Genomic DNA, 112,696 nt, shown 5'->3' on the forward strand with positions numbered 1-112,696 from the left:
GCCCCGGCTCTGGTCGACGTAGGAGATGTCGACGGTCTCGCCGATCTTCAGGTCTCCGCCGTCGAGCGGCTCGAAGCCGACGATCGTCTTGAACAGGGTCGACTTTCCGACACCGTTCGGGCCGATCACGCCGACGATGCCGTTGCGTGGCAGCGTGAACGACAGGTCGTCGATCAGCACGCGGTCGCCGTAGCCCTTGCGGAGCTTCTTGGCCTCGATCACCTGGGCACCCAGTCGCGGGCCCACCGGGATCTGGATCTCCTCGAAGTCGAGCTTCCTGGTGCGCTCGGCCTCGGTGACCATCTCCTCGTAGCGGGCGAGACGCGCCTTCGACTTCGCCTGGCGGCCCTTGGCGTTGCTGCGAACCCAGTCGAGCTCCTCGCCGAGGCGCTTGGCGAGCTTCGCGTCCTTCTTGCCCTGCACCTCGAGGCGCTCGCGCTTCTTCTCGAGGTAGGTCGAGTAGTTGCCCTCGTAGGGGTAGAGGCGACCGCGGTCGACCTCGGCGATCCACTCGGCGACGTGGTCGAGGAAGTACCGGTCGTGGGTGACGGCGAGCACGGCGCCGTGGTACTGCTTCAGGTGCTGCTCGAGCCAGAGCACGCTCTCGGCGTCGAGGTGGTTGGTGGGCTCGTCGAGCAGCAGCAGGTCGGGCTTCTGCAGCAGCAGCTTGCAGAGCGCGACGCGGCGCTTCTCACCACCGGAGAGGTTGGCGACCGGCGAGTCGGCGGGCGGGGTGCGCAGGGCGTCCATCGCCTGCTCGAGCTGGGAGTCGAGGTCCCACGCGTCGGCGGCGTCGATGGCCTCCTGCAGGGTGCCCATCTCCTCCAGCAGCGCGTCGAAGTCGGCGTCGGGCTCGGCCATCAGCGCGCTGATCTCGTTGAAGCGGTCGATCTTGCCCTTGATCGGGCCGACGCCCTCCTGCACGTTCTCGAGCACGGTCTTCGTCTCGTCGAGCTCGGGCTCCTGCATCAGGATGCCCACGCTGAAGCCCGGCGTCAGCTTGGCCTCACCGTTCGAGGGGGTGTCGAGCCCCGCCATGATCTTGAGGATGGTCGACTTACCGGCGCCGTTCGGGCCCACCACGCCGATCTTCGCCCCGGGCAGGAATGCCATCGTGACGTCGTCGAGGATCAGCTTGTCGCCCACCGCTTTGCGGGCGCGCACCATCGAGTAAATGTATTCGGCCATGCTTACCAGTCTATTGCGCGGGTCTGACCGATCAGGCACTGGCCCGTGCCGAGCACCGGCGCGACGGTGCTCGTGTAGGCGCCGTGGCCGTACTGCCCGATCAGGCACTCGTTCTTCCAGAGCACCGAGAACTGGATCGAGTCGGCTGCGACCCCCACCGTCGTGATGTCGGGCGTGACCTGCATCGCGGCGATGTCGAAGCCGTTCGTGCGGAGGTTGCTGGTGAACTCCACTCCCCCGGCGGCCGGGTTGCCCGCCACGAGCGCCTGGTTCACCTGGTCGAAGAACGCCTTGTTGTCGGCCGCCGACCCCTCGGGGTTCAGCGCGGCCGGCGCGGCGGCGGTCTCGCTCGGAGCCGCGCTCGCGGACGGCGCCGCGCTCGCCGACGGCGCGGCCGTCTCGGTCTCGGGCGTGCACGCGCTCAGCAGCCCCACCAACGCCATCGGCACCACCACCGCGGCGGCCCACCGCCGCGCGCCGCGCACCCGCGGCGCACCCGCACCCGGCACCCGCGGCGCACTCGCACCCGGGGCGGGCAGCACACCCACGCCCGCGCCGGTCAGCGCACCCGCACTCACGCCTGTCAGCACGCCCGCGCGTGAGCCGGGCAGCACACCCGCGCTCACGCCGGTCAGCACGCCCGCGCTTGAGCCGGGCAGCGCAGCCGCGCTCGCGGCGGGCAGTGCACCCGCGACCGCGGCGGGCTGCGTAGCCGCGCTCGCCTGCTGCGGCGCGCCCGCGCTCCGGGTCGGCACTCCGACGCGTCTCGTCTGCATCGCTCCCACAATCCTCTCGATCACGGCACCATCCCGCCCCGGCCCGTGAGACCGACACGAGTGTATGCGCTCCCGACCAGGCGCGCCTGGGAGACCACCCGCGCTCCGCCGCCGCCACCGAGCCCGGCGCGCCACACCCGTGTACGCCCAGCGGCCAGGTCGCCTCGACGCCCGCCGCCGCGGGCCGCCGATCGCAGCGGACGGCGTCGCCCGCGGGCTGCATCGCCGGCGGGCGGCATCGCCGGCGGACGGCATCGCCGGCGGACGGCGTCGCCCGCGGGCGCGGTCAGAACGGGAGGTCGGCGTCGGCGGAGCCGCCGGGTGCCGCTGACGCCAGGGCGGGCTCACGCGCATCCGGAACCCCCTGGCCCTGCTGCGGATCGCGGAGGCCACCCGCCGGCTCGAGCCCCGCCGCGAGCGTGTCGTGCGCCCACGTATCGCTCGCGCCGTCACCGCCGGAGCCGGAGCCCAACCCCGACCCCGACCCTGAGCTGGAGCCCACCCCCGCACCGGCCGGCGCGACCCGCGCCCAGACCGCCGTGCCCCAGCCGAGGTCGTGCCCGAGCGCGTCGGCCTCGATCTCGATGGTGGTGCCCGAGCGCTCCGCGTTCTCCCACGGCCGGATGCGCACCCGCCCCGACACGACGATGCGCTGCCCCTGCTCGATCGACGCGGCCATGTTCTGCGCCAGCTGCCGGAAGCCCGTGACCGTGTACCAGTTGGTGTCGGTCTCGACCCACTTCTGCCGGTCGCGGTCGAACCGCCGCTGACTCGAGGCGAGCCGGAAGCTGGTGATGTCGAGACCGGCGTTCGTGGTGATGTGCCGCGGCACCGTCGCGACGACTCCGGTGAGGGTCATGGTGTCGGTCATGTCGTGCTCCTTCTGTCGTGCCGTCGTGGGTGATCCCGGTGACGGTGATCCGTGAGCCGAGTCTGCGGCGGCGGGCTCCACGACGAACGGCCGGGACCCCATCTGTGGACAGGGCCCCGGCCGGAGCAGGAAGTGCAGGAGAAGTGGCTACGCCGCCTTGATGTACTTCGCGTACGCCTTGCGCACCTTGTTCACCTTCGGCACCGCGACGGCCATGCAGTAGCCCTGGCCGGGGTTCTTGGCGAAGAAGTCCTGGTGGTACTCCTCGGCCCGGTAGTACTCGCCGAGCGGCTCGAGGGTGGTGACGATCCCGCCGTCCCACAGCTCGGACGCGCGCTCGAGCGCCGCCTCGAACTGCGCCTTCTGCTCCTCGCCGTCGTAGAACATGGCGGAGCGGTACTGGGTGCCGACGTCGTTGCCCTGGCGGTTCAGCTGCCGCGGGTCGTGCAGCGTGAAGAAGACGTCGAGGATGACCTCGGCCGGGATGACCGCCGGGTCGAAGGTGACGGCCACGGCCTCGGCCTGCCCCGTGGTGCCGGTGCAGACCTCCTCGTAGCTCGGGTTCGGGACGGTGCCGCCCGTGTAGCCCGACACCACGTCCTGAACGCCCTCGAGGGTGCGGTAGACGGCGTCGAGGCACCAGAAGCAGCCTCCAGCGACAACGAAAGTTTCCATGTCTGAATTCTACGGCCGGGCGCGGCCGGCGCCGCCGCGACCGATGTCGGTGGCTGCCCGTAGCGTGCAGTCATGTCGATCGAAACGCTCACCGCTCCCGCCGTGCACCGCGTGCGCGACGGCTACTGGCGGGTCACCGCCGGCTCCGGCATCGTGCTCGGCTACGTCGAAGAGGTGGCCGACCCGCAGGGGCCGCGCTTCCGCGCCCGCCGGCTCTACTCCTCCGGCCGCGTCGGCGACGTGGGCGAGTTCTGGCAGCGCGCCGAGGCCGTCGAATGCCTCCGCTGAGCAGGGGGGCGGATGCACGTACTGCCGACATCCCGGCAGCCGACGACGTCCGATCCGGCCGATCCGGGCGACACCGGCTCGTCGCCCCGGCGTGCGGCTGAGCCGCGGGTATCGTGCCGCTCATGGAATGGTGGAATGGTCTCGTCCGGTGGTTCTCGTCCGCCGATGGTGAATACGTCGTCTCGAATCTGGTGCTCCCGGCCGCCGCGATCATCGTGGCCGGCCTCCTCGCCGCCTGGATCGCGCACTCCTCGGTGAAGCGCCTGCTCGCGAAGCACGACCGCGAGCTGAAGATCTCCGCCATCGCCGCGCTCATCGACGCGGCCGAGCAGGCCTCGGTCTGGAACTCGCTCACCCCGCAGGAGCAGATCCTGTCCGACCGCGCGAGCGGCCAGGCCGACATCCAGGTGCGCCTGCTGCCCATCAAGGGCTCCGACGTGGCGGCCAACTGGGCCGCCCACTGCCTCGCCGAGATGAAGCGCGAGTCCGCCACCTTCGGCTACCGCATCGAGCCCGCCGTGATCGAGTTCCGCGACCGGCTGATCGAGTGGCAGCAGCGTCCCGCCCGCTCCAAGCGCCTGTTCCAGGCCGACCTCGAGCGCTGGGCCGCAGCTGACTCCACGAAGGAGTCCGAGCTCGCCTCGAAGCAGGACGAGTGGGTCGCCCAGCAGCAGCACGAGCAGTTCGCCCGCCCCGACGGGGCGCAGGGCCGGCCCGAGCAGCGTTCCGCGACGGCGAACGCGGCGCCCACGGCATCCGCTCGACCCGACTACACCGACGTGCCGACGCAGGCCACGCCGATCATGCCCTCGTCGCCGCTCGCGCCGACGCATGAGCCGCGCCCGATCGTGCAGCAGGTCGCCTCGGGCACCGGCACGCGCGGCGTCGCCCCCCGCAAGCCGATCGCCGCCGGGCCGCACGGCTCCTCCTCCCCGCTCGGAACCCTCGAGAACACCGTCGACCCGGGAGACGCCCGCAGCACCGGTGACGTGCCGCCGCCGGTGCACGCGTTCCCGCCGCGCGCCGGCTCCGCCGACTGACGCGCCCGGGGGCGGCCCACCGGAGGTAGTACGCTTTTCGGGTCGCCCCTGTAGCTCAGTGGATAGAGCACCGGCCTTCTAATCCGTTTGTCGCTGGTTCGAATCCAGCCAGGGGCACACCATTCCGGGCGCCGAGGCGCAGCCGCATCAGGCGCCGGCGCGCAGCCGCATCAGGCCCCGGCGAGTGCCGCGATCCCCGCGATCACCGACACCACGGCGATCACCAGCGCGATCGCGATCAGCACCGCGTGCACGATCAGGAACGTCGTCGGCTTGCCGGCGGCATCGCGGGCCCGCGCGTCGCGGCTCACCCGCTTGTAGAACTGCGGCCACACGATCACGTTGAAGGCGGCGTTCACGAACAGCAGGACGGCGAGTGCGGTGGTCACCCTGTCGAGTCTAGGAGGATCCCTCCCGAGGCCCGGTGTCTGCCCCCGGCCCTAGACTCGGAGCATGAGTTCTTCCTCAGACCGTCTCGTGTGGATCGACTGCGAGATGACGGGGCTCGACCTCGAGGTCGACGAGCTGGTCGAGGTCGCGGTGGTCGTCACCGACTTCGACCTGAACCTCGTCGACCCGGGCTTCAGCATCGTCATCAAGCCCGACGACTCCGCGCTCGAGCACATGAACGACTTCGTCACGAACATGCACGCCACGAGCGGTCTCGCCGACGAGATCCCGCACGGTGTCAGCCTCGCCGATGCCGAGTACCAGGTGCTCGAGTACATCTTGAAGTACGTCCCGGGCGCCCAGTCGGCGCCACTCGCGGGCAACACCATCGGCACCGACCGCATGTTCCTCGCGAAGTTCATGCCGCGGGTCGACGGGCACCTGCACTACCGCAGCATCGACGTCTCCTCGATCAAGGAGCTGGCCCGCCGCTGGTTCCCCCGCGTGTACTTCAACGCGCCCGAGAAGGCCGGCGGGCACCGCGCGCTGGCCGACATCCTGGAGTCCATCCGCGAGCTCGAGTACTACCGCAAGGCGGTCTTCATCCAGGAGCCCGGCCCCTCCTCCGTCGAGCTCAAGACCATCTCCGCCGACGTGGTGCGCGACTTCGGCTCCAGAATGTAATAGACTTCTTTGTCGTTGCCCCAACGATCTCGATCACGGGGTACATGGTGGATATAGCTCAGTTGGTAGAGCGCTGGCTTGTGGTGCCGGATGTCGCGGGTTCGAGTCCCGTTATTCACCCCACCGGCGGCTGACAGCCGCCACGATGGCCCGGTTCACGCCGGGCCATCGTCGTCTCACCAGGTCACCGGCCGATCCGCCGGTTCCCGCACACGAACGGGGTTCCGGATGCTCGAGATGACCGCCGACGACTTCGAGGCCCTCGTGGGCGACGAACTCGACCAGCTGCCCGACGACATGCTCGACGGGCTCGACAACGTGGTCTTCGTGGTCGACGACCGGCCCGAGGACGGCAGCCTCGACCTGCTCGGGCTCTACGACGGCGTCGCGGTCACCGAGCGCGGCCAGTACGGCTTCGGCGAGATGCCCGACCGCATCACGCTCTACCGCGAGCCGCTGCTGGCGATCTGCGAGGACGTCGAGGAGCTCCGCGACCAGGTGCACGTCACCCTCGTGCACGAGATCGCCCACTACTACGGCATCGACGACGCCAAGCTGCACGAGCTCGGCTGGGGCTGAGCGGGCCGAGCCCGCCGCGACCGCAGTCGCCGCCGCCGCCGCAGCAGCCGCAGCCTCCGCAGCCGCAGCCGCCGTCCCCACTTCACAGCACATCGTGACCCGCCCGCCCGCGTCCCTCCCCCGCGCTGTCGGCGGTCGCCCCTAGCCTGGTGCCATGGCAGCAGCATCCCCCGCGCGCAAGGCCCTCCGCGCCGTCGTGATCGTCGTCGGCGTGTTCGTCATCCTCGCGGTCGGCGTCTACGGCCCGGCGACGCTCGTCGGTCCGCTGCCCGCCGCGACCGCGTCCGTCGCCGACTCCGGCGCCGAGTCGGGCACCACCGGGGCGCCGACGGTGCCGCAGACGGGCGCGAGCGCCATCGTCGCCGAGAAGGCCCAGGGCGTGCTCGCCTCGGGCGGCATCGCCGAGGCGGTGCCGATCGGCGGTACGGCCAAGATCATCACGGCCCTCGTCGTGCTCGACGCCAAGCCGCTGGCCGCGGGCGCCGCCGGCGAGCAGGTCACCATCTCGGCCGACGACTACGCCTCCTACGTGCAGTACCTCAGCGAGCGCGCTCGCGCCATCTCGTTCATCACGGGCGAGCAGTGGAGCCAGCGCCAGATGCTCGAGGCCATGCTCCTCGGTTCGAGCAACAACCACGCCGACGCCCTCGCCCGCTGGGCCTTCGGCTCGATGGACGGCTACCTCGAGGCCGCGGAGGCGTGGCTGACCGCGAAGGGGTTCGCGAGCGTGCAGCTCGTCGACGCGACCGGGCTCGCCGAGGGCGACGTGGGCAGCGCATCCGACCTCGCTCAGATCGCGGCGCTCGCGGGCGCCGAGCCGGCCCTCGCCGAGATCATGGCGAGCGAGAGCGTCACCGTCAACGGCAACCGCTCGGTCGAGAACCTGGCCGCCTACGCGGCCGACGAGGGCTACACGATGCTCTCCCGCAGCTACACCGACGAGGCGGGCGTCTGCGTGCTCTTCGCGCTCGACGTCACCCCCGCCGGGGCCGAGGGATCGGTGCGGCTGTACGGCGCGTTCCTGCGCGAGCCCGACTGGGAGACCCTCGACGCCGACCTCAGCACCCTCACCGAGACCGCGGCGAGCACCGTGCGCGCCACCCCGGTCGTCACCGAGGGGCAGAGCTTCGTCACCTACAGCACGGCCTGGGGCGAGAGCGCGAACGGCGTCGCCATGGGCACCGAGAGCCGCATGCTGTGGGCCACCTCGCCGCTCGAGTACGACGTCGACGCGAAGCCGCTCAGCACGGGCTCGAAGGGCGAGCAGATCGGCAGCGTCACGGTCACCACACCCGACGGCCCGCTGAACGTGCTGTTGCAGCTCGACGGCCGCATCGGCGACCCGGGGCCCATCTGGCGCCTCACCCACCCCGTCCCGGTGATCGAGGCCTTCATCGCGTCCCGCTTCGGCTGAACCGGCGCACGTGGGTGGCACGGGCAGTGGTGAACGCCACCGCGCCCACGCATCCGATCGCGCGACTCAGGTCGGCACGACGAACGTCGCCGCCGCGCGCGGCTGCGCCCGCGCCACGAACGCGCGCCACTGCGCGTCCCACCGCTCCCACTCCCGGGCGTACAGCTCGCCGTCGCGCTCCAGCGCCCGGCGCTTCCGCTCCACCTCGTCGGCCTCGACCCACACGCACAGGTCGGCCAGCGCGACGGCCCGGCGGCTCATCGCCCCGCAGCCCTCGACGATGAGCGGATGCGCGGGGTCGACCCCGTGCCACTCCGCCGCCGTGTCCGCCGCCCAGTCCCAGCGCCGCCACCCTGCTGGCCGTCCGGCGCGCAGCGGCTCCAGCAGCTCGGTGACCAGCTGCGCGCTCGCGGCCTCGAGCCCGTCCCACCCGGGGTAGATGTCGTCGAGATGCACCACGGTCGGGTGGTCGCCGCCGACCCAGCCGGCGCGCATCCGCTCGGCCAGGGCCGTCTTGCCCGAGCCGCTCGGACCGTCGATCAGGATCACCGTCACCGCGCGCCCCTCACCCGAGCACGAAGTTGACGGAACCTGTGGCGATCGAGGTGCCGAGCGCCACGGCGCCGATCGCGAGGCCGATCAGCACGAGCATCCAGTCGCCCGCCCCGAACCGCGACGGCCGGGCCCAGGTGCGCACCGTGCTGCCGCCGAAGCCGCGGGCCTCCATCGCGGTCGCGAGCTTGCTGCCGCGCCGGAGCGACAGCACGAGCAGCGCGAACGCCTGGTTGAGGAAGCGGCGCAGGCGGCCGGTGTCGCCGATGCCGCGGGCCCGCCGGGCGAGCTCGAGCTGGCGCCAGTCGTCGAGGAAGAGCCCCACGAGCCGCAGCGCCGCCAGCGCCCCGAGCACGAACCGGCTCGGCAGCTTCACGACCTGGGCGAGCCCGTCGGCCAGATCGGTCGGGTCGATGGTCGCGAACAGCACGACCGCCGGCAGTCCGATCGCGAGGATGCGCAGCGCCGAGGCGAGCGCGAGCTGAACCGAGCCCTCCGTGACGTGGATCAGCCCGAACTCGAAGTACGCCACCCCCGACGGCAGCCCGTAGAGCACAGTGGTGACGCCGGCCAGCGGTGCAGCGATCCAGATCGCGGCCGTGCGCCGGAAGAACGCGCGCGCCCCGAGCCCGGCCCAGACGAACAGCACGCTCTCGAGCACCAGCGCGACGAGGGCCGACACCCAGTCGACGGTCACCAGGAGGAACAGGCTCAGCAGCAGCGACGCCGCCAGCTTCGCCACCGGGTTCACGGCGTAGATGCGTCCGCTGCCGCGCACCGGGGTCAGCACGCTCATGCTCCGCTCCCCTCGGCCGGCCTGACCTCGAGCTCGCGGTCGGCGAGGGCCTCGATGAAGGCGCGATCGTGGGTGACCGCGACCACCGCGGTGCCCCGGTCGAGCTGCTCGCCGAGCAGGCGCACGAGCTCGGCCCAGGTGCGGGAATCCTGTCCGAAGGTCGGCTCGTCGAGCACGAGAACCGCGGGCCGCGCGACCAGCACGGAGGCCACCGAGAGCCGCCGCTTCTCGCCGCCCGAGAGCGTGTAGGGGTTCGCGGTGAGCAGCCCGTCGAGGCGCAGCCGGCCGGCGACCTCGGTCACCCGCGCGTCGATCTCGGCGGCGTCGAGCCGCAGGGCCCTCAGCGCCACCTCCAGCTCGCCGCGCACGGTGCCGGTGACGAACTGGTGCTCCGGGTCCTGGAACACCGTGCCGATGCGGGTCAGCAGCTCCCGCGAGGGCCAGGCGAACGGATGCTCGCCGAGCGCCCGCCCGTGCGTCCCCCCTCTCCGGCGCGCACGCCGCACCTCGCGGCGGTGCCGTCGCTCGTCCGCCCTCGCCCGCGGGCCTTCGGCGACCGGCACGTCGGAGTCGGCGGCGGGCGGGACGGCTTCGGCGGCGGCCGGGACGGGGTCGCCGGTGAGGGCGGGCCGGGCGCGGAGCGTCCCGCCCAGGGGTTCGAGCAGGCCCGCGATCGTGAGCGCGAGTGTCGACTTGCCGGCTCCGTTCGGGCCGGTCAGCGCGAGGGCCGAGGCGCGGGCGACGTCGAGGTCGAGGCCGCGGGCGGCGACGGCTGCCGGGGTGCGGCCGACCGCGAGGTCGGCCGTCGCGAGCAGGGTGGGCCGAGCATCCGTCGCAGCAGCAGGAGCAGGAGCAGCAGCAGCCTGCCGCGCCGGTCGCCCCTGGAGCGGGTCGAAGCCCGGCACCCAGACGCCGCCGCGGGCGAGCTCGGCGCCGCGCTCGCGGAGCACCGTCGCCGGGTCGCCGTCGGCGAGCACGCCGCCGCCGGGGTCCAGGACGATGACGCGGTCGACGACGTCGAGCCAGACGTCGACGCGGTGCTCGATCACGACGAAGGTGGAGTTCGAGGAGCGCACGACGGCGGCGACCGCGTCCCGCACCTCGGCGACGCCGGCCGGGTCGAGGTTCGCCGTCGGCTCGTCGAGCAGCACGACCTCGGGGCGCATCGCGAGCACGCCGGCGAGCGCGACGCGCTGCTTCTGCCCGCCCGAGAGCGCCGAGGTCGGGCGGTCGAGCGGGAGGTCGAGGCCGACGGCCTCCATGGCCTCGTCGACGCGTCGCCAGATCTCGTCGCGCGGAACGCCGAGGTTCTCGCAGCCGAAGGCGATGTCGTCGCCGATGCGGGCGAGGGCCACCTGGGAGTCGGGATCCTGCAGCACGAGTCCGGTGAGCCCGCGGGAGTCGGCGGGGAGGCGGCCACCCACGGTGAGGGAGCCCTCCTGCTCGCCCTCGTCGGATCCGCCGAGCACGCCCGCGAAGGCGTGCACGAGCGTCGATTTGCCCGCCCCGGACGCGCCGAGCAGCAGCACTCGCTCCCCCGGCGCGATCGTGAGATCGAGGCCGCGGACGGCCCACTCCGCGCGTCCGGCGTGGCGCCAGCCCCACCCCTCGGCCCGCAGCTCGGCGCCAGCGGCGGGCCCCTCGGCCCGCAGCTCGGCGCCAGCGGCGGCGGCGGGAGTGGTGCCCCGCGCAGCGGCGGCGGGTGCCACGCCGGCCGGCCCGGACGGCTCGGCACGAGCATCCGGAACCGCACCCAGCGGCCCCGAACCCTCGCCGCGCGCCACCCGAGTCACCCGCGTCACGCCCGGGCCGACGCCTCTCGCGCCGTCACCTCGCGGCCGGCCGCGAACCGATTGAGCGCCCCCGTGGACGCGAGCGCCCGCACGATCAGCCACGACAGCAGCCCCGCCACGATCGAGGCGCCGACGACGGCGGCGATCACGTAGATCGTCTTGAAGTCGCCGCCGAGGGCCGGGTACCAGAGCACGATGTCGTTGATGCCCATGGCGAGCCCTGCACCCGCGCCCGCGAGCACGGCGACGTAGGCGCGGTAGTTGCCGTAGAGGAACAGCGCGAACACGAGCTCGGCGCCGAGGCCCTGCACGAGGCCGGCCTCGAGGGTGAGCACGCCCCACTGGGTTCCGACGAGCGCCGACACGGTGGCCGCGACGAGCTCGGTGTAGATGGCGGCGCCGGGCTTCCGGATGATCAGCCCGCCGAGCACGCCGGCGAACAGCCACACGCCGCCGATGGCCGACTGGAGGCCCGGGAGCACGGCTTCGAGGCCGGCGCTGAAGGGCGAGTAGGTGAGGTTCCAGACCCAGAAGATGAGTCCGGCGGCGACGCCGATGACGCTGGCGATGACGATGTCGACCACCCGCCACTTCAGCGTCGGGCGGGGGCGGGTCGCGGCGGCGGCCGCGGGCTTGCTGATGGTGGAATGCACTGATCGTGCCCTTTCATTCGGTGGAAGGGGCACGGGTCGGGCGAACGGCTGGAGCCGACGCACCTCGAGATGCCTCCCTGCGCTGGCATGATCCAGATCAGGTTCGACGGTCGAAGGTTGAGAACCTTCCTCTCAGCCCGGCTCACCGGACTCCCGTGTGCCACCAGTATAGGCACCCGCCCCAGCGCTGTGGATAACCCTCTCCGGGCCACCTCCGTCCGCCAGACTCCCGGTCATGCCTCGACGAGTCGCACTTCCGCCGCACCTCGGTCGTGGCCCGTTCGGCGTCGGCGAAGGCCGCTCGGCCGGCCTCGGCGAGAAGCGGATGCGCGGCCGCGACCTCACCGCACCATTCCCTTCGACCCGCCTCCCGCTCTCCACCCCCCTCGATCTGCAGACCCGATGCCGGGCCTACTCCTCGAGGCTCCGAGCGGACGAGGTGTTCTCGCACGTCACGGCGGCACGGCTCTGGGGCCTGATCGACCCCGTCACGGCGTGGTTGCGACGAGCTCCGCCGGCGGGCCGACCGGACGGTGGGGCGCGGTGCCCGGGCCGCACGGAGGGCGGCGGCCTTCGTCCGCGAGGGCTCGGACTCGCCGCAGGAGTCACGGCTGCGGGTGGCGCTCGTGATGTCGGGCTTACCCGAACCGGAGCTGAACCCGGAGCTCCGCCGCGCATCCGGCCGCTTCGTGGCGCGCGTCGACATGCTGTACCGCGAGGCGCGGGTGGTCGTGGAGTACGACGGCGACCAGCACCGCACCGACCGGCGTCAGTACGACCTCGACATCCGGCGGATCGACACGCTCCACGACCTCGGCTGGACGGTCGTCCGCATCCGCAGCCCCCAGATGCGGCACGGAGCGGCCGAAGCGGTAACCCTCGTGCGCGCGGCCATCGGCCGCAGCGCGATCGAGTTGCCGAATTCCGCCCTAAAACCGCCGTTTTAGGGCGGAAAGTGGCAAGTCGGCGGGCGGCGGGGCGGGCTACTTCTTGAGGGCGCGGATGATGCGGGCCAGGGCGTGGCCCGTGGTCCAGACGAGGGGGATCGCGACCGCGGCGAGCGCCACCACGTTCGGCTGGAAGACCGCGGTGCCGTTCGACGCGACGTAGGCGCCGATCGGGATCGTCGCGCCGCCGCCGCCGAAGCCCTCGCCGCCGGCGTCGCCCGCGGCGATGCGCTCGGTGACGGTGCCGGGCGAGGAGGCGTTGCCCGTGCCGCCGCCGAAGCCCGACCAGGCGAGCGCGACGGGAACGATCGTCGAGCCGTCGATCTCGACGGGGGCGCCGTAGGCGGCGTCGATGCCCAGCTTCTTGAGGGAGTCGGTCAGGGATTCCACGAGGTCGGCCATGCGCCAACGCTACCGCGCAGGCGAGCGCGGGTACAGAGCCAGCAGGGGGCCCAGCGATGTGGAGCCACGCCGAGAACCCGGTACGGTAAGGGCCGACCCCGCACGACGTCACCACGATCACCACCCATGAGGAGACCAGATGCAGTCCTGGCCAGGATCCGCCTACCCGCTCGGAGCCACCTACGACGGCAGCGGAACGAACTTCGCCCTGTTCAGCGAAGCGGCCGAGCGCGTCGAGCTGTGCCTCTTCGACGACGCCGGCACCGAGACCCGGGTCGAGCTGTTCGAGGTCGACGCCTACGTCTGGCACGCCTACCTGCCCCAGGTGCAGCCCGGCCAGCGCTACGGCTACCGCGTGCACGGCGAGTACGACCCGAAGACCGGCCAGCGCTGCAACCCGAACAAGCTGCTCCTCGACCCCTACGCCAAGGCGACGTCGGGCGAGATCGACTGGGACCAGTCCCTCTTCTCGTACACCTTCGGCGACCCCGACTCGATCAACGACGAGGACAGCGCCCCGCACATGACGCTCGGCGTCGTGATCAACCCCTTCTTCGACTGGTCGGGCGACCGCAAGCTCGGCATCCCGTACAGCGAATCGGTGATCTACGAGGCCCACGTGAAGGGTCTCACCGAGCTGCACCCGGCCATCCCCGAAGAGCAGCGGGGCACCTATGCGGCGGTCGCGCATCCGGCGATCATCGAGCACCTGAAGAAGCTCGGCGTGACCGCGATCGAGCTGATGCCCGTGCACCAGTTCGTGAACGACAGCGTGCTGCTCGACAAGGGCCTCAGCAACTACTGGGGCTACAACACGATCGGCTTCTTCGCGCCGCACAACTCCTACTCCTCCACGGGCGACCGCGGTCAGCAGGTGCAGGAGTTCAAGGGCATGGTGAAGTCGCTGCACGCGGCCGGCATCGAGGTCATCCTCGACGTGGTCTACAACCACACCGCCGAGGGCAACCACCTGGGCCCGACGCTGTCGTTCCGCGGCATCGACAACGGTGCCTACTACCGCCTGGTCGAGGACGACCTGCGCTACTACATGGACTACACGGGCACCGGCAACACCCTGAACGTGCGCCACCCGCACTCGCTGCAGCTGATCATGGACTCGCTGCGCTACTGGGTGACCGAGATGCACGTCGACGGCTTCCGCTTCGACCTCGCGAGCGCTCTCGCCCGCGAGTTCTACGACGTCGACCGACTGTCGACCTTCTTCGAGCTCGTGCAGCAGGACCCGGTGGTCTCGCAGGTCAAGCTCATCGCCGAGCCCTGGGACGTCGGCCCCGGCGGCTACCAGGTGGGCAACTTCCCACCCCAGTGGACGGAGTGGAACGGCAAGTACCGCGACACCGTGCGCGACTTCTGGCGGGGCGAGCCCAGCACCCTGGGCGAGTTCGCCAGCCGCTTCACCGGCAGCGCCGACCTCTACGAGCACTCCGGCCGCCGCCCCGTCGCGTCGATCAACTTCGTCACCGCCCACGACGGCTTCACCCTGCGCGACCTCGTCAGCTACAACGAGAAGCACAACGACGCCAACGGCGAGGACAACAACGACGGCGAATCGCACAACCGCTCCTGGAACAGCGGTGTCGAGGGCCCGACCGACGACCCGAAGGTGCTCGGCCTCCGCGCCCGCCAGCAGCGCAACTTCATCGCCACCCTGCTGCTCAGCCAGGGCGTACCGATGCTGCTGCACGGCGACGAGCTCGGCCGCACCCAGCTCGGCAACAACAACACCTACGCGCAGGACTCGCCGCTGACCTGGATCCACTGGGACCAGGAGGACCAGCCGCTGATCGACTTCACCGCCGCCGTGCTCCGGCTGCGGAAGGAGCATCCGACATTCCGGCGCAGCCGCTTCTTCGACGGCCGCCCGGTGCGCCGCGGGGCGGGCGAGCCCCTGCCCGACATCGTCTGGCTGACCGCGGATGCCGTCGAGATGTCGCCGGAGGACTGGGACTCCGGGCTCTCGCGCTCGGTGGGCCTGTTCCTGAACGGGCAGGGCATCCGCGGGCGCGACCCGCGCGGCCAGCGCCTCAGCGACGTGCACTTCCTGATCTACTTCAACGCCCACGACGAGGACGAGCAGTTCACCCTGCCCTCGTCCGAGTACAGCGAGTCGTGGGACGCCGTGATCGACACCGCGGGAGAGGCGGCGGATTCCCAGGTCTTCACCGCTGGCGGTCAGGTCAACGTCAGGGCACGATCGATGATGGTGCTGCGGGTCCATCAGGAGCCCGAGACGGAGCCCGATCATTCGGTCGCCGCCTCGCTGACAGCCCAGGCCGACACGACGACGCAGGCCATCCCGATCACCCCCACCGTGGTCTAGGGAGGGCCCCGAACCACGAAAGAGGGCAGCGGATGCGCACCCCCCGTTCCACGTACCGCTTCCAGCTCACGGCCGACTTCACCCTGCAGGACGCGGCGCGACAGGTGCCCTACCTGAAGCGCCTCGGGGTGGACTGGGTCTACCTCTCCCCCATCCTCCAGGCCGAGGACGGCTCCGAGCACGGCTACGACGTCACCGACCACTCCCGCATCGACGTGTCGCGGGGCGGCGAGGAGGGCCTGCGCGAGCTCTCCCAGGCCGCGCACGACGAGGGCCTCGGCGTGCTCGTCGACATCGTGCCGAACCACGTCGGTGTCGCGACCCCGTCGCAGAACCCCTGGTGGTGGGACCTTCTGAAGCACGGCCGCGAAAGCCGCTACGCCGAGGCCTTCGACATCGACTGGGAGGCCGGCGGCGGACGCCTGCTGCTGCCCGTTCTCGGCGACGACTCGCTCGACGCGCTCACCCTCGAGGACGACCGCACGATCCTCGCCTACTACGACAACCGCTACCCCGTCGCTCCCGGCACGGCCGACGACGGGGCGGATGCGCAGACGGTGCACGAGCGTCAGAGCTACGAACTGGTGAACTGGCGCCGTGAGGGCACCGACCTGAACTACCGCCGCTTCTTCGCCGTGTCGACACTCGCCGCCATCCGCGTCGAGGAGCCCTGGGTGTTCGACGAGTCGCACGCCGAGATCGGCCGCTGGTTCCGCGAGGGGCTCGTCGACGGGCTGCGGGTCGACCACCCCGACGGCCTCGCCGACCCGGGCGGGTACATCGAGCGGCTCAGCGAGCTGACCGGCGGCGCGTACATCCTGATCGAGAAGATCCTCGAGGGCGACGAGCCGCTCGAGCCGTCCTGGCCCTCGGCCGGCACCACGGGCTACGACGCCCTCGCCGGCATCGACCGCCTGTTCGTCGACCCCGACGGCGAGGCGGGGCTCGACCGGCTCGACGTCGCCCTGCGCGAGAGCGACGGCGACGGGTTCACTGCCGAGGGCGCCGCCGCAGACCGCTACCGCGCCATGATCCACGACACCAAGCGCGACGTGGCCGACGGCATCCTGCAGGCAGAGGTTCGCCGCCTGGCCCGCGACATCGAACGCGCCGGCGGGCTGCCGACCCCCACCGAGAAGACGGTGGTCCAGGATGCCCTCGCCGAGCTCCTGGCCTGCTTCCCCGTCTACCGCTCCTACCTCCCCGCCGGTCGCGAGCACCTCGACGAGGCGCTCGAGCTCGCACTGCACCACCGCCCCGACCTCGACGCCGTGCTGCGGGAGGTCGCCGAGGTGCTCGGCCGCACGGGCACCGCCCCGAGCGTCCGGTTCCAGCAGACGTCGGGCATGGTGATGGCGAAGGGCGTGGAGGACTGCGCGTTCTACCGCTTCACCCGCCTGACGAGCCTCACCGAGGTGGGCGCCGACCCCGACGACTTCAGCTGGAGCCCCGAGCGCTTCCACGCGGCGCAGCAGCGCCGGCTCGCGACCGAGCCGCACTCGATGACCACGCTCTCGACCCACGACACCAAGCGCTCCGAGGACGTGCGGGCCCGCATCACGGCGCTCGCCGAGATTCCCGACGGCTGGGCCGGAACGCTCGAGAAGCTGCGCTCGCGCCACCCGCTTGGCGACGGCCCGCTCGAGAACCTGCTCTGGCAGGCGATCGTCGGGGCGTGGCCGATCAGCCGCGAGCGCGCCCAGGCTTACGCCACGAAGGCCTCGCGCGAGGCCGGGAACACGACCGCCTGGCTCGACGTGGACGAGGAGTTCGAAAAGCGGATGGCCGCCGCGATCGACGCCGTCTACGACGACGAGATCACGGCCGGCCTCGTGACGAGCGCGGTGGCGGCCGTCGAGGGCGCCGGCCGGTCGAACTCGCTCGGCGAGAAGCTCGTGCAGCTGACCACCACGGGCATGCCCGACGTGTACCAGGGCTCCGAGCTGTGGGACCTCTCGCTCGTCGACCCCGACAACCGACGCCCGGTCGACTACGGGCTGCGCTCCGACCTGCTGGCCGCGATCGAGGCCGGAGAGCCGCCGGTGCTCGAGGAGGGCGCCGACGACACCGGTGCCGTGAAGCTCCTCGTCACCACGTCGGCGCTGAAACTGCGCCGCGACCGTCCCGAGCTGTTCGAGGGCTACACGCCGCTCGAGCCGCGCGGCTCGGCCGCCCGCCACGCGGTCGCCTTCGACCGCGGCGGCGCCATAACCGTCGTCACCCGGCTGCCGATCGGGCTCGCCCGGCACGGCGGCTGGGACGACACCACCCTCGAGCTGCCCGAGGCGCGGAACGGCTACGCCGACACGCTGACCGGCCGGCTCTACCGCGACGGCTCGGTGCGGCTGGCCGAGCTGCTCGGCACCTACCCCGTCGCCCTGCTGCAGAGGATCGAATCATGACCGAGAACGACTACCGCGTCTGGGCGCCCCGCGCCACGGAGGTCGAGCTGGTGCTCGCCGACGGGAACGGGCGGGCCGAGCATCCGATGACCGCCGACGGCGACGGATGGTGGAGCCCGGCCGACGAGGTCGAATGGATGCCCGGGGTCGACTACGGCTACCTGCTCGACGGTGAGGGCCCCTACCCCGACCCGCGCTCGCGCCGCCAGCCCGAGGGCGTGCACGGGCTCTCGCGCACCGACGACCCCTCGGGGTACGAGTGGCACGACGGCGACTGGACCGGTCTGCCCGTCGACAGCGCCGAGATCTACGAGCTGCACGTCGGGACGTTCACGCCCGAGGGCACGCTCGCGGCGGCCGCCGCCCCCGACAAGCTGGAGCACCTGCGCTCGATCGGGGTCACCCACGTCGAGCTGCTGCCCGTGAACGGGTTCAACGGCACCCACAACTGGGGTTACGACGGGGTGGCGTGGTTCACCGTGCACGAGGGCTACGGGGGGCCGGACGCGTACCGCCGCTTCGTCGACGCGTGCCACGCGGCCGGGCTGGCCGTGATCCAGGACGTGGTCTACAACCATCTCGGGCCGAGCGGCAACTACCTGCCGCTGTTCGGGCCCTACCTCAGCGACGCGCACAAGAACACCTGGGGCGTCTCGGTGAACCTCGACCAGGAGGGCTCGGCCGAGGTGCGCCGGTTCATCCTCGACAACGCGCAGATGTGGCTGCGCGACTACCACGTCGATGGGCTGCGACTGGATGCGGTGCACGCGCTGGTCGACGACAGCCCGACGCACCTGCTGGCCGAGCTGGCCGCCGAGGCCGACGCGCTGTCGGCATCGACCGGGGTCAAGCGACTCGTGGTCGCGGAGAGCGACCTCAACGACCCGGTGATGTTCCTGCCGCGCGAGGACGACCCGCGCGCCACCGACGCCCAGGGAACCGGATACGGGCTCGACGGGCAGTGGAGCGACGACTTCCACCACGCGGTGCACGTGAACCTGACGGGCGAGACGGCGGGCTACTACGCCGACTTCGACTCGGTGGGGGCGCTCGCGAAGGTTCTGACGCGCGGGTTCTTCCACGACGGCACCTACTCGAGCTTCCGCGAGAAGGAGCACGGCGTGCAGCTCGACCGCGCCACCACCGCGCCGTGGCGGCTCGTCGTGGCCTCGCAGAACCACGACCAGATCGGCAACCGGGCCATCGGCGACCGCATCACTGCCACGCTCGAGCCCGACCGGCTCGCCATCGCGGCCGCGCTGACGCTGCTCGGGCCGTTCACGCCGATGCTGTTCATGGGTGAGGAGTGGGGTGCGTCGACGCCCTGGCAGTTCTTCACCTCGCACCCGGAGCCCGAGCTCGGCGAGGCGACCGCGAAGGGGCGCATCGAGGAGTTCTCGAAGCACGGCTGGGATCCGGCGATCGTGCCCGACCCGCAGGACCCGGCGACCTTCGAGAACTCGAAGCTCGACTGGAGCGAGCTCGGTTCGCCGTCGCACGCCGGGGTGCTCGAGGTCTATCGGCGGCTCGCGGCCATCCGTCGCACGCTGCCGGCGGGATCGTCGCTGACCCTCGCCGACGTGAACGTCGAGTTCGACGAGGACGAGCGGTGGCTGGTGCTGTCGCGGCCGTCGATCGTCGTGATCGTGAACCTCGGCGACGCGCGTCTGGACGCGGGAACCGTGGCGCAGGTGGCGCCGCTCGCCGGGGACGTGCTGTTCGATTCGCACGCGGTGCTGCACGGGCCGTCGGCGACGACGCCGGACGAGGCAGCCGGGCGTCCGGCGGGCGTGGCCGCGCGCTCGGTCGTGGTAGCTCGACAGAAGTAAGCTTCACTGCCGACCGCGACGCGGCCCCGCGGCCCCGGCGCTCTAGCTGCGGGTGCCGTTGCGGTCGGCGGTCTCGCCCGACTTGGGCGCGCGCACGAGCGAGGCCGGGCGCACCATGTCGCTGCCGAAGCGGGCCGTGACGCGGTCGATCGTGAGCTCGGCCTCGCGCCAGCCCTCCGACGGCACCGTCTCGTCGGCCCAGAGCGCGGGCTGGTGCATCGTGCCGTCGGCCTCGGAGAGCTGCTCGACCCGCACGCCGATGAGCCGGATGGCCTCGCCGCGGAGCCCGACCGCGTCGAAGACGGCGACCGCCTCCTCGTAGATGCGGCGCCCGAGGTCGGTGGGCTCGGTGAGCGTGCGGGAGCGCGTGATCGTCGTGAAGTCGCTGAAGCGCAGCTTGAGGGCGACCGTGCGCCCCATCAGCCCCGCGGCCCGCAGGCGCACGGCGACCCGGCTCGCCTGGTGCAGCAGCTCGCGCTTCAGCACCTCGGTCGAGCGCTCGTCGACGTCGAAGGTGCGTTCGTGGCCGACGCTCTTCTCCTGGCTCGCCGGCACGACGGAGCGGGTGTCGATGCCCTGGGCGAGCTCATGTAGCTTCGATCCGGTGGCCTCCCCCACGGCCCGCACCAGCGCGTCGAGCGGGGTGTCGGCGATGTCGGCGACCGTGCGGAGGCCGAGCCGCTCGAGCTGCTCGGCGGTCTTCGCGCCCACGCCCCAGAGCGCCCGCACCGGCAGGGGCCGCAGATAGGCGACCAGTTCAGAGGGGCGGATGACCAGCATGCCGTCGGGCTTGGCCCGCCCCGAGGCGAGCTTCGCCATGAACTTCGTCGGCGCCACGCCGACCGAGCAGGGCAGCCCCGTCTCGGCGAGCACCCGCGCGCGCAGGTTCTGCGCGATGATGTCGGACTCGCCGAGCAGCCGCCGGGCGCCCGAGACGTCGAGGAACGCCTCGTCGATGCTGAGCGGCTCGACGAGCGGCGTGACCTCGCGGAACAGTGCCATCACCTGACGGGAGTACTCGCGGTACAGGTGCATGTGGGGCTCGAGCACGACGGCCTTCGGGCACAGGCGCAGCGCGTTGCCGACGGGCATGGCGGAGTGCACCCCGAAGGCGCGGGCCTCGTAGGTGGCGCTCGTGACGACCGAGCGCGGCGAGTGGCCGCCGACGATGACGGGCCTGCCCTTCAGCTCCGGGTGCGAGAGCAGCTCGACCGAGGCGAAGAACGCGTCCATGTCGACGTGCAGGATGGGCGGGCTCGGCTCTCGACCGTCCGGGCCGAGGCCCGTGCCCGCGCCGGCGTCGGCACCCCCAGAAGGGGTGCCGGGAGCCGCATCGGAGGTCATCCTCCGAGCCTAATCACCACCACCGACACCCGAACCGCACAGTCGCCGCCCAGACTGGGACAGAATACTGATCGTCGCCCGCCGCCGCGGGCGCGCTGCCCGACGACAGGACCACCGACCGATGAACGCCCTCCTCGACATCGGCATCATCTCCGGACCGTTCGTCATCGTCGTCTACGCCCTCGCGGCGGTCGCCGCGGTGCTGCTCGTCGCGGTCCGGCCCTCGACGCGCTGGCGGCGCGGCCGCTGGCTCGGGGCCGCCGCCCTCGCCCTCGGCGTGGGAGCCCTGATCGGCGTCGGCCTGACGTGGCTGCTGTCCGACACGCTGAACCTGTTCGGGGCGGAGTTCACGCCCGTGGTGCGCATCTGGATCGCGGTGGGCTTCGCGGGCATCCTGCTCGCCCTCGTCTCGCTCTGGCGGGCGAGCTGGCGCCGCGTGATCGCGAGCCTGCTCGCGGTCGTGCTCTTCGCCGGCACCACCGCGATGTCGATCAACATCGACTTCGGCCAGTACCCCACGGTGCGCACCGCCCTCGGCATCAGCAGCATCGACGGCACCCTGCCGACCCGCCCCACGGCGAACGCCGGCGACGCCCCCACGATCGAGAACTGGACGCCGCCGGCGGACCTGCCCAGCAAGGGCACCGCCGCGCTCACCGACATCCCCGGCACCATCTCGGGCTTCACGCCCCGGCAGGCGGTCGTCTACCTGCCGCCCGCCGCCCTCGTGGCCAACCCGCCGAAGCTGCCGGTGCTGATCGTCATGTCGGGCCAGCCGGGCACGCCCGAGGATCCGCTCGTCACCGACAAGCTGCAGCAGTACCTCGACGCCTACGCCGCGGCGCACAAGGGACTCGCCCCGATCGTCGTCTCACCCGACCAGCTCGGCGCCCCCGACCGCAACCCGATGTGCATCGACTCGAAGGCGGGCGGCAACTCGGCGACCTACCTCACGGTCGACGTGCCGAACTGGATCCGCGGGCACCTGAACGTGCTCGACAGCCCCGCCGGCTGGGGCGTCGGCGGGCTGTCGCAGGGCGGCACCTGCGCCATCCAGCTGGGGGCGGCGCACCCGGAGCTGTTCAGCGCCATCCTCGACGCCTCGGGTGAGCTGCACCCCTCCCTCGGCGACGACGCCACCACGATCGCCAAGGGCTTCGACGGCGACGCGGCCGCCTTCGCCGCGGCGGCGCCCTCGGCCATCATGGCGGCCAAGGCGCCGTACACCGACATGGTCGCCGTGTTCGGCGTCGGCAGCGCCGACACCGCCTACCTGCCCGGCATCAAGACCCTCTATGCGGATGCGCAGGCCGCCGGCATGACCGCCACCTACGTCGAGTCGCCCGGCAGCGCCCACGACGCCACGAGCTGGAGCTACGTGTTCGACAAGGGGCTGACGGTGATCGCCGACGACTGGGGCCTGAACCGATGACGGACACAGCCGGACGCCGGCCGGCCGTCCGCGCGGTGCTCCGTGCGCTCGGCGTCCGCGCACGATCCGTGCCCGTGACCTGGGTGATCGTCGCCCTCGTGCTCGCGGCGAGCGCCTTCCGACTGACGCTGCGCCCGGGGCGGGCCCGCGGCGACGTCGACGCCTTCGTCTCGACGGGCTTCGACGCCGTCTTCGTGCACCACGACTGGCTCTCCACCCTGACGTCGGTGTTCTTCGTGCACAACGCCCTGCTGCTGGCGCCCGTGCTGGCGCTGGTGCTCGTCGGCATCGGCTGGAGCGAGCGGCGGATGGGGCACCTGCGCACCGCCGTCGCCTTCGTGGTGGTGACCGTGGTGGGCATCGCCCTCGGCCTCGCCGCCCAGGGCTTCGGCATCGGGCTCGATCTCTACGCCTCGGAGATCACCCGCACCCACCGCATCGTCGACCCGCTGATCGCCGTGACCGGGGTCGTGATGACCGCCAGCGCGTTCTGCGGGCCGCTGCTGCGGCGGCGCATCCGGATCGTCGGCTTCACCCTGCTGGCGGTCTTCGTGCTCTACTCGGGCGCGCCGAGCGACCAGTTCCGGCTGTTCGCCGCCGTGGTCGGGCTGGTGCTCGGCTTCGCGCTCGCCCGCACCCGGCTGCAGGTGCGCCTGCCGCGCGCGACACGGCGCGAGACCCGCACGCTGCTGGCCGCCGTCGTCGCGGTGACCGCCCTCGGCCCCCTCGTCACGATCGCCGCCCCGCAGGGCGTCGGCGTGCTGAACCCGCTCGGGCTGCTGTTCCGCGACCCGCTGCGGGACTATGCCGCGATCGCCGCCCGCTGCCAGACCGGCGACTACTCGCGCCACTGCGTCGACGCTCTCGCCCTCTCGCGGCTCGACGGGCCCGGGGCCGTGCTGCTCACCCTGCTGCCGCTGGTGGCCCTCCTGGTGGCCGCCCGGGGCATCCAGCGCGGCCGCCGGGTGGGCCTGCACCTCGCCGTCTGGATCAATCTGGCCCTCGCCCTCTTGGCCGCCGTCTACTACGGCTTCTTCCCCGTGCTGGCGACCAGCGAGTTCACCCGCTTCCAGGCGACCGCGGCCGAGGACTTCCGCTCCTTCGAGGTCGTCTCGGCTCTCGTGCCGCTCGTGATCGCAGCCGCGCTGATCGCCGCCTCGCGGCTGTTCCCGGCCGAGCCCGGGCGGCGGCCCGTGCTCCGCTTCGCGGCCACCGTCGGGCTCGCCGCGCTGGCCTGCTCGGTGCTCTACCTCGCCGTGGCGTGGATCGTGCGCGACCAGTTCTCGCCCACCGCCTCGCTCTACGAACTGCTGCTCGACCTGCCCGAGCGGTTCGTGCCCGTCGGCTTCCTCGCCTTCGAGCCGGTCGACATCGTGCCGGTGGGGCCGGTGGCTGTGATCGCCTCCCAGTGGGTGGGGCCGCTGTTCTGGGGGGCCGTGATCGTGGCGGCGGTGCGCGGCATGCGGAACGCGCATCCGCTCGTCTCGACCGAGTCGGCCTCGACCGAGGAGGGGCGCGTGCGCGAGCTGCTGCACGCCGGCTCGGGCGGCACCCTGTCGTGGATGACGACCTGGGAGGGCAATCGCTACTGGTTCGCGCCGTCGGGCGGGGTCGTCGCCTACCGCGTGGTCGGCGGGGTGGCCGTGACCACGGGCGACCCGCTCGGCCCGCCCGAGACGCAGTCGGCCACCGCGCTGGCCTTTGCCGCGTACTGCGGCGACCACGGCTGGACGCCCGCGTTCTACTCGGTGACGGATGCGCTGCGGGAGACCCTGCAGAGCGTCGGCTGGTCCTCCCTCCAGGTCGCCGAGGAGACGCTCGTGCGCCCGGCCGGCTGGTCGCTCGACGGCAAGAAGATGCAGGACATCCGCACCGCGATCAACCGCGCCGCGAAGGAGGGGCTGCGTGCCGAGTGGGTGCGCTACCGGGAGCTGCCGGCCGCGCAGACGGCGCAGATCCGCGAGATCTCGGAGCTGTGGGTGGCCGAGAAGGAGCTGCCCGAGATGGGCTTCACGCTCGGCGGGCTCGACGAGCTGATGGACGACGAGGTGCTGCTGATGGTCGGCCTCGACGGCGACGGGCGGGTGCACGGCGTGACGAGCTGGCTGCCCAGCTACGCCGACGGGCAGGTGATCGGCTGGACCCTCGACTTCATGCGCCGCCGGCCCGACGGCATGAACGGGCTGATGGAGTTCCTGATCGCGCAGACCATCCTGCGGGCGCGCGACGACGGGGTCGAGTTCGTCAGCCTCTCGGGGGCGCCGCTCGCGGTGGGGCCGGACTCGGCCGCCGCGTCGGGGCCGATGGGGGCGCTGCTCGCGTTCCTCAGCCGAACCCTCGAACCCGTCTACGGCTTCCGGTCGCTGCTGCGGTTCAAGCTGAAGTTCCGGCCCGAGTTCCACCGGCTGCACCTGTGCTACCCCGACCCGCTCGCGCTGCCGGCGATCGGGCTGGCGCTCGGCCGGGCCTACCTGCCGACGCTCTCGGCGCGGCAGGCGGTGCGGAGCTTCGGACGGCAGCCGGAGCCGCACGCCTCCACGCGCTGACCGCGGGCGCTTCCCGGGCTGCGGGAGTAGCTTTCGGAGCATGAAGTTTCGATACCTCGGCAACAGCGGACTCAAGATCTCAGAGATCACCTACGGCAACTGGCTCACCCACGGCTCCCAGGTCGAGAACGACACGGCCACGCAGTGCGTGCGGGCCGCTCTCGACAACGGCATCACCACCTTCGACACGGCCGACGCCTATGCGAACACGGTCGCGGAGCAGGTGCTCGGCGACGCCCTGAAGGGCGAGCGGCGCTCCTCGCTCGAGATCTTCACGAAGGTCTACTGGCCCACCGGCCCCAAGGGCCCGAACGACACCGGGCTGTCGCGCAAGCACATCCTCGAGTCGATCGACGGCTCGCTCCAGCGCCTCGGCACCGACTACGTCGACCTCTACCAGGCGCACCGCTACGACTACGAGACGCCGCTGTTCGAGACGATGCAGGCGTTCGCCGACGTCGTGCGCCAGGGCAAGGCGCTCTACATCGGCGTCAGCGAGTGGACCGCCGATCAGCTGCGCGAGGGCCACGCCCTGGCCGAGTCGCTCGGCTTCCAGCTGATCTCGAACCAGCCGCAGTACTCGATGCTCTGGCGCGTGATCGAGGAGGAGGTCGTGCCGGCCTCGAAGGAGCTCGGCATCTCGCAGATCGTCTGGTCGCCGGTCGCGCAGGGCGTGCTCACCGGCAAGTACAAGGCCGGGCAGCCGCTGCCCTCGGGTTCGCGCGCCACCGACGAGAAGGGCGGCGCCGACACGGTGAAGTCGTTCCTCACCGACGACATCCTGCAGCGCGTCGAGAAGCTCGAGCCGATCGCCGCCTCGCTCGACCTCACCATGGCGCAGCTCGCCATCGCGTGGGTGCTCGCCAACGAGAACGTGGCGGCGGCCATCATCGGCGCCTCCCGCCCCGAGCAGGTCGCGTCGAACGTCGAGGCCTCGGGCGTCGAGCTGCCGGCCGAGGTGCTGGCGCAGATCGACGACGTGCTCGGTTCGGCCGCGGTCAGCGACCCGGCGAAGACGACGTCGCCACCGACGCGCGTGGTCTGACGCCGCGCGGCGGCCTGCGGCCGGGTCTCGTGCCCGGCCGTGGGCCGTCTGCCAGCTGGACGTTCAATGCGAGGGCATGGGGGTGGGGGTGTTCGTGGGAGTGTTCGTGGGCGTGGGCTTCGCGAGCAGGGCGACCACCACCGAGCCGCCCTTCGTCGACTGGCGACCCACCTCCTCGAAGCCGAGCCGCGCGTGGAACGCCAGCGATCCCGGGTTCGGCGGCTCGACGTTGACCTCGCAGTCGACCTCGGTCGCTCCCCGCGCCCGCGCCTCGGCGAAGACGGCGTCGTAGAGCAGCGGGCCGAGCCCCTCGCCGCGGTGCCCCTCGCCCACGACGATGCGGTCGACGTAGAGGAAGCCGTCACCCCGCTCCGAGAACCAGCGGTAGTTCTCGCTGGCGTAGTCGGCGCCCGGTGCCAGGGCGAGCACGAAGCCGACGAGCTCCTCGTCACGGGCATCCGGATGCCCGCCCCGCACCACCCCGGCCGCCAGCGCCGCGGCGCCGACGAGGGCGCCCATCTCCTCGGCGTCGACGTCGTTGACCGCGGGCACCGCCGCGTGGTTGAGCTCGAGCAGGCGGGGCACGTCGGCCATGGCCAGGGGGCGCACGCGCACGTCGTGGTGGGTCATCTGCCGACCCTAGCGCCCGCGCGGTGTTCGCTCTGCGCTGATCGGTTCCCGCATCGGGCGGCGGGAGGAATGCGCATCTGGGGGCCGTCATTGACAATAGAGATCGACAGGAGCTCCGGATGACCGCACGAACCCCCCTCGACACCGAGACCGCCCAGTGGCTGCGCCTGCAGCGCCGCGCCCACCACGAGTTCGGCAGCCGCCTGGCCGCCGTCGAGGACTGGGACGGCCCGACCCCCGACACCGAGTGGCGCGTGCGCGAGCTCGTGCAGCACGTGATCGAGGAGCAGCAGTGGGTGCCGTGGCTGCTCTCGGGCCTCAGCACGCGGCAGGCGAAGAGCCGGCTGCGGGCGATCGAGGCCGATCTGCGGCACGAGTGGCACCGCTACTCGCTCGCCGCGACGACCGCGTGGCAGGATGCGGCGCCCGACTCGGAGGTGAACCTCGCGTCGGACACGGTGACCGTGGTCGAGTACCTCAAGGAGCAGGTGGCGGACGTGACGATCCACAGCTGGGACCTCGCGCGGGCCGTGGGCGCACCCGAGACGCTCGACGACGACCTCGTCGCGGCCGTCTGGACCGTCTTCGAGCCCCAGCGCGACGCCCTCGAGCTGAGCGGCCTCTTCGCGTCGCCCGTCCCCGTGCCCGCCGACGCCCCCCTGCAGCTGCGCCTCCTGGCCCTCACGGGCCGCGACGCCCGCCCCGCTCCCGCGCCCTGATCCCTGCCCCCCTGCCCCCTGCCCCGCCGGGGTCGCGCAAACGGCCCTTCCCGAGCGGGGGAAGGGCCGTTTGCGCGACCCGGAGGCCGGGCGCTGGGGGCTGGGGGCTAGTCCGCCGCGGCGCGCTCGAGCACGAGCTCGCGCACGCGGGCCGCGTCGGCCTGGCCCCTCATCGCCTTCATGACGGCGCCGATGACGGCGCCGGCGGCCTGCACCTTGCCGTCCTTGATCTTGGCGAGCACGTCGGGCTGGGCCGCGAGCGCCTCGTCAATCGCCGCGATCAGCGCGCCGTCGTCGGAGACCACCGCGAGCCCGCGGGCGTCGACGACCTCCTGCGGGGTGCCCTCGCCGTCGATGACACCCTCGAGCACCTGGCGGGCCAGGCGGTCGTTCAGCGCGCCGCTGTCGATCAGGGTGACGAGAGCCGCGACGTCGGCGGGAGACACCAGCGAGGCGGGCTCGGCCGAGCGCGCGTTCGCGATGCGGGAGATCTCGCCCGACCACCACTTGCGGGCGGCCGCCGGCGGGGCGCCGGCCTCGACGGTCGAGGTGACCTCGACGAGCAGCCCGGCGTTCTGCACGTCCTGGAACTCCAGGTCGGTGAAGCCCCACTCCTGCTTCAGCCGGCGGCGACGGGCGGCGGGCGGCTCGGGCAGGGCGGCGCGCAGCTCCTCGATCAGCTCGGCCGAGGGCACGACCGGAAGCAGGTCGGGCTCGGGGAAGTAGCGGTAGTCGTCGGCGTCGCTCTTCGGCCGGCCGGCCGAGGTCGTGCCGGTGTCTTCGTGCCAGTGCCGGGTCTCCTGCGTGATGGTGCCGCCGTCGGCGAGGATCTGCGCCTGGCGCTGGATCTCGTAGCGGATGGCCCGCTCCACCGAACGCAGCGAGTTGACGTTCTTCGTCTCGGTGCGCGTGCCGAGCGGCGCCGGCGGCTCGCCGGGAGCCGTGCGGGGGCGCAGCGAGATGTTCGCGTCGCAGCGCAGGTTGCCGCGCTCCATGCGGGCCTCGGAGATGCCGAGCGCCACCACGATGTCGCGGATCGTCGCCACGTACGCCTTCGCCAGCTCGGGCGCGTCGGCCTCGGCGCCGTAGATGATGTCGGTGACGATCTCGACGAGCGGCACCCCGGCGCGGTTGTAGTCGACCAGCGAGTACTCGGCGCCCTGGATGCGGCCGGTGGCCCCGCCGACGTGCGTGAGCTTGCCGGCGTCTTCTTCCATGTGCGCGCGCTCGATCGGCACGGTGAACATGCGGCCGTCGGGCAGCTCGACGTCGACCGAGCCGCCGAAGGCGATGGGCTCGTCGAACTGCGAGATCTGGTAGTTCTTCGCCAGGTCGGGGTAGAAGTAGTTCTTGCGGGCGAAGCGGCTCGAGGGGGCGATCGAGCATCCGAGTGCCAGCCCCAGGCTGATGCTGTACCGCACGGCCTCGCCGTTCACCACGGGCAGCGACCCGGGCAGGCCCAGGTCGACCGGCGTGATGTTCGTGTTGGGCTCGCCGCCGAAGAAGTTCGGCGCGTCGGAGAACATCTTGGTCTTCGTGGAGAGCTCGACGTGCACCTCGAAGCCGAGCACGGGCTCGAACAGCTCGAGGGCCTTGTCGAAGTCCATCAGTTTCGCGGCGGCCATCAGACGGCTCCTTCCTGCGCGGCGTTCATCTCGCCCGGAGCGAGATCGGGCGCCTGAGAGATCAGCGTGTGCCCCCATTTCTGCTCGAGCATCCGCTCGAGTGCCCCGCCGACGCCGTAGAGACGGGCGTCTTCGCGGGCCGGCGCGAGGAACTGGATGCCGACGGGCAGCCCGTCTTCGCGGGCCAGGCCCACGGGCAGCGAGATGCCGGGGATGCCGGCGAGGTTCGCCGGGATGGTGGCGATGTCGTTCAGGTACATCGCCATCGGGTCGCCCGTGTTCGCGCCGAGCTTGAACGCGGTGGTCGGTGCGGTCGGCGAGACGAGCACGTCGACACCGGCGAAGGCCGCGGCGAAGTCGCGCTGCACGAGCGTGCGCACCTTCTGGGCGCTGCCGTAGTAGGCGTCGTAGTAGCCGGCGCTCAGCGCGTAGGTGCCCAGGATGATGCGACGCTTCGCCTCGGCGCCGAAGCCGACCTCGCGGGTCGCCGCCATGACGTCTTCCACGGTGCCGCCGCCCGGCGGGTTGACTCGCAGGCCGAAGCGCACGGAGTCGAACTTCGCCAGGTTCGAGGAGGCCTCGGCCGGCATGATGAGGTAGTAGGCCGCGATGGCGTACTCGAGACTCGGCAGGCTGACGTCGACGATCTCGGCGCCGTTCGCGGCGAGCAGGTCGAGCGCCTCACGGAAGCGCTCGAGCACGCCGGCCTGGAAGCCGTCGCCGTCGAGCTCCTTGATGACGCCGATCTTCAGGCCCTTCACGTCGCCGCGGCGAACCGCGTCGGCCATGCTCGGCCACTCGTCGGTGAGCGAGGTGGAGTCGCGCGGGTCGTGGCCGCCGATGACGTCGTGCAGCAGCGCCGAGTCGAGCACGGTGCGGCTGACGGGGCCGATCTGGTCGAGGCTCGACGCGAGGGCGATGGCGCCGTAGCGGCTCACTCCCCCGTAGGTCGGCTTGACGCCGACGGTGCCCGTGACGTGGGCCGGCTGCCGGATGGAGCCGCCCGTGTCGCTGCCGAGAGCCAGCGGCGCCTCGAAGCTCGCGACCGCCGCAGCCGAACCGCCGCCGGAGCCGCCGGGGATGCGCTCGAGGTCCCACGGGTTGTGGGTGGGGCCGTAGGCGGAGTGCTCGGTGGAGGAGCCCATCGCGAACTCGTCCATGTTCGTCTTGCCGATCGGCACGAGGCCGGCCGCGCGCAGCTTGGTCATGACGGTGGCGTCGTAGGGCGGCACCCAGCCCTCGAGGATCTTCGAGCCGCTCGTGGTGGGCATGTCGTTCGTGACGATCACGTCCTTGACGGCGATCGGCACACCGGCGAGCGGATGCAGGACCTCACCTGCGCGACGGCGCTCGTCGATCGCGGCGGCGGTGCGGCGGCTCAGCTCGGGGGCGGTGTGCAGGAAGGCGTGCACCTCCTCGTCGACGGCGGCGATGCGGTCGAGGTGGGCGTCGGTGGCTTCGACGGCGCTGATCTCGCCGCTGGAGAGCTTCTCGGCGAGCGCGGCGGCCGACAGGCGCACGAGCTCGTGGTCGTGGCGGGCCATCACTGCTCCTCTCCGAGGATCGCGGTCACGCGGAAGCGCGAGCCGTCGTGATCGGGGGCGCCCGCGAGCGCCTGCTCGGTGGTGAGCGTGGCGCCGGGCACGTCGTCGCGGTACACGTTCTGCAACGGGATCGGGTGGCTCGTGGCCGGCACGTCGGCCGTCGCCACCTCGGAGACCTTCGCGACGTTGTCGACGATCGAGCCGAGCTCGCTCGTGAGGCTCTCGATCTCCTCGGGTGTCAGGGCGATCCGGGCGAGGTTCGCGAGATGCGCGACCTGCTCCTGGGTTATTTCGGACATGGTGCTCCGGTGTTCTGTTCGCGAAGGGTGTGGGGCAATTCTACGGGGTGGGCGGTGCGGGCTCCGGGCCGGGCGGTCACCTCGTCGAGGAAGGCGATGGTGGCCTCGAGGGCGCGGCGGGCGTCGGGGAAGTCGAGCTTGAACTGGTACTCGTGGGGCAGCGAGGGCTCGTGGTCGGCAGGCCAGAACATCGTGGTGACGGGGACGCCGGCCGCGCGCATCCGCTCGCTCAGGGGTACGGACTGCACCGCCGTGAGGCCGTCGCCGTTGCCGCCCGACACGAAGGCCGGCGGGAACGCACCGGTCACCGCGCGGATCGTGCTCATCGAGTCGGCCGCCTCGGTCGCCGACCAGTCGCGACTGCCGGTGTAGGCCCAGAGGGCGCTCTTGAAGCCCCACTCGAGCACGCCGCTGAGGTGCGTCATCGCGTCGAGGTCGTAGATACCGCAGTGCAGCACGATGCCGGCGAGCTGACCGGGTTCGAGGGCGGGGCGGATGCCCGTGCGGGCCGCATACGCCGGGTTCACGATCGCGGCCGTGAGCTGGCTCGCGAGCTGCGCGCCCGCCGAGTCGCCGGCGAGCACGATGCGCGCGGGGTCGATGCCGAGCTCGTCGGCGTGCCGGACGAGGTGGGCGAGGGCGTCGCCGAGCTGCCCCACGGCGGTGGGATAGGCGGCCTCGGGGGCGATCGTGTAGTCGACGGCGACGCCGACGTAGCCCACCGCGGCTAGGTGCCGGAGGTACGGGGTGACGTGGGCCTTGCTCCCCGAGATCCAGGCGCCGCCGTGGATCCAGACGACCACCGGCCGCGCCACCGCGCCGCCGCCCGCCGCGCCGCCACCCGCCGCGCCGTGGCCGCCGGTGCCGTCGGACGGCGCCGCGAGGCTGGAAGAGCCGTCGGCGTCGTCGGCATCGTCGGCCGAAGCGGCGTGGCCGGAGGAGTCGCTGCTGCCTTCGGCCGGGGCGATGAGGTCGAAGGTGCCGCCGGGGCGGCCGTCGACGGGGCCGTAGGGCACGTCGCGCAGCTCGCGGAACGTGCCGGGCGGGGCGTGGCGCTCCAGCTCGGCGACGGTGCGGCGGGCATCGCGGTCGAACACCGCGCGGATCGCCATCACCGCCGGCCACGGCGAGCTGCGCACCCACACGGCCGCCGCGCCGAGCCCGGCCGCCGCCGCCGCGATCACCCTACCGACCGCGGCCGTGCGCCCGCGCATCCGCTACCCCTCGTCGCCGTCGGTCGCGGAAGTGGGTGGCACCGCGTCGCCGGACGCGCTCTCGGCCGCAGGGTCGCTGCCGGGCCCGGCGGCCTCCTCCGACGTCGCCGGCGCCTTCTTGGCGCGGGAGGCACGCTTCGCTCGGGGCTTCTTCGTTCCCGTCCCTCCCTCGGTGGTCGACGGTGCGGCGCCATCGGCGGTACCGGCACCACCGTCACCGGATGCAGCGTCAGCGCTCGCGTCGGCGACGGCCCCCGCGTCGGCGTCGGCCTCCGCGTCGGCACTCGCATCCGCGTCGGCGTCGGTGTTTGCGTCGGCCGCCGCGTCGGCGCTCGCGTCCGCGGCGGCGCTCGCGTCGGCGCTCGCATCGGCGCTCGCATCGGCGCCCTCCGCCGCGTCGGCACCCGGGGGCGGGCCGAGGGCCGCGGGGCCCTCCGTGACCAGGAGCGCGAACTGCGCGGCGTCGATGATGCGGAGGCCGAGCGCCTCGGCCTTCGGCAGCTTCGAGCCCGCGCCGGGGCCGGCGGCGACGAAGTCGGTCTTCTTGCTGACGCTCGAGGCCGCCTTGCCGCCGGCCGCGATGATCGCCTCCTGCGCGCCCTCACGGGTGAAGCCCTCGAGCGAGCCCGTGGCCACCACGGTGATGCCCTCGAGCACCCCGCCCGCGCCGACGTTCGCCCCCGGGCCCGGATGCCCGGGCGTCGCGAACTGCACCCCGGCCGACGCCCAGCGGTCGAGGATCTCGACGTGCCAGTCCACCTCGAACCACGCGATCAGCGCGTCGGCGATGATGCCGCCCACGCCGTCGACCGCGGCGAGCTCGTCGCGCGTCGCCGCCCGGATCGCGTCCAGCGACCCGAAGTAGTCCGCCAGCGCGCGCGCCGCGACCGGCCCCACGTGGCGGATGCTGAGCGCCACGAGGATGCGCCAGAGCGGCTTCGTCTTGGCCTTCTCGATATTCGCCAGCAGCTCGATCGCGTTCGACGACGGCACCGACCCGGCGTCGCCCCAGAACTCCGTCGCCTCGGGGTCGTAGGCCGGATCGGCGTCGCGCCCCGAGGCCCGCCGCTTGCGCCGGAACGGGGTGACGAGCTTCGGCGTGCCGTCGTCGTTCAGCTTCTCGAGCCCGGTCTCGTTTTCGCGCACGATCACCCGGATCGGGAACAGGTCGCGCATCTCCAGCGCGAACAGCCCTGCCTCGGTGTCGAGCGGCGGCTCGGCGGGCTCACTCGGCTGCGTCAGCGCCGCCGCCGACACCTCGCCGAGGCCCTCGATGTCGAGCGCCCCGCGCGATCCGACGTGCTCGACGCGCCCGCGCACCTGCGCCGGGCAGCTGCGGGCGTTCGGGCAGCGGAGGTCGACGTCGCCCTCTTTGGCGGGGGCCAGGCGAGTGCCGCACTCGGGGCAGTCCTCCGGCATGACGAACGCGTACTCGCTGCCGTCGCGCAGCTCGACCACCGGCCCGAGCACCTCGGGGATGACGTCGCCCGCCTTGCGCAGCACCACGGTGTCGCCGATCAGCACGCCCTTGGCCTTCACCACGTCCTGGTTGTGCAGGGTCGCCTGGCGCACCTCCGAGCCCGCGACCTCCACCTTCTCCATCACGGCGAACGGGGTGGCGCGTCCGGTGCGCCCGACGCTGACGACGATGTCGAGCAGCTTCGTGTTCACCTCTTCGGGCGGGTACTTGAAGGCCGTGGCCCAGCGCGGCGCCCGGCTCGTGGCCCCGAGCTCCTCGTGCAGCGCGAGGTCGTCGACCTTCACGACGATGCCGTCGATCTGGTGCTCGACGCTCGAGCGGTTGATGCCGTAGCCGCGGATGAACTCGGCCACCTCGCCGATCGTGTCGAACACGCGGTAGTGCGTCGAGGTCGGCAGCCCCCACTCGGCCAGCAGCTCGTACACCTCGGACTGCGCGGCCACGGGCGGGTTCGGCCACGCGCCGATGCCGTGCACGAGCATCCGCAACCGGTGCAGGCGGGCCGTCACGAGGGCCAGCTGACGCTCGTTCTTGCCCTCGGACTTCTGCCGCAGCGACCCGGCGGCCGCGTTGCGCGGGTTGGCGAAGACGCGCTCGCCCGCGGCCTCCTGGGCCGCGTTCAGCTCGTCGAACGACGCGACGGGGAAGAAGATCTCGCCCCGCACCTCGACGAGCGGCGGATGCCCGGTGCCCTTCAACCGCGCCGGGATCGAGTCGATCTGCAGCACGTTCTCGGTCACGTCCTCGCCGACGACGCCGTCACCGCGGGTGGCGGCCGTGACGAGCACCCCGTTCTCGTAGCGCAGGTTGATGGCGAGGCCGTCGATCTTCAGCTCGCTGAGGAAGCGCACGACCCCGCGGCCGGCGTCGCGCTGCACCTTCGCGGCCCACTCGTCGAGCTCCTCCTCGCTGAACACGTTGTCGAGGCTGAGCATGCGCTCGGCGTGCGTGACGGGGGTGAACATGGTGGTGACGGCGCGGCCGCCGACGGTCTGGGTCGGGCTGTCCTGCGACCTGAGCTCCGGATGCTCGCGCTCGAGCTCGTCGAGCCGCCGCACCAGCGCGTCGTACTCCTGGTCGGACACCGTCGAGGCGTTCTTCTCGTAGTACTGGTCGCGCAGCTCCAGGATGCGCGTGGTCAGCCGCTCGACCTCGACCGCCGCCGACTCGAGCCCGACGGGCGTCTCCTCGGGCAGCGCCTCGTCGGCGGCGGCCTCGTCGCCGGCCGTTCCGGCCGCGCGCGCCATCAGACGACCGCCATCGTGTCGGCCGCCATCGTGTCGGCCGCCACCGAGCCCGCCGCCACCGTGTCGGCCGCCACCGTGCGGTCGATCGTGCACTGCCCCATCACCCGTGTGCCCACGTAGACCACCGCGGTCTGCCCCGGCGCAACCCCGACGAGCGGCTCCCCCGGCGTGATGACGAGCTCCCCGCCCCGCACGACGGCCCAGGCGTCGACCGGGTCGGCGTGCGCCCGGATCTGCACCTGGCAATCGAAGCCGCTCTCGACCTCGGAGGGCGCGAGGCCGGCCCAGGTGAATCGCGCGCCGGCGATCTCGGCGATGGCGAGGGCCTCCTTCGGCCCCACGACGACCTCGTTCGTGACCGGCCGCACCTCGAGCACGAAGCGCGGCTTGCCGTCGGGCGCGGGCATGCCGAGCTTCAGGCCGCGCCGCTGCCCGACCGTGAAGGCGTGCGCGCCCTCGTGCGAGCCGACGACCGCACCCGAGCGGTCGACGATCTCTCCGGTGGCCGTGCCGACGCGCTCGGCGAGCCAGCCGCTCGTGTCGCCGTCGGGGATGAAGCAGATGTCGTGGCTGTCGGGCTTGTTCGCCACCGAGAAGCCGCGCTCGGCGGCCTCGGCGCGCACCTCGGCCTTGGAGGGCGTGGCCCCGAGCGGGAACAGGCTGTGCCGCAGCTGCTCGGTGGTGAGCACGCCGAGCACGTAGCTCTGGTCTTTCGCCCAGGCGGCCGCGCGGTGCAGCTCGGGGTTGCCGTCGGCATCGGTCGTGACCGTGGCGTAGTGCCCGGTGCACACCGCGTCGAAGCCGAGGTCGAGCGCCTTCTCGAGCAGGGCGGCGAACTTGATGCGCTCGTTGCAGCGCATGCAGGGGTTCGGGGTGCGGCCCGCCGAGTACTCCGCGATGAAGTCGTCGACCACGTCGGCCTTGAAGCGCTCCGAGAAGTCCCACACGTAATAGGGGATGCCGATCTTGTTGGCCGCCCGCTGCGCGTCCATCGAGTCCTCGATGGTGCAGCAGCCGCGGCTGCCGGTGCGCAGGGTGCCGGGCATGCGGCTCAGGGCGAGGTGCACGCCGACCACCTCGTGGCCCGCCTCGACCGCCCGCGCGGCGGCCACCGCGGAGTCGACGCCACCGCTCATTGCTGCGAGAACCTTCATGCCGTCCAGCATACGGCGGGCCTCCGACACCGCCTCGGGGCGGCCCTACACCGGATGCCGCGGCACGGATCCCCGGCGATTCCCGTGCCGCACGGAGAGGATTGTCAGTCGTCCGGTGCAGAATGTCCCCGATGTCAGCACTGCTCGAGAAGCCGCGTCAGAACGGCCGTCCGACACCGCCGAGGCGGAGGCGCAGCCGCCCCGCCCTGGCCATCGTGGTGTGCCTGGCGTCCATCGCGCTGGCCCTGCTGCTCGGTGCCCACGTGCTCGTGCCGCGGATGCTCGGGCTCTCGCTCATCGTCGAGTCCGCCCTCCCGTGGTTCGGCGCCGCGATCCCGGTGCTCCTCGTGGCCGGTCTGATCGCGCGCAGCCGGGGTGCGGTCGCCGCGGCCGTCATCCCCGCGATCGTGTGGGGCGTGATGTTCGTGCCGGCGCTGGTTCCGCTGACGCAGAGCGCGGGCGGAGCATCCGGAACCCTCACCGTGGCCAGCCAGAACGTCGAGGCCGACTCGGGCACCGCCGCCGAGTCGGCGCAGGCGCTGGCCGCCCAGGGCGCCGACGTGATCGGGCTGCAGGAGATGGATGACGCGGCCCGCGCCGAGGTCGAGGCCGTGCTGAGCGAGAGCTACCCGCACTCCTACGGCATCGGCACGGTGGGCGTGTGGAGCAAGTACCCGATCGAGAACGCCCAGGCGCTCGACCTCGGGCTCGGCTGGCAGCGCGGCATCGCGGCCGACCTCGCGACGCCGACGGGGCTCGTCAGCCTGTACGTCATCCACGCGGCGTCGGCGCGACCGGCCGACCACGAGGCCCGCGACGAGATGCTCGCGAACCTCGCCGACTACGTGCCGCGCGACGAGAACGCGCGGCTGATCATGATGGGCGACTTCAACGCGGGCAGCTCCGACCGCAGCCTCGCCGGGCTCACCGACCAGCTCGCCGAGGCGAACCAGAACGGCGGCGGCTTCGGCTTCACCTGGCCGGCCACCTTCCCGGCGACCCGCCCCGACCACGTGCTCTCGCGCGGCATGGACGTCACGTCGAACACCACCCTGCGCGCCGGCTCCTCGGACCACCTCGCGGTCATCACCACCCTCGCCCTCTAGCGCTCCCCACCGCACCCACCACGCTCCGAGCTCCGCGCTCCGCGCCGTCACCCGGGTCGCGCAAACGGCCCTCGTAGCGCTCCCGAAGGGCCGTTAGCGCGACCCGGCCGCACCGCCCGTGTCACGCATGAGAGCCGAGCGGATGCGCGCCACGACGGTTCCCGGGTCGCCATACAAGCCCTGGCGGCGCACGACGACGACCGTCCAGCCCGCCTCGCGAAGCGACTCGAGACGACGCAGATCCGTGTCGTACTGGACGTCGTCGGTGCGGTGCTGCTCCCCGTCGTACTCCACCACGACGCCATGACGGCGGTAGGCCATGTCGACGCGGAACCGCCCGACCCCGTTCACCGTGAAGGCTCCGTCGAGCCACGCGCCGAGCTCGGGCTCGGGCAGCCCGGCCCGGGTGATCAGCAGCCGCAGGTGCGTCTCCGCCCGCGACTCCGCGCCGGCTCGCACGTCGACGAGCGCCCGCTGCAGCGCTGCGGCGCCGGGCGCCGAGTACCGGGCCACCCGGTCGCGGAGAGCGCCGAGCGGGACGTACGGGCGCCGCTCGCCGGGCAGAGGCCGGTACGGGTCGAGCAGGAGGTGGTCGGCGGCGGCGACCAGATCGCCGTGCCCGAGCAGCGTGCCGAGCTGGCACCAGGCCGTCGCCGCGTCGACCACCCGGAGCCCGCGGCGCTGCACGACGCGGAGCTCGAGGTCGCGGAGGCGGTGCCCCCAGACCGCGCGGGATCGCGGAACGGCCGCGGGCGCCAGCACCGAGACCGACAGCGGTGCCCGCTCGAGCCGCCGCGGCAGAGGGCAGTCCCAGACGAGGGCCGCCGTTCCGTGACTGAAGAAGTGCGAGGCGGGCGCCCTCGCCTGGTACGCCGCCGCGAGTTCGGAGAGCGCGAGCTGCGCAGGCGCAGGGGCCGGAACGCGCACACCGTGGAACGGGCGCGCGAGATCGGGCCCGCGCATCCGGTGCCGGCCGACCCGTTCGCCGAGGCCCTCGCGCACCGTGAACGCGCGCCCGGACAGCCCTTGCGGCAGCGGAACCCGTGCACTCACCCGCCCACAGTGCCCCACGAGCGCCCCACCGCGCAGAACTTATCCACAGCCCGCGATCGGGGTAGCGCTAACGGCCATCCCCCGCCGCGCGAAGGGCCTTTTGCGCGACCCCGGCGGGGAGGTGGGCGAGGGGGACGAGAGCGCGAGGGACGAGGGGGCGTGGGGCGAGGAGCGAGGGTGGTGCGGTCAGTCAGACAGCGCCCGGTACAGCTGCAGCGACGCCGCCGCCACCGCGACCGGCGCCCCCGGCGCGACGCGCAGCAGCTCGTGCCCCGCGGGCAGCACGTCGTTCGACGAGTCCCAGAGCAGCTCGTACGCCACGACCCCCTCGTGCTCCGGCAGCGTCACCGTGATCGGCGACTCCACTCCGTGGATCACCGTCAGGATCCGGTTGAACGGCTCCTGCTCGGGCGTCGACGCCGCCACGTACTGCAGCGTGCGGTTCTCGGGCGAGTTCCAGTCGGCGATCGACATCGACTCCCCCGCGGCGTCGTACCAGTCCATCTGGCTCGACCCGGGCGTGCGCTCGCCGAACACCCCGTAGCGCACGGGGCGCAGCGCCGGGTTCTCCCGCCGCATCCGCAGCAGGTGCTGGGTGGTGCGCCAGAGGTCCTTCTGCCAGGTGCGCCTGTCCCACGAGAGCCAGGTCAGCTCGCTGTCGTGGCAGTAGGCGTTGTTGTTGCCCTTCTGGCTGCGCCCGAACTCGTCGCCCGCGGTGATCATCGGCACCCCCGCCGAGAGCAGCAGCGTGCCCATCAGGTTGCGCATCGCGCGGCGCCGGGCCTGCTCGATCGTGCGCGAGGTCGTCGGCCCCTCGATGCCGTGGTTGTACGACATGTTGTTGTCGCTGCCGTCGCGGTTCGACTCCCCGTTGCCCACGTTGTGCTTGAGGTTGTAGGCCGTGAGGTCGGCGAGGGTGAATCCGTCGTGGGCCGTCACGAAGTCGATCGAGGCGAGCGGGCCGCGGGCCTGCGCGAAGGTGTTCGACGATCCGGCGATGCGCGTGGCGAGCATCCCGACCCCGTCGCCCGGGTTGCCGTTCTCGCGGATCGACTTGATGTCGCGCAGCCAGAACTTTCGCATGCGGTCGCGGTAGCGGTCGTTCCACTCCGACCAGCCCTTGGGGAAGTTGCCGGTCTGCCAGCCGCCCATCCCGACGTCCCACGGCTCGGCGATCATCTTCACGTCGGCGAGCTCGGGGTCGCTGACGATGCCGGTGATCAGCGGATGCTCGTGGTCGTAGTAGTGGTCGCCGTTCCGCCCGAGCGTGGCCGCCAGGTCGAAGCGGAACCCGTCCACCTGCACGTCGTTCGCCCAGTACTTCAGCGAATCGAGGATCATCCGCGACACGGCCGGCGTCGACGTGTCGATCGAGTTGCCGCACCCCGTCACGTCGACGTAGTCGCCGCGCGCCGTCTGCCGGTAGTAACCGGCGTTGTCGATGCCGCGGAAGCTCGTGGTCGGGCCCATCCGCCCCTCTTCGGCGGTGTGGTTGTAGACCACGTCGAGGATGACCTCGAGCCCCGCCTCGTGCAGCAGCTTCACCATGCCCTTGAACTCGCGCAGCACCGCCGCCGGCCCCTCGGCCTGGGCCGTGCGCGAGGCGTAGAGCGAGTGCGGGGCGAAGAACCCGAGCGTGTTGTAGCCCCAGTAGTTCGTGAGGCCCTGCTTCTGCAGCCGCTGCTCGGAGACGAAGGCGTGCACCGGCAGCAGCTCGACCGCGGTCACGCCGAGGCTCTTCAGATAGCCGATCGAGGTGTCGTGGGCGAGGCCCGCGTAGGTGCCGCGCAGGTGCTCGGGGATGCGCGGGTTGAGCTTCGAGAGCCCCTTCACGTGCGCCTCGTAGATGACGGTGTGATCCAGCGGCGTGTTCGGCTTCGTGACGCCTCGCCAGTCGAACTCCTCGTCGACGACGACGCTCCGCCACTGGTCGCGGCCCGAGCGCACCAGCCCGCGGGCGTAGGGGTCGATCAGGGGCAGGCTCGGGTCGAAGGCGTTCTGCGCGCCCTCGGGGCCGTTCACGCGCAGAGTGTAGCGCCGGCCGGGCACGAGTCCGGCGCTGCGGGCCGACCAGACGTCGCACGCCTCGTCGCGGGTGAGGGGCACCGTCTCATAGACCCAGTTCGGGTCCTTCCGGTCGTAGAGCAGCAGGTCGATGCTCGTCGCGGTCGACGACCAGACCCGGAGCTCGCCGCCGTCGGAGGTCTGGCGGACGCCCAGCCGGGCGAGGGGGTCGGCCTCAGTCATGCGACTTAGAGTAGTCACAGCCGGTTCGCCCACTGAAATCCCCTCATCATGCCTGTCTACCTCGATCACGCCGCCACCACGCCGATGCTGCCCGTCGCGCGCGCGGCCTACGTCGACGCGCTCGGCGTGGTGGGCAATCCCTCGTCGATCCACAGCCAGGGCCAGCAGGCGAAGCGGATGCTCGAGGAGGCGCGCGAGGCGATCGCGGCGTCGCTCGGGGCCGAGCCCGTCGAGGTCATCCTCACCTCGGGCGGCACCGAGTCGATCAACCTCGGGGTGAAGGGCCTGTACTGGAAGCGTGCGCCGCGCCGGGTCGTGCTCGTGCCGGGCGGCGAGCACCACGCCACGGTCGACGCGGTCGAGTGGCTGGCGTCGCACGAGGGCGCCGAGGTCGTGACGATGCCGGTGGATGCGCTCGGCCGCCTCCATCCCTCGGTGCTGTCCTCGGCGCTCGACCAGCACGGCGACGACGTCGCGCTGGTGAGCCTGCTCTGGGCGAACAACGAGGTGGGCACGATCAACGACGTCGCGGAGCTCGTGGCGGTGGCCCGGGCCTCCGGGGTGCCCGTGCACGTGGATGCCGTGGCGGCCTACGGCTACCTGCCGATCGACTTCGCCGCGGTCGGGGCGGCGGCGCTCAGCGTCTCGGCGCACAAGATCGGCGGCCCGGTCGGCATGGGCGCGCTGGTGCTGGCGCGGGCGTGGGAGGTGGAGCCGCTGATCCACGGCGGCAGCCAGCAGCGCGTGCGCTCGGGCACCCAGGACGTGGCGGGCGCGGTGGCCTTCGCGGCCGCCGCGAGTGCGACGCGTCCGCTGCCGGAGCCCTCGTTCGTGGCCGAGCTCGCGGCGCTGCGGGACCGGCTCGTGGCGGGCATCCGCTCGGCCGTGCCCGAGGCCGTGCTGCGCGGGGACCCGTCGAGCGAGGGCCGCCTGCCCGGCAACGCCCACGTCACCTTCCCGGGCTGCGACGGCGACTCGCTGCTGTTCCTGCTCGACCTCGCCGGCTTCTCGGTCTCGACGGGGTCGGCCTGTCAGGCTGGCGTGCCCGAGATCTCGCACGTGCTGCTCGCAATGGGCATCCCCACCGACGAGGCACGCGGCGCCCTCCGCTTCACCCTCGGCCACGGCACCACGGCCGCGGAGGTCGACGCCCTGATCGCGGCCCTCCCCCCGGCCTACGCCTCGGCCCGCCGCGCAGGCCACGCGACCCGAACCCCCGCCCCGACGGCGTTCGGGTAGCGCAAAAGGCCCTTCCCTCCGGCGGGAAGGGCCTTTTGCGCTACCGGAACGCGCGCGGGGCTAGTGGGCGACTGAGATGAGGCCCAGTTCGGCGGGGGAGGCCAGGTTCGCGTGCTTGGGGACGATGCGCACCGTGTAGCCGAAGGAGCCGGCGCGGCCGAGCTGCACGGTGCCCGAGTAGACCAGCTCGCCCGAGGAGCCGGGCTCCGAGGTGCCGGCGGAGGAGCCGGCGGAGGAGTCGGGGTCGGCATCGGAGCCGGCGTCGCGGCCCGGCGCGGTCGTCAGCTCGGCCGTGTGCGTCTCGGCGAGCTCGTCGCCGTGCACCGCGTGCCCGTACACGACCTCGACCGCCACGTCTGACGGGGAGAGCCCGCCCAGCTGCACGTGGGCCCGCACGTGCAGCTCGTCGCCGACCTGGGGCGTGTCGTCGAGCCCGCCCGACTCGACGTGCACGACGGAGACTCCCGGCCAGGCGGCGCGCACGCGCTCCTTCCAGGCGGCGAGCGCCCGGGCCGCCGAGTGGTCGTCGGCCGTCATCACCCGCTCGGCCGCGGCGGCCGGGATGTACAGGCGCGTGACGTACTCGCGCACCATGCGCTCGGCGCTCAGCTCGGGCGAGAGCGTGGCGAGGGTGTGCCGGATGCTCTGCAGCCAGTGCTGCGGGACGCCGTCGGCGTCGCGGTCGTAGAACCGCGGCGCGACCTGGTTCTCGAGCAGGTCGTAGAGGGCCTCGGCCTCGATGGCGTCGCGCTCGGCCGCGTCGCCCGCGGAGTCGGCGGTGGGGATGGCCCAGCCGTTCTCGCCGTCGAAGTACTCGTTCCACCAGCCGTCGAGGATGGAGAGGTTGAGACCTCCGTTCAGCGCCGCCTTCATGCCGGAGGTGCCGCAGGCCTCGAGGGGCCGGAGCGGGTTGTTCAGCCAGACGTCGGTGCCCGGATAGAGCAGCTGCGCCATGCCGATGTCGTAGTTCGGCAGGAAGACGATGTGCGTGCGCACCTCGGGGTCGCTCGCGAACTGCACGAGCTTCTGGATCAGCCGTTTGCCCTCGTCGTCGGCCGGGTGCGACTTGCCCGCGATCACGAACTGCACGGGCCGCTCGGGGTTCAGCAGGATGGCCTTCAGCCGCGCCGGGTCGTGCAGCATCAGCGTGAGCCGCTTGTAGGTCGGCACGCGCCGGGCGAAGCCGATGGTCAGCACGGACGGGTCGAGCAGGCTCTGGAACCAGGCCGGCGGGATGGAGTCGGGGTTCTGCTCGCGCCATGCCTCGGTGACGCGACGGCGGGCGTCGTGCACGAGCTGGCGCCGCATGTCGCCGCGCACGGCCCAGAGCTCGCCGTCGGTGACCGCGTCGGAGCGCCAGTCGGCGACGGTGGTGTCGCCCGTGCCGAGCTTGGTGCGGGCGAGCTCCTGCAGCAGCGGGTCGGTCCAGGTGGGGGCGTGCACGCCGTTCGTGACCGAGGTGATCGGCACGTCGTCGCGGTCGAAGCCCGGCCAGAGGCCGCTGAACATGCCGCGCGAGACGGCGCCGTGCAGCACCGAGACGCCGTTCGTGCGCTGGCCGAGCCGCAGGCCGAGCACGGCCATGTTGAACACGTCCGGCGAGCCGCCCTCATAGTCCTCGGCGCCGAGCGAGAGCACCGACGAGGCCTCGAGCCCGGGCAGCATGTCGGTGGAGAAGTAGCGCTCGACCAGCCCTCGGTCGAAGCGGTCGATGCCAGCCGGCACCGGGGTGTGCGTGGTGAAGACGGTGCCCGCGCGCACGACCTGCAGCGCCTCGTCGAACGAGAGGCCGTTGCCGATGAGCGCCGAGATGCGCTCGAGGCCGAGGAACCCGGCGTGCCCCTCGTTGGTGTGGTAGACCTCGGGCATCGGCTGGTCGGTGAGCTCGGAGACGACCTCGAGCGCCCGCACGCCGCCGATGCCGAGCAGCAGCTCCTGCAGCAGGCGGTGCTCGCCGCCGCCGCCGTAGAGGCGGTCGGTCACGCTGCGCAGGGCGTCGTCGTTGTCGGGGATGTCGGTGTCGAGCATGAGCAGGCGCACGCGGCCGACCTGCGCCTGCCAGATGCGCGCGTAGAGGGCCCGGTCATCGGGCAGGGCGAGCACGATCTGGGCGGGGGTGCCGTCGGCGAGGCGCAGCACCGAGAGCGGCAGGCCGTCGGGGTCGAGCACCGGGTAGCTCTCCTCCTGCCAGCCGTCGCGGGAGATGGCCTGCCGGAAGTAGCCCGAGCGGTAGAACAGGCCCACACCGATGATCGGCACGCCGAGGTCGGAGGCCGCCTTGAGGTGGTCGCCGGCGAGGATGCCGAGCCCGCCGGAGTACTGCGGGAGCGCGGCCGCGATGCCGAACTCGGGCGAGAAGTAGCCGATCGAGCGCGGCCGCGGGCCCTCGAGGCCCTGGTACCAGCGCGGTTCGCCGAGGTAGGCGTTCAGGTCGTCGCGCAGGCTGTTCGCCCACGCCACGAAGCCCTGGTCCTGGGCGAGCTGCTCGAGCCGCTCGGGGCGCACCGCGCCGAGCAGCGCCACCGGGTCGCCCTGGGTCGAACGCCAGTCGTCGGGCGAGATGTGGGCGAAGATCTGCTGGGTCGGCTGGTGCCAGGCCCAGCGCAGGTTGGCGGCGAGTTCCCCGAGCGCCGACAGCGCCTCGGGCAGTACGGAACGGACGGTGAACCTGCGGATCGCTCTCACGCGACGCCCTCCTTCGAACGATGGGTCCTCGATCCCGGCAAGCATAGGGCCGAGGGGCGACGTCGGCGTGAACAGGCCGTTGCAGGCCCACCCTTTCTCGGTAGGGTCTGACATGTGGCAGCTACTCGGAAACGTCCCGCAACGACCCCCGCCTCCAAGGCCCGTACGAAGGTCGAGGCGCCACCGGCGACGCCCGCCGTCGCAGAGCCGGCAGCCCCGGCCGCGGAAGCCTTCCGCCCCGGGGTCGGCCGCATCCCCATCCTTAACGTCTTCCCCTCGGTCGACGGCGGCCGCTTCACCGCGAAGGGCTACGTCGGCGAGGTCATCCCGTTCGGCGCCACCGTCTTCCGCGAGGGCCACGACGCCGTCGGCGCCCACCTCGAGCTCGAGGCCCCCGACGGCACGGTCGTCGACCGCCCGCTCAGCCGCACCCACAGCTGGGACGACGAGTGGCGCGGCCTCGCCCAGGTCACGAGCCCCGGCGCCTGGCGCTTCCGCATCCGCGGCTACAGCGACGACTACGCCACCTGGGAGCACAACGCCAGCGTCAAGATCGCGGCCGGCATCGACGTCGAGCTGATGTTCGCGATCGGCGCGCAGCTGTTCCACCGCCTCTCCACCGAGGAGCACCGCCCGGCCGAGGAGCGCACGCTCTTCGCCGAGATCTCGGCGCAGCTCGGCGAGACGGCGGGGCCTCCGGCCGAGCGGCTCGGTGCGGCCTACGGCACGCGGGTGACGGATGCTCTGCGAGCCCGCCCCGCCGAGAGCCTCGTCACCCATTCCGACTGGCAGCCCCTGAACGTGGAGCGCACCCTCGCGGGTGCCGGCGCCTGGTACGAGTTCTTCCCCCGCTCCATCGGAGCCGTCCAGGCCGCCGACGGCACCTGGACGAGCGGCACCTTCCGGAGCGCGGAGGCCCGCCTGCCCGAGGTGGCCGCCTTGGGCTTCGACGTGCTCTACCTGCCGCCCATCCACCCGATCGGCGAAGCGTTCCGCAAGGGCCGCAACAACACGCTCGACCCGCAGCCGGGCGACCCGGGATCGCCGTGGGCGATCGGCGGGGCGGCGGGCGGTCACGACACCGTGCATCCCGACCTCGGCACCCAGAGCGACTTCGAGCACTTCGCCGCCGAGGTGGCGGCCAACGGCCTCGAGCTGGCGCTGGACTTCGCGCTCCAGGCGTCGCCCGACCACCCGTGGGTGGCCGAGCATCCGGAGTGGTTCACGACCCTGCCCGACGGCACGATCGCCTACGCCGAGAACCCGCCGAAGAAGTACCAGGACATCTACCCGATCAACTTCGACAACGACCCGGCGGGCATCCGGGCCGAGGCGCTGCGCATCCTGGAGCACTGGATCGCCCTGGGCGTGAAGATCTTCCGGGTCGACAACCCGCACACGAAGCCGCTGGACTTCTGGGAGTGGATCATCCACGAGGTGAACACGACGCACCCCGAGGTCGTCTTCCTGGCCGAGGCCTTCACCCGGCCGGCGCCGATGCAGGGCCTCGCGAAGGTCGGGTTCCAGCAGTCGTACAGCTACTTCACCTGGCGCAACACGCGCACCGAGATCGAGGAGTTCTTCACCTCCATCTCGCAGGAGACCGCCGACTTCATGCGGCCGAACCTGTTCGTGAACACGCCCGACATCCTCACCGAGTACCTGCAGTTCGGCGGCCGGCCGGCCTACCTGATCCGCGCGGTGCTCGCGGCCACCGGCGCCCCGCTCTGGGGTGTCTACTCGGGTTACGAGCTGATCGAGAACGTCGCCCGGCCCGGTGCCGAGGAGAACCTCGACAACGAGAAGTACGAGTACAAGGCTCGCGACTACGCCGCGGCCGAGGCGAGCGGCCTCTCGATTGCGCGGGAGATCACGCAGCTGAACGCCATCCGCCGGGCGCACCCGGCCCTCGGCCAGCTGCGCAACCTGCGCGTGCACGGCAGCGACGACGACGCGATCATGGTCTACTCCAAGCACCTCGACGCCGAGTTCACCCCCGACGGGGTCGCCGACACCATCATCGTGGTGGTCAACCTCGACCCGCACTCGGTGCGCGAGACGACCGTGCACCTCGACCTCGCCGAGCTCGGCCTGCCGGCCGGCTCGAGCTTCGGGGTCACCGACCTGCTCACCGGCGACAGCTGGGAGTGGTCGGAGCACGACTACGTGCGGCTCGACGCCTTCAGCCGCCCGGCGCACATCCTCCACGTCACCCGACCCACCGAAGGCGGAGCCTCCTGATGACCACCCCCGACGGCACCACGGCCCTCACCCTGCCCGAGCTCTCCGACGACGTGCTCGCCAAGGTCGCGAGCGGCTCGTTCTACAACCCGCACGAGGTGCTCGGCCAGCACCTCGTGAACGCAGCCGGCGTCTCCGACCCGATCACGGTCATCCGCACCCTGCGCCCCTTCGCCACCGAGGTCAGCGCGGTGCTCTCCAACGGCGCGCGCGCCTCGCTCACGCACCTCTGGGGCGGCATCTGGCAGGGCTTCACCCTCACCGGGCTGAACGACTACGAGATCGAGGCCCGCTACGACGACGGCTCGGTCTGGACGGCCGACGACCCCTACCGCTACTCCCCCACGCTCGGCGAGCTCGACCTGCACCTGATCGGCGAGGGCCGGCACGAGAAGCTCTGGGAGGTGCTCGGCTCGCGCATCGAGACCGTGCGCGGCGTCGACGCCGACACCGAGGGCACCGCCTTCGCCGTCTGGGCGCCGCACGCCAAGGCCGTGCGCGTCATCGGCGACTTCAACGGCTGGGACGGCACCCGCCACGCCATGCGCAGCCTCGGCGGCACGGGCGTCTGGGAGCTGTTCATCCCGGGCATCGGCGCCGGCTCGAACTACAAGTGGGAGATCCTGACCCAGCACGGCCAGTGGGTGCAGCGCGCCGACCCGATGGCGCGTGCCACCGAGGTCCCTCCGCTGACCGCCTCGGTGATCGGCGAGAGCTCGTACACCTGGCAGGACGACGAGTGGATGACCACCCGCGCCTCGACCGACCCCCACGTCAACCCGATGAGCGTCTACGAGATGCACCTCGGATCCTGGAAGCCGGGGCTCGACTACCGCACCCTCGCCGACGAGCTCATCCCCTACCTGGAGCACACCGGGTTCACGCACGTGGAGTTCATGCCGCTGGCCGAGCATCCGTTCGGTGGCAGCTGGGGCTACCAGGTGACCGGCTACTACGCGCCCACCTCGCGCTTCGGCTCACCCGACGACCTGCGCTACCTGATCGACCGCCTGCACCAGGCGGGCTTCGGCGTGCTGATGGACTGGGTGCCCGGCCACTTCCCGAAGGACGAGTGGGCGCTCGCGCGCTTCGACGGCGAGGCGCTCTACGAGCACGCCGACCCGCGCCGCGGCGAGCAGCCCGACTGGGGCACGCTCGTGTTCGACTTCGGCAACAGCAAGGTGCGCAACTTCCTCGTCGCGAACGCGCTGTACTGGCTCGAGGAGTTCCACATCGACGGCCTGCGGGTCGACGCCGTGGCGAGCATGCTCTACCTCGACTACTCCCGCAAGGAGGGCGAGTGGCTGCCGAACCAGTACGGCGGGCGCGAGAACCTCGAGGCCATCAGCCTGCTGCAGGAGGTGAACGCCACCGCCTACCGCAAGTACCCCGGCATCGTGATGATCGCCGAGGAGTCGACCTCGTGGCCGGGCGTCACGCACGCCACCAGCCGCGGCGGTCTCGGCTTCGGCATGAAGTGGAACATGGGGTGGATGCACGACACCCTCGCCTACATCGCCGAAGACCCGATGTACCGCATGTACCACCACGGCGAGATCACCTTCTCGTTCATCTACGCCTTCAGCGAGAACTTCATGCTGCCGATCTCGCACGACGAGGTCGTGCACGGCAAGGGCTCGCTGCTGAACAAGATGCCGGGCGACCACTGGCAGAAGCTCGCGAACCTGCGCGCGTACCTCGGCTTCATGTGGGCGCACCCGGGCAAGCAGCTGCTGTTCATGGGCCAGGAGTTCGGGCAGCCGAGCGAGTGGAGCGAGGAGCGCGGGCTCGACTGGTGGATCCTCGACCAGCCGGTGCACCAGCAGCTGCTCTCGCTCGTCGGGCACCTGAACCGCGTGTACCGCGAGAACCCGGCCCTCTGGGCACTCGACAACGAGCCGGCGGGCTTCGAGTGGATCGACGGCGGATCGTCGTCGCAGAACCTCGTCTCGTTCCTCCGCTGGGACAGCGAGGGCAACCCGATCGCGGTGCTGATGAACTTCTCGGGCGCCCCCGTGGGCCCGTACCGGGTCGGACTGCCCTTCGGCGGCCGCTGGGACGAGCTCGTCAACACCGACGCCGTCGAGTACGGCGGATCGGGCGTCGGCAACTACGGCGCCGTCGAGGCGGAGTACGTCCCTTGGTCGGGCCGCCCGGCCTCGGTGGAGCTGACGCTCCCCCCGCTCGCGGCGCTCTTCCTCAAGCCGCACCGCGACTGACGCCGGATCGACCCGTCGAAAAACGCCCTCTCGATGACCTGAGAGGGCGTTTTTCGACGGATGGACCGGTGCGGGTCAGTAGAGCAGCATCGTGAGGCGGCGGCGGGCCGCCGTCACGCGCGGGTCGTCGTTGCCGACGACCTCGAAGAGCTCCAGGAGGCGCGTGCGCACGGCGTTCTTGCCGTCGGCGTCCTGCCTGGGGAAGAGCGTCAGCAGGCGATCGAAGGCGTCGTCGATGTGCCCGCCCGAGACGTCGAGGTCGGCCACGAGCATCTGCGCGGCGAGGTCGTCGGGCGCGGCGGCGGCCGCCGAGCGGATCTCGTCGAGCGACTTGTCCTGCAGCCGCTCCAGCAGCTTCACCTGCGCGAGCCCGGCGACCGCGAGGGCGTCACGCGGGTTCTGCGCGATGGCGGTCTGGTACTCCCGGATCGCCTCGGCGTAGTCACCGCGCGCGATGGCGTCGTAGGCCTCGGCGTGGTGCGGCGGCAGCGGCTCCTCGACGGGCTCGACGACGGCGTCGGGATCGACCGGTCCGACATCGATCGTTCCGGTGACCCCGTTCTGGGCGGCGAGCTGCAGCACCTGCTCGAGCACCGCGCGCACCTCCTCCTCGGGGTACGCGCCCTGGAACAGCTGCACGGGGCGCCCGCCGACGAGCGCGGCGACCGTGGGCACCGACTGCGCCTGGAACGCCTGCGCGAGCTGCGGGTTGTTCTGAGCGTCGATGCCGACGAGCACGAACCGCCCGGCGTACTCCGTGACGATGCGGGTGAGCAGCGCGGTGAGCTCGACGCTCGCCTCGGCCCAGTCGGCCCGCAGGTCGACGATCACCGGCACCTGGTTCGACAGCTCGATGAACTGGGTGAACGTGGCGTCGGTGGCCTCCTGCAGAAGACCGCCGGGGGCACCGGGGGCACCGGGGGCACCGGATGCTCCGCCCGCCGCCGCGCCGGCCCCCGCACCCGGGGCTCCCGGCTGCGGTCGGTTCACGAGCGAGGACAGGTCGACGGCTCCGCGCAGGCTCGCGGCGGAGGGCGGGATCATGCTCACGGCAGCTCCTTGGCTTGGATGAGCCCCTGCGTGAATCCGAGGAGCTCGGCTTGACTGGTGTCGCCCGACGGCGGGATGAAGAACAGCAGCTGGTAGTCGTAGACGGCCTCGGTGCCCTTGGCCGACTCGGTGACGCCCGAGAGCGCCTTCACGGCACCCGTGGGGCTGACCGTCGCACCCGACTCGACCGGCTTCACGGTCTGCGACTCGCGGAGGTTCACCGCGACGAGTCCGCCGGAGCCGCTCGTCGCCAGCGCGATGTCCTGGCCGGGGGCCTCGACCGAGGCGAACTCCATCGACGCGGTGGTCGAGAAGCCGGCCTTCTGGTCGGCCTTGAACTGGGCGCCGACCTGGGTGCGCAGCGTGTCGCCCTCGGGGTCGACGTCGCCGATGTACTGGCTCGCGTCGCCGTTCAGCAGGATGTCGGCGTACGCCGTCTTCAGCTGGTCGGGCGTGAGCGTCAGCAGCTTGGTCTCCGGCGCGAGGCGGGTGGTGCCGACGCTCGCCGCCGCCACGGGCGGCAGGCTGGTGTCGGGCTCCAGCGAGATCTCGTAGTAGACCTTGTAGTTCGCGCGCGGGGTCTCCTGCACGAGCATGAGCGCGACAGGCGGCACCGAGGTGTCCTCGGCCTGCACGACGGTGAAGACCGTCTTCGGCCAGGTGCTGCTCGCCTGGGGCAGCACGACCTGCAGCGGGCCGGCCGGGATGGCCTGCGGCGCCGGGTACTCGGGGTAGCCCGCGCGGATGGCGTAGGTCGCGCCGCGCAGGTCGAGCGCCGGGCCCTCGAAGCGGCTGGACAGCGCGTCGGTGCTCGACGCGGCGTCGCCCTCGGCGGCCACGGTGGAGATGTTCGCCACGATCGCCTCGAGCTGCGCCTCGGTGACCGCGGGGGTCGGCGAGTCGTCGTCGGCGTCGTCGGCCGGCAGGCCGCCGTCGGGGCCGGGGGTCGCCGTCGGGTCGGGGGTCGCGGCCGTCGTGGCGGCATCCGTCGACGTCGCCGGGGCGGCCTGCGGCCAGTAGTCGCTCGAGCAGCCGCCGAGCGCCACCACGCTCGCGAGGGCGACGGGCAGCGCGATCATCGGCGCGATCGAGCGCCGGCCGCGCTTCATGCCCGACTCGATGGCGTTGGTGCGCGACGGCGAGAAGCGCTTGCCCTTGGGCAGCGCCGGCGGCTTGCGGCGGGGACGCTGCGAGCGGCGCATGTGCAGGAGGCCGAGCACGAGCAGCACGAGCCCCGCGAACAGGAACACCACGCCGGCCACCAGGAGCGGGCCGACCCACGGGGTGGCGTTGGCGATGGGCCAGGAGATGCGCACCTGCGACGGCGCCGGCTGGGTGCCGTCGGAGGCGACGATCACCGAGTAGCCCGCGGGGAGGCTGAGCGTGCGGTACATGGCGTCGTCGGAGGTGAACTGCTCGAGCCACAGGTCGCTGCCGGCCGGATCGGCCGAGCCGGCCGCCACGTTGTCGGCGGCGTCGGGGTTCGCCTCGACCGGGGTCGCGGTGATCTCGTCGGTGCCGGTGTCGAGCCCGATGGCCGTGTAGGCCGAGCCGTCGAGCCACGCCTGCACGTCGGAGGTGCGCCCGTAGGCGGCGAACACCGTGTCGCTGCCGGTGAGGGCGAGTGTCTGGCGACCGTCGTGGGCGAGCAGCGCCGACGAGTCGATCATGAGGTACGGCGTGGGGTCGTCGACGGCGACGGTCGAGGCGACCGTGGACGGCGGGAGGAACACGGTTCGCTGCGCGACGCCGACGCCGATCAGCGCGGTCGCGATGATGAAGGCGAAGATGGCGAAGATAAAGCGCACGAAGACTCCTGACAAAGACATTAAAAGATAGCGGATCCCCTGCCGCCCGGCGCACAGGCGGCGTTCAGGCGACAAGTAGGATTGCCTCACGTCGCCGACACCACCTTCGAGGGAGCACCTGTGAAGATTCAGAACGCCTTCACGCTCGGCCTCGTCGCGACTCTGGGTGTGGGTGTCGGAATCGGCATCCTGGGCGCCGTCGTCTCGCTCGCCACGATCCTCACCTACATCGGCGTCGCCCTGTTCATCGCCCTCGGCCTCGACCCGATCATCTCCTGGCTCGAGCGCAACCACTGGCCCCGGTGGCTCGCCATCCTGACCGTGCTCGTGGCGGTGCTCGGTGTCTTCACCGGGCTGGTGTTCGCGGTCGTGCCGATCATCGTCGACCAGATCTCGCAGCTGATCGATCTGATGCCCACCCTGCTGAACCAGGTGCTCGACCAGCAGTGGCGCGACCAGGCCACGAAGAATCTCGGCGGCTTCGTCGACGTGAACGAGGTCTACAACGCGATCCTCGACTACTTCCGCGACGCGGGCAACGTCACCGCCCTGGCCGGCGGTGCGCTGCAGGTGGGCATCGGCATCGCGAGCGGAGCGTTCGGCGCGATCATCGTGCTCATCCTCACCCTGTACTTCACCGCCTCGCTGAACGGCATGAAGCGCGCGGTCTACCGCCTCGTGCCGGCCACCAAGCGCGAGCGCTTCGCCGACCTCGGCGAGCAGGTCACCGGGGCGGTCGGCCGCTACGTGGTGGGGCAGATCTCGCTGGCCCTCACCAACGGCGTGCTCAGCTTCATCTTCCTCAACATCATCAACGCGCCGTTCTCGGCCGTGCTGGCGTTCCTCGCCGGAGCCCTGTCGCTCGTGCCACTCGTCGGAACGCTCTCGGGCTCGGTCATCATCGTGCTGGTCTGCCTCATCCCGGGCCTCGGGTCACCGCTCACGGCCCTGGTCGCCGCGATCTACTACATCGTCTACATGCAGGTCGAGGCCTACCTGCTGAGCCCGAAGATCATGAACCGCGCGGTCTCGGTTCCGGGCTCGATCGTCGTGATCGCGGCGCTCGCGGGCGGCACCCTCCTCGGCGTGCTCGGGGCTCTCATCGCCATCCCGATCGCGGCGAGCATCCTGCTCATCATCAAGCAGGTCGTCATCCCCATACAGAACGAGCGCTGACCGGCTGCCAGGCCAGCGGATGCGCGGCTACGCCTCGTACGTCGTCGGCAGCGGGTACGCGGCTGCGTTGACCCGCGCCACGATCTCATCGAGCACGCGGCGGGTCTGCTGCTCGCCCACCCAGAGGTGCTTTCCCCCCTCGACCTCGACGAACTCGAGGCTCGGCACGCTCGCGAACCGCTCCCGGGCCTCCGCCGGACGCAGGAAGTCGTCGAGCTCGGGCACCACCGCCACGAGCCGCTTGCCGTTGCCGTCCCACGCGGCGACCTCCTCGGCGCTCGCGCGGTGGAGCGGCGGCGACAGCAGGATCGCGCCGTCGATCGGGTACTGCGCCCCGTAGCGCAGCGCCAGCTCGGTGCCGAACGACCAGCCGACGAGCCACGGATGCGGCAGCCCCTGCTCCTCGACGAAGCGCATCGCGGCCGCCACGTCGTGCCGCTCCCCCTCGCCCTCGTCGAAGGCGCCCTCGCTGGTGCCCCGGGGCGAGCTCACGCCGCGCAGGTTGAAGCGGAGCACCGCGACGTCGGCGAGCGCGGGCAGCCGGTTCGAGGCCTTGCGCAGGATGTGCGAGTCCATGAAGCCGCCGTGGGTCGGCAGCGGGTGCAGCGTGACGAGGGTGGCGACCGGGTCGCCCGAGAGCGGCGTGGCGAGCTCGCCGACGAGGGTGAGGCCGTCGTCGGTGTTCAGCTCGATGTCCTCCCGGCGCGCGGGCAGCTCGGTCGACGAACGGATCTCGTGGGTCGTCACAGGGTCAGGCTCCGATTCTCCAGCAGTGGGTGTGCCAGTGCCGGCGGGCCGCCAGGTCGCTGGCGTCTCCCATCACCCCGTCGGCGCGCCAGGTCACGAGGTGGGCCGTTCCGGGGGCGATGGGCACCGAGCATCCGGGGCACGCATAGGCCTTGACCGCGGAGGCGGCCGAGACAGGCTGCACGTTCCAGGAGATGCCCCGACGGGTCTCGGTGCGCTTCCAGCCGGCCAGCAGGCGGTCGAGGCCCGGCTCGTCGTCGTCGGCTCCGCCCGCGCTGCGGCGGGGGCGGTTGCTGCGGGGCATGCGTCCAGTCTACGAAGTCGCGGCGCGGTCAGTGCCCCTCGCCGTCGGACTGCAGCAGCCGCGACTCCTCCTGGTCGAGCATGAGCTGCGCCCGCACCAGGATGCGCGACGCGAACTCGCCGCGGCCCCGCGCCTCCAGCAGCGCGGCCCGCTCGGCCTTCAGCACCTCGATGCGCAGCACCCGGTACTGCTCGTGCGGAGCCGACTCGGCGTCCCCGCCCTGCACGGCCGCGGCGTGCGCGCGCTCCCAGGCCGACTCGCTGCGGAGCTCGGCGTCGCTGCGCACCCGGTCGACGACGCCCTCGTCGACGCGCTCCCCCGTCGGCAGGCTGAGCTCGGGCGACTCCAGCACCTGCAGGCCCGCGGTGCGCAGCTCGTCGACCAGGGTCGCGAACTCGGCGTGGTCGGCCGCCTCGTCGACCCCGCGCAGCTTCAGCACCCGGATCAGCCACGGCAGGGTGCCGCCCTGCAGCAGCAGCGTCACGATCGACACCGTGAAGGCGATCAGGATGAGCTGGCTGCGGTAGGGCGTCGCCTCGGGCAGCGACTGGGCGGCGGCCACGGTGACGACGCCGCGCATCCCGGCCCAGCTGAGCACCAGGCCGCCCTTCCAGCCGGTGGCCTCCGTGGCCTCGGGCCCGGACGGGTCGCGGCGGCGGGCTCGCGCCTGCTGATAGGCCAGCAGCGGCCCGACGAAGGCGAGCCGGATGACGAAGAGCACGAGCGCCGCCCCGATGCCGAGGACGATCGCCTCCCAGGCGTTCAGGTTCTGCGACTGCGGGTCGCGGCCGACGGCGTCGACGACGATGTCCTTGAGTTCCAGCCCCATCAGCAGGAACACGCCGTTCTCGAGCAGGAACTGGATCGTGCGCCAGTTCAGCCGCTCGCTGATCCGCACCGAGGCGGTGAAGTGCTTCGCCCCCATGTGACCCGTGTAGAGGCCCGCGACGACCACGCTCAACACCCCGGAGGCGCCGATCGCCTCGGCCGGGATGTAGGCCAGGAACGGGATGACGAACGACACGGCCGTGGTGAGCACCGAGTCGTTCAGCCGCGACCGCACCCACACCGTGAGCACCCCGACCACGAGCCCGACGCCGATCGCGACGACCGAGGAGTAGGCGAAGTCGACGGCCACTCCCCCGAACCCGCCCAGCGCGATGGTGCCCGCCGAGGCGGCCGTCGCCGTGCGCAGCAGCACGAGGGCGCTGGCGTCGTTGACGAGGCTCTCGCCCTCGAGCACCGCGATGAGGCGGGGCGGCAGACCGAGCTTCTTGCCGATCGAGGTGGCGGCCACCGCATCCGTCGGGCTGATCACCGCCCCGAGGGCGATCGCGCCGGCCAGGTTCAGGTCGGGCAGGATCATGAACAGCAGGAAGCCGGTGCCCACCGCGCTGACGATCACGAGCAGCACCGACAGCACCGAGATCGAGCCGAGGTTCTTGCGGAAGTCGACCAGCGGCAGGTTGATCGCCGAGGAGTACAGCAGAGGCGGCAGCACGCCCGCGAGGATCCACTCCGACGGCACGTGCACCGGCGGCACACCGGGGATGACCGAGATGCCGAGCCCGATGAGCACGAGCAGGATGGGCGTCGCGAGCCTCAGCTTCGGCGACAGCACCGAGACCCCGACGACGATGATCAGGCAGATCACACCGATGATCTCAGGTCGCATGGCGACAGCCTAGTGAAACCGGGCCCCGGCCCGGATCGTCAGCGGATCAGTACCAGCCGCGGTCCTCCGACGACGCCCAGGCCTCGCACGGCGTGCCGTAGGTGCCGGCGATGTAGCGCAGGCCCCAGTCGATCTGCACGTTCGGGTCGCTCTCCCAGCCCGGCCCCATCTTCGAGCCCGGGAGGGCCTGCGGGATGCCGTGGGCGCCCGAGGACGCGTTGTGGGCGGCCGGGTTCCAGCCCGACTCGCGGTTCCAGAGCGCCAGCAGGTAGTAGTAGTTCTGCTCGCCCCAGCCGTAGCCGATGACCGCCTGGTAGGCGATGTCCTGCAGCGAGCCCGGGGCGGGCGGGCCGGGGGTCGGCACGACGTTGGCCTCGCAGCCGGCCGAGGCCGCCGGTGCGGCACCGGCGGGTGCCTCGGCGTCGTCGTCGTCCTTCGGCGCGGGAGCGGCGACGACCGCGGGAACCGGCACGGGCTCGGGCGCGGGCGGGTCGGTGATCGTGTACCCGTCGCGGGCGATCGCGCTCGCCTCGCCGCTCGCGGTGAGCGACTGGCCGGCGACGGATGCGGTGCTCACCTCGGGCCCGAAGGTGCCGGTGGGCTGCGCCTCGGCCGAGTGCGCGTTCACGGCGAAGAGCAGCACGAACGAGGCGGCGACGCCGAAGGCGAGCGTCTTCAGCCCCGCGCGGACGACGGGGTTCGGGGTGGTCTGGCGAAGCGTCATGGGATCAGTACCAGTGGTTCGCGTCGGAGTGGGCGAGGGCGGAGGCCGGGTCGCCGTAGCGGCCCTGGATGTAGTTCAGGCCCCAGGTGATCTGGGTCGCCGGGTTGGTCAGCCAGTCGGCCCCGGCCGAGGCCATCTTCGAGCCGGGCAGGGCCTGCGGGATGCCGTAGGCGCAGCTCGAGGCGTTCAGCGCGTTGACGCGCCAGCCCGACTCGCGGCTCCAGAGCGCGATCAGGGCGTCGTACTGCGCACCGGTCCAGCCGCGGGCGGCGGCGAGCTCGAGCGCGACCGCCTGCGCGGTGGCGGGATCGGCGACCGCCGCGTTCGGGTCGGGGCATCCGCTGTCGGAGCTCGAGGACTTCTCGACGGGCGTCGGGGCGGCGACGATCACGGGGGGCGGCGGGGGCGGCGGGTCTTTCACCGTGTAGCCGTCGCGGATCAGGGCGGTGGCCGCCGAGGCCGACACCGCGAGGTTCTGCACCCCGACCCGGCCCTCGTCGAACTCGCCCGAGAACGAGGCCGTCGCTGACGAGACGCCCACGTTGGGGGCGACCACGGTGACGAACGCGCAGGCCGTGACCGCGGCGAGGCCGAGCAGCTGCAGCGCCGCGCGACCCGTGCGGCGCGGGGGCCTGCGAGACGCGGCCGACGCGACCGACACGGCCGGAGGGGCCGCCTCGGGGGTTCGCTCGACGGCGCCGGGAGAGCGGGTGACTCTCGGGCGATCGTCGTTCAGGGAGTGCTTGGCCACGATTCGTCCGATTTTAGCCCATCAGGCCGGTGCGTTCCCAGCTTCGGCCCGAAGTGCGGCCAGCACCGTGCGGCGCTCTGCCTGCTCGGCCGGGTCGGGGACGGGCAGCGAGGCGATCAGCCGGCGCGTGTACTCGTGCTGCGGGTCGTCCAGCACCTGCGCCCCGGTGCCCTCCTCGACGAGCTCGCCGTGGTAGAGCACCGCGATGCGGTCGGCCAGCAGATCGACGACGGCGAGGTCGTGGCTGATGAACAGCGCGGCGAAGCCGAACTCCTTCTGCAGCTCGGCGAAGAGCTCCAGCACGCGCGCCTGCACCGAGACGTCGAGGGCCGAGGTGGGCTCGTCGGCGATCAGCAGCTTCGGTTCGAGCGCGAGCGCCCGGGCGAGGCTGGCGCGCTGGCGCTGGCCACCGCTCAGCTCGTGCGGGAAGCGGTCGCCGTAGCTCTTCGGCAGCTGAACCGCCTCGAGCAGCTCGTCGACGCGGGCCCGGGCCGACGACGGGCTCTTCGCCCGGCCGTGGATGATCAGCGGCTCGGCCACCGCGTCGGCGATGCTCAGCAGCGGGTTGAAGCTCGCCGCCGGGTCCTGGAAGACGAAGCCGATGTCGGCGCGCAGCGGCTTGAACCGGCGCTCCGAGAACCCGACCATCTCGAAGTCGAGCACCTTCAGCGAACCTCCGGTCGCCCGGGTCAGCCCGCCGATGGCACGGCCGATCGTGGTCTTGCCCGATCCGCTCTCGCCGACGAGCCCCAGCACCTCGCCGGGCGCGATGGCGAACGAGACGCCCTGCACGGCGCGGAAGCCCTTGCGCCCGAGCCGGCCCGGGTACTCGATCACGAGATCCGTCGCCTCGACGACAGCGTTCTCGACGCGGCCGACGGATGCGCGTTCCGCACTCGCTCCGGCCCGATCGGCCGCACGGCTCTCGGTGTGCGCCCGACCCTGCCCGATGCGGGGCACCGAGCCGAGCAGCTTCTTGGTGTACTCGGCCTGCGGTGCGGAGAACAGCGTCCGCGCATCCGCCTCTTCGACGACGCGGCCCTGGTACATCACGACGACCCGGTCGGCGAGGTCGGCGACCACGCCCATGTTGTGCGTGATCAGCACGATGGCCGTGCCGAACTCGTCGCGCAGGCGCCGCAGCAGGTCGAGGATCTCGGCCTGCACGGTGACGTCGAGAGCCGTGGTGGGCTCGTCGGCGACGATCAGTCCGGGGTTCATCACCAGGGCGGCCGCGATCACGACGCGCTGCTTCTGGCCGCCCGAGAACTGGTGCGGGTAGTAGTCGACCCGCGTCTCGGGGTCGGGGATGCCGACCTTGCGGAGGATCTCGATCGCCTGGGCCTTCGCCTCGGCCCGGGAGATGCGGCCGTGGGCGCGCAGCCCCTCGGCGATCTGCCAGCCCACCGTGTAGACGGGGTTGAGCGCGGTGGACGGCTCCTGGAACACCATCGCGACGTCGGTGCCGCGCACCCCGCGGAGCTCGCGCCTGGACAGTGTCACGACGTCGGAGCGGCCGGTGCCCTCGCGGTTCGTCAGCAGCACCGCCCCGTTGACGGTGGCGGTGCCGGGCAGCAGGCCGAGGATCGACTTCGCGGTGACGGTCTTGCCGCTGCCGCTCTCGCCGACGATGGCGACGATCTCGCCCTTGTGCACCGTGAGGCTGACGTCGTCGACCGCCTTCACGGCGCCGGCGTCGGTCGCGAACGAGATGCCGAGCCGGTCGATGCCGACGACGGTCTCGCGCCCGTCTGCCGCGGGCGACGCGGTCGGGGTGGTGGCGGTCATGCGTTCTCCTCGCGGATGTCGACGTCGGAGGGCAGGGTCTGGTCGACCGCGGTGAGCGACACGGCGCCCGCCTTGGCCTTCACGCGCTTGCGTCCGCGCAGGCGCGGGTCGGCGAGGTCGTTCAGGCTCTCGCCGACGAGGGTGATGCCGAGCACCGAGAGAACGATGGCGAGGCCCGGGTACAGGGCCGTCCACCAGATGCCGCTCGTCACGTCGGACAGCGCCTTGTTGAGGTCGTAACCCCACTCGGCCGCCGCCGAGGGCTCGATGCCGAAGCCCAGGAAGCCGAGGCCCGCGAGCGTCAGCACCGCCTCCGACGCGTTGAGCGTGAAGATGATCGGCAGGGTGCGGGTGGCGTTGCGGAGCACGTGCCGGAACATGATGCGCGAGGTCGGGGCCCCGAGCATCTTCGCCGACTCGACGTAGGGCTCGGCCTTGATGCGGATGGTCTCGGCCCGGATGACCCGGTAGTACTGCGGGATGAACACCACGGTGATCGACAGCGCCGCGGCCAGGATGCCGCCCCAGAGGCTCGACTGGCCGCCGGAGATGACGATCGACAGCACGATCGCGAGCAGCAGCGACGGGAAGGCGTAGATGGCGTCGCCGATGACGACGAGCACCCGGTCGAGCCAGCCGCCGAGGTAGCCGGAGACCAGCCCGAGCAGGATGCCGGCGATGATCGAGAACACCACGGCCAGTACGATCACGAGCACCGCGGTCTGGGCGCCCCAGATCACACGCGAGAACACGTCGTACCCGCCGACGGTCGTGCCCATGATGTGGGCGGCGCTCGGCGGCTGCTGGGCGCCGAAGGAGCCCTGGGCGTCGCGCAGCTGGGCGAAGCCGTAGGGCGCGATCAGCGGGGCGAAGATCGCGACGAGCACGAACAGGCCGGTGATCGTGAGACCGGCGATCAGCATGCCGCGCTGCAGGCCCACGCTCTGGCGCAGCTGCTTCACGACGGGGAGCCGGCCGAGCAGGCTGTTCTTCACGGGCGGCACGGAGGCGATGACGGTGTCCGTCATGATCAGTACCTCACTCTCGGGTCGATCAGCGCGGCGATCACGTCGACGACGAAGTTCGTCACGGCGACGAAGACGGCGAGCAGGGCGACGATGCCCTGCACGGCCACGAAGTCGCGGGCCGCCAGGTAGGCGGCCAGCTGGAAGCCGAGGCCCTTCCACTCGAAGGTGGTCTCGGTCAGCACCGCGCCGCCGAGCAGCAGGGCGATCTGCAGGCCGATCACCGTGATGATCGGGATGAGCGCGGGCTTGTAGGCGTGCTTCCGCACAAGACGGAACTCGCTGACGCCGCGCGAACGGGCCGCGTCGACGTAGTCGGTGCCGAGCGTGCCGATGACGTTCGTGCGCACGAGGCGGAGGAACACGCCGGCGGTCAGGAGGCCGAGCGCGATGCCCGGCAGCACCGCGTGCGAGAGCACGTCGCCGATGGCGTTCGGGTTGCCGAGCATGATCGCGTCGATCAGGTAGATGCCGGTCTTGTTCGGCAGCGTCTGCATCGACAGCTCGGTGCGGGTCGAGGCCCGTCCGGCCACCGGCAGCCACTGCAGCCAGACCGAGAAGACGAGCTTCAGCAGGAGGCCGGCGAAGAACACCGGGGTCGCGTAGCAGAGGATGGCGAAGATGCGCAGTACGGCATCCGGAACCCGGTCGCGCATCGAGGCGGCCAGCATGCCGAGCGGGATGCCGACGATGAAGGCGACGATCAGCGCGTAGAACGCGAGCTCGAGGGTGGCGCCGCCGTAGGTCAGCAGCACCTCGGTGACCGGGCGGTTGTCGGAGATCGTGTTGCCGAAGTTGCCGGTGAAGACCTGGCCGAGGTACTCGAAGTACTGCACCAGCACGGGGCGGTCGTAGCCGGCGGCGTGGATGCGCTCCTGCAGCTGCTCGGCCGTGAGCCGGCCGCCCTGGGCCGCCGTGATCGGGTCGCCGATGGTGCGCATCAGCAGGAACACGAGCGTGACCAGGATGAAGATGGTGGGGAAGATCAGCAGGAAGCGGATCAGCAGGTACCTGCCGAGCCCTCCCCCCGCGCTCTTGGGCTTGGGGGCGACCACCGACGGAGCGTCGGTCGGAAGCAGACTTGTCGTCATCGTTGCCAATCAGTCGGAGCCGGTGGCGCACGAGGGGCGACCGGCTGAACCGGTCGCCCCAGTGCGGTGGGCCAGGAAGTACCCTAGCCCGTCCTTCGTCTTATCCCTTTGCCGGTATCTCTACTTGGTGAGGGGTGCGTAGCGGAACTTGAACGAGGCGTCGAGCGTGACGCCGTCGACGTCGGTGCCCGCGACGGCCACCTGGGCGCCCTGCAGGTAGGGAACCGTCGACAGGTCGGCGGCTTCCTTGGCCTGGATCTCCTCGATGATCGACTGACGCTCGGCGGCGTCGGGGGTGGACGCCTGCTTCAGGATCAGGTCGTTCACCTCCTTGTTGTCGTAGTGGTTGCCGAGGAAGTTCTCGGTGAGGAAGAACGGCGTCAGGTAGTTGTCGGCGTCGGAGTAGTCGGGGAACCAGCCCAGCTGGTACGCCGGGTACAGGTCGGCCGTGCGGTCCTTCGCGTACTGCACCCACTCGGTCGACTGCAGGTTAACCGTGAACAGGCCCGACGACTCGAGCTGGTCCTTGATGAGCGCGTACTCGTCGCCCGAGGAGGGGCCGTAGTGGTCGGGGCTGTACTGCAGGTTCAGCTCGACGGGGCCGGTGACGCCGGCGGCGTCGAGGGTCGACTTCGCCTTGTCGGCGCTGGGGCCGCCGTTGCCGTCGCCGTAGGTCTCCTTGAGCACCTCGGTGGCGCCGGTGAGGCCCGCGGGCACGAAGGAGTACAGCGGGGTGTAGGTGCCCTTGTAGACCTGGTCGGCGATCTCGTCGCGGTCGATCAGGTCGGCGACGGCCTGGCGCACGGCCGTGGCCTTCGCGGTGTCGGCCTCGGCCGTGGTGGCGCCGAACGGCTGGGTGTTGAAGTTGAAGGTGATGTAGCGGATCTCGCCGCCGGGGCCGTCGTAGACCTTCACCTTGTCGTTGCCCGAGAGGTCGTCGACGTCGGTGGCCGAGAGGCTGCGGAACGCCACGTCGATGTTGCCCTCCTGCACGTCGAGCTTGAGGTTCGACGAGTCGGCGTAGTACTTCGCCTGCACCGGCGACTCGGCCGGCGGCAGCACACCCTGGTAGCCGTCGAAGGGCACGTAGGAGATCAGGTTGTTGAAGTCGTAGCTGTCGATCGAGTACTGACCGGCGAACGCCTTGCCCTCGACGATGTCGGCGTCGGACGTGATCGAGTCGGCCGAGAAGACCTCCTCGTCGACGATCGGGCCGGCGGGGCTCGACAGGATCTGCGGGAAGACCTGGTCGTCGGGGCTCTTCAGCTTGAACACGACGGTGAGGTCGTCGGGCGCCTCGACCGAGTCGAGGTTGTAGAGCAGCGACGACGGGCCGTTGGGGTCGGCGATCGCGAGGTCGCGGTCGAAGCTGAACTTCACGTCGGAGGAGGTGAGCTCGTTGCCGTTCGCGAAGGTCAGACCCTCCTTGAGCTTCACCGTGTACTCCGTGGGAGCGGTGAACTCGGCGCTCTCGGCGATGTCGGGCTCGACGTCGGGGCTGCCGTAAGGGGTGTTCATGAGGAACGGGAAGACCTGGTTCATCACGGCGAACGAGCCGTTGTCGTACGAGCCGGCCGGGTCGAGCGTGGTGACCTTGTCGGTCGTGCCGACGATGATGGCGTCGCCGGAGCTCGACGAGTCGCCGCCCGAGCCGGCGCAGCCGGTGAGGGCGAGCGCGAAGGCGGCGCCGCCGGCGACGAGCGTGAGCGAGCGCCGGGTGAACGTGGATGCGGGCGTCATGTCTCGCATTACCTCTTCCTGATTTCGAAGGCGGGCAGGCGCGACGATGCGCGTGCCACCCGCTTGTGCTGTGCACCATAGCTAACACAAAGAACGGGCGCCGCCCAAGCGGGGGCCAGCGCTGACGAGGTTTCTTTACGCGATCGAAATATGTGCGGTGATTTCTGCCACCGGATGCGCGATTTCTGCGCGCATTCTGAAGATTCCTGCGCTCAGCGCACCGCGAGCATCACGTCGACCACCGCGTCGAGCACGGCGTCGACCTGCGACTCGCTGTAGCCGCCGCGTCGCGGCCGGAACACGGCGGTGCGCACGTCGGAGACCTTGACGTCGGCCCCGGCGCGGAAGTACTCCACGAGCCCGGCCGCGAAGGAGTCGACGTCGCGTCGGTCGTAGCCCTGACGCAGGAACCCGGCCCGGTCGAACTTCTCGCCGTCGGGTCGCTCGAGCCGCGCGAGGATCTCGGCCGCCCGACCTCGGGCCTCGGCGAACCACGCCTCGTCGCCCTTCTGCCGATAGGCCTGGTCGCGCTCGCGCAGCGCGAAGGCGTCCTCGAGGCGCTCGAGCGCCGCGTCGACGGCCCGGGCCTCGTAGCCGCCCTTCTCCATGCCGAACGCCGTCTGCCGCACCATCGCGGCCGTCAGCGTGTATTCACCGGCCTTGTCGCGCTCGTCGTAGGCGACGCGCGCCCTGGCCAGGAAGTCGTCGACCTCGGCGGTGTCGTAGCCGAGGCTCGAACTGCGGGTGCGGGGAAACGGTGCGCTCACGGCTCTATTGTGCCGAACTTCGCCGAGATCACGATCCGAAGACCACCCAGAGCAGGTACGCGGCGGCCGCGGAGGGCAGGATCGAGTCGAGCCGATCGAGGAATCCGCCGTGTCCGGGCAGCCACGAACTCATGTCCTTGATGCCGATGTCGCGCTTCAGCAGCGACTCCGACAGGTCGCCCACGGTGGCCGTGAAGGTGATCACGGCACCGAACAGCAGACCGAACCACCAGGGCTGGCCGAGCACGAGGATCGACAGCAGCACGCCGCCGACGAGGGCGGCCACCGCGGCGCCGGCGAGACCCTCCCAGGTCTTCTTCGGGCTGATGGTGGGGGCCATCGGGTGCTTGCCGAAGTTCAGGCCGCTGGCATAGGCCCCGACGTCGACCAGCACCACGACGACGATGAACGACAGCACCCACCACTGCCCACCGTCCTGGGCCAGCAGGAGCACCGAGATGCTCGCGAGGAACGAGACATAGACCTGCACGAAGATGCCGGCGCCCAGGTCTTTGAGGAGACCCCGCGCATCCGGTCGCGGACCCTGGCTGCGCGGCTGACGCACGGCCACCTCGACCAGCCGCCAGAGGGTGACGACGAGCATGCCCGCGAGGGCGACCAGCCACTGCCCCGTGGCGCCCCAGTAGTAGGCGGCGGGCACGACGGCGACGCCGGCGATCACCGTCGGGATGCGCGCGACGTGCAGCTTCGCGACCCGCAGCGCCGTCGCGAGCTCGAGCGTGCCGAAGGTGACCAGCACGACGGCCAGCACCAGGTAGAGCTCCTTGATGACCACGAGGCTGACGATCATCACGCCCGCCAGCACCACGCCGATCAGGATGGCCGAGACGAGGTTGCGGCCGGAACGCGCAGTGATCTTCTCGTTGGCCTCGTCGAACTGCTCCTTGCGAGCCCGCATCTGCGCCTGGATCTCGGCGCGGGTGAGCGTGCGCGTACGGCGCACGCGCGGCGTGCGGCTCGGGCGGGGCTCGTGACGGGCGGGCTGCTGCCGGCCGGGTTCCTGGCTCATCGGGGCCGTCGGTGTCAGACCTGTCGAGGTCAGACCTCGAGGAGCTCGGCTTCCTTGCGCTTCAGGGCGTCGTCGATGGCGTCGACGTAGCGCTTGGTGACCTGCTCGAGCTCCTTCTCGCCACGCGTCACCTCGTCGTCGCCGACCTCGCTCTTCAGGGCGTCGAGGTCGTCCTTCGCCTTGCGGCGGATGTTGCGGATCGAGACCTTGCCGTCCTCGGCCTTGGTGCGGACGATCTTCACGTACTCCTTGCGGCGCTCCTCGGTGAGGTCGGGCAGGGTGACGCGGATGACCGTGCCGTCGTTGTTGGGCTGGGCGCCCAGGTTCGGCACGTCGCGGATGGCCTGCTCGATGTCGCGCAGGGCGCTCTTGTCGTAGGGGGTGACGAGGAGGGTGCGCGCCTCTTGGTTCTGCAGCGACGCCAGCTGCTCGAGCGGCGTCGGCGTTCCGTAGTACGACACGAGGATCTTCTGGAACAGCGCGGGGTTCGCCCGGCCGGTGCGCACGCTGGAGAAGTCGTCCTTCGTGACCTCGACGGCCTTGGTCATTCGCTCGGTGGCATCTGCCAGTACATCCGTGATCACGGCAACTCCTTCAGTGGATCTGTGCTGTCAAGTGTAGTGGGGCGCCTCTGTGGAGGCTCGCGGGCCGCGCCCGGTGACGCCTCAGTGCGAGGTCGCGACCAGGGTGCCGATGCGCTCGCCCCGGATGGCCTTCGCCACGTTGCCCGCGGGCTCCATGCCGAACACGTGCATCGGCATGCCGTTGTCCATGCAGAGGCTGAACGCGGTCGAGTCGACGACCTTGAGACCCTGCACGAGGGCCTCGTTGTAGGTGAGGAACTCGAGCTTCACCGCATCCGGATCGATGCGCGGATCGGCGGAGTAGACGCCGTCGACGCCGTTCTTGGCGACGAGCACCTCGTCGGCGTGGATCTCGAGCGCGCGCTGCGCCGAGACCGTGTCGGTGGAGAAGTAGGGCAGCCCGGCGCCGGCGCCGAAGATCACGACGCGGCCCTTCTCGAGGTGCCGGATGGCGCGGCGCGGGATGTACGGCTCGGCGACCTGGGTCATCGAGATGGCGGACTGCACCCGCGTCTCGGCGCCGGCCTGCTCGAGGAAGTCCTGCAGGGCGAGGGCGTTCATCACGGTGCCCAGCATGCCCATGTAGTCGGCGCGACCGCGGTCCATGCCGCGGGTCGAGAGCTCGGCGCCGCGGAAGAAGTTGCCTCCGCCGACGACGATCGCGACCTCGACCTCCTGGGCCGCCTCCGCGATCTCCCTGGCCAGTCCCGACACGACGTCGGGGTTGACCCCGAGGGAGCCACCGCCGAACGCTTCACCGGAGAGTTTCAGTAGTACCCTGCGCTTCGAATCCGGCTCGCTCATCCGCCATGCATCCTCTCGTCATGCCCGTGTTCAGGCTATCGTCTCCCGCCCGGCCCCGAATGCGCGCAGGCGTGGAAAAGGGCCCGGACCCATCGGTCCGAGCCCTTCTCGTGGTGTGTTACGCGCCGACCTTGAATCGGGCGAAACCGGTCACCTGGATGCCCGCCTCGGCGAGCACCTTCGAGACCGAGAGCTTGTTGTCCTTCGCGTAGTCCTGCTCGAGCAGGGCGACCTGCTTGAAGAACGCGGTGACGCGACCCTCGACGATCTTGGGCAGAGCCGCCTCGGGCTTGCCCTCGTTCTTCGAGATCTCGGTGACGATCGCACGCTCCTTCTCGACGGCGTCGGCGGGGACGTCGTCACGGGAGAGGTACTGCGGGTCGGCGAACGAGATGTGCTGCGCGATGGAGCGAGCGGTCTCGGCGTCGGAACCCGTGTACGCCACGACCACGCCGACCTGCGGGGGCAGGTCCTTCGAGGTCTTGTGCAGGTAGATCTCGAAGTTCTCGCCCTCGAGCCGCGAGATGCGGCGGAGCTCGATCTTCTCACCGAGGATGGCGGCCTCGTCGTTGATGACGTCGGCGACGGTCTTGCCGTCGGCGGGGGCCGCGAGGGCCTCCTCGACGGTCGACGCACCGGCGGCCGCAGCGGCGGCGAGCACCTTGTCGGCCAGGGCGATGAACTTCTCGCCCTTCGCCACGAAGTCGGTCTCGCAGGCGAGCTCGATCATCGTCGCGGCGCCGTCGCCCTGCGAAGCGGCCACGAGGCCCTCGCTGGTGGAGCGGTCGGCACGCTTCGCGTTGCCCTTCGCACCCTTGAGGCGGAGGATCTCGACGGCCTTCTCCATGTCGCCGTCGGCCTCGACCAGGGCGTTCTTGGTGTCGACCATGCCGGTGCCGAGCTGCTCGCGCAGCGCCTTGACATCAGCCAGGCTGATTGTTGCCATGTGTTTCTGACTCCTTGAGAGATGTGGCGGGCCGGTTCGTGGCCGGCCCGCCGTTCATGAGTGGTTCGACGAGTCGTCGGTGGCCGCCCTCGGGCGGCCGGGCCTTACTCGGCGGCGGGGCGCTTCTCGGCGTCGGTGGCCTCGGCCTCGATCTTCGCCTCGGTCTCGACGTCGGACTCGACGTGGTGCTCGACCACGAGCGACTCGTCGGTGATCGCGGCGAGGTCGGCCTCGGCCTGGGCGTCGGCGTCGTTCTCCTCGACGGGGACCTCGGCGGCGACGACCTCGGCCACGGCCTCGGTGTCGACGTCACCGGAGATCTCGCCGTCGACGGCCTCGATCTTCTCGTCCTCGGCCTGGGGGTTCTCGGAGGCCTGGAGCAGCTCGCGCTCCCACTCGGCCAGCGGCTCGACGGCGGAGACGTTTCCGGCCTCCTCGGGCTTCTGGTGACGCTGGATGAGGCCCTCGGCCGCGGCGTCGGCCACGATGCGGGTCAGCAGCGCGACGGAGCGGATGGCGTCGTCGTTGCCCGGGATCGGGTACTGCACCTCGTCGGGGTCGCAGTTCGTGTCGAGGATGCCGATGACCGGGATGCCCAGCTTCTTGGCCTCGTCGATCGCGAGGTGCTCCTTCTTGGTGTCGACGACCCAGAGTGCGCTCGGGGTCTTCGTCAGGTTGCGGATACCGCCGAGCGACTTGTGCAGCTTGTCGAGCTCGCGCTTCTTGATGAGGAGCTCCTTCTTCGTGAAGCCGCTCTTCGCGGTGTCCTCGAAGTCGAGCTCTTCCAGCTCCTTCATGCGCGCGAGGCGCTTGGAGACGGTCTGGAAGTTGGTGAGGAGGCCACCGAGCCAGCGCTGGTTGACGTAGGGCTGGCCGACGCGGGTCGCCTGCTCGGCGATGGACTCCTGAGCCTGCTTCTTGGTGCCGACGAAGAGCACGGTGCCGCCGTGGGCGACCGTCTCCTTGACGAAGTCGTAGGCCTTGTCGATGTAGCCCAGCGACTGCTGCAGGTCGATGATGTAGATGCCGGAGCGCTCGGTGAAGATGAATCGCTTCATCTTCGGGTTCCAGCGGCGGGTCTGGTGCCCGAAGTGCACGCCGCTGTCGAGCAGCTGGCGGATGGTGACGACGGCCATGTGCCGTACTCCTTCTGTTCTCGGTTTGCTCCACGACGATGGCCGTGGATCCTGGTGCCCGGCGCGCATCCGGCCCGCCCGCGTTCACGATGGGGTGTTCACGGTGGGACCGATCGGATGCTGCTGCCTCGAGGGCACGCGAAGTCACCCCGACGAGCGGGGTGCTCCGAGAACTATACCACCCGTGCCGCCGCCTACTGCGGGGCGTCGACCGCCTGCTTGCTGCCCTTCCGCACGACCTTCAGGCTGTCCATGCTCTCGAGCGACCGGCCCTTCGTCTCGGGCACCGCGAAGAAGACGAAGAAGAAGCTCACCAGCGCGAAGAAGGTGTAGAGCCCGTAGGTGAAGGCGAGCGAGAAGCTCGACAGCGCCGGGAAGGTCTCGGTGATGGCGAAGTTCGTCAGCCACTGCGCGGCCGCCGCGATGCCGAGCGCCTTGCCGCGGATGCGGTTCGGGAAGATCTCGCCGAGCAGCACCCAGACGATCGGGCCCCAGGTGGCGCCGAAGAAGATCACGAACAGGTTCGCGCCGACGAGGGCGATCGGGCCCCAGGCGCCGGGCAGCTGCGGGGCGCCGTCGGTGACGACCGCCTGCGAGAACGCCAGCGCCATCACGCCGAGCGAGACTGCCATGCCGGCCGAACCGGTGAGCAGCAGCGGGCGGCGGCCCACCTTGTCGACGAAGAAGATGGCCACGAAGGTCACCAGCACGTTGATGATGCTCGTCACGACCGAGATGGTGAAGCTGGTGCCGGAGTTCGAGGTGTCGAAACCGACCGAGCTCCACAGGCTGGTGCTGTAGTAGAAGATCACGTTGATGCCGACCAGCTGCTGGAACATCGACAGCAGGATGCCCACCCAGACCACGGGCAGCAGGCCGAACATCTTGCCGCGGAGGCTGGCGGTGCGGGCGTTCTCCTTGTCCTCGCGGAGCGACTTCTCGATCTCCTCGAGGGCGCCGTCGACCTCGTCGGCCGGAGCGACGCTCGCGATGACCTTGCGCGCCTCCTCCTTGCGGCCCTTGCCGGCCAGGTAGCGCGGCGACTCGGGCAGGCGCCAGGCGAGCACGCCGTAGACGATGGCGGGGATGGCGCAGACGATGAACATCCAGCGCCAGGCGTCCTGGCCGAACCAGAGCGGCTCGTTCGGGCCGCCGGCCGCGCCCTGCAGCAGGGTGTCGGAGAGCAGGGCGGCGAAGATGCCGAGGGTGATGGCGAGCTGCTGCAGGCTGCCGAGGGCGCCGCGCACGGCCTTCGGCGCGATCTCGGCGATGTAGGCCGGGGCGATCACGCTCGCGATGCCGATGCCGAGGCCGCCGATCACGCGCCAGGCGATGAGGTCCCAGACCGCGAAGGCGAAGCCCGAGCCGATCGAGGAGACGAGGAAGAGGCCCGCGCCGATGAGCATCACCGGGATGCGGCCGATGCGGTCGGCGAGGCGGCCCGCGAAGTAGGCGCCGATCGCGCAGCCGAGCAGGGCGCTCGCCACCGTGAAGCCGCTGAGCAGCGGCAGGCTGCCGAGGTCGAAGTCCTCCTCGATCGCCTTCACCGCTCCGTTGATCACGGAGGAGTCGAAGCCGAACAGGAAGCCGCCGAGGGCCGCGGCGATCGAGAGGGCGATCACCTTGCGGCGCAGCTTCCTCTCGGTCGCGTGATCCGTCGTGCTGCTCGCACTCTGATTCGTCATCACACACACTCCCTCGCAGCTTCCGGGTGCCGGACGTCGTCGGCCGGCGTGACCCGCCCTCCGATCCTGGCACGGTTCGGGCGTCTTGGCGTCTTCTCCTGCACAGCTGTCGGAGCACCTTCCTCTGTTCGCAGAATCCCCTTCCGGCAGGTGCCCACTGCGGCCGGTCGTCAGGATGCTCGGCATGCCCCAGCTGCCGGCCACCCTCCTCCTGCTCGTCCTCATGGTGGCCTCTCTTGGCGCGCACTGGTCGTGGCCGCTCACCTCGCACGTGGTGGCGGCTGAGTTCGTGGCGCCGCCCCATCGCTACGGAGCCGGGCATCGCGGCATCGACCTCGTCGCGTCGCCCGGCCTTCAGGTCCTGGCGCCGGCTGACGGGGTGGTGACCTTCGCGGGCACGGTGGGCGACCGGATGCTCGTCGCTCTCGACCACGGCGACGGAGTGCGCTCCTCGCTCGAACCCGTCGTCGCGGCCCCCGGACTGGCCGTCGGCTCCCCCGTGGCCCGCGGCCGCCCTCTCGGCACCGTCGCCTCGGGCGGGCACTGCGGATCGCACTGCCTGCACCTCGGCGTGCGGATCGCGGGCGAGTACGTCAACCCGCGACTGCTGCTCGGCGGCATCCCGCGGGCGGTGCTGCTGCCTGCCGCCCTCAGGCCCGGGGGTGGGCCGCCTTGTACGACGACCGCAGCCGCTCCACGCTCACGTGGGTGTAGATCTGGGTCGTGCCGAGGCTCGCGTGGCCGAGCATCTCCTGCACCGCCCTCAGGTCGGCGCCCCCGTCGAGCAGGTGCGTCGCCGCGGTGTGGCGCAGGGCGTGCGGGCCGGCGGGCCCGCTCCCCGGCACCGACTCGAGCAGGGCGGCCACGAGCTGGTAGACGGCGCGGGTGCCGAGGCGACCACCCCGGGAGCCGAGGAACAGGGCGCCCTTCTGCGTCGTGGCGCTCCGCTCCAGCAACGGCCGCCGCGCCCGCGCGAGGTAGTCGCTCAGCGCGAGCTGGGCCGGCTTGCCGAACGGCACGATGCGCTCCTTGGAGCCCTTGCCCACGACGCGCACCGTGCGGCGGTCGAGATCGAGGTCGTCGACGTCGATGCCCACGAGCTCGGACACCCGGAGCGCCGACGCGTACAGCAGCTCGACCACCGCGACGTCCCGCAGAGCGCCGGGCTCCCCCTCGGCGGCCCGCTCCTGGAGCGTCTGCAGCACCGCCCCCATCGAGTCGTCGCTGAGCACCCGCGGCAGCGAGCGGTCGGGCTTCGGCGCCCGCAGCCGCACCGCCGCGTCGACCTCCGTCAGACCGGTCTGCCGCAGCCAGGCCGAGAACGTCTTGGCGGTCGCGGCCCGCCGCGCGAGCGTCGCCTTGGCGAGCTCCCGCTGCGACGCCTCCCACAGCCAGTCGCGGTACACGTCGAGGTCGAGCTGGCCCACGTCCTGCACCCCACGCGCCTCCGCGAACCGCTCCAGATCGCCCAGGTCGGCCCCGTAGGCGCGGACGGTGTGGTCGGAGTAACCCCGCTCGAGCCGCAGGTAACGCGCATACCCCTCGCGCGCCTTGCCGATCCCGACCATCCCCCCAGCATGCCCTGCGCCGCAGGGCGCCCCGCGTCCCCACGCCGCTACCGCGGCCCCTCCCTACTCGGGCTACTCGGGCGGTGCCACGTGCTTCGAGAAGGCCTCGAGCTGCTCGTCGGCCGGGAGCTCGGCCATCCGGTCGACGAAGGCGTTGTCGAACCCCGACACGACCGGGAACTCCCCGACCGGCACCATCGAGTGCACGATCCGGTCGTCGTAGACCTGCACGATCGAGAACGACTGCCCGCCGCCGAGCCCGACGAGCCGCCCCCGGGGCGCCACCATGTCCATCGTGTAGCAGGTGGCCGCGGCGACCGACACCGGCACCCCGGCGAAGGTGCTGTGCGTCGAGTAGTGCAGGTGACCGCCGAGCACCGCCCGCACGTCGCTGCCCTCGATCACCGCGGCGAGCTCGTCCTGCCGCTGCAGCTCGAGGATCGGCATCAGTGGGATCGTCGTGGGGATCGGCGGATGATGCAGCGCCAGCACCGTCCCCTCGGGTGCCGGCTCGGCCAGCTCGCCCCGCAGCCACTCCAGCTGCTCGGCGGACAGCTCCCCGTGGTGGTACCCGGGCACGCTCGTGTCCAGCGCGATCACCCGCAGCCCACCCAGGCGGATGCTCGCCACCACCGGCTCCGTCGCCGCCGCCTCGTCCAGCAGCTCGACCCGCAGCCGCGCCCGGTCGTCGTGGTTCCCCATCACCCACAGCACCTTCGCGCCCAACCGCTCGGCGGCCGGCTCGACGATCCCCCGGATCCGCCGATACGCGTCCTCCTCCCCCAGGTCGGCGATATCCCCTGTGAACACCAGCAGCTCGGGCCGCATCCCCGACCCCTCCAGCTGCCGCAGCGCCTGCGTCAGCCCCGCATCCGTGTCGACGGCCCCGTACAGCGCCCTCTCCCCCGCGAGAAAATGCGTGTCGCTGATGTGAACGATCGTGTGCCCCGGCACCCCGTACTGACCCATGCCCCCATCCTCCCAGCCCCACCCCTCCCCCGCCTCCCCCTGTGCCCTCCGGAAGGAGAATCGGGGGTAGCGACGCCACTCTGGGCTCGCCACCCCCGAATCTCCTCCCGCACCGCACACGGCAGTGAGGTCAGGCGCGGCTGCGTCGCCAGCCGGTCTCGGTCTCCTCGACGCGGCCCTCGAGCAGCAGGACGCCGAGCGCCGCTTCCACCGCCCGGACGGACAGACCGGCACGCACCGCGACGTCACTCGGCGAGCGACGCGACCGCCGGGTGAGGGCATCGAGCACCCGCACCTCAGCACCGTCATCGACCGCCGACGCCTCGGATGCCGACGCCACCGATGCCGACGACGAGGCATCCGCCGATGTCCTGTCAGAGTCACCGCTGGGGGTCGATGCGCCAAGCGTCACAGGGGGCGGTGCCGCTTTGGCACCATCTTCACGAACTGGTGAAGAGGGTGAGCGGGGTAGCGACGGTCGGGGCGGTCTAGGCGGCGGCGGGTCGAAGAGGGACGGGCGGGCGGCGGCCGGGCCGAGGACGAGTTCGACGACGTCGGCGGGGGACGTGACGCAGGTGGCGTCGTACTCCCGGAGGAGGCGGTGGCAGCCGGCCGAGGTGACGCTGGTGACCGGTCCGGGGACGGCGCCGAGGGGGCGACCGAGGGCGGCGGCGTGTCCGGCGGTGTTGAGCGAGCCCGAGCGGTGGCCCGCCTCGACCACCACGGTCGCTCGCGTGATGGCGGCGATCAGCCGGTTGCGCTGCAGGAAGCGCCACTTGGTGGGCGACGCCCCGCAGGGCAGCTCCGACACGACGGCGCCGCGGGCGGCGATGCGGAGCAGGAGGTCGTGGTGGGCCGCCGGGTAGAGGCGGTCGACGCCGCCGGCCAGGAACGCCACCGTGGTTCCGCTGCTCACCAGCGCGGCGCGGTGCGCCATGCCGTCGATGCCGTAGGCCCCGCCGGACACGACCGAGAAGCCGCGGTCGCTCACTCCCGCCGACAGCTCCATGGCGACGTGCTCGCCGTAGTTCGTGGCGTCGCGGGATCCGACGATGGCGATACCGCCGCCCGGGTGGTCGACCGCCCGCACGTTCCCCCGCACCCAGAGCGCGTGCGGCGCGTGGAGATCGAGGTCCCGGCAGCCCTCCGGCCAGAGCGGATGCTCGGGGGTGAGCAGCCGCGCCTCGAACCGTGCCGCCGACCGCAGCGACCCCACCACGACCCGCGACACCACCCGCGGCCGCCACCGCTCGAGCGCCGCTCCCACCACCTCCGCGGTCACCCCCTCGTGCTCGATGCGGCCTCCCGCCTGATCGGGATCGGAGACCTCCGCGCCGAGCGCCGCGAGCCACTGCGCGGGCTCGGCGCGGTCGATGAGCATCGTCAGGGCGCGGTCCGCGCCGAGCGCGGCCACGACGAGCCCGGCGACCGAGTCCCCCGGCTCAGCGATACCCGACCAGGCCGCCGCCGCGAACAGACTCGCGCCCGAGGCTTCCTCCGAACTGGAGTCGTCAGCGAGATCAGAGGAAGACGACGGAGCCGATGCCCATTCGTCGCCGGTCAGTGGAGTAGCGGACGCGGCGGGCGGCGGGGCACCGGCGCCGGCGGGCGGGACCGCGACCGCCCGTGCCAGGGTGAGGACGAGGGAGCGGTCGAGGCCGAAGAGCATCATGCCGAGACCGACTTCCGCAGGAAGAGCGCCCAGCCGACATGGTCGGGGGCCGGGGACGGCACGGCGTCGAGGTCGGCGAGGGTCCAGGCGACGCGGAGGACGCGGTCGTAACCGCGCATGGTGAGGGTACCGCGCTCGAGAGCTCGGTCGATGGGGCCCGAGGTCGCGGGTGGGAGACGGCGGGGGCGCGAGCGGAGCCACGAGCCCGGGACCTCGGCGTTCGTCTTCCACGGCGTGGCCGAGAGGCGGGCGCGGGCGACGGCGCGGGCGTTCTCGACGCGGGCTCGCGCCGAGGCGGTGGTGGTGCGCGGGAGGTCGTCGTCGGTCATCCGCACCGCCGAGGTGGTGACGCGGTTGACGCGCAGCTGCAGGTCGACGCGGTCGAGCAGCGGGCCCGAGAGGCGGCCGAGGTAGCGGCGGCGGGAGAGCGGCGAGCAGGTGCAGGGCACGTCGCCGGCGCCGTACTGGCCGCAGGGGCACGGGTTCGCGGCCAGCACGAGCTGGAAGCGGCCCGGGAAGCGCGCGGTGGCGCTCGCTCGGTGGATCACGATCGTGCCCGACTCGAGCGGCTGCCGCAGCGCATCCAGCACCGACGACGGGAACTCGGGCGCCTCGTCGAGGAAGAGGATGCCGTGGGCGGCGCGCGCGGCGGCGCCCGGCCGGATGACCTTCGAGCCGCCTCCGACGAGGGCCGCGGCCGACGAGGTGTGGTGCGGGCTCTCCAGCGGCGGGCGCGTGATGAGGCCGTTCAAAGGGCGGCCGGCCAGCGACGAGACCGAGGTGACCACGAGCGACTGCTCGGCGTCGAGGTCGGGCAGGAGTGCCGGGAGGCGCTGGGCGAGCATGGTCTTGCCGGCTCCGGGCGGCCCGAGCATCAGCAGGTGGTGCCCTCCGGCCGCCGCCACCACGAGCGCCTCGACGGCGTCGGCGTTGCCCACGACGTCGGCGAGGTCGCCGTCGGGTGCGGGAGGAGCGGGCGCCACCGGGAGCGTCAGCGGGTCGACCGAGGTGGGCTCGAGCACCGCCCCGTGATGGATCAGCGTCTGCCGCAGCGACGCCACCGTCACGATCTCGACGTCGGGCACGAGCAGCGCCTCGGCGGCGTTGCCGGCGGGCACGACGAAGCGTCGGTACCCCGCGGCCCGCGCGGCGACGATCGCCGGCAGCGCGCCCTGCATCGGCCGCACCCGGCCGTCGAGGCTGAGCTCACCGAGGTGCACCACCGCGCCGATCGCCGACGCCGGGATGACGCCCTCCGCCGCGAGCACCGCCACCGCGATGGCGAGGTCGTAGGTCGACCCCTGCTTCGGCAGCGACGCCGGCGAGAGATTCACCACGATCTTCTTCGCCGGCAGGGCGCAGCCGTCGTTGGCGGCGGCGGCCCGCACCCGGTCTTTCGCATCGGACAGCGCTGCATCCGGCAGCCCGATCAGCTGGAACCCCGGGATCGCATCGGCGATGTGCGCCTCGACCTCGACGACGGCCCCGCTCATGCCGAGCAGGGCGACCGACAGCGTTCGCGCCACCATCAGTGCACCTCCTGGAGGTGCTGCACGCTCGGTTCGCCGTGCGTCGGCCAGATGACGCCGACCACGTCGATGCGGAACGGCATCCGCCGCCCGGGGTGCACGGCCGCGACGTACGCCGCGGCCAGGAGATGCAGCCGCCGGAGCTTCGCGGGCGTGACGGCCTCGAACGGATGCCCGTAGGCCTCCGAGGTGCGCGTCTTCACCTCGACGATGACGAGCGCGGGCCCGTCGATCGCCACGATGTCGATCTCGCCGGTCGCGCAGCGCCAGTTGCGCTGCACCACCTGCATGCCGATCGCGGCCAGGTGCTCGGCCGCTATGCCCTCACCGCGGTGGCCCAGTTCGTCTTTCGCCTTCATGTGTACCTCCGCGACCAAGGGTGCGGAAGAACGCAGGAGCGAAAGGCGTCAGACGAGGATCTGTGGACGAATCACGAAGAAGTCGAAATGTGCAGGACGAAACGCCCTACTCGTCGAGCGCCAGCTCCTTGGGCAGCTCGAAGTCCTTGCTCGAGAGCTCCTCGACGTTGACGTCCTTGAACGTCAGCACGCGCACCGACTTCACGAAGCGGTCGGAACGGTACACGTCCCACACCCACACGTCGTTCATCGTGAGCTCGAAGTAGAAGTCGTGCTCCGTGTCGCGACGGGCCAGCTCGACCTCGTTGGCGAGGTAGAAGCGGCGCTCGGTCTCGATCACGTACTTGAACTGGGAGACAACGTCCCGGTACTCGCGGTAGAGGGCGAGCTCGACCTCACGGTCGTAGTCCTCGAATTCGTCTTCGTCCATCGTGGCTCCAGTCTAGGCGGCTACGCGACCGACTCGACGCCGGGTTCCGGATGCCCGCCGGCACCCGCTGGCGAGACCGACCCCGCGTCCACCGCCTCCAGCGCCGACAGCGCCGCGAGGTCGAACAGCTCGGTCGACCCGACGATCCGCGACAGCCACGTGTGCCGGTGCAGCGGCGAGGCCCCGAGCGAGACGATCGCGTCGCGATGCTCTTCGCTGGCGTAGCCCTTGTTCCGCTCCCAGCCGTACGCCGGATGCTCGGCCGCGTGCTCGATCATCATCCGGTCCCGCGCGACCTTCGAGATCACCGAGGCCGCGGCGACCGAGGCGCAGTCGCGGTCGGCCTTGATCCGGGTGCGCACCGTGACCGGCACGGGAGCGGCGGCGCTCAGCCAGTCCCACTGCCCGTCGAGGATGATCGTCGCCGCCGTGACGTCCACGCCGTCGGCGAGCAGCGACTCCAGGGCGCGGCTGCCCGCCAGGCCGAGGCAGGCGCTGATCCCGAGCGAATCGATCTCGGACGCGGAGGCGTACCCGACCGCGTGGGCGAGGCTCCACGCCCGGGCGATGGGCGCGAGCTCCTCCCGCCGCGGCTCCGACAGCATCTTCGAGTCGCGCAGCCCCTTGGGCACCGACTTCGTCGCGCGGATGTCGATCACGCTGACGCCGACACCGACCGGCCCCGCGAGCGCACCGCGCCCGACCTCGTCGCAGCCGATGATCAGACCGCTGTGAGGAGCGGCGTCGGCAGGAGCATCCTGAACCGGAGGCGCAGAAGCCCGCCGACGCGGCTTCACCAGCCCCGCGATCTCACGCTCGAACCGCAGCGTGGGATCGGCGACCGGACTCACTGGACGGCTCCCGGCAGAGCAGGAGCAGCGACCACACCCTCAGAAGACGACGAAGACGACGAGGACGACGGAACAGAAGGCGCCGACAGCGGCTTTGCCGCCCCCTCCCGCGACGGTATCCCGTCGAACACGTTCCCGTGGTTGTCGAGCCACCCCCAGTGGTCGATCGGCCACGTCACCAGCACCGCGCGCCCCACCACGTTCGCCTCGGGCACGAACCCCTTGCCGGGCTTGTCCTGGTTGAACCGCGAGTCGGCCGAGTTGTAGCGGTTGTCGCCCATCACCCAGAGCGAGTCGGCGGGCACCGTGATGTCGAACGGCTCCTGCGAGACGGCCGAGACGCCGTCGGGCAGTTTGAGGTAGGAGTTCTCGTCGAGCGGGATGTCGTTGACCTCCATCTGCCCGAGCGCGTTGCAGCAGACGACGTGGTCGCCCGGCAGCCCGATGACGCGCTTGATCAGGTGGTCGTTGGCGTCGTCGGCGGCGAGGCCAACGCCCTCGAGCACCCAGTCGACGGCCGCGGCGAGCGGGTTCTTCGGCTGCTCGACCGTCGGCATCAGCCAGCCGCCCGGGTCTTTGAAGACCACGACGTCGCCGCGCGAGATGGGGATCAGGTTCGGCTCGAGCTGGTTCACGAGGATGCGGTCGTCGACCTGCAGCGTGTTCTCCATCGACCCCGAGGGGATGTAGAACGAGCGCACGAGGAACGTCTTGATCAGCACCGACGCCAGCAGCGCGATGACGAAGATGATCACGAGGTCGCGGGCGAAGAGCCACGCGCTGCGCGAGCGCCGCGACTGCGACGAGTCCGACCGCCCCCCGGCGGTGTCTTCGCGTCGTTCGTGCGAGGGCACTGATGTGTCTGTCATTTAACCGCCTGAGCTCCCGAACCACTGTAGTGGTCGGGAGCTCAGGATAGCTCTCAGTGCGTGCCGGGCACGCAGAGAATGCGCAGCTTACGCGAAGCGCTTCTCCTTGATCTTGGCCTTCTTGCCCCGCAGGTTGCGCAGGTAGTACAGCTTGGCGCGACGCACGTCACCGCGGGTGACGATCTCGATGTGGTCGATCACAGGGGAGTGCACGGGGAAGGTGCGCTCGACGCCCACCTGGAAGCTGACCTTGCGGACGGTGAAGGTCTCACGGACGCCCTCGTTCTTGCGGGCGATGACGACGCCCTGGAAGACCTGGATACGCGAGCGCGTGCCTTCGATGATGTTCACGTGCACCTTGACGGTGTCGCCGGCACGGAAGTCGGGGATGTCGCTCTTCAGCGACGCTGCATCGACTGAGTCGAGGATGTGCATGATGTGTTCGCAATCTGTACCCGCCACAGGTCGACTACGGCTTCGGTGTCAGTAGAAGATGTTGTGCCCGATAGTTGCTGGCTCCCCTGTGGCAGAGCCGGGCCGCGGCACAAGGGTCCATTGTGTCACAGACGCGCGGATGCACGCAAAGCGCGGTCAGCCGCGGGGCGACGATCCTCGCTCGGACGTCTCGATCACGATGTACTCCCCGTCGACGCGGGGTGCCCGCACGGCACCCGGAGCGGACGGGGTGCGCGGCATCTGCGCCCGCGCGGCCTGCGCCTCGAAACCGGCGAGCGTCGCCTTGACGCGCTTGCGGGTCTCGACCACGAGCTCGACGATGCCGACCCAGAACAGGGCGATCAGCGCCACCACGGCGAGGGTGCCGAGGAGGGCGGTGAACTCCGTGAAGAAGCCGACCGAGATGACGAGGCCGTGCAGCACGGTGAGCAGCAGCACGTCGAGCCACGAGACCGCCTTCGCGGCCCGCACCTCCTTGCGCGCCGAAGTGATGCCGGCGACGGCGAGCATGCCGACGGTGAGCATCATCACGCCCACGATCAGCCCGAGGATCTGCCAGCCGGTGGCGGCGAAGACGCCCCAGCCGACCAGGATCCACGCGGGGAGGATCACCGCAGCGGGGAACTGCCAGTAGAAGAAGGCCCGTCGGATGAACACGTCTCCAGAGTATGCAGGCTCTCCGGATGTTCGCTGTGATCCCGGTGGGTAGGGTCTTATAGACACCGCCCCATCGGAAGGACCCCGCATGATCGAGCTCAAGACCCCCGCCGAGATCGAGCAGATGCGGCCCGCGGGCGTGTTCGTCGCCGAGGTGCTGACCGAGGTCGCCAAGCGGGCCACCGTCGGCACCAACCTCCTGAAGCTCGACCAGATCGCGCACGAGATGATCACGGCGCGGGGCGCCGAGAGCTGCTACATCGACTACCACCCTTCCTTCGGCGCCTCGCCGTTCGGCAAGGTGCTCTGCACGAGCGTCAACGACGCGGTGCTGCACGGGCTCCCCCACGACTACGCGCTGCGCGACGGCGACCTCCTGACCCTCGACTTCGCCGCCTCGGTGAACGGCTGGGTCTCCGACTCGGCGCTGTCGTTCGTGGTGGGCGCGCCGAAGTCGGCGGCCGACACCACGCTGATCGAGGTCACCACCGCCGCCCTCGCCGCCGGCATCGCCGAGGCGAAGCCCGGCAACCGCCTCGGCGACATCTCGGCGGCGATCGGCGCGGTCGCCACGGCGGCCGGCTACGGCGTGAACACCGATTTCGGCGGGCACGGCGTCGGCCGCACCATGCACGGCGACCCGCACGTGCCGAACCAGGGCCGCGCCGGTCGCGGGCTGCCGCTGCGCGCCGGCCTCGTGATCGCGATCGAGCCGTGGTTCCTCGAGACGACCGACAAGATCTACACCGACAAGGACGGCTGGACCCTCCGCTCGGCCGACGGCTCGAACGGCGCCCACATGGAGCACACGGTGGCGATCACCGAGGACGGCCCGCTCGTGCTCACCGCCCGGAGCTAGCGCGGGCGCGCATCCGTCGCCGCCTCACGACGCCCCGGCGGCGGCTACTCGGGCGGCAGCAGGTCGGGCGGCAGCAGGTCGGGCCGCACCCGTCGCGTGCGCTCGAGCTGCTGCTCGCGGCGCCACGTGTCGACCGCCTTGTGGTTGCCGCTCATCAGCACCGGCGGCACGTCGAGGCCGCGCCACGAGGCCGGCTTGGTGTAGCTCGGGTACTCCAGCAGCCCGTCCTCGTGCGACTCCTCGACGAGGCTCTCGGGGTTGCCGACGACACCGGGGATGAGCCGGCCGATGGCCTCGATCATCGCCATCACGGCGACCTCTCCCCCGTTCAGCACGTAGTCGCCGATCGAGACGAGTCGCACCTCGGCACGGGTCGCGGCGTGGTCGAACACGCGCTGGTCGATGCCCTCGTAGCGGCCGCAGCCGAACACGAGGTGCTCGCGGCCGGCCAGCTCGCGGGCCATCGCCTGCGTGAACACGGTGCCGGCGGGCGAGGGGAAGATCACGACGGGCCGGGCGTCCGGATGCTCGGGCAGCACCTCGTCGAGGGCCTCACCCCAGGGCTCCGGCTTCATGACCATGCCCGCGCCGCCGCCGTAGGGCGTGTCGTCGACCGTGCGGTGACGGTCGTGGGTGAAGTCGCGCAGGTTGTGCGGCACGACCTCGAGGATGCCCGTGCGACGCGCCTTGCCGAGCAGCGAGATGTCGAGCACGTCGAAGAACTCGGGGAAGATCGTGACGACGTCGATGCGCATCCCCTAAGCCTAGGCGGGCGGACATCGCCACGAACGACGAGGACCGACACCGCATGCGGGTCGGTCCTCGTGTGGCGTGCGTTACTCCGCGTCGGACGCGGGTGGCGCCGGCTCGTCGTCGTCGGGCAGCTCCTCGAAGAGCCCCGTCGGCGGCGTGACGGTGACCACACCCGCGGCGAGGTCGACCGACGGCACGATCGCCTTGACGAACGGCACCATGACCTCGGTGCCCTCGTTCGTCTTGACGATCAGCAGGTCTTGCGCCGGCATGTGCTCGACGAGCTTGACGGTGCCGACCTGCTCACCGTCGCGCTCGACGCGGAGGCCGACCAGCTGGTGGTCGTACCAGGCGTCGGGCTCGGTCGAGACTGCGTCGGCCTCGTCGAGGTCGATCCAGAGGATCGCCTTGACGAGGCCCTCGGCGGCCGTGCGATCCGAAACGCCCTTGAAGAAGCCCACCGGATGCCCGTTGTACATGCGCAGCTCAGCGAGCTCGAGGGTCTCACCGTGCCAGGGCGAGGACGTGGGCACCTGGAGGGTGAACACCGCGCCCGGAACGAAACGTCGTTCCGGGTCGTCGGTGAACAGCTCCAGCTTGATCGCGCCCTTCAGCCCATGGGCCTTGGTGAGACGACCGACCCGCAGTTGCGTCTTGTTGTTCTCAGTAATCGGTGTCCACCACGTCTACACGAACGCGCCGGCCATCGGCCAGAGCGGTGACGAGGGTGCGCAGCGCCTTGGCGGTGCGACCGGAACGGCCGATCACGCGGCCGAGGTCATCGGGGTTCACACGAACCTCGAGGACCTCGCCGCGCGGTGAGCTCTTCGTGATGACCCGGACGTCGCCCGGGTTGTCGACGATCCCCTTGACGAGGTGCTCGAGAGCGGGAGCGAGCAAGGTCAGGCCTTGTCCGCGGCGTCTTCGGCGGCCTCGACGGCAGCCTCGTTGGCCTCGGTGTCGGTCGCGGCAGCGGCCTCGGCGTCAGCAGCGGCCTCGGCCTCGACGGCCTTGGGCTCGGCGGCCTTCGGCTTCAGGACGGGCTTCTTCTTCTCGTCGACGACGAAGGCCTCCTTCTCGCCCTTGACGCGCACGGTCGAGACCGCGTCCTTGTCGCCCTTGAACTTGCCCCAGTCGCCGGTGAGCTTCAGCAGCGCGGCCACCTGCTCGGTGGGCTGGGCGCCGACGCCGAGCCAGTACTGGGCACGCTCGGAGTCGACCTTGATGACCGAGGGCTCCTCGGTCGGGTGGTACAGACCGATCTCCTCGATGACGCGACCGTCGCGCTTGGTGCGCGAGTCGGCGACGACGATGCGGTAGTACGGCGCACGGATCTTGCCGAGACGCTTCAGACGGATTTTGACAGCCACAATTCTCCTGTGTGATCTATGAGGTGGGCGAACTGGGGGCCGTGAGCGTGGGGGCACACTCGGCACAAGCTCTGAGGGAATCCACTCCGCCTGATTAGAGGGTCGGGCGGGGGCAGACTCGACTGGCTATTCTGACAGAGATTGCTCCCAAAGCGGTAATTCTGGAAAGGCCCCTGCATGGAGATCTCCTTCGCCCCCTCGGAGCGCTCGACCCTCGGCATCGAATGGGAGGTCGCGCTCGTCGAGCAGAGCTCGGGAGATCTGGTGTCGGTGGCGGCCGATGTGCTCGACGCGCTCCGGCAGGACGACGGCTCCGAGCATCCGCGGATCACCGGCGAACTGCTGCTCAACACGGTCGAGCTCGTCAGCGGGGTGCACCACCGGGTGGCGGATGCGGTGGACGATCTGCAGGGCCAGCTCGCCGAGGTGCGGGCCATCACCGACCCCCTCGACGTCGAGGTGATGTGCGCCGGCTCGCACCCCTTCGGGCAGTGGTTCGACCAGACCGTCACCGACAAGGAGCGCTACCACAAGCTGATCGACCGCACCCAGTGGTGGGGGCGCAACATGATGATCTGGGGCATCCACGTGCACGTCGGCATCGACGACCGCGAGAAGGCGCTGCCGATCGTGAACTCGCTGCTGAACTACTACCCCCACCTGCAGGCCCTCAGCGCCTCGAGCCCGTTCTGGGGCGGGGTGAACACAGGATACGCCTCGAACCGGGCGCTGATGTTCCAGCAGCTGCCGACCGCGGGCCTGCCCTACCAGTTCGGCGCCTGGGCGAACTACGAGGAGTACGTCGACGACCTGCTGCGCACGGGCGTGATCAGCGACCACACGGAGGTGCGCTGGGACATCCGGCCGAGCCCGCAGTGGGGCACGGTCGAGATGCGCGCCTGCGACGGCCTGTCGAGCCCCGAGGAGATCGGGGCGGTGGCGGCGCTCATCCAGTGCCTCGTCGACGACATGTCGGCCCGCCTGGACGCCGGCGAGGAGCTGCCGACGATGCAGCCCTGGTACGTGCGCGAGAACAAGTGGCGGGCCGCCCGCTACGGCATGGACGCCGAGATCATCCTGAACTCCGCGGGCGACGAGCAGCTGGTGACGGATGCGGTGGCCGGCGAGCTCGTTCGCCTCGCCCCGGTCGCCGAGCGGCTGGGCTGCGCGGTCGAGCTCGACCAGGTGAACCTGATCCTCGAGCACGGCGCGAGCTATCAGCGGCAGCTGCGGATCGCCGAGGCGAACGGGGGGAGCCTGAAGGCGGTCGTGGCATCGCTCACGCGGGAGCTGCGGCACGGGCTCGCCTGAGCATCCGCTCGCCCGCCCGCGCGCCGGCCGGCCCGCCCGCTCGGCCGCCCGCCCGCGCGGCCGCCCGCCCGCTCGCCCACTTGCGCTAGGTCGTGACCGAGTCGCGCCAGGCCACGAGGTCGCGCACGCCCTGCATGTCGAGCTCGGGCGCCGTGATGCCGAGGGTGAAGAGCGTGACGCCGAGCTCGAGCTGCCGGTCCATGTCGGGCAGGCCGTCGCCGCGGGCGCCGCGCGTACCCACCGAGATCTCGATCTCGGACATCGGGCGGTCGACCTTCTCGCACCATTCGCCGAGGATGCCGAGCTTGCGCTCCAGCGTCTCGGTGTCGGCGAAGGAGTGCCAGATGTCGGCGTGCTGGGCCACGATGCGGAGGGTCTTCTTCTCTCCGCCGCCGCCGATCAGCACCGGGATGTCGCGGGTGGGCGCCGGGTTGAGCTTCGCCCAGCGCGACTCGATGCGGGGCAGGGCTTCGGCGAGGGCATCCAGTCGCTGACCGGCCGTGCCGAACTCGTAGCCGTACTCGTCGTAGTCACGCTCGAACCAGCCCGAGCCGATGCCGAAGATCAGCCGGCCCGTGTCGCCGTCATGGGCGCTGATGTGGTCGACCGTGCGGGCCATGTCGGCCAGCAGGTCGGGGTTGCGGTAGCTGTTGCAGGTGACCAGCGGGCCGAACTCGATGCGGGACGTCTGCTCGGCCCAGGCGGCGAGCATGGTCCAGCCCTCGAAGTGCAGGCCGTCGGGCTCGCCGGAGAGCGGGTAGAAGTGGTCCCAGTTGAAGGCGATGTCGACGCCGAGGTCTTCGAGCTCGGCGAGGGTGTCGCGGATGGTCGCGTAGGAGGCGTGCTGGGGAGCGATCTGCACGCCGACGCGCACAGGGCGGGAGGTGGTCGTCATGGTGCCAGCATAGGCACGCTGAGGCCGCCTGGCGCCTAGCCGCTCACCGACCGCGAGGCTCCGACTAGCGCAGGAAGCGCTGCAGGGCCTCGAGCTCCTCGGGGCTCGGGTTCTGGCCGCCCGCCGGGGCCTTGGCGCCGAGGCCGAAACCGGCACCGCCGCCCGAGCCCGCCGCGATCGCCGGCTTCTCACCCGAGGCGCGCGCCGCGTTCTCGGCCGCCCGCTTCGCGGGGTTGCCCGAGCGCGATCCGCTCTTCTTCTTGGCCTGCGGCTTGCCGCGCCCGCCGCCGAAGCCGGCACCCGGGATCGGGCCCATGCCGGGCACGTTCGGCACGCCGCCCTTCGCGACCGTCTTCATCATCTTCGAGGCCTGCTCGAAGCGCTGCACGAGCTGGTTCACGTCGGTGACGGTCATGCCGGAACCGCGCGCGATGCGCAGGCGCCGCGAACCGTTCAGGAGCTTCGGGTTGGTGCGCTCGGCCTTCGTCATCGACTGGATGATCGCCTCGGTGCGCACGATCTCCTTCTCGTCGAAGTTGTCGAGCTGCTCCTTCAGGCCGCCGGCGCCGGGCAGCATGCTCATCATCTTCTTGATGGAGCCGACGTTGCGCAGCTGCTGCATCTGCTTCAGGAAGTCGTCGAGCGTGAAGCTGTCGGTCGCGAACTTCTCGGCGACCTTGCGGGCCTCCTCCTCGTCGAAGGCGCCCTGCGCCTGCTCGATCAGGGAGAGGATGTCACCGAGATCCAGGATGCGCGAGGCCATCCGGTCGGGGTAGAAGGGCTCGAAGGCGTCGAGCGTCTCGCCGGTCGAGGCGAAGATGATGGGGCGTCCCGTGACCGACGCCACGGACAGCGCGGCACCGCCTCGGGCGTCGCCGTCGAGCTTGGTCAGCACGACACCGGTGAAGTCGACGCCCTCCTGGAACGCGCGGGCGGTGGCCACCGCGTCCTGACCGATCATCGCGTCGATGACGAACAGCACCTCGTCGGGGTCGACGGCCTTGCGGATGTCGGCCGCCTGCTTCATCATCTCGGCGTCGACGCCGAGGCGGCCGGCCGTGTCGATGATGACCGTGTCGTACTGCTTGTCGATCGCGTACTTGATCGAGTCCTTCGCCACGCGCACCGGGTTGCCGACGCCGTTGCCGGGCTCGGGGGCGTAGACCGGCACGCCGGCCTGGCCGCCGACGATCTGCAGCTGGTTCACCGCGTTGGGGCGCTGGAGGTCGGCCGCGACGAGGATCGGGGTGTGGTTCTCCTTGGCGAGCCAGCGCGCGAGCTTGCCGGCGAGGGTCGTCTTACCGGCACCCTGGAGGCCGGCGAGCATGATCACGGTCGGCGGCTTCTTCGCGAACTCGAGCCGGCGCTGCTGCCCGCCGAGGATCTGCACGAGCTCCTCGTTGACGATCTGCACGACCTGCTGGGCCGGGTTCAGGGCGCGGTTGACCTCGTCGCCGAGGGCGCGCTCGCGAACCTTGCCGGTGAACTCCTTGACGACCTCGAGCGCGACGTCGGCGTCGAGCAGGGCACGGCGGATCTCGCGCACCGTGCTGTCGACGTCGGCCGGGCTCAGCTTGCCCTTCGTGCGGAGGTTCTTGAAGGTTTCGGCGAGCCTGTCCGAGAGATTTCCAAAAGTAGCCATCGTGCGCCTAGTTTAACCGTTCCGCGGGCCGGCCGAGGCGCGCTCACGGCGAACGCCGCCCGGCGCCGTTCCCAGCCGGTCTGCAACTCGTTAACGTAAAGTAAACAGTTGGCCGGAAGGGGGTGCACGCATGAGTGCGATGTTCCGATCCCTCGCCAGCATCGACTACCGCATCTGGTTCGCCGGCGCCCTCGTCTCCAACGTCGGCACCTGGATGCAGCGCACCGCCCAGGACTGGATCGTCCTCACCGAGCTCAGCGACCACGACGCCGTGGCGCTCGGCATCACGACCGCGCTGCAGTTCCTCCCCCAGCTGCTGCTGGTGCCCTTCTCAGGGCTCATCGCCGACCGGCTCGACCGGCGCCGCACGCTGATGGTGACGCAGCTCGCCATGGGTCTGCTCGGCGCGGGGCTCGGCGTCATCGTGCTGGCCGGGCTCGCCCAGCTCTGGATCGTCTACCTCTTCGCCCTGCTGCTCGGCGTCGCCGCCGCGGTCGACGCCCCGGTGCGCCAGACCTTCGTCTCTGATCTCGTGGCCGGGCCGAACCTCGGCAACGCGGTCGCCCTCAACTCGGCCTCGTTCAACGCCGCCCGCACGATCGGGCCGGCCGTCGCGGGCCTGCTCGTCGCCGGGATCGGGGCGGGCTGGGTGTTCCTCCTCAACGCCGTCACGTTCGCGGCCGTGCTGGCGTCGCTCGTCGCGATCCGCCGCGACCGGCTGGTGCAGCAGCCGCGGGCGCCCCGGGCGAAGGGGCAGCTGCTCGAGGGCTTCCGCTACGTCCGCCGCCGGCCCGACCTGCTGATCGTGTTCGCGGTGGTGTTCATCATGGGCACCTTCGGCTTCAACTACCAGATCTTCACCTCGACCATGGCGACCGTCACCTTCGGCCTGGACTCGGCGGGCTTCGGCATCCTGACCTCGGTGATGGCCGTCGGATCGGTGGCCGGGGCGCTGCTCTCGGCGAGCCGGGACAAGCCGCGGGTGCGACTGGTGTTCCTGTCGTGCGGGCTGTTCGCGGTGGCGGCGCTGGCCGCGGCGCTGGCGCCCTCGCTCGTGACGTTCGCCGCGGCCATCGTGCTGATCGGGTTCGCCGGGCAGGTGATGATCACGACCGCCAACGGCACCGTGCAGACGAGCACCGATCCGCTGATGCGCGGGCGGGTGATGGCGCTGTACATGGCGATCCTGATGGGCGGGACGCCGATCGGGGCTCCGCTGATCGGGGCCGTCGCCAACACGCTCGGGCCGCGGTGGGGGCTCGGGGTCGCCGCCGCCGCGGGGTTCGCGGCCTTCGCCGCCGGGGTGGTGTGGCTGGCGGTGTACCGCCGGGCGCGCATCCGTCGCACCGGGCACGGGCTGGGCGCACGGCTGCAGCTGGTCTACGGGGAGGGCGACCGGATGGCCGGGGCCGTCACCGCGACCGGGTCGTTCCAGGCGGTCAGGCCGCGCGCGGAGCTGGCCGAGGATCTGTCGCTCGACGAGGCGGACGCGCGGCGGGGCTGAGTCTGTTCTTTCTCTCGTAGTTCGTCTTTTCGTTGTCGGGGGCCTCTGCTTGAGTGGACGCATGCGCCACTCCATCGTCATCCTGCCCCAGTACCCCTGGCCCGAGATGCGGCGGCGCTGGCAGCTCGCGGAGGAGCTGGGCTTCGACAGCGCCTACACCTACGACCACCTCTCGTGGCGGTCGCTCGCCGACGAGCCCTGGGGTGCCACGGTGCCGACGCTCGCGGCGGCCACGCTGGCGACGTCGCGCATCCGGCTGGGCACCTTCGTGGCGTCGCCGAACTACCGGCACCCCGTGCCGTTCGCGAAGGAGCTGGCCGCTCTCGACGAGCTGTCGGGCGGGCGGATGACCTTGGGTCTCGGCTCGGGAGGCACGGGTTTCGACGCCACCGTGCTCGGCGCCGAGGTGCTGCCGCCGCGGGCGAGGCACGATCGCTTCGCGGAGTTCGTGGCGCTGCTCGACGAGCTGCTGCGCTTCGAGCAGCGCGGGTCGGGCGGCATCTCGTCGTCGGGGTCGTTCTACACGGCTCAGGATGCGCGGATGGTCGGTGCGCCGTCGCAGACGCCGCGCGTGCCGTTCCTGATCGGCGGCAACGGGCCGAAGGGGCTCGCGCTGGTGGCGCGGTACGGGGAGGGCTGGGTGACGACCGGGCGCGACGGCGCCACGGGTTCGGCGTGGTGGGATGCGGTGGCCGAGCAGTGCGCGCGGCTCGACGACGCGCTCTCGGCCGCGGGGCGCTCGCCGTCCTCCCTCTCGCGGCACCTCTCGCTCGACAGCGGCGGAACGTACTCGCTCGAGAGCGTCGACGCCTTCGAGGAGCTGTCGGGGCGGGCCGCCTCGCTCGGGTTCACCGACGTCGTGAGCCACTGGCCGCGGGAGTCGGGCATCTACGCCGGGCGCGAGGAGGTGCTGCTCGAGGTGGCCTCGCGCTTCGGCGCCCACGGGTAGCGTGGAGGGGTGGAGTTCGCGACCAATCCCCATGACGGCGTCCGCATCGCGTATCGGCACCAGGCTCCGACCGCCGCGCATCCGTCTGTCGGCGACGGGTCGGCGCCCGTGCCTCTCGTGCTCGTGCACGGCACCGCGCTCTCGCAGGCGATCTGGCGCGGCTTCTGGTACCTGAAGGCGTTCGCGCCGTCGCGCGCCGTCGTCACGCTCGACCTCCGCGGTCACGGCCGCAGTGACAAGCCGCACGACGCCGCCGCCTACGACATGGGCCGCTTCGTCGACGACGTGGTGGCGGTTCTCGACGCCCTCGGCATCGCCCGGGCGCACTACCTCGGCTACTCCCTCGGTGCCCGCGTCGGCTTCTCGCTCGCCGCCACCCACCCCGACCGTCTGGCGAGCTTCATCAGCGTGGCGGGCGCGCCCGGCACCGGCGCCGGCACCTTCGACCGGGTCTTCTTCGAGGGCAGCATCGATGCGCTCGAGCGCGGCGGCATGGAGGGCTTCCTCGCCGAATGGCAGCGCACCACCGGCAGCCCCGTCGACCCGATCACCCGCACGGCCTTCCTGGCGAACGACGCCCCGGCCCTCGCAGCCTACATGCGCGAGACCGAGCGCCAGGCGACCGTGCCCGACGACCTGATCGCCCGCTTCCCGATGCCGCTCCTCCTGCTGGCCGGCACCCGCGACCGCCCCCGCCTCCGGGCGGCCGAGCACGTGCAGGCGGCCCTCCCCACGGCCGAGCTCACGATCCTCGACGGCGCCACCCACGCCGACACCCCCCGCCACCCGGGCGCCCTCCCGGCCATCCAGGCCTTCCTCGACCGCCACCCCGCCTGACCGGCGCGACCGCGCGGACTAACGACCGGCCCGAGCGGCGAGCCAGCAAACCAGCGCGGACCTAGCCGACGAGGTTCTGCGCGAAGACGTGGGGCGTGAAGCCCGTGAGGTCGTTGATGCCCTCGCCCTGGCCGATCAGCTTGATCGGGATGCCCGTCTTCTCCTGCACGGCCAGCACGAAGCCCGCCTTCGCGGAGCCGTCGAGCTTCGTGATGACGAGGCCGGTGACGCCCGCGTGCTGGATGAACGCATCGGCTTGAGCGAGACCGTTCTGCCCGGTGGTCGCGTCGAGCACGAGCAGCACCTCGGAGACCGGCGCCTGCTTCTCGATGACGCGGCGGATCTTGCCGAGCTCATCCATCAGACCGCCCTTGGTCTGCAGCCGGCCCGCGGTGTCGATGATGACGATCTCGGTGCCGTTCGCCTTGGCCTTCTCGATGGTCTGGAAGGCGACCGACGCCGGGTCCTGCCCCTCGTGCTGCGGGCGCACGATGTCGGCCCCGGCGCGCTCGGCCCAGGTCGCGAGCTGCTCGACGGCGGCGGCGCGGAAGGTGTCCGCTGCTCCGACCACGACGGTGCGCTGGTAGGTCTTGAGGAACCGGGCGAACTTGCCGATGGTCGTGGTCTTGCCGACGCCGTTGACGCCGACCACGAGCACGACGGCCGGACGTTCGGTGAGCTTCAGGGTCGGGTCGTACTTGGAGAGGCGTTCCTCCATGGTCTCGCGGAGCATCCGCTGCAGGTCACGTGGGTCGGTGGTGTTGTAGCGCTGCACGTTGGCGCGCAGTTCGTCGACGACCTGCTCGGTGACGGTCGGGCCGAAGTCGGCCTTCAGGAGCGCGGTCTCGAGGTCGTCCCAGGTCTCGTCGTCGATGGTGCGCTTCTGGAACATCCCGCGCAGGGCGCCCGAGAGCGACCAGGGTGTGCGATCAGCCAATGCGCTCGGACACCTCGCGCGCCGACGGGTTGGTGGCCGTCGAGCCGTCGGGGAAGATCAGCGTCGGAACCGTCTGGTTGCCGCCGTTCACCGAGGCGACCAGCTCGGCCGTGCCGTCGACCTCCTCGATGTTCACCTCGGTGTAGGCGATGCCCTGCGCGTCGAGCTGGCTCTTCAGGCGCTTGCAGTACCCGCACCAACCGGTGGAGAACATGGTGACGGAGCCCGCGGCGGGCGTGTAGGTGTCGATCGAGGCGATGCTCATGGCATCAGTTTAAGCCCGGCCGAGGGCTCAGGCGTCGCCGTCGAACATCGTGGTGACCGAGCCGTCGGAGAACACCTCGCTGATGGCCCGCGCGATCAGCGGGGCTATCGGCAGGATGGTCAGCCTGTCCCAGTGCTTCTCGACCGGGATCGGCAGGGTGTCGGTGACGACGACCTGGTCGATGAACTCCGACTGCAGGATGGTCGAGGCCGGGTCGCTGAACACGGCGTGCGTCGCCGCGACGACCACGCCGGTGGCGCCGTTCGCCTTGAGCGCCTCGGCGGCGGCCACGATGGTGCGGCCGGTGTCGATTAGGTCGTCGACCAGCAGGCAGACGCGGCCGGCCACGTCGCCCACGATCTCGTGCACGCTGACCTGGTTCGGCACGCGCGGGTCGCGGCGCTTGTGGATGATCGCGAGGGGGACGCCGAGCTTGTCGCTCCAGATGTCGGCCACGCGCACGCGGCCCATGTCGGGGCTGACCACGGTGAGGGTCGACGGGTCGAGCACCTTCCGCATGTGCTCCATCAGCACGGGCATGGCGAACAGGTGGTCGACGGGGCCGTCGAAGAAGCCCTGGATCTGCGCGGCGTGCAGGTCGACCGACATGATGCGGTCGGCGCCGGCGGCCTTGAACAGGTCGGCCACGAGACGGGCCGAGATCGGCTCGCGCCCACGTCCCTTCTTGTCCTGGCGGGCGTAGGGGTAGAACGGCGCGACCACGGTGATGCGCTTGGCGGATGCCCGCTTCAACGCGTCGACCATGATGAGCTGCTCCATCAGCCACTCGTTGATCGGAGCCGTGTGCGACTGGATGACGAACGCATCCGCCCCTCGCACGCTCTCGCCGTAGCGGATGTACAGCTCGCCGTTGGCGAAGGTGCGGGCCTCGGTGTCGACGAGGGTGGTGTCGAGTTCGGCCGCGATGTCCTCGGCCAGTTGCGGATGAGCTCGCCCTGAGACGACGAGGAGGGACTTCTCTCCGCTGGCCTTGATTCCGGACACCTATTCTCCGCTCGTTCGCGTTGGGGTCTGCGTCGTGGTCTCGCCGTCGCCGTCGTGGGCCCGGGCCGCTGCTTGCGCCGCCGCCGTGCCCGCCCGGTTCTGCTCGACCCAGCCGGCCATGTTCCTCTGAGGCGCCACGTTTATCGCGAGCGAGCCGGCCGGCACGTCCTTGCGGACGACCGTTCCGGCACCCGTGTAGGCGCCGTCACCAATCCTAACCGGGGCGACGAAGACGTTGTGCGACCCGGTGCGAACGTGCGACCCCACCTGGGTGCGGCTCTTGTTCACGCCGTCGTAGTTCGCGGTGATCGTGCCCGCACCGACGTTCGACTCGACGCCGACCTCGGTGTCGCCGATGTACGACAGGTGCGGCACCTTCGAGCCCTGCCCGATGTGCGAATTCTTGGTCTCGACGAAGGTGCCGATCTTGCCACCGGCGTCGAGCACGGTGTTCGGCCGGAGGTAGGCGAACGGTCCGACGGATGCGCCCGCCCCGATCACGCTCAGGGTCGCGTCGGTGCGCTTCACGACCGCGCCCTCGCCCACCTCGCAGTCGACGAGGGTGGTGTCGGGGCCGATCTCGGCACCACGGGCGACGCTGGTGGCACCCTTGACCTGGCTTCCCGGATGCACGGTCACATCCTCGGCCAGGCTCGCCTTCAGGTCGATCCACGTCGTCGCCGGGTCGATCACGGTGACGCCCGCGAGCTGCCAGCCCCGCACGATCAGCGCGTTCAGCTTCGCGGCCGCCTCGGAGAGCTGGGCGCGGTCGTTCACGCCGGCCACGATCCACGGCTCGGCGACGGTGACCGCGGCCACGTCGGAGCCGGCGCGGCGGAGGAGCCCGACGACGTCGGTGAGGTATTTCTCGCCCTGGGCGTTCGCCGTGGTGACCTGCGCCAGCATGTCGCGCAGCTGGGCGAGGCCGAAGACGTAGACGCCGGCGTTGATCTCGCGGAGGGCGCGCTCGGACTCGGTCGCGTCCTTCTGCTCGACGATGCGGTCGAGCATCCCGTCGGCGCTGCGGACGATTCGGCCGTAGCCGGTCGGGTCGTCGAGCTGGGCGCTCAGCAGGGTCGCGCCGGCGCCCGTACGGCGGTGCTCGGCCAGGAGGCCGGCGAGGGTGTCGGCGTCGAGCAGTGGTACGTCGCCGCTGACGACCAGCACGTCGCCGTCGAAGCCCGCGGGCAGCGCCTGGACGGCCTGCTCGACGGCGCGGCCGGTGCCGGGCACCTCGTCCTGCTCGACGACGATGGCCGACGGGAAGTGGTCCTCGATGACCTCGACGACGCGGTCGCGCTCGTGGCGCACGACGGTGAGCGTGTGGGCGGCGTCGAGCTGGCCGGCGGTGGCGAGCACGTGGCCGATCAGGGGCACGCCCGCGATCTCGTGCAGGATCTTCGGGAGGGACGACTTCATGCGCGTGCCCTGGCCTGCCGCGAGGACGATGATGGCGAGGTTCTGGTCGGGCATCTTCAGGGTCTCCTTCGTCGCAGTGCTGGAGCACGGGAATCGATCCACCGGATCGATTCACGCGCTCCGCCTCCGGGATTCGAACCCAGACCTAACAGCTCCAAAGGCTGTCGTGCTGCCATTACACCAAGGCGGACCACCGCGGTCTCCCCCGGTGCAGTAGTCCAGTCTGCCAGACGGGCCGCGTCACGCCCGGCGCGGCTTGGGGATAATGAGGGGATGAGCAGCAGGCCGACCCGGGACACCGTCGACGAGATCGTCGACGCGTGGATGCGCGAGCATCCGGATCTCGACTTCTCGCCGCTGAAGATCCTCTCGCGGGTGTCGCGGCTCGCGAAGCAGCTCGAGAAGACCCGCCGCGCCTCGTTCGCCACTGTCGACCTGGAGTCGTGGGAGTTCGACGTGCTCGCCGCCCTGCGCCGAGCGGGCAGCCCGCACGAGCTCAGCCCGAAGGCGCTGCTCGAGCAGACCTACGTCTCGAGCGGCACGATGACGAACCGCATCGACGGCATGGTCAGGCGCGGGCTGGTCGAGCGGCGCACCGACCCCAACGACGGCCGGGGGGTGCGGGTGCGGATGACCGGGGAAGGCCGTGACCGCGTCGACGGCGCCATCTCGCACCTCGTCGCGGCCGAGACCGAGCTGCTCGCGGGCCTCACGAAGGGCGACCAGGAGCGGCTGGCGGCGCTGCTGCGGCGGCTGTCGTTGGACATGGCCTGAGCGCCTGAGTCGAGGGCGATTATTCGAGCATTCATCAGGAGTTTATGATAGAATCTCAGTATGACTCCAGCCGCCCTCCTCCACGACATGGCCGCGCAGGTCTGCGGCCTGTCTGGCGCGGGTCAGGCGGGTCTCGGCGACGACGAGCTGCTGGAAATGGTGGCCGCCTACGAGGCCCTCGGGCGCGCGGTGTCGGCGCAGCAGGTGCGGCTCGCCGGCGAGGTCGGGGTGCGGTCACGCACGGAACTCGGTGACGAGGGCCTGAGCCGGTCGCAGAACTTCACCAGCCCCGTCGCACTCGTCGCGAAGGTGACCGGCGCGTCGGTGCGGGCGTGCAAGGCGCGGCTTGAGCTCGGTCGGAAGCTGCGGGGGGCGGTGCTGCTGGGTGGGGGCGAGGGGCCGGCGCCGTTCCCGGCGGTCGCCCGCGTGCTGGATGAGGGCGTTCTCGGGGTCGAGGCAGCGGCGGCCATCGTGAAGCAGTGCGGCGTGCTCGCCGACCGTGGATGCTCCCCCGAGGTTCTGAGTCTCGCCGAGGAGACCCTCGTCGACCAGACCCTCTCGTGCCGGCTGACTGCCGATGAGACATTCAGGGCTGCGATCCATCTGCGCGAGGTGCTCGACCCCGACGGTGCCGAACCGCGCGACGAGGTGCTGCAGATGCAGCGATCACTGACGATCACGCAATCGGCGGATGGGATGTATCGGGGGAAGTTCGCGCTCCCGCCCGAGCAGGGCGGGGTGTGGGTATCGAGCATCCTGGCGATGCAGAGCCCGCGCGTGGCCGGGCCGCGGTTCGTCGATGGAGACGAATACGTGACTGCCGACGGCCGCACCCAGGCGCAGAAGAACGCCGACACGGTGACTGAGCTCATCGCTCGCGCGGCCGGCGCCGACGACATGCCCCGCATCAACGGTTCAATCGCCACCGTCAACGTGCACATGACCCTCGATGACCTCGAGAAGGGCCGGGGCGTCGGGTGGATCGATGGCATCGACCAGCCCATTCCCGCCTCGACCGTGGCGCAGTTGCGGTGCTCGTCACCGGTCGCGGCGACGCTGTTCGGCGACAAGGGCGAGGTGCTCTTCCACGGCAAGGCCAAGCGGCTCTTCACCCCAGCGCAGAATCGGGCGCTAGCGGCGAGGGATGGCGGGTGCGTGTGGCCCTCCTGCGACCGGCCACCCTCGTACTGTGAAACGCACCATGCGAACGAGTGGGTCTCGGACGATCATCCGCCCGGACGAACCGACATCGACAACGGCGTCCTCCTCTGCCACTTCCACCACTCCCACCTGCACAAATCACCATGGAAACTGACCATGCAGAACGGGGTGCCTCACCTCATCCCTCCGAGGTGGGTAGACACGGAACAGAAGCCGATCCCGACGACCCGTCGACGCACCATCCAGCGACCCGCCGCCTAGCCAGCCACCGCATCCGGAGGCAAGCGCGAAGCGCGCGGCAGCACACCCGGCTGCCGCGCGCTGACGCGCTTGCCCGAGATGGACATGGCCGGGTCTACAGACCAGCGCCGTCAGTCGTCGAGGAGCTCCGAGAGCTCGAGCCAGCGCGTCTCGTGGGCCGCGATCTGCGCCTCGGCCGCTTGCACCTCGGCCGTGAGTGAGCCGAGGCCGACGTAGTCGGACTGGTCGTGCTCGGCCAGACGGTGCTGCAGCTTGTCGATCTGCTGGGTCTGCTTCTCGATCTTGCGCTCGAGCGAGGAACGCTCCTTCTCGGCGGCGCGCAGTTCGGCGCCCGCGAGTGCGGGGGCGGAGGACTTGTGTCCCGCATCCGTCGCCTTCGTGCCCACCTCGAGCGAGCCCTCGCCGGCCTCGCGCAGGGTGAGGTACTGCTCGAGGCCGCCCGGGAGGTGGCGGAAGCGACCGTTCAGCACGGCGTACTGCTGGTCGGTGACGCGCTCGAGCAGGTACCGGTCGTGTGAGACGACGAGCAGGGTGCCCGGGAATGAGTCGAGCAGGTCCTCGAGGGCGGCCAGCATGTCGGTGTCGAGGTCGTTGGTGGGCTCGTCGAGGATGAGCACGTTCGGTTCGTCGAGCAGGATCAGCAGCAGCTGCAGCCGCCGCTTCTGCCCACCCGAGAGGTCTTTCACCGGGGTCGACAGCTGGGCGCTCGTGAAGCCGAGGCGCTCGAGCAGCTGACCGGGCGTGAGCTCCTTGCCGCCGGCGACGTACGAGGTGCGGTAGCGGCCGATGACCTCGCTGACGCGGTCCTTCATCACGTCCTCGAGCTCGGCGAGCTGCTGCGTGAGGGTGGCGATCTTGACGGTCTTGCCGCGCTTGACAGTTCCGGTGGTGGGCTTCACGGCACCGGTCACGAGGCCGAGCAGCGTCGACTTGCCGGCGCCGTTGACGCCCAGGATGCCCGTGCGCTCGCCCGGGGCGATGCGCCACTCGACGCCCTCCAGCACCTTCTTCTCGCCGAAGGAGACGCTCACGTCGAGCACGTCGACGACGTCCTTGCCGAGGCGCGCGGTGGCCATCTGGGTGAGCGAGACGGTGTCGCGGATGGGCGGCTCGTCGGCGATCAGGGCCTCGGCCGCGTCGATGCGGAACTTGGGCTTCGCGGTGCGGGCCGGGGCACCGCGGCGCAGCCACGCCAGCTCCTTCTTCATCAGGTTCTGGCGCTTGGACTCGGTGGCGCTGGCCATCCGGTCACGCTCGACGCGCTGCAGGATGTAGGCCGCGTAGCCGCCCTCGAAGGGCTCGATCAGGCGGTCGTGCACCTCCCAGGTCTGGTTGGAGACCTCGTCGAGGAACCACCGGTCGTGCGTCACGACCGCGAGGCCGCCGCTCGAGGCCGGCCAGCGGCGCTTCAGGTGCTGGGCGAGCCAGGCGATGCCCTCGACGTCGAGGTGGTTGGTGGGCTCGTCGAGGAAGACGACGTCCCAGTCGCCGACGAGCAGGGCCGCGAGGGCGACGCGGCGGCGCTGGCCGCCCGAGAGGGTGCCGACGACGGCCTCCCAGTCGATGTCGCCGAGGAGGCCCCCGATGACGTCGCGCACCTTCGGGTCGCCCGCCCAGATGTGCTCGTCGATGTCGCCGACGACGGCCTGGGCCACGGTGAGGGACGAGTCGACGGTGTCGGCCTGGTCGAGCATGCCGAGGGTGACGCCGCGGCGGCGCGTGACGCGGCCGCTGTCGGGTTCGATGCGGCCCGAGAGCAGGGAGAGCAGGGTCGATTTGCCGTCGCCGTTGCGCCCCACGATGCCGATTCGGTCGCCCTCGTTGATGCCGACGGTGACGGAATCGAAGATGACTCGGGTGGGATATTCGAGATGGAGCGCCTCAGCGCCCAGGAGATGAGCCACCTGTCGAGGGTACAGGGCGCGGATGGGAGCCCGGCCCAGCCTGCCCCGCTCACATGGGGACGCGACCGGTGCGCACCTATGCTGGGCGGATGCTCGCCGATCGCCGCCGGTTCTCCTTCTCGTTCGACGGGCGCAAGGCCACCCTGAAGCGGGTGCACCGCGCGAGCGAGAGCTACGAGCTGAGCGTCGACGGGGTGGCGCAGTCGGTGGTGTCGTTGACGGATGCGCGGCTGCTCTCCTGGCCCTACGTGCAGCACATCGCCCGGGCGATCGACGCGGCCGCGGCGCCCGGCGCTCCCGTCTTCGCCGTGCACCTGGGGGCGGGCGCGATGGCGCTGCCGCGGTACGTGGCGGTGACGCGTGCGGGGTCGCCGCAGCTCGTGGTGGAGTTCGAGCGGGAGCTCTGCGAGGCGGTGCTCGCCGCGCTGCCGCTGCCCGAGGCGGCGGACATCGCGGTCGCGTACGGCGACGCCCGGGCTCTCGCCGAGACGGGCTCGGGCCTGGAACGCGAGTGGCGGGGCGCCGAGGTGACGGTCGTCGACCTCTGGGACGCCGCGACCATCCGCGCCCACGTCGCAAGCCTCGAGTTCTACCGCCTCGTGGCGGGGCGGTCGGCGCCCGAGGGGCTGGTGGCGGTGAATCTGCTGGACGGGCATCCGTTCGAGTACGCGCGGGCTCAGGCGGCGACCCTCCGAGAGGTGTTCGCCGACGTGGCCGTGGTGACCGACTTCGACCCCGACGACGCGGAGGGGCCGCTCGGCAACGTGGTGGTGCTGGCGAGCGGTGGAGCCGTGGCGGTGGCCGCGCATCCGGAGCTCTTCGGGGACGAGAAGCCGTTCGTGCTGCACGGCGCCGCCCTCGACGCCTGGATCGGCGACGCGCGGGTGCTCACCGACGCCGACGGGGTCGACTCCCCCGACATCGACGACCCCCGCTGGGCCTGACGGGCACTCAGCGGGGGCCGGTGTCACGGCTTGGCCGGGCGCGGGCGGGGCGGGAGGGTGCCCATGGTGGTGCCTTTCGGTTCGCCGGGGCCGCGCCTCGACGTCGCCCGGATGCCGAAACGGTAGCGCCGAACGCCGGAGCATCCGCCTGAGCAGTTTGTACTCAGTGCCGGATCAGCCCCGCAGCAGGCGCGTGCGGCTCAGGCCGACGACCGCGCAGCCCATCAGGCCGATGAACCCCGCGATGCCCAGCACGTAGACCGCGACCGCGCCGTAGCCGCCGGGCTGCGACGGGTCGAGGAACGGGTACGGGTACCAGCCGACGAGCGGCCCGCGGATCATCGTGTAGACCGCCCAGGCGATCGGGAACGCGACGATCGCCCAGAGGGCGCTCCAGCGGAGGGGCGATTTGCCGGGCGAGAGGATCCAGACCAGCACGATGTAGATCGGCGCGATCAGGTGCAGAACCTCGTTCGACCAGGCCAGGGTGCGCCCCTGCTCGAGCGTGATGCTGCGGAGCAGGAGGTTGTAGACGACGCCGGTCGTCGCCATGTACGTGACGATCGCGGCGAGCGAGAGGTTGAACCAGGGCGGGTCGCGGCGCACGGTGAACGAGAAGTAGGCGCCGACGAGCAGGGCGATCGCGGCGAGAGCGTTCGAGAGGATCGTGAAGTAGCTGAAGAAGTTCACCAGGAAGTGCGTGACGTCGGGCACCACGTCGAGGCTGTAGACGAGCTGCCCGACGATGGCCGCGATGATCACTCCGGCGGCCACGACCCTGATCACCCCGAACACTCTGCGCATGGGCACACTCTAGCGACGGGCTCTACGATTGACGGATGCCCGACCAGAACGCACCCGTCGCCCCTGCCGTCTCGCCCGCCGCCGTCTCGCCCGCCGTGGTGGAGGCCATCCGCTCGGGCATGACCGAGACGCCCGACTTCCCGTCGGAGGGCATCCTGTTCCGCGACCTGTCGGGGCTGTTCGCCGACGCGGAGGGGCTGCGCACCGTCGCGGAGGCGCTCGTGGAGGGCTTCGGGCCGATCGACGCGGTGGCCGGGGTCGAGGCGCGGGGCTTCGTGCTCGGCGCGGCGGCCGCCGTCGCGACCGGGCACGGGATGCTCGCCGTGCGGAAGGCCGGCAAGCTGCCCGGCGAGGTGCTGAACGAGAGCTACGCGCTGGAGTACGGCTCGGCGAGCCTCGAGGTGCACCCGTCGACGCTGCCGCCGCGGGCGCGCGTGGTGATCGTCGACGACGTGCTGGCGACGGGTGGGACGCTGGCGGCGACGATCCGGCTGATGGAGCGGGCGGGCTGGGACGTCGTGGGGGTCGCCGTCGTGCTCGAGCTCGAGGCGCTCGGCGGACGTGCGGTGGTCTCGGCGGCGACCGCGGCCCCGGTGAAGGCGCTGCTCGCGCTCTGACGCGCGGCTGGTCGCGACGGTCGGCGCGCGACGCCGGTCGACGTGGGACGCCAGTCGGCGCGCGACGCCAGCCTGCGAACGACCCTAGCCCGCGGAGACGCTAGTCCGCGACGACGCGGGCGCCCGCGACCGGGCCCGTGACGCGCACGACGTGGTGCCGCGCCGCGCTCAGCGCGATCTGCAGCTCGAGCGCGCCGTCGAGGTCGGCCGCGAGGAACGCGATCGTCGGCCCCGAGCCCGAGACGATGCCCGCGAGGGCGCCGTTCTGCTCCCCCACCTCGAGCACCGAGGCGAGCCCCGGGCTCAGGTGCAGCGCCGGCGCCTGCAGGTCGTTGCTCAGCGACTCGGCGAGCATGTGCGGGTCGCCCGCCCGCAGCGCCTGCAGCACGTCGGCGTCGACGGTCGGCTGGCCCTGGGCCGGGAAGATGTCCTGCGCGTGCCGCTCGCGGTGGCGGTCGAGCTCACGGTAGACCTCGGGGGTCGAGACACCGTGCTCGGGCAGCACGAGCACCCACGGGAACTGCCCCTTCGCGAGGGCGGGGCTGAGCTGGTCGCCCCGTCCGGTGCCGATGGCGGTGCCTCCGGCGAGGGCGAAAGGCACGTCGGCGCCGAGTTCGGCGGCCAGCGCGAGCAGCTCGTCGCGCCCGAGGTCGGTGCCCCAGAGGGTGTCGCAGGCCAGGAGGGCGGCGGCAGCATCCGCCGACCCGCCGCCCATGCCGCCCGCGATCGGGACGTTCTTCGAGATGCGCAGCGACACGCCCTCGCGGTAGCCGGCCCGCCGGGCGAGCAGGCGCGCGGCGCGGATCGCGAGGTTCGACCCGTCGGTCTCGAGCCCCGAGGTGTCGATGTGGCCGCCCTCGAAAACGACCGAGAAGTCGTCGGCGGGGCTGGCGAAGACGTCTTCGTAGAGCGAGACGGCCTGGTAGGCGGTGGCGACGTCGTGGTACCCGTCGGGCATCACCGCGCCCACCTTGAGGAAGACGTTGATCTTGCCGGGGGCCCGCACGTGCACGGTCTTCGGTGCGCCCCGGTCGTTCATGCTCTCCAACCTATCCCACGTGGCGGACGCCCCCGATCAGTGCCCCGACAGCACCCGCACGAAGTCGGCGAGGAACGCCTCGCGGTCGACGTCGAGCACCACGACGGTGTCGGGAGCCGGCTCGCTCGGCCAGGACACCGGCAGCCCGGTCGCGGTGCGCATGAGGTGCGCGCGGGTGGCGAAGCCGTCGCTGGTGATGTTGACGGGGCCGGTGGTGGCGGAGGTGATCCACTCGGGATGCACCAGCAGCGCCGCCGCGAGCCCGTCGTGCGCCGGCGAGACGCGGCGGCCCCAGGAGTACTGGTAGAAGTCCATGTACGCCTCGAGCACCTGCGCCGAGAAGGTGCCCCACTCGGTGCCGGCACGGTGCAGGGCCTGCACGGCCTGCTCGTCGACGATCGTGTGGGCGGTGACGTTGACGCCGACCATCACGAGCTGACGGCGCGGCGCCGCGAAGACCCGGCGGGCGGCCTCGGCGTCGTTGTGGATGTTCGCGTCGACCATCTGCACCGTGCCGAGCGGCGGGAACGGGCCGGACCCGCCCATGATGACCACCGAGCGGTAGAGCGTCAGCAGCTCGGGCTCGATCTCGAGGGCGAGACCGAGGTTGGTCAGCGGGCCGACGGGCAGCAGGTCGTAGTAACCGGGCTTCGAGCGGCCGAGCTCGACCAGCAGCTCGGCGCTGGAGAGCGGCGAGAGGTTCTTCGGGGCGATCGGGTCGGACCAGAGGTCGCCGAGTCCGTCGCGGCCGTGCACGTGCCCGGCGATGCGCGGCTCGCCGTCGATGGGGCCGGCGGCGCCGCGGGCGACGAGCACGTCCTCGAGGCCGGCGAGCTTCTGCACGCGGGCGATGTTCGTCAGCGCCGCCTCGACCGGGGTGTTGCCGTAGACGCTCGTGATGGCCGAGATCTCGGCGTCGTCGCGGCCGGCCAGGTAGAGCAGGGCGAGCGCGTCGTCGATGCCGGTGTCGGTGTCGACGACGATGTGGCGGGTCTCGCGGGCGGGGGTGGGGGTGGCCGTGGCGTCGGTCATGGTGCGTCCTTCGGTGCTGGTCGGGTGGGGCGGATGCGCGGCCCCCGCGCGAGGCGGGCGGCGGGCGAGGGGCGGCGGCACGGGCATCCGCTCGTCGCCGGGGTGGGGCGGGTCAGGTGGTGGTGAGCGAGGCGCGCTTCGCGAAGCGGATGCGGGTGGCCACCAGCACGAGCAGCGTGATCGCGTAGGGGGCGGCATCGGTGAGCTGCTGGGGCGCGCCGATGCCCTGCAGGCGGAAGCCCAGCGCCTCGGCCGCGCCGAAGCCGAGGCAGGCGACGGGCAGCCAGAGCGGGCGGCCGGCGACGAGCATGACGGCGGCGACGGCGATCCAGCCGCGGCCGGCGGTCATGTTCTCGGTGAAGACGGTCACGTTGCCGAGGGCCAGCTGGGCGCCGGCGATGCCGCAGAGGGCTCCGCCCGCGATGGTGACCCAGGTCTGATACGAGGCGACGCTCACGCCGAGGGCGGCCGCGGCATCCGGATGCTCGCCCACGCCCCGGAGGCGCAGGCCCCCCGCCGAGCGCTTCAGCCACAGCCCCACGGCGACGATGAGCACGAAGGCGAGCGGCACGAGCGCCGTCTGGCCCGCGAAGATCGGGCCGATCACCGGCACGTCGGCGAGGAACGCCATCTTCGGCAGCCCCTCGAGGCCGCGCGGCGAGAAGGAGCCCGAGGTGTCGAAGAGCACCCGCAGCAGGAAGCCCGTGAGACCGATCGCGAGGAGGTTCGTGCCGATCGCGATGATGATCGGGTCGGCGTGCCAGCGGGCGGCGCCGACCGCGAGCACCACCGAGAACAGGGCGGTCGAGACGAGCGCGGTGAGCACCCCGCCCCAGGCGCTGCCCGTGTAGTAGCTGCCCGCGACCGCGGCGAAGGCGCCCCAGAGCATCTGACCCTCGAGGGCGATGTTGAACACGCCGACCTGGGCCGAGATGGCGCCCGCGAGGGCGGCGTAGAGGATGGGCGTGGCCGCGAGGAGGACGGCCGCCACGAAGCCGAGTTCGAAGACGTGCATCAGGCCGAGCTCCTCTCGGTGCGCCGCTGGTCGAGCACCGTGCGGAGGGCGAGCACGACGATCACGACGCCCTGCAGCACATCCGACAGCTGGCGCGGCACGTCGGCCGAGCGCTCCATGCCGGCGCCGCCGACCTGGAGGATGGTGAACAGGATGGCGGTGACCGGGATCAGCGCCGGGCGTCCGCCCGCGAGCAGGGCCGCGGCGAGGCCGGCGAAGGTGTAGCCGGGCGAGATGAGCGCGCCGTCGATCAGGCGGAAGGGCGACGACATCACGATCACGGCACCGACCACGCCCGCGGCGGCTCCGGCGGCGGCCATCGCGCCGAGGGCCAGGCGGCCGACGCGCACTCCCCCGTAGGCGCCGAAGCGGCGGTTCGCGCCGACCACGCGCAGCTCGAAGCCGACGGCGGTGCGGGAGTCGACCACCCAGAACACGACCATCAGCAGCACGATGATGATGAGGCCGGCGTTGGAGTACGAGAGGTCGCCGAGGGCCCACATGCGGGCGCCCTCGGGCAGTCGGGTGGTCTGGGCGACCGCCGAGCCGGCCTCGCCGAGGGGGAAGCGCACCAGGTAGCTGACCACGGCGACGGCCACCGGGCTGAGCAGCAGGGTCGAGATGATGATCGGGATGCCGAACCGGGTGGCGAGCGGCGCCGAGATCGCTCCGAAGGCGCCCGCGACGATCGCCGCGCCGATGACGGCGAGCGGGATGAGGACGATCGAGGGCAGCGGCAGGCTCGACGCGATGACGGTGGCGGTGAGGCCGCCGAGCACGAGCTGCCCGTTGCCGCCGAGGTTGAACTCGCCCATGCGCAGCGGGATCGCCGCCGCCAGCGCCATGCCGCAGATGAAGGCCCAGACCGAGAAGGTGTAGTCGAGCTGCCCGGGGTCGAGCGAGTTCTGGATGACTGCGGTGTAGGCGGTGATCGGGTCGAGGCCGGCGGCGAGGATGATCACGGCGCCGATCAGCAGGGCGAGCACGACGGCGCCGATGGGCACGACGGCGGGGTGACGCAGGGCGGCGGTAGCGAGGCGGCGGCCGCGGCTCGACGCTTTCGCGGGGGCGGCGGACGTGGTCTCGGGTGGGGCGGTCATGCGCGGTCTCCGTCGTGGGGCGCGGTGGGGTGGGGCGCAGTGGAGCGGGGCGCGGTGGGGTCGGGCGCGGTGAGGTCGGGCGCGGCGGGGTCGGGCGCGGCGTCGGAAGCCTCGGTCGGGTCAGCGGCGGCGGCGCCCGCCATGGCCGCGCCGATGCGCTCGGTGGTGGCCTCGGCCGCCGTGAAGGAGGCGACGATCGCGCCGCCGTACATCACGAGCACCCGGTCGGCGAGGGCGAGCAGCTCGCTGATCTCGTGCGAGACCAGCAGGATGCCGTTGCCCGCCGCCCGGTAGTCGAGCAGCCGACCGTGGATGGCCCCGATCGCCCCCACGTCGACGCCCTGCGTCGGCTGCTCCGCGATCAGCAGCGGCGCCTGGTGCGCGAGCTCCCGCGCCACGACGACCTTCTGCGCGTTGCCGCCCGAGAGCGATCCGATCAGCTGCTGCTCCCCCGAGGTGCGCACGTCGTAGTCGGCGATCAGCTCGCGCGCCTGAGACCGTTCGGCCTTCAGGGACATCCACCCGCGACGGATGCCCGTGGACGCCCCGATCGGAGCGCTGCGGTGATGGCCGAGCGCCGCGTTCTCGGCGACCGTCATGGTGACGGCGCTCCCCTCGCCGCGGCGGTCCTCGGGGATGACGGCGAGCCCGCGCGCACGCCGGTCCCGCACCGAGGCTCCGGTGACGTCGGCGCCGGCCAGGCGCACGCGGCCCGCCGCGACCCCGAGGGTTCCGAGCACCGCGGCCACGAGCTCGTGCTGTCCGTTGCCCGAGACGCCGGCGATGCCGACGATCTCGCCGCGCCGCACCGAGAGCGACACGTCCGAGACGACGGTGCGCCGGCCATCCGACACCGACAGCCCCTCGACCTCGAGCACGGTCTCGCCCGGCGTGCCGGTGCCCGGGTTCTTGACCTCGGCGATCGCCCGGCCGGTCATCGCGCGCACGAGCTCGGCCGCCGAGGCGTCGCGGGTCGCGAACCGCCCGGTGACCCGGCCGTCGCGCAGCACGGTGACCTCGTCACTGACGGCGAGCACCTCGTGGATCTTGTGCGTGACGAGCACGACCGTCGTACCCGCGTCGGCCGCGCGACGGATCACGGCGAACAGGCTGTCGACCTCGCTCGGCGTGAGCACGGCGGTGGGTTCGTCGAGGATGAGGATGCGGGCGTCCCGATGCAGCGCCTTGAGGATCTCGACGCGCTGCCGCGCCCCGGCCGACAGTGAGCCCACGACGGCCGCGGGGTCGGTGTCGAGGCCGTAGCGGGCTGCCAATTCGCGCACCCGCGCATCCGCTGCCCGTCTGTCGACGAAGGCCTTGCCGAACAGGCCCCGGCGCCTCGGTTCGGCCCCGTAGACGACGTTGTCGGCGACGCTCATCGTGTCGAAGAGGCGGAAGTGCTGGTGCACCATGCCCAGGCCCGCGGCGATCGCGTCGAGCGGGCCGGCGAAGCGCACGGGGCGGCCCTCGACCCGGATCTCGCCCGAGTCGGGCTCGAGCAGACCGAACAGCATCGACATGAGCGTCGACTTGCCGGCGCCGTTCTCACCCATCACCGCGTGCACGGTGCCGCGGCGCAGCACGAGGTCGACCCCGTCGTTCGCCACGACGGAGCCGAACCTCTTGCCGATGCCGATCAGCTCGACCGCGGCCTCTCCCTCGGCGGGAGCGGGCGGCCGAGCTGCGTCGGCGGCATCATCGGATGCGCGAGAGACCATGCAGGACTAGCCGGCGGTCAGGGGGTCGGTCACCGTGATCTCGCCCGAGACGATCTGGTCGCGCACGGCGGCGACCTTCTCGATCACGTCGGGGTGGTCGGCGATGAGGCACTGCGAGTCGGCGACGCCGTCTTCGAGGCCGGTCAGGCTGACGCCGCCCTCAGCCAGGCCGTAGGAGGTGAAGCCGCCGGTCGTGCCGTCGAGGATGTCGCCGACGGAGTTGACGAGAGCCACGTCGACGCGCTTGATCGCGTTGTCGACGACGTTGCCGGGAGAGTCGAGGCACTGGTTGGTGTCGACGCCGAAGGCCTTGAAGCCGGCCTCGGAGGCCGCTTCGAAGACGCCCAGGTTTCCACCCGAGGCGGCGGCCTGCACGTAGTCGGCACCGCCGTCGGCGAGGATCTGCGCCTGCGCCTTGGAGCGGGCCTGGTCACCGAACGGGTTGTCGCCGCCGACGTACTGCACGGCGGTCTTCACGCCGGGCTTGACGCTCTCGGCGCCCGCGAAGAACGGGTCGACCCAGCGGTGCAGGAACGGGGTGTCGAGCGAGGCGACCACGCCGACGTTGCCCGACTGGGTGAGGAGGCCGGCCTCGACACCGGTGAGGTAGGTGGCCTCGTACTCCTTGAACACGGCGGAGGTGAGGTTCTCGGTGGGCTCCTCGGCCGAGGTGTCGATCAGCAGGAACTGCTGGTCGGGGTAGTCGGCGGCGGCCTGGGTGATCTGGTCGAGCACGCTGAAGCTGACGCCGATGATGATGCTCGGCTTCTCGCGAACGGCCGCGTCGATGTTCTGCTGGATGCTCGTCGGGTCTTCGCTCTCGTAGACGTCGACGCTGGCGCCGTACTTCTCGCCGGCCTGCTCGGCGCCGTCGGCGGCGAGCTGCAGGAAGTTGTTCGACCCGATGGGGGTGGGGGTGATCAGGATGATCGACTCGTCGCCGGAGGCACCGGTGCTGTCGCCGCTGCCACTGCCGCTTCCGCCGCTCGAACAGGCGGCTACGGAGGCGATGAGGCCGACGGCGAGTGCTGCGGCACCCGCTCGACGCGCGAATTTCGACATGGGTGTCCCCTTACAAAGTGGATCTGCTGTGATTGGGCGGCCGCACCAGGGGCCGCACTCCATGGTATCGGGACGGTGGGTCCCAACCCGCGCCCGGGACACATAACGAAACACACTCGTCACACGCCCGGCCTGTGTGCCAGTGGACGGCTGTGCAGGAGTGGACGGTGTCGTGCGGGCCGACGACGTACGTCAGGGGATGCTCGGCAGCGCCGCGTGCAGGGCGACGGCCTCGGCGACCACGCGCTCGGGATCGTCCCGCTGGATCGAGTGCCCGGCGCCGTCGACGACCGCGAAGTCGAACTGCGGCGACGACGCGCCCAGCCGCTCGCCCTCGTCCGTCGTGAACGAGGCACCCTTCCCCTGGTCGGCGGCCAGCACCCTCACCCTCGAGCGGATGCGCGCCGCGACCGGCTCGAGTTGCCACCGTGCGTTGTCCCGCACGGTGCGCTCCACCACGAAGGGGCTGACGAGCCGGGCGGCGACGACCTTCTGCGTGGCGTCCTCGCTGTGCCACCGCGGATTCGCGGCGAGCAGAGCGTCGGGGTCGAGCTCGCGGAGCTCGCCGAGCAGGCCGGTCACGAGGGTGTCGTGGCGGTGCTCGTCGACGGCGAGCACGGGATCGAGCAGCAGCAGCGCGCGGGCCCAGTGCGGATGGCGGGCCGCCGCGACGGTCGCGACGGCGCCGCCGAGCGAGTGGCCGATCACGAGATCCCAGCCGCGCACGGGGTTGCCGTGCGGGGCCAGCCCGAGCACGTCACCGGCGAAGTCGTCGAGGGCGTAACCGAGGGTGCGCGGCGAGGCGCCGTGCCCGCGCAGGTCGGCGGCGGTCACCGACCAGCCTTCGGCGGCGAGTGCGGAGGCGACCTGCCACCAGGTGCCGGCGGCCGAGGTGAGGCCGTGCAGCAGCAGCACGGCGGGCCGCGCGTCGGGCGGCCCCCACCGCAGGGTCGCGAGCTGGACGGGGTACCCGGCGTTCGACGTCACCCTCCGATCGTCCCACCACCCCGCCGCATCCGGCACCTCAGAGTCGCCCCGCGACGCGGATCGCGCCGCACCGCTCATGATGGGGCTCAGTTCGCACCCGTCAGGCCCGGCCCAACGCGGTGCCGGTGGTTCGGCTGCGCCGCTTAGGACGCGGTCTCGGTGGGGTCGGCTGCGGCCTGGTCGGGCGCGGTCTCGGCGGTGGCGGATTCGGCGACGGGGGTGGCGGCCTCGGCGGCGCGGGCTACCGCGAGGAAATCGTGGACCGTGAGGGACTCGCCGCGGGAGGTGGGCGGCACGCCGGCCGCCTCGAGGACGGCCGTGGCGCGCTGGGAGTCGCCGAGCAGCTCGCTGAGGGACTGGCGGAGCATCTTGCGGCGTTGGCCGAAGGCGGCGTCGACGAGGGCGAAGGTGCGCACGCGCAGCTCCTCCGAGGCGAGGCCCGAGCCGACACGGTCGAAGGCCACGAGCACCGAGTCGACGTTCGGCACCGGCCAGAAGACCTGCCGGCTGACCTGGCCGGCCGTGCGCCAGTCGCCGTACCAGGCGGCCTTGACCGACGGCGAGCCGTAGACCTTCGAGCCGGGATCGGCGGCGAGGCGGTGGCCGACCTCGGCCTGCACCATGACGACGCCGGAGCGGATCGACGGGAAGTGCTCGAGCAGGTGCAGCAGCACCGGCACCGAGACGTTGTAGGGCAGGTTGGCCACCAGGCGGGTGGGGTCGCCCGGCAGCGAGCGGATGCGCAGGGCGTCGTCGCGGATCACCGTGAGCCGCGCATCCGGAGCCAGCTGCGACACCGTGAGCGGCAGCTGCGCGGCGAGGCGGTGGTCGATCTCGACGGCGACCACCTCGGCGCCGGCCTCGAGGAGACCGAGGGTGAGGGAGCCGAGGCCGGGGCCGACCTCCACGACGACGTCGCCCGCCTCGACCTTGGCGACGCGAACGATCTTGCGCACGGTGTTGGCGTCGATGACGAAGTTCTGGCCCAGCTTCTTGGTGGGCGTCAGGTCGAGCAGCCCTGCGAGGTCGCGGATCTCGGCCGGTCCGAGCAGCGAGACCGCCGCAGCGGACGCGGCCACAGGCGCGTCGGCGTGGGCGGACGCCCCAGGCGCGTCGTCCGAGCGGGCGGACGCGTCAGGCGCGTCGGCGTGGGCGGACGCCCCAGGCGCGTCGTCCGAGCGGGCGGACGCGTCAGGCGCGTCGGCCGCGCGCACAGACGGTTCAGGCATGGCGGCCGAAGCGTCGGCCGGCGAAGCGGGGTCGGTCACGAGGCCTGCACCGGCTCGTCCTCCCAGCGGCCGTAGACGAGCTCGGTGTTCGAGGAGATCTGGGCGGCGAGCATCGACACGTCGGTGCCGAGGTGCGCGGCCATCGCGCGGAGGGTGTGCGGGATGAGGTAGGGGGCGTTCGGCCGGCCGCGGTAGGGCATCGGCGTGAGGTACGGGGCGTCGGTCTCGACGAGGAGGAGCGCACGCGGCGCGGTCTCGAGGGCCTCGCGGAGGTTGTGCGCGTTCTTGAAGGTGACGTTGCCGGCGAACGACATGTACCAGCCGTTCTCGGTGCAGATGCGTGCGAGCTCGGCGTCGCCCGAGAAGCAGTGGAAGACGGTGCGCTCGGGGGCGCCGACCCGCTTCAGTGTCTCGATCACCTCGGCGTGGGCGTCGCGGTCGTGGATCTGCAGCGCGATGCCGTTCTCTTTCGCGATCTCGATGTGCGCCTCGAAGGAGCGGTACTGCGCCGCCCGACCCTCCTCGCCCGTGCGGTAGAAGTCGAGCCCGGTCTCGCCGACGGCGCGAACGCGCGGCCAGCCCGCCAGCTCGGCGATCTCGGCCAGGGCCGCGTCGAGCCCGCCGGCGGCGGCGTACTCGGGCGCCTCGTTCGGGTGCAGCGCGACCGCGGCCAGCATGCGCGGCTCGCGGGCGGCCTGCTCGGCCGACCAGCGGCTCGTCTCGAGGTCGGTGCCGACCTGCACCACGCCGCGCACGCCGACGGCCGAGGCCCGGTCGAGGTGCTCGCGGTAGTCGATAGGGTCGGCGGTGTCGGCGATCTCGAGGTGCGTGTGGTTGTCGTACACCGGCACCACGAGCGCCTCGGGCAGCGGCGGGTAGCTCTGGTCGCCGCGGTCGGAGGGCTCGCGCGTGCGCAGGTGGTCGGGCAGCTCGGGCGAGGTCACGAGGCCTCGACCTCGATGCGCGGGAAGAGCGCCTCGAGCGGTTGCACGCGGTCGCCGCCCTGCCACTCGAAGGCCGAGCGGATGTTCTGCTCCTGCACGGTGCCGACGCCGGACAGCGCCGTCCACAGCTTGGCCGCCGCCTCGGGCACGACCGGCGACAGCAGCACGGCCAGCGTGCCGAGGCCGCGCAGCGCCGTGCTCAGCACGGTGGCGAGACGGTCGGCGTTCGCCGGGTCTTTCGCGAGGCCCCAGGGCTCCTGCACGGTGATGTAGCCGTTGAGCTCGTCGACGAGCTCCCAGATGCGCGCGAGCGCCTCGTGCACGGCCAGGCGCGAGATGGCCTCGTCGGCCGCCGCCGTGACGCGGCGCTCGGTGTCGCGGATGGCGAGCTCCGCATCCGTCACCGACGCCTCGACCGCCGTCGGCACCGCGCCGTCGAAGTAGCGGTTCACCATCGCGACCACCCGCGAGGCGAGATTGCCGAAGCCGTTCGCGAGCTCGGCCTGGTAGCGGGCCGACAGGTCTTCCCACGAGAACGAGCCGTCTTGCCCGAAGCTGATGGCGCGCATGAAGTAGTAGCGGAACGCGTCGGAACCGAAGGTGTCGGTGATCTGCTCGGGCGCGATGCCGGTGAGCTTCGACTTCGACATCTTCTCGCCGCCGACGAGCAGCCAGCCGTGCCCGTAGACCTGCTTCGGCACCTCGAGCCCCGCGGCCATCAGCATGGCCGGCCAGATGACGGCGTGGAAGCGCGCGATGTCTTTGCCCACGATGTGGGTCGCCGGCCAGAGCCGCGCGAACTTCTCGTCGTCGGAGCCGTAGCCGGCGGCCGTGGCGTAGTTCAGCAGCGCGTCGAACCAGACGTAGACGACGTGCGACTCGTCCCACGGCACCTTGATACCCCAGTCGAAGGTCTGCCGCGAGATCGACAGGTCGGTGAGCCCGCGGCGCACGAACGACACGATCTCGTTGCGCACGCTCTCGGGCTGCACGAAGTCGGGCCGCTCTTCGTAGAGGTCGAGCAGCCGCTGCGTGAAGTCGCTCATGCGGAAGAAGTAGTTGCGCTCCTTGAGCAGCTCGACCGGCTTGGAGTGGATGGCGCAGACCAGCTGCCCCTCGTACTGCCCCGTGCCGTCGACCAGGTCGCCGAGCTGCTTGTACTCCTCGCAGCCGACGCAGTAGTACCCCTCGTACTCGCCGGTGTAGATGTAGCCCGCGTCGTGGAGTCGCTGCAGGAACAGCTGCACGTTGACCTCGTGCCGCTCGTCGGTGGTGCGGATGAAGTCGTCGTTGGAGATGTCGATCGTCTCGAGCAGCGGCTGCCAGGCCTCGGCCACGAGCTTGTCGGCCCACTCCTTGGGCGTGACGCCGTTGGCGGTGGCGGTGCGCAGGATCTTCTGCCCGTGCTCGTCGGTGCCCGTGAGGAACCAGGTGTCGTCACCGGCCTGCCGGTGCCAGCGCGCGAGCACGTCGGCGGCGACCTCGGTGTAGGCGTGCCCGATGTGGGGCACGTCGTTCACGTAGAAGATCGGCGTGGTGATGTAAAAGGCGGAGCCGGCGGACATGCTGACCATCCTAAAGGGGGCGGATGCCCGTGCCGGCCCGTGTGACGGGCTGTGGAGAGGTGCGCGCGCGTTCGCGGTCGTGGAGGAGCGGAGCGGGCATCCGGAGCCCTACTCCATGCGCAGCACGATCTTGCCGGCGACGTGCCGCGTCGCGAGGTGCTCGTAGGCCTCGGCCACGCGCTGGAGCGGGTAGACGGTGTCGATCACCACGCGGAGGGCGCCCTCGGCGACGAGCTCGGCGAGCCGCGCCAGCGTCGGTGCGCCGCCGCCCTGGGCGTTGCCCTCGGTCTTCACGCCCCGCGCCGCCGCCGCCGGGTCGGCGACCGTGTCGATGCGCTCGGGCGCGACTCCCAGGGCGAGCGCCAGGTCGACCGAGCCGCGGCCCGCAGTGTCGATGAAGGCGTCGACGCCGTCGGGGGCGAGCTCGCGGAGGCGCTCCAGGGCGGCATCGCCGTACTCGACCGCCTCGACGCCGAGCTCCTCGAGCAGGCGGTGGTCGTCGCGACGGGCGAGGCCGATGACGCGGGCTCCGGCGAGCCGGGCCAGCTGCACGGCGAACAGGCCGACACCGCCCGTGGCGCCCGCGACGACGAGGGTCTCACCGGACGCGACCCCGACGGCCCGCACCGCGGCGACCGCGGTGGTGCCGGCGACGTAGAGCGTGGCGGCCTCCTCCCAGGTGACCCCGGCCGGCTTCGGCACGAGGTTCTCGGCCGGCACGACGGTGTGGGTCGCGTGGGCGCCGCGGCGGTCGCTGAAGCCGACGACCTCGTCACCGGCCTCGACGCCGGTGACGCCCGGGCCCGTGGACTGAACGCGGCCGGCGAGGTCGCTGCCCTCGCCGCTCGGGAGGGTCGTGGGGAAGATCTCCTCCAGCCGTCCCTCGCGGATGGCCGCCTCGCCGGGGTTGATCGACGAGGCGACGACCTCGACACGCACCTCGCCGGGGCCGGGCTCGGGCCGGTCGACGTCGACCACCTCGAGCACCTCGGTGCCGCCGAACGTCTGGAATCGCACTGCTGAAGCCATGCGTCCCTGCCTACCCCGTCCGTCCTCGCCCCGCACGGGGGTGGACGGGCACGCGCGTCAGGGCCGCTTCGCCGCCAGCGCCGCCTCGTAGAGGTCGCGGCGCGACAGCCCGGTCGCCTCGGCGACCGCGACGGTCGCCTCTTTCAGCCGCGTGCCCGACGCGACGAGCGACTGCACCTCGGCGAGCGCCGTCGGCAGATCGGCGGCGAGCGCCGGCGCCCCCGCCACGACGATCACGATCTCGCCCTTCACCCCACCGGCCGCCCAGGTGACCAGCTCGGCGGCGGTGCCCCGGCGTGCCTCCTCGTAGAGCTTCGTCAGCTCGCGCACCACGGCCACCCGGCGGTCGTCGCCGAGCACCGAGGCGAGGTCGGTCAGCGACTCGGCGAGGCGGTTCGGGGACTCGAAGAACACCATCGTCCGGGGCTCGCGGGCGAGCATCCTGAACGTGCTGAGACGGTCGCCGCGCTTGCGGGGCAGGAAGCCCTCGAAGGTGAAGCGGTCGGTCGGCAGCCCCGAGAGGGCGAGGGCGGTGACGACCGCCGACGGCCCGGGGATGACGGTGACCGGCACGTCGGCGGCGATCGCGGCCGAGACGAGCAGGTAGCCGGGGTCGGAGACGGTGGGCATCCCCGCGTCGGAGAGCAGCACGAGTTCGCCGTCGCGGGCGAGCTCGACGAGCGACGCCGCCTTCTCGCGCTCGTTGTGCTCGTGCAGCGGCAGCAGGCGCGGACGGTTCTCGATGCCGAGGCCGCGCAGCAGCTTGACGGTGACGCGCGTGTCCTCGGCGGCGATCACCTCGGCCGACTCGAGCAGCTCGACGAGCCGGGCCGAGGCGTCCTTGAGGTTGCCGATGGGCGTGGCGGCGAGGATGAGCATGCCCCC

At 71.5% G+C, this 112,696-nt stretch carries 100 protein-coding genes, 3 tRNA genes, 1 pseudogene and 1 riboswitch (1 of these 105 cut by a window edge); of the genes and pseudogenes, 30 read left to right on the forward strand and 74 right to left on the reverse strand.

What is annotated here, in order from left to right:
* The 4 genes from ettA to msrA form a co-directional block, all read right to left on the reverse strand.
* Positions 1–1,188 carry the 5' portion of an energy-dependent translational throttle protein EttA gene (gene ettA, locus ITJ64_RS00555; RefSeq protein WP_194678842.1) on the reverse strand. It extends 495 nt beyond the left edge of the window, so the window shows 1,188 of its 1,683 coding nt (coding positions 1–1,188); the start codon lies at positions 1,186–1,188; its stop codon lies off the left edge, out of view.
* Between the two features lie 2 nt (positions 1,189–1,190).
* Positions 1,191–1,964, reverse strand: coding sequence for a hypothetical protein (locus ITJ64_RS18720; protein WP_228507604.1), 774 nt, complete (start codon positions 1,962–1,964; stop codon positions 1,191–1,193).
* A gap of 286 nt (positions 1,965–2,250) precedes the next feature.
* A complete protein-coding gene (locus tag ITJ64_RS00565) occupies positions 2,251–2,835 on the reverse strand; it encodes a single-stranded DNA-binding protein (RefSeq protein WP_194678843.1) in 585 nt (194 codons plus the stop codon).
* 147 nt (positions 2,836–2,982) lie between these two features.
* Positions 2,983–3,510 carry a peptide-methionine (S)-S-oxide reductase MsrA gene (msrA, locus tag ITJ64_RS00570; protein WP_194678844.1) on the reverse strand — a complete coding sequence of 176 codons (528 nt, stop codon included), beginning with the start codon at positions 3,508–3,510 and terminating at the stop codon, positions 2,983–2,985.
* A gap of 72 nt (positions 3,511–3,582) precedes the next feature.
* Between msrA and ITJ64_RS00575 the strand changes: the two genes are divergently transcribed.
* The 3 genes from ITJ64_RS00575 to ITJ64_RS00585 all read left to right on the forward strand — a co-directional run bounded on the left by ITJ64_RS00575 (position 3,583) and on the right by ITJ64_RS00585 (position 4,955).
* Positions 3,583–3,798, forward strand: a complete 216-nt coding sequence (locus ITJ64_RS00575) for a hypothetical protein (protein WP_194678845.1) — start codon at positions 3,583–3,585, stop codon at positions 3,796–3,798.
* Positions 3,799–3,920: 122 nt separating this feature from the next.
* Complete coding sequence (locus ITJ64_RS00580; RefSeq protein ID WP_194678846.1) at positions 3,921–4,838, forward strand: hypothetical protein; 918 nt, start codon at positions 3,921–3,923, stop codon at positions 4,836–4,838.
* A gap of 44 nt (positions 4,839–4,882) precedes the next feature.
* A tRNA-Arg gene (locus tag ITJ64_RS00585) sits at positions 4,883–4,955 on the forward strand.
* Positions 4,956–5,008: 53 nt separating this feature from the next.
* On the opposite strand, the gene ITJ64_RS00590 is transcribed toward ITJ64_RS00585, so the two are convergent.
* Complete coding sequence (locus ITJ64_RS00590) at positions 5,009–5,227, reverse strand: SCO4848 family membrane protein (RefSeq protein ID WP_173183790.1); 219 nt, start codon at positions 5,225–5,227, stop codon at positions 5,009–5,011.
* Positions 5,228–5,291: 64 nt separating this feature from the next.
* Here ITJ64_RS00590 and orn point away from each other — a divergent pair, with 64 nt between their 5' ends.
* The 4 genes from orn to ITJ64_RS00610 all read left to right on the forward strand — a co-directional run bounded on the left by orn (position 5,292) and on the right by ITJ64_RS00610 (position 7,905).
* A complete protein-coding gene (gene orn, locus ITJ64_RS00595) occupies positions 5,292–5,912 on the forward strand; it encodes an oligoribonuclease (protein ID WP_194678847.1) in 621 nt (206 codons plus the stop codon).
* Between the two features lie 47 nt (positions 5,913–5,959).
* Positions 5,960–6,035, forward strand: a tRNA-His gene (locus tag ITJ64_RS00600).
* Between the two features lie 105 nt (positions 6,036–6,140).
* The gene (locus tag ITJ64_RS00605) at positions 6,141–6,491 is read left to right on the forward strand and encodes a metallopeptidase family protein (protein ID WP_194678848.1); all 351 of its coding nucleotides are present in this window, start codon (positions 6,141–6,143) and stop codon (positions 6,489–6,491) included.
* Between the two features lie 154 nt (positions 6,492–6,645).
* A complete protein-coding gene (locus tag ITJ64_RS00610; RefSeq protein ID WP_194678849.1) occupies positions 6,646–7,905 on the forward strand; it encodes a D-alanyl-D-alanine carboxypeptidase family protein in 1,260 nt (419 codons plus the stop codon).
* 66 nt (positions 7,906–7,971) lie between these two features.
* Here the strand turns inward: ITJ64_RS00610 and ITJ64_RS00615 are convergent, their stop codons facing one another.
* The 4 genes from ITJ64_RS00615 to ITJ64_RS00630 all read right to left on the reverse strand — a co-directional run bounded on the left by ITJ64_RS00615 (position 7,972) and on the right by ITJ64_RS00630 (position 11,699).
* Positions 7,972–8,460 (reverse strand): ATP-binding protein, encoded by a 489-nt coding sequence (locus tag ITJ64_RS00615; RefSeq protein WP_194678850.1) that lies wholly within the window; start codon positions 8,458–8,460, stop codon positions 7,972–7,974.
* A 10-nt stretch (positions 8,461–8,470) separates the two neighbouring features.
* The gene (locus ITJ64_RS00620; protein WP_194678851.1) at positions 8,471–9,253 is read right to left on the reverse strand and encodes an energy-coupling factor transporter transmembrane protein EcfT; all 783 of its coding nucleotides are present in this window, start codon (positions 9,251–9,253) and stop codon (positions 8,471–8,473) included.
* Positions 9,250–10,872, reverse strand: coding sequence for an ABC transporter ATP-binding protein (locus ITJ64_RS00625; protein WP_228507839.1), 1,623 nt, complete (start codon positions 10,870–10,872; stop codon positions 9,250–9,252). The genes ITJ64_RS00620 and ITJ64_RS00625 overlap by 4 nt, the downstream gene beginning before the upstream one ends.
* Positions 10,873–11,051: 179 nt before the next feature.
* The gene (locus tag ITJ64_RS00630) at positions 11,052–11,699 is read right to left on the reverse strand and encodes an ECF transporter S component (RefSeq protein WP_370544976.1); all 648 of its coding nucleotides are present in this window, start codon (positions 11,697–11,699) and stop codon (positions 11,052–11,054) included.
* A 59-nt stretch (positions 11,700–11,758) separates the two neighbouring features.
* Positions 11,759–11,865, reverse strand: a riboswitch (TPP riboswitch).
* A gap of 451 nt (positions 11,866–12,316) precedes the next feature.
* Here ITJ64_RS00630 and ITJ64_RS00635 point away from each other — a divergent pair.
* On the forward strand, positions 12,317–12,646 hold the full coding sequence (locus ITJ64_RS00635) for a DUF559 domain-containing protein (RefSeq protein WP_194678852.1): 330 nt from the start codon (positions 12,317–12,319) through the stop codon (positions 12,644–12,646).
* 36 nt (positions 12,647–12,682) lie between these two features.
* On the opposite strand, the gene ITJ64_RS00640 is transcribed toward ITJ64_RS00635, so the two are convergent.
* Positions 12,683–13,048: a hypothetical protein gene (locus ITJ64_RS00640; RefSeq protein WP_173183783.1), complete on the reverse strand. Its 366-nt coding sequence runs from the start codon at positions 13,046–13,048 to the stop codon at positions 12,683–12,685.
* Between the two features lie 139 nt (positions 13,049–13,187).
* Between ITJ64_RS00640 and glgX (ITJ64_RS00645) the strand changes: the two genes are divergently transcribed.
* From glgX (ITJ64_RS00645) to treZ, 3 genes are read left to right on the forward strand one after another with little or no spacing between them, the layout of a single operon-like run.
* Positions 13,188–15,389 carry a glycogen debranching protein GlgX gene (gene glgX, locus ITJ64_RS00645; protein ID WP_194678853.1) on the forward strand — a complete coding sequence of 734 codons (2,202 nt, stop codon included), beginning with the start codon at positions 13,188–13,190 and terminating at the stop codon, positions 15,387–15,389.
* A gap of 32 nt (positions 15,390–15,421) precedes the next feature.
* Positions 15,422–17,791 (forward strand): malto-oligosyltrehalose synthase, encoded by a 2,370-nt coding sequence (gene treY / locus ITJ64_RS00650; RefSeq protein WP_194678854.1) that lies wholly within the window; start codon positions 15,422–15,424, stop codon positions 17,789–17,791.
* Complete coding sequence (gene treZ / locus ITJ64_RS00655) at positions 17,788–19,620, forward strand: malto-oligosyltrehalose trehalohydrolase (protein WP_194678855.1); 1,833 nt, start codon at positions 17,788–17,790, stop codon at positions 19,618–19,620. Before treY ends, treZ begins: the two co-directional genes overlap by 4 nt.
* Before the next feature lie 42 nt (positions 19,621–19,662).
* Here treZ and ITJ64_RS00660 read toward each other — a convergent pair whose 3' ends face one another.
* Complete coding sequence (locus ITJ64_RS00660) at positions 19,663–20,964, reverse strand: DNA polymerase IV (RefSeq protein ID WP_194678856.1); 1,302 nt, start codon at positions 20,962–20,964, stop codon at positions 19,663–19,665.
* A gap of 121 nt (positions 20,965–21,085) precedes the next feature.
* Between ITJ64_RS00660 and ITJ64_RS00665 the strand changes: the two genes are divergently transcribed.
* Genes ITJ64_RS00665 through ITJ64_RS00675 form a run of 3 tightly spaced genes read left to right on the forward strand, consistent with a single transcriptional unit; the run spans position 21,086 to position 25,987 of the window.
* Positions 21,086–22,396 (forward strand): esterase family protein, encoded by a 1,311-nt coding sequence (locus ITJ64_RS00665; protein ID WP_194678857.1) that lies wholly within the window; start codon positions 21,086–21,088, stop codon positions 22,394–22,396.
* Complete coding sequence (locus tag ITJ64_RS00670; RefSeq protein WP_194678858.1) at positions 22,393–24,942, forward strand: bifunctional lysylphosphatidylglycerol flippase/synthetase MprF; 2,550 nt, start codon at positions 22,393–22,395, stop codon at positions 24,940–24,942. Before ITJ64_RS00665 ends, ITJ64_RS00670 begins: the two co-directional genes overlap by 4 nt.
* Before the next feature lie 40 nt (positions 24,943–24,982).
* Complete coding sequence (locus ITJ64_RS00675) at positions 24,983–25,987, forward strand: aldo/keto reductase family protein (protein ID WP_194678859.1); 1,005 nt, start codon at positions 24,983–24,985, stop codon at positions 25,985–25,987.
* 63 nt (positions 25,988–26,050) lie between these two features.
* Here ITJ64_RS00675 and ITJ64_RS00680 read toward each other — a convergent pair whose 3' ends face one another.
* Positions 26,051–26,617, reverse strand: coding sequence for a GNAT family N-acetyltransferase (locus tag ITJ64_RS00680; protein WP_194678860.1), 567 nt, complete (start codon positions 26,615–26,617; stop codon positions 26,051–26,053).
* Positions 26,618–26,736: 119 nt separating this feature from the next.
* On the opposite strand from ITJ64_RS00680, the gene ITJ64_RS00685 reads away from it, so the two are divergent.
* A complete protein-coding gene (locus ITJ64_RS00685; protein ID WP_194678861.1) occupies positions 26,737–27,336 on the forward strand; it encodes a TIGR03086 family metal-binding protein in 600 nt (199 codons plus the stop codon).
* Between the two features lie 107 nt (positions 27,337–27,443).
* On the opposite strand, the gene gatB is transcribed toward ITJ64_RS00685, so the two are convergent.
* From gatB to mnmA, 6 genes are read right to left on the reverse strand one after another with little or no spacing between them, the layout of a single operon-like run.
* Positions 27,444–28,961, reverse strand: a complete 1,518-nt coding sequence (gene gatB, locus ITJ64_RS00690; protein ID WP_194678862.1) for an Asp-tRNA(Asn)/Glu-tRNA(Gln) amidotransferase subunit GatB — start codon at positions 28,959–28,961, stop codon at positions 27,444–27,446.
* Positions 28,961–30,505 (reverse strand): Asp-tRNA(Asn)/Glu-tRNA(Gln) amidotransferase subunit GatA, encoded by a 1,545-nt coding sequence (gatA, locus tag ITJ64_RS00695; RefSeq protein ID WP_194678863.1) that lies wholly within the window; start codon positions 30,503–30,505, stop codon positions 28,961–28,963. The genes gatB and gatA overlap by 1 nt, the downstream gene beginning before the upstream one ends.
* Positions 30,505–30,804, reverse strand: coding sequence for an Asp-tRNA(Asn)/Glu-tRNA(Gln) amidotransferase subunit GatC (gene gatC / locus ITJ64_RS00700; RefSeq protein WP_173183769.1), 300 nt, complete (start codon positions 30,802–30,804; stop codon positions 30,505–30,507). The genes gatA and gatC overlap by 1 nt, the downstream gene beginning before the upstream one ends.
* Positions 30,792–32,018 carry an alpha/beta hydrolase gene (locus ITJ64_RS00705; RefSeq protein ID WP_228507605.1) on the reverse strand — a complete coding sequence of 409 codons (1,227 nt, stop codon included), beginning with the start codon at positions 32,016–32,018 and terminating at the stop codon, positions 30,792–30,794. The genes gatC and ITJ64_RS00705 overlap by 13 nt, the downstream gene beginning before the upstream one ends.
* Positions 32,019–32,021: 3 nt before the next feature.
* A complete protein-coding gene (gene ligA, locus ITJ64_RS00710; protein ID WP_194678864.1) occupies positions 32,022–34,745 on the reverse strand; it encodes an NAD-dependent DNA ligase LigA in 2,724 nt (907 codons plus the stop codon).
* A complete protein-coding gene (mnmA, locus tag ITJ64_RS00715; RefSeq protein ID WP_194678865.1) occupies positions 34,745–35,899 on the reverse strand; it encodes a tRNA 2-thiouridine(34) synthase MnmA in 1,155 nt (384 codons plus the stop codon). Before mnmA ends, ligA begins: the two co-directional genes overlap by 1 nt.
* A gap of 131 nt (positions 35,900–36,030) precedes the next feature.
* Here mnmA and ITJ64_RS00720 point away from each other — a divergent pair, with 131 nt between their 5' ends.
* A complete protein-coding gene (locus ITJ64_RS00720) occupies positions 36,031–37,005 on the forward strand; it encodes an endonuclease/exonuclease/phosphatase family protein (RefSeq protein WP_194678866.1) in 975 nt (324 codons plus the stop codon).
* A gap of 93 nt (positions 37,006–37,098) precedes the next feature.
* Here the strand turns inward: ITJ64_RS00720 and ITJ64_RS00725 are convergent, their stop codons facing one another.
* Together ITJ64_RS00725 and glgX (ITJ64_RS00730) are read right to left on the reverse strand one after the other, a co-directional pair.
* Positions 37,099–38,058, reverse strand: coding sequence for a DUF559 domain-containing protein (locus tag ITJ64_RS00725; protein ID WP_194678867.1), 960 nt, complete (start codon positions 38,056–38,058; stop codon positions 37,099–37,101).
* A 186-nt stretch (positions 38,059–38,244) separates the two neighbouring features.
* The gene (gene glgX, locus ITJ64_RS00730; RefSeq protein WP_194678868.1) at positions 38,245–40,305 is read right to left on the reverse strand and encodes a glycogen debranching protein GlgX; all 2,061 of its coding nucleotides are present in this window, start codon (positions 40,303–40,305) and stop codon (positions 38,245–38,247) included.
* 48 nt (positions 40,306–40,353) lie between these two features.
* On the opposite strand from glgX (ITJ64_RS00730), the gene ITJ64_RS00735 reads away from it, so the two are divergent.
* Positions 40,354–41,544 (forward strand): cysteine desulfurase family protein, encoded by a 1,191-nt coding sequence (locus ITJ64_RS00735; RefSeq protein ID WP_194678869.1) that lies wholly within the window; start codon positions 40,354–40,356, stop codon positions 41,542–41,544.
* Between the two features lie 60 nt (positions 41,545–41,604).
* On the opposite strand, the gene glgP is transcribed toward ITJ64_RS00735, so the two are convergent.
* Positions 41,605–44,229, reverse strand: coding sequence for an alpha-glucan family phosphorylase (gene glgP / locus ITJ64_RS00740; protein ID WP_194678870.1), 2,625 nt, complete (start codon positions 44,227–44,229; stop codon positions 41,605–41,607).
* Between the two features lie 114 nt (positions 44,230–44,343).
* Between glgP and ITJ64_RS00745 the strand changes: the two genes are divergently transcribed.
* Together ITJ64_RS00745 and glgB are read left to right on the forward strand one after the other, a co-directional pair.
* Positions 44,344–46,470, forward strand: a complete 2,127-nt coding sequence (locus tag ITJ64_RS00745) for an alpha-1,4-glucan--maltose-1-phosphate maltosyltransferase (protein ID WP_370544977.1) — start codon at positions 44,344–44,346, stop codon at positions 46,468–46,470.
* Positions 46,470–48,689 carry a 1,4-alpha-glucan branching protein GlgB gene (gene glgB, locus ITJ64_RS00750; protein ID WP_194678871.1) on the forward strand — a complete coding sequence of 740 codons (2,220 nt, stop codon included), beginning with the start codon at positions 46,470–46,472 and terminating at the stop codon, positions 48,687–48,689. The genes ITJ64_RS00745 and glgB overlap by 1 nt, the downstream gene beginning before the upstream one ends.
* Before the next feature lie 75 nt (positions 48,690–48,764).
* Here glgB and ITJ64_RS00755 read toward each other — a convergent pair whose 3' ends face one another.
* Positions 48,765–49,739 (reverse strand): tetratricopeptide repeat protein, encoded by a 975-nt coding sequence (locus tag ITJ64_RS00755; protein WP_194678872.1) that lies wholly within the window; start codon positions 49,737–49,739, stop codon positions 48,765–48,767.
* Entirely contained in the window at positions 49,736–51,547 is a 1,812-nt protein-coding gene (locus ITJ64_RS00760) for a hypothetical protein (RefSeq protein ID WP_194678873.1), read from the reverse strand. Before ITJ64_RS00760 ends, ITJ64_RS00755 begins: the two co-directional genes overlap by 4 nt.
* A gap of 120 nt (positions 51,548–51,667) precedes the next feature.
* Between ITJ64_RS00760 and ITJ64_RS00765 the strand changes: the two genes are divergently transcribed.
* Positions 51,668–52,723 (forward strand): AI-2E family transporter, encoded by a 1,056-nt coding sequence (locus ITJ64_RS00765; protein WP_194678874.1) that lies wholly within the window; start codon positions 51,668–51,670, stop codon positions 52,721–52,723.
* Between the two features lie 27 nt (positions 52,724–52,750).
* On the opposite strand, the gene ITJ64_RS00770 is transcribed toward ITJ64_RS00765, so the two are convergent.
* The 16 genes from ITJ64_RS00770 to ITJ64_RS00845 form a co-directional block, all read right to left on the reverse strand.
* A complete protein-coding gene (locus ITJ64_RS00770) occupies positions 52,751–53,470 on the reverse strand; it encodes an alpha/beta fold hydrolase (protein WP_194678875.1) in 720 nt (239 codons plus the stop codon).
* A 4-nt stretch (positions 53,471–53,474) separates the two neighbouring features.
* Entirely contained in the window at positions 53,475–53,774 is a 300-nt protein-coding gene (locus tag ITJ64_RS00775) for a hypothetical protein (RefSeq protein WP_194678876.1), read from the reverse strand.
* Between the two features lie 28 nt (positions 53,775–53,802).
* Positions 53,803–55,449 carry a sodium:proton antiporter gene (locus ITJ64_RS00780; protein WP_194678877.1) on the reverse strand — a complete coding sequence of 549 codons (1,647 nt, stop codon included), beginning with the start codon at positions 55,447–55,449 and terminating at the stop codon, positions 53,803–53,805.
* A 46-nt stretch (positions 55,450–55,495) separates the two neighbouring features.
* Positions 55,496–56,173: a lytic transglycosylase domain-containing protein gene (locus ITJ64_RS00785; RefSeq protein ID WP_194678878.1), complete on the reverse strand. Its 678-nt coding sequence runs from the start codon at positions 56,171–56,173 to the stop codon at positions 55,496–55,498.
* Positions 56,174–56,177: 4 nt separating this feature from the next.
* On the reverse strand, positions 56,178–56,924 hold the full coding sequence (locus ITJ64_RS00790; protein ID WP_370544978.1) for a lytic transglycosylase domain-containing protein: 747 nt from the start codon (positions 56,922–56,924) through the stop codon (positions 56,178–56,180).
* 21 nt (positions 56,925–56,945) lie between these two features.
* Positions 56,946–58,712: an ABC transporter ATP-binding protein gene (locus tag ITJ64_RS00795; RefSeq protein WP_194678879.1), complete on the reverse strand. Its 1,767-nt coding sequence runs from the start codon at positions 58,710–58,712 to the stop codon at positions 56,946–56,948.
* A complete protein-coding gene (locus tag ITJ64_RS00800; RefSeq protein WP_194678880.1) occupies positions 58,709–59,740 on the reverse strand; it encodes an ABC transporter permease in 1,032 nt (343 codons plus the stop codon). Before ITJ64_RS00800 ends, ITJ64_RS00795 begins: the two co-directional genes overlap by 4 nt.
* Before the next feature lie 2 nt (positions 59,741–59,742).
* A complete protein-coding gene (locus ITJ64_RS00805; RefSeq protein WP_173183752.1) occupies positions 59,743–60,828 on the reverse strand; it encodes an ABC transporter permease in 1,086 nt (361 codons plus the stop codon).
* A 120-nt stretch (positions 60,829–60,948) separates the two neighbouring features.
* Positions 60,949–62,568, reverse strand: a complete 1,620-nt coding sequence (locus ITJ64_RS00810; RefSeq protein ID WP_194680661.1) for an ABC transporter substrate-binding protein — start codon at positions 62,566–62,568, stop codon at positions 60,949–60,951.
* A gap of 212 nt (positions 62,569–62,780) precedes the next feature.
* Positions 62,781–63,335 carry a DivIVA domain-containing protein gene (locus ITJ64_RS00815; protein WP_194678881.1) on the reverse strand — a complete coding sequence of 185 codons (555 nt, stop codon included), beginning with the start codon at positions 63,333–63,335 and terminating at the stop codon, positions 62,781–62,783.
* Between the two features lie 28 nt (positions 63,336–63,363).
* Positions 63,364–64,365 carry a phosphatidate cytidylyltransferase gene (locus tag ITJ64_RS00820; protein ID WP_228507607.1) on the reverse strand — a complete coding sequence of 334 codons (1,002 nt, stop codon included), beginning with the start codon at positions 64,363–64,365 and terminating at the stop codon, positions 63,364–63,366.
* A gap of 29 nt (positions 64,366–64,394) precedes the next feature.
* Entirely contained in the window at positions 64,395–64,949 is a 555-nt protein-coding gene (gene frr, locus ITJ64_RS00825; RefSeq protein ID WP_173183749.1) for a ribosome recycling factor, read from the reverse strand.
* 81 nt (positions 64,950–65,030) lie between these two features.
* Positions 65,031–65,753, reverse strand: coding sequence for a UMP kinase (gene pyrH / locus ITJ64_RS00830; protein ID WP_194678882.1), 723 nt, complete (start codon positions 65,751–65,753; stop codon positions 65,031–65,033).
* A 118-nt stretch (positions 65,754–65,871) separates the two neighbouring features.
* Entirely contained in the window at positions 65,872–66,699 is an 828-nt protein-coding gene (tsf, locus tag ITJ64_RS00835) for a translation elongation factor Ts (protein WP_173183747.1), read from the reverse strand.
* A gap of 104 nt (positions 66,700–66,803) precedes the next feature.
* Positions 66,804–67,835 (reverse strand): 30S ribosomal protein S2, encoded by a 1,032-nt coding sequence (gene rpsB / locus ITJ64_RS00840; RefSeq protein ID WP_194678883.1) that lies wholly within the window; start codon positions 67,833–67,835, stop codon positions 66,804–66,806.
* Positions 67,836–68,029: 194 nt separating this feature from the next.
* Positions 68,030–69,520: a sugar porter family MFS transporter gene (locus ITJ64_RS00845; RefSeq protein ID WP_194678884.1), complete on the reverse strand. Its 1,491-nt coding sequence runs from the start codon at positions 69,518–69,520 to the stop codon at positions 68,030–68,032.
* 223 nt (positions 69,521–69,743) lie between these two features.
* Between ITJ64_RS00845 and ITJ64_RS00850 the strand changes: the two are divergent.
* Positions 69,744–70,109, forward strand: a pseudogene (locus ITJ64_RS00850) (peptidoglycan DD-metalloendopeptidase family protein); the annotation flags it as partial.
* Positions 70,110–70,170: 61 nt separating this feature from the next.
* Here ITJ64_RS00850 and ITJ64_RS00855 read toward each other — a convergent pair.
* The 10 genes from ITJ64_RS00855 to ITJ64_RS00900 all read right to left on the reverse strand — a co-directional run bounded on the left by ITJ64_RS00855 (position 70,171) and on the right by ITJ64_RS00900 (position 78,880).
* On the reverse strand, positions 70,171–71,088 hold the full coding sequence (locus ITJ64_RS00855) for a tyrosine recombinase XerC (RefSeq protein ID WP_194678885.1): 918 nt from the start codon (positions 71,086–71,088) through the stop codon (positions 70,171–70,173).
* Positions 71,089–71,160: 72 nt separating this feature from the next.
* A complete protein-coding gene (locus ITJ64_RS00860; RefSeq protein ID WP_194678886.1) occupies positions 71,161–72,057 on the reverse strand; it encodes a phosphodiesterase in 897 nt (298 codons plus the stop codon).
* A gap of 130 nt (positions 72,058–72,187) precedes the next feature.
* Positions 72,188–73,729 (reverse strand): DNA-processing protein DprA, encoded by a 1,542-nt coding sequence (gene dprA, locus ITJ64_RS00865; protein ID WP_228507608.1) that lies wholly within the window; start codon positions 73,727–73,729, stop codon positions 72,188–72,190.
* Positions 73,726–75,261, reverse strand: coding sequence for a YifB family Mg chelatase-like AAA ATPase (locus tag ITJ64_RS00870; protein WP_194680664.1), 1,536 nt, complete (start codon positions 75,259–75,261; stop codon positions 73,726–73,728). Before ITJ64_RS00870 ends, dprA begins: the two co-directional genes overlap by 4 nt.
* Positions 75,258–75,617 (reverse strand): YraN family protein, encoded by a 360-nt coding sequence (locus ITJ64_RS00875; protein ID WP_194678887.1) that lies wholly within the window; start codon positions 75,615–75,617, stop codon positions 75,258–75,260. The genes ITJ64_RS00870 and ITJ64_RS00875 overlap by 4 nt, the downstream gene beginning before the upstream one ends.
* A 106-nt stretch (positions 75,618–75,723) precedes the next feature.
* Complete coding sequence (locus ITJ64_RS00880) at positions 75,724–76,047, reverse strand: DUF2469 domain-containing protein (RefSeq protein ID WP_022898285.1); 324 nt, start codon at positions 76,045–76,047, stop codon at positions 75,724–75,726.
* A gap of 20 nt (positions 76,048–76,067) precedes the next feature.
* Positions 76,068–76,898 carry a ribonuclease HII gene (locus ITJ64_RS00885; protein WP_370544979.1) on the reverse strand — a complete coding sequence of 277 codons (831 nt, stop codon included), beginning with the start codon at positions 76,896–76,898 and terminating at the stop codon, positions 76,068–76,070.
* Entirely contained in the window at positions 76,895–77,767 is an 873-nt protein-coding gene (gene lepB / locus ITJ64_RS00890; RefSeq protein WP_194678888.1) for a signal peptidase I, read from the reverse strand. Before lepB ends, ITJ64_RS00885 begins: the two co-directional genes overlap by 4 nt.
* Positions 77,768–77,854: 87 nt before the next feature.
* Complete coding sequence (rplS, locus tag ITJ64_RS00895; RefSeq protein WP_194678889.1) at positions 77,855–78,202, reverse strand: 50S ribosomal protein L19; 348 nt, start codon at positions 78,200–78,202, stop codon at positions 77,855–77,857.
* A 156-nt stretch (positions 78,203–78,358) separates the two neighbouring features.
* Positions 78,359–78,880: a hypothetical protein gene (locus tag ITJ64_RS00900; protein WP_194678890.1), complete on the reverse strand. Its 522-nt coding sequence runs from the start codon at positions 78,878–78,880 to the stop codon at positions 78,359–78,361.
* An 88-nt stretch (positions 78,881–78,968) separates the two neighbouring features.
* Between ITJ64_RS00900 and map the strand changes: the two genes are divergently transcribed.
* The gene (gene map / locus ITJ64_RS00905; protein ID WP_194678891.1) at positions 78,969–79,739 is read left to right on the forward strand and encodes a type I methionyl aminopeptidase; all 771 of its coding nucleotides are present in this window, start codon (positions 78,969–78,971) and stop codon (positions 79,737–79,739) included.
* Positions 79,740–79,783: 44 nt separating this feature from the next.
* Here map and trmD read toward each other — a convergent pair whose 3' ends face one another.
* From trmD to rpsP, 4 genes are all read right to left on the reverse strand, one after another.
* The gene (gene trmD / locus ITJ64_RS00910) at positions 79,784–80,494 is read right to left on the reverse strand and encodes a tRNA (guanosine(37)-N1)-methyltransferase TrmD (protein WP_194678892.1); all 711 of its coding nucleotides are present in this window, start codon (positions 80,492–80,494) and stop codon (positions 79,784–79,786) included.
* An 81-nt stretch (positions 80,495–80,575) separates the two neighbouring features.
* Positions 80,576–81,163, reverse strand: coding sequence for a ribosome maturation factor RimM (rimM, locus tag ITJ64_RS00915; protein WP_194680666.1), 588 nt, complete (start codon positions 81,161–81,163; stop codon positions 80,576–80,578).
* Complete coding sequence (locus ITJ64_RS00920) at positions 81,156–81,392, reverse strand: RNA-binding protein (RefSeq protein WP_173183736.1); 237 nt, start codon at positions 81,390–81,392, stop codon at positions 81,156–81,158. Before ITJ64_RS00920 ends, rimM begins: the two co-directional genes overlap by 8 nt.
* Before the next feature lie 2 nt (positions 81,393–81,394).
* Positions 81,395–81,862, reverse strand: coding sequence for a 30S ribosomal protein S16 (gene rpsP, locus ITJ64_RS00925; RefSeq protein WP_194678893.1), 468 nt, complete (start codon positions 81,860–81,862; stop codon positions 81,395–81,397).
* 177 nt (positions 81,863–82,039) lie between these two features.
* On the opposite strand from rpsP, the gene ITJ64_RS00930 reads away from it, so the two are divergent.
* Entirely contained in the window at positions 82,040–83,173 is a 1,134-nt protein-coding gene (locus ITJ64_RS00930) for a glutamate--cysteine ligase (protein WP_194678894.1), read from the forward strand.
* A gap of 85 nt (positions 83,174–83,258) precedes the next feature.
* Here the strand turns inward: ITJ64_RS00930 and ITJ64_RS00935 are convergent, their stop codons facing one another.
* Both ITJ64_RS00935 and ffh read right to left on the reverse strand, forming a co-directional pair.
* Positions 83,259–84,068, reverse strand: coding sequence for an LLM class F420-dependent oxidoreductase (locus tag ITJ64_RS00935; RefSeq protein ID WP_194678895.1), 810 nt, complete (start codon positions 84,066–84,068; stop codon positions 83,259–83,261).
* Between the two features lie 64 nt (positions 84,069–84,132).
* Positions 84,133–85,710 carry a signal recognition particle protein gene (gene ffh / locus ITJ64_RS00940; protein ID WP_194678896.1) on the reverse strand — a complete coding sequence of 526 codons (1,578 nt, stop codon included), beginning with the start codon at positions 85,708–85,710 and terminating at the stop codon, positions 84,133–84,135.
* 130 nt (positions 85,711–85,840) lie between these two features.
* On the opposite strand from ffh, the gene ITJ64_RS00945 reads away from it, so the two are divergent.
* The 3 genes from ITJ64_RS00945 (at position 85,841) to ITJ64_RS00955 (ending at position 89,000) form a co-directional block, all read left to right on the forward strand.
* On the forward strand, positions 85,841–87,214 hold the full coding sequence (locus ITJ64_RS00945; RefSeq protein WP_194678897.1) for an MFS transporter: 1,374 nt from the start codon (positions 85,841–85,843) through the stop codon (positions 87,212–87,214).
* A 61-nt stretch (positions 87,215–87,275) separates the two neighbouring features.
* Complete coding sequence (locus tag ITJ64_RS00950) at positions 87,276–88,163, forward strand: LLM class flavin-dependent oxidoreductase (RefSeq protein WP_194678898.1); 888 nt, start codon at positions 87,276–87,278, stop codon at positions 88,161–88,163.
* Positions 88,164–88,172: 9 nt separating this feature from the next.
* On the forward strand, positions 88,173–89,000 hold the full coding sequence (locus ITJ64_RS00955; RefSeq protein ID WP_194678899.1) for an alpha/beta fold hydrolase: 828 nt from the start codon (positions 88,173–88,175) through the stop codon (positions 88,998–89,000).
* A 61-nt stretch (positions 89,001–89,061) separates the two neighbouring features.
* Here the strand turns inward: ITJ64_RS00955 and ftsY are convergent, their stop codons facing one another.
* From ftsY to ITJ64_RS00980, 5 genes are all read right to left on the reverse strand, one after another.
* Positions 89,062–89,937: a signal recognition particle-docking protein FtsY gene (gene ftsY, locus ITJ64_RS00960; protein ID WP_173183717.1), complete on the reverse strand. Its 876-nt coding sequence runs from the start codon at positions 89,935–89,937 to the stop codon at positions 89,062–89,064.
* The gene (locus ITJ64_RS00965; RefSeq protein ID WP_179547774.1) at positions 89,930–90,202 is read right to left on the reverse strand and encodes a mycoredoxin; all 273 of its coding nucleotides are present in this window, start codon (positions 90,200–90,202) and stop codon (positions 89,930–89,932) included. Before ITJ64_RS00965 ends, ftsY begins: the two co-directional genes overlap by 8 nt.
* Positions 90,203–90,229: 27 nt before the next feature.
* Entirely contained in the window at positions 90,230–91,207 is a 978-nt protein-coding gene (locus ITJ64_RS00970; RefSeq protein ID WP_194678900.1) for a ribose-phosphate diphosphokinase, read from the reverse strand.
* Entirely contained in the window at positions 91,208–92,680 is a 1,473-nt protein-coding gene (glmU, locus tag ITJ64_RS00975) for a bifunctional UDP-N-acetylglucosamine diphosphorylase/glucosamine-1-phosphate N-acetyltransferase GlmU (RefSeq protein ID WP_194680667.1), read from the reverse strand.
* Between the two features lie 64 nt (positions 92,681–92,744).
* A tRNA-Gln gene (locus tag ITJ64_RS00980) sits at positions 92,745–92,816 on the reverse strand.
* An 83-nt stretch (positions 92,817–92,899) separates the two neighbouring features.
* On the opposite strand from ITJ64_RS00980, the gene ITJ64_RS00985 reads away from it, so the two are divergent.
* Together ITJ64_RS00985 and ITJ64_RS00990 are read left to right on the forward strand one after the other, a co-directional pair.
* Complete coding sequence (locus tag ITJ64_RS00985; RefSeq protein WP_194678901.1) at positions 92,900–93,400, forward strand: MarR family winged helix-turn-helix transcriptional regulator; 501 nt, start codon at positions 92,900–92,902, stop codon at positions 93,398–93,400.
* A gap of 60 nt (positions 93,401–93,460) precedes the next feature.
* Positions 93,461–94,822, forward strand: coding sequence for an HNH endonuclease signature motif containing protein (locus tag ITJ64_RS00990; RefSeq protein ID WP_194678902.1), 1,362 nt, complete (start codon positions 93,461–93,463; stop codon positions 94,820–94,822).
* A gap of 110 nt (positions 94,823–94,932) precedes the next feature.
* On the opposite strand, the gene ITJ64_RS00995 is transcribed toward ITJ64_RS00990, so the two are convergent.
* Entirely contained in the window at positions 94,933–96,726 is a 1,794-nt protein-coding gene (locus ITJ64_RS00995; RefSeq protein WP_194678903.1) for an ABC-F family ATP-binding cassette domain-containing protein, read from the reverse strand.
* Between the two features lie 89 nt (positions 96,727–96,815).
* Between ITJ64_RS00995 and ITJ64_RS01000 the strand changes: the two genes are divergently transcribed.
* Entirely contained in the window at positions 96,816–97,670 is an 855-nt protein-coding gene (locus tag ITJ64_RS01000) for a spermidine synthase (protein WP_194678904.1), read from the forward strand.
* Positions 97,671–97,844: 174 nt separating this feature from the next.
* On the opposite strand, the gene ITJ64_RS01005 is transcribed toward ITJ64_RS01000, so the two are convergent.
* Positions 97,845–98,474 (reverse strand): Pr6Pr family membrane protein, encoded by a 630-nt coding sequence (locus ITJ64_RS01005; RefSeq protein ID WP_194678905.1) that lies wholly within the window; start codon positions 98,472–98,474, stop codon positions 97,845–97,847.
* A 35-nt stretch (positions 98,475–98,509) separates the two neighbouring features.
* Here ITJ64_RS01005 and ITJ64_RS01010 point away from each other — a divergent pair, with 35 nt between their 5' ends.
* Entirely contained in the window at positions 98,510–99,091 is a 582-nt protein-coding gene (locus ITJ64_RS01010; RefSeq protein WP_194678906.1) for an adenine phosphoribosyltransferase, read from the forward strand.
* Between the two features lie 100 nt (positions 99,092–99,191).
* Here the strand turns inward: ITJ64_RS01010 and ITJ64_RS01015 are convergent, their stop codons facing one another.
* From ITJ64_RS01015 to rsmI, 12 genes are all read right to left on the reverse strand, one after another.
* Entirely contained in the window at positions 99,192–100,130 is a 939-nt protein-coding gene (locus ITJ64_RS01015) for a 4-(cytidine 5'-diphospho)-2-C-methyl-D-erythritol kinase (protein ID WP_194678907.1), read from the reverse strand.
* A 36-nt stretch (positions 100,131–100,166) separates the two neighbouring features.
* Positions 100,167–101,162, reverse strand: coding sequence for a nucleoside hydrolase (locus tag ITJ64_RS01020; RefSeq protein ID WP_194678908.1), 996 nt, complete (start codon positions 101,160–101,162; stop codon positions 100,167–100,169).
* Between the two features lie 112 nt (positions 101,163–101,274).
* On the reverse strand, positions 101,275–102,177 hold the full coding sequence (locus ITJ64_RS01025) for an ABC transporter permease (RefSeq protein WP_194678909.1): 903 nt from the start codon (positions 102,175–102,177) through the stop codon (positions 101,275–101,277).
* Positions 102,177–103,277 (reverse strand): ABC transporter permease, encoded by a 1,101-nt coding sequence (locus tag ITJ64_RS01030; protein WP_194678910.1) that lies wholly within the window; start codon positions 103,275–103,277, stop codon positions 102,177–102,179. Before ITJ64_RS01030 ends, ITJ64_RS01025 begins: the two co-directional genes overlap by 1 nt.
* Positions 103,274–104,995, reverse strand: coding sequence for an ABC transporter ATP-binding protein (locus ITJ64_RS01035; RefSeq protein WP_194678911.1), 1,722 nt, complete (start codon positions 104,993–104,995; stop codon positions 103,274–103,276). Before ITJ64_RS01035 ends, ITJ64_RS01030 begins: the two co-directional genes overlap by 4 nt.
* Positions 104,996–105,001: 6 nt before the next feature.
* Positions 105,002–106,057 carry a BMP family ABC transporter substrate-binding protein gene (locus ITJ64_RS01040; protein WP_194678912.1) on the reverse strand — a complete coding sequence of 352 codons (1,056 nt, stop codon included), beginning with the start codon at positions 106,055–106,057 and terminating at the stop codon, positions 105,002–105,004.
* A gap of 192 nt (positions 106,058–106,249) precedes the next feature.
* On the reverse strand, positions 106,250–107,044 hold the full coding sequence (locus ITJ64_RS01045) for an alpha/beta fold hydrolase (protein ID WP_194678913.1): 795 nt from the start codon (positions 107,042–107,044) through the stop codon (positions 106,250–106,252).
* Between the two features lie 143 nt (positions 107,045–107,187).
* Positions 107,188–108,123, reverse strand: coding sequence for a 16S rRNA (adenine(1518)-N(6)/adenine(1519)-N(6))-dimethyltransferase RsmA (gene rsmA / locus ITJ64_RS01050; protein WP_370545141.1), 936 nt, complete (start codon positions 108,121–108,123; stop codon positions 107,188–107,190).
* Positions 108,124–108,308: 185 nt separating this feature from the next.
* Positions 108,309–109,217 (reverse strand): TatD family hydrolase, encoded by a 909-nt coding sequence (locus ITJ64_RS01055; protein WP_194678915.1) that lies wholly within the window; start codon positions 109,215–109,217, stop codon positions 108,309–108,311.
* Complete coding sequence (gene metG / locus ITJ64_RS01060; RefSeq protein ID WP_194678916.1) at positions 109,214–110,782, reverse strand: methionine--tRNA ligase; 1,569 nt, start codon at positions 110,780–110,782, stop codon at positions 109,214–109,216. The genes ITJ64_RS01055 and metG overlap by 4 nt, the downstream gene beginning before the upstream one ends.
* A 108-nt stretch (positions 110,783–110,890) precedes the next feature.
* A complete protein-coding gene (locus tag ITJ64_RS01065) occupies positions 110,891–111,811 on the reverse strand; it encodes an NADP-dependent oxidoreductase (protein WP_194678917.1) in 921 nt (306 codons plus the stop codon).
* Positions 111,812–111,868: 57 nt separating this feature from the next.
* Positions 111,869–112,690 carry a 16S rRNA (cytidine(1402)-2'-O)-methyltransferase gene (gene rsmI / locus ITJ64_RS01070; RefSeq protein ID WP_194678918.1) on the reverse strand — a complete coding sequence of 274 codons (822 nt, stop codon included), beginning with the start codon at positions 112,688–112,690 and terminating at the stop codon, positions 111,869–111,871.
* Positions 112,691–112,696 lie beyond the last annotated feature (6 nt).

It is taken from the genome of Herbiconiux sp. VKM Ac-1786 (assembly GCF_015350805.1).
Lineage (GTDB): Bacteria > Actinomycetota > Actinomycetes > Actinomycetales > Microbacteriaceae > Herbiconiux.

What these genes read in the sequence shown, in the direction of transcription:
- ITJ64_RS01020 (WP_194678908.1), bottom strand. Translation starts at nt 101,162, where the DNA reads ATGACCGACGCCACGGCCACCCCCACCCCCGCCCGCGAGACCCGCCAC.
- ITJ64_RS01005 (WP_194678905.1), bottom strand. Translation starts at nt 98,474, where the DNA reads ATGCGCAGAGTGTTCGGGGTGATCAGGGTCGTGGCCGCCGGAGTGATC.
- treZ (WP_194678855.1), top strand. Translation starts at nt 17,788, where the DNA reads ATGACCGAGAACGACTACCGCGTCTGGGCGCCCCGCGCCACGGAGGTC.
- ITJ64_RS00705 (WP_228507605.1), bottom strand. Translation starts at nt 32,018, where the DNA reads ATGCGCGGGCGCACGGCCGCGGTCGGTAGGGTGATCGCGGCGGCGGCG.
- rpsB (WP_194678883.1), bottom strand. Translation starts at nt 67,835, where the DNA reads ATGGCCGTCGTCACCATCCGCCAGCTGCTCGACAGCGGCGTGCACTTC.
- pyrH (WP_194678882.1), bottom strand. Translation starts at nt 65,753, where the DNA reads ATGAGCGAGCCGGATTCGAAGCGCAGGGTACTACTGAAACTCTCCGGT.
- rsmI (WP_194678918.1), bottom strand. Translation starts at nt 112,690, where the DNA reads ATGCTCATCCTCGCCGCCACGCCCATCGGCAACCTCAAGGACGCCTCG.
- ITJ64_RS00965 (WP_179547774.1), bottom strand. Translation starts at nt 90,202, where the DNA reads ATGAGCATCGCCTCGATCGACACCTACACGCCCGCCGCGGGCTCCGTC.
- lepB (WP_194678888.1), bottom strand. Translation starts at nt 77,767, where the DNA reads ATGACAGACACATCAGTGCCCTCGCACGAACGACGCGAAGACACCGCC.
- ITJ64_RS00640 (WP_173183783.1), bottom strand. Translation starts at nt 13,048, where the DNA reads ATGGCCGACCTCGTGGAATCCCTGACCGACTCCCTCAAGAAGCTGGGC.
- trmD (WP_194678892.1), bottom strand. Translation starts at nt 80,494, where the DNA reads ATGCGCATCGACGTCGTCACGATCTTCCCCGAGTTCTTCGACGTGCTC.
- ITJ64_RS00855 (WP_194678885.1), bottom strand. Translation starts at nt 71,088, where the DNA reads ATGGTCGGGATCGGCAAGGCGCGCGAGGGGTATGCGCGTTACCTGCGG.
- ITJ64_RS00810 (WP_194680661.1), bottom strand. Translation starts at nt 62,568, where the DNA reads ATGACGCCCGCATCCACGTTCACCCGGCGCTCGCTCACGCTCGTCGCC.
- msrA (WP_194678844.1), bottom strand. Translation starts at nt 3,510, where the DNA reads ATGGAAACTTTCGTTGTCGCTGGAGGCTGCTTCTGGTGCCTCGACGCC.
- metG (WP_194678916.1), bottom strand. Translation starts at nt 110,782, where the DNA reads ATGTCCGCCGGCTCCGCCTTTTACATCACCACGCCGATCTTCTACGTG.
- ITJ64_RS00660 (WP_194678856.1), bottom strand. Translation starts at nt 20,964, where the DNA reads ATGACCTCCGATGCGGCTCCCGGCACCCCTTCTGGGGGTGCCGACGCC.
- ITJ64_RS00985 (WP_194678901.1), top strand. Translation starts at nt 92,900, where the DNA reads ATGAGCAGCAGGCCGACCCGGGACACCGTCGACGAGATCGTCGACGCG.
- ITJ64_RS00935 (WP_194678895.1), bottom strand. Translation starts at nt 84,068, where the DNA reads ATGACGACCACCTCCCGCCCTGTGCGCGTCGGCGTGCAGATCGCTCCC.
- ITJ64_RS01040 (WP_194678912.1), bottom strand. Translation starts at nt 106,057, where the DNA reads ATGTCGAAATTCGCGCGTCGAGCGGGTGCCGCAGCACTCGCCGTCGGC.
- ITJ64_RS00860 (WP_194678886.1), bottom strand. Translation starts at nt 72,057, where the DNA reads ATGGGTCAGTACGGGGTGCCGGGGCACACGATCGTTCACATCAGCGAC.
- ITJ64_RS00820 (WP_228507607.1), bottom strand. Translation starts at nt 64,365, where the DNA reads ATGAGCCAGGAACCCGGCCGGCAGCAGCCCGCCCGTCACGAGCCCCGC.
- ITJ64_RS00775 (WP_194678876.1), bottom strand. Translation starts at nt 53,774, where the DNA reads ATGCCCCGCAGCAACCGCCCCCGCCGCAGCGCGGGCGGAGCCGACGAC.
- ITJ64_RS00875 (WP_194678887.1), bottom strand. Translation starts at nt 75,617, where the DNA reads ATGAAGGCGAAAGACGAACTGGGCCACCGCGGTGAGGGCATAGCGGCC.
- dprA (WP_228507608.1), bottom strand. Translation starts at nt 73,729, where the DNA reads ATGATGCTCTTCGGCCTCGACCGCTCCCTCGTCCTCACCCTGGCACGG.
- ITJ64_RS00565 (WP_194678843.1), bottom strand. Translation starts at nt 2,835, where the DNA reads ATGACCGACACCATGACCCTCACCGGAGTCGTCGCGACGGTGCCGCGG.
- ffh (WP_194678896.1), bottom strand. Translation starts at nt 85,710, where the DNA reads ATGGCTACTTTTGGAAATCTCTCGGACAGGCTCGCCGAAACCTTCAAG.
- mnmA (WP_194678865.1), bottom strand. Translation starts at nt 35,899, where the DNA reads ATGAAGGTTCTCGCAGCAATGAGCGGTGGCGTCGACTCCGCGGTGGCC.
- ITJ64_RS00785 (WP_194678878.1), bottom strand. Translation starts at nt 56,173, where the DNA reads ATGACGCTTCGCCAGACCACCCCGAACCCCGTCGTCCGCGCGGGGCTG.
- gatB (WP_194678862.1), bottom strand. Translation starts at nt 28,961, where the DNA reads ATGGCCGCCGCGAAACTGATGGACTTCGACAAGGCCCTCGAGCTGTTC.
- glgX (WP_194678868.1), bottom strand. Translation starts at nt 40,305, where the DNA reads ATGACTGAGGCCGACCCCCTCGCCCGGCTGGGCGTCCGCCAGACCTCC.
- ITJ64_RS01065 (WP_194678917.1), bottom strand. Translation starts at nt 111,811, where the DNA reads ATGGCTTCAGCAGTGCGATTCCAGACGTTCGGCGGCACCGAGGTGCTC.
- ITJ64_RS00805 (WP_173183752.1), bottom strand. Translation starts at nt 60,828, where the DNA reads ATGACGACAAGTCTGCTTCCGACCGACGCTCCGTCGGTGGTCGCCCCC.
- ligA (WP_194678864.1), bottom strand. Translation starts at nt 34,745, where the DNA reads ATGGCGCGCGCGGCCGGAACGGCCGGCGACGAGGCCGCCGCCGACGAG.
- ITJ64_RS00605 (WP_194678848.1), top strand. Translation starts at nt 6,141, where the DNA reads ATGCTCGAGATGACCGCCGACGACTTCGAGGCCCTCGTGGGCGACGAA.
- ITJ64_RS01035 (WP_194678911.1), bottom strand. Translation starts at nt 104,995, where the DNA reads ATGGTCTCTCGCGCATCCGATGATGCCGCCGACGCAGCTCGGCCGCCC.
- ITJ64_RS00580 (WP_194678846.1), top strand. Translation starts at nt 3,921, where the DNA reads ATGGAATGGTGGAATGGTCTCGTCCGGTGGTTCTCGTCCGCCGATGGT.
- ITJ64_RS00880 (WP_022898285.1), bottom strand. Translation starts at nt 76,047, where the DNA reads ATGGACGAAGACGAATTCGAGGACTACGACCGTGAGGTCGAGCTCGCC.
- ITJ64_RS00990 (WP_194678902.1), top strand. Translation starts at nt 93,461, where the DNA reads ATGACTCCAGCCGCCCTCCTCCACGACATGGCCGCGCAGGTCTGCGGC.
- ITJ64_RS00680 (WP_194678860.1), bottom strand. Translation starts at nt 26,617, where the DNA reads ATGACCCACCACGACGTGCGCGTGCGCCCCCTGGCCATGGCCGACGTG.
- tsf (WP_173183747.1), bottom strand. Translation starts at nt 66,699, where the DNA reads ATGGCAACAATCAGCCTGGCTGATGTCAAGGCGCTGCGCGAGCAGCTC.
- ITJ64_RS00945 (WP_194678897.1), top strand. Translation starts at nt 85,841, where the DNA reads ATGAGTGCGATGTTCCGATCCCTCGCCAGCATCGACTACCGCATCTGG.
- ITJ64_RS01025 (WP_194678909.1), bottom strand. Translation starts at nt 102,177, where the DNA reads ATGCACGTCTTCGAACTCGGCTTCGTGGCGGCCGTCCTCCTCGCGGCC.
- ITJ64_RS00795 (WP_194678879.1), bottom strand. Translation starts at nt 58,712, where the DNA reads ATGACCGCCACCACCCCGACCGCGTCGCCCGCGGCAGACGGGCGCGAG.
- ITJ64_RS00845 (WP_194678884.1), bottom strand. Translation starts at nt 69,520, where the DNA reads ATGACGAATCAGAGTGCGAGCAGCACGACGGATCACGCGACCGAGAGG.
- ITJ64_RS01010 (WP_194678906.1), top strand. Translation starts at nt 98,510, where the DNA reads ATGCCCGACCAGAACGCACCCGTCGCCCCTGCCGTCTCGCCCGCCGCC.
- ITJ64_RS00610 (WP_194678849.1), top strand. Translation starts at nt 6,646, where the DNA reads ATGGCAGCAGCATCCCCCGCGCGCAAGGCCCTCCGCGCCGTCGTGATC.
- ITJ64_RS18720 (WP_228507604.1), bottom strand. Translation starts at nt 1,964, where the DNA reads ATGCAGACGAGACGCGTCGGAGTGCCGACCCGGAGCGCGGGCGCGCCG.
- glgX (WP_194678853.1), top strand. Translation starts at nt 13,188, where the DNA reads ATGCAGTCCTGGCCAGGATCCGCCTACCCGCTCGGAGCCACCTACGAC.
- ITJ64_RS00665 (WP_194678857.1), top strand. Translation starts at nt 21,086, where the DNA reads ATGAACGCCCTCCTCGACATCGGCATCATCTCCGGACCGTTCGTCATC.
- ITJ64_RS00735 (WP_194678869.1), top strand. Translation starts at nt 40,354, where the DNA reads ATGCCTGTCTACCTCGATCACGCCGCCACCACGCCGATGCTGCCCGTC.
- ITJ64_RS00930 (WP_194678894.1), top strand. Translation starts at nt 82,040, where the DNA reads ATGGAGATCTCCTTCGCCCCCTCGGAGCGCTCGACCCTCGGCATCGAA.
- treY (WP_194678854.1), top strand. Translation starts at nt 15,422, where the DNA reads ATGCGCACCCCCCGTTCCACGTACCGCTTCCAGCTCACGGCCGACTTC.
- rplS (WP_194678889.1), bottom strand. Translation starts at nt 78,202, where the DNA reads ATGCACATCCTCGACTCAGTCGATGCAGCGTCGCTGAAGAGCGACATC.
- glgB (WP_194678871.1), top strand. Translation starts at nt 46,470, where the DNA reads ATGACCACCCCCGACGGCACCACGGCCCTCACCCTGCCCGAGCTCTCC.
- ITJ64_RS01030 (WP_194678910.1), bottom strand. Translation starts at nt 103,277, where the DNA reads ATGACCGCCCCACCCGAGACCACGTCCGCCGCCCCCGCGAAAGCGTCG.
- ITJ64_RS00670 (WP_194678858.1), top strand. Translation starts at nt 22,393, where the DNA reads ATGACGGACACAGCCGGACGCCGGCCGGCCGTCCGCGCGGTGCTCCGT.
- gatC (WP_173183769.1), bottom strand. Translation starts at nt 30,804, where the DNA reads ATGTCCGAAATAACCCAGGAGCAGGTCGCGCATCTCGCGAACCTCGCC.
- ITJ64_RS01015 (WP_194678907.1), bottom strand. Translation starts at nt 100,130, where the DNA reads ATGAACGACCGGGGCGCACCGAAGACCGTGCACGTGCGGGCCCCCGGC.
- ITJ64_RS00780 (WP_194678877.1), bottom strand. Translation starts at nt 55,449, where the DNA reads ATGCGACCTGAGATCATCGGTGTGATCTGCCTGATCATCGTCGTCGGG.
- ITJ64_RS00685 (WP_194678861.1), top strand. Translation starts at nt 26,737, where the DNA reads ATGACCGCACGAACCCCCCTCGACACCGAGACCGCCCAGTGGCTGCGC.
- gatA (WP_194678863.1), bottom strand. Translation starts at nt 30,505, where the DNA reads ATGGCCCGCCACGACCACGAGCTCGTGCGCCTGTCGGCCGCCGCGCTC.
- ITJ64_RS00620 (WP_194678851.1), bottom strand. Translation starts at nt 9,253, where the DNA reads ATGAGCGTGCTGACCCCGGTGCGCGGCAGCGGACGCATCTACGCCGTG.
- ITJ64_RS00575 (WP_194678845.1), top strand. Translation starts at nt 3,583, where the DNA reads ATGTCGATCGAAACGCTCACCGCTCCCGCCGTGCACCGCGTGCGCGAC.
- ITJ64_RS00950 (WP_194678898.1), top strand. Translation starts at nt 87,276, where the DNA reads ATGCGCCACTCCATCGTCATCCTGCCCCAGTACCCCTGGCCCGAGATG.
- glmU (WP_194680667.1), bottom strand. Translation starts at nt 92,680, where the DNA reads ATGCCCGACCAGAACCTCGCCATCATCGTCCTCGCGGCAGGCCAGGGC.
- orn (WP_194678847.1), top strand. Translation starts at nt 5,292, where the DNA reads ATGAGTTCTTCCTCAGACCGTCTCGTGTGGATCGACTGCGAGATGACG.
- ITJ64_RS00800 (WP_194678880.1), bottom strand. Translation starts at nt 59,740, where the DNA reads ATGACGGACACCGTCATCGCCTCCGTGCCGCCCGTGAAGAACAGCCTG.
- ITJ64_RS00675 (WP_194678859.1), top strand. Translation starts at nt 24,983, where the DNA reads ATGAAGTTTCGATACCTCGGCAACAGCGGACTCAAGATCTCAGAGATC.
- ITJ64_RS00720 (WP_194678866.1), top strand. Translation starts at nt 36,031, where the DNA reads ATGTCAGCACTGCTCGAGAAGCCGCGTCAGAACGGCCGTCCGACACCG.
- map (WP_194678891.1), top strand. Translation starts at nt 78,969, where the DNA reads ATGATCGAGCTCAAGACCCCCGCCGAGATCGAGCAGATGCGGCCCGCG.
- ITJ64_RS01000 (WP_194678904.1), top strand. Translation starts at nt 96,816, where the DNA reads ATGCTCGCCGATCGCCGCCGGTTCTCCTTCTCGTTCGACGGGCGCAAG.